General features: G+C 39.2%; 79 protein-coding genes and 2 pseudogenes (1 of these 81 only partly in view). 36 read left to right on the top strand and 45 right to left on the bottom strand.

From position 1 onward, the window contains the following. Positions 1–199, top strand: a 199-nt coding sequence (locus AC07UV_RS16385) for a hypothetical protein (protein WP_495184520.1), incomplete at its 5' end; no start/stop codon positions are given. A gap of 102 nt (positions 200–301) precedes the next feature. On the opposite strand, the gene AC07UV_RS16380 is transcribed toward AC07UV_RS16385, so the two are convergent. The 6 genes from AC07UV_RS16380 to AC07UV_RS16355 all read right to left on the bottom strand — a co-directional run bounded on the left by AC07UV_RS16380 (position 302) and on the right by AC07UV_RS16355 (position 6,615). Continuing rightward, on the bottom strand, positions 302–583 hold the full coding sequence (locus AC07UV_RS16380) for a hypothetical protein (RefSeq protein WP_282252955.1): 282 nt from the start codon (positions 581–583) through the stop codon (positions 302–304). Continuing rightward, positions 571–1,434 (bottom strand): DUF2071 domain-containing protein, encoded by an 864-nt coding sequence (locus tag AC07UV_RS16375; RefSeq protein ID WP_282252956.1) that lies wholly within the window; start codon positions 1,432–1,434, stop codon positions 571–573. Before AC07UV_RS16375 ends, AC07UV_RS16380 begins: the two co-directional genes overlap by 13 nt. A gap of 11 nt (positions 1,435–1,445) precedes the next feature. Further along, the gene (locus AC07UV_RS16370; RefSeq protein ID WP_495184519.1) at positions 1,446–2,336 is read right to left on the bottom strand and encodes an SIR2 family protein; all 891 of its coding nucleotides are present in this window, start codon (positions 2,334–2,336) and stop codon (positions 1,446–1,448) included. Positions 2,337–2,573: 237 nt separating this feature from the next. Beyond that, positions 2,574–4,763 (bottom strand): ATP-binding protein, encoded by a 2,190-nt coding sequence (locus AC07UV_RS16365; protein ID WP_495184518.1) that lies wholly within the window; start codon positions 4,761–4,763, stop codon positions 2,574–2,576. A 506-nt stretch (positions 4,764–5,269) separates the two neighbouring features. Then, positions 5,270–5,992: a phytanoyl-CoA dioxygenase family protein gene (locus AC07UV_RS16360; protein ID WP_282252959.1), complete on the bottom strand. Its 723-nt coding sequence runs from the start codon at positions 5,990–5,992 to the stop codon at positions 5,270–5,272. Between the two features lie 47 nt (positions 5,993–6,039). After that, on the bottom strand, positions 6,040–6,615 hold the full coding sequence (locus AC07UV_RS16355) for an RNA 2'-phosphotransferase (protein WP_282252960.1): 576 nt from the start codon (positions 6,613–6,615) through the stop codon (positions 6,040–6,042). 754 nt (positions 6,616–7,369) lie between these two features. Here AC07UV_RS16355 and AC07UV_RS16350 point away from each other — a divergent pair. From AC07UV_RS16350 to AC07UV_RS16340, 3 genes are read left to right on the top strand one after another with little or no spacing between them, the layout of a single operon-like run. After that, a complete protein-coding gene (locus AC07UV_RS16350; RefSeq protein WP_495184517.1) occupies positions 7,370–7,864 on the top strand; it encodes an N-acetylmuramoyl-L-alanine amidase in 495 nt (164 codons plus the stop codon). Further along, positions 7,851–8,228 carry a hypothetical protein gene (locus AC07UV_RS16345; protein WP_495184516.1) on the top strand — a complete coding sequence of 126 codons (378 nt, stop codon included), beginning with the start codon at positions 7,851–7,853 and terminating at the stop codon, positions 8,226–8,228. Before AC07UV_RS16350 ends, AC07UV_RS16345 begins: the two co-directional genes overlap by 14 nt. Beyond that, positions 8,185–8,685 carry a hypothetical protein gene (locus AC07UV_RS16340; RefSeq protein ID WP_282252963.1) on the top strand — a complete coding sequence of 167 codons (501 nt, stop codon included), beginning with the start codon at positions 8,185–8,187 and terminating at the stop codon, positions 8,683–8,685. Before AC07UV_RS16345 ends, AC07UV_RS16340 begins: the two co-directional genes overlap by 44 nt. 87 nt (positions 8,686–8,772) lie before the next feature. On the opposite strand, the gene AC07UV_RS16335 is transcribed toward AC07UV_RS16340, so the two are convergent. Then, on the bottom strand, positions 8,773–9,396 hold the full coding sequence (locus AC07UV_RS16335; protein WP_495184515.1) for a hypothetical protein: 624 nt from the start codon (positions 9,394–9,396) through the stop codon (positions 8,773–8,775). 360 nt (positions 9,397–9,756) lie between these two features. Between AC07UV_RS16335 and AC07UV_RS16330 the strand changes: the two genes are divergently transcribed. Together AC07UV_RS16330 and AC07UV_RS16325 are read left to right on the top strand one after the other, a co-directional pair. After that, entirely contained in the window at positions 9,757–10,563 is an 807-nt protein-coding gene (locus tag AC07UV_RS16330) for a LexA family transcriptional regulator (protein ID WP_282252965.1), read from the top strand. A gap of 505 nt (positions 10,564–11,068) precedes the next feature. After that, positions 11,069–11,302 (top strand): hypothetical protein, encoded by a 234-nt coding sequence (locus AC07UV_RS16325; RefSeq protein WP_495184514.1) that lies wholly within the window; start codon positions 11,069–11,071, stop codon positions 11,300–11,302. A 358-nt stretch (positions 11,303–11,660) separates the two neighbouring features. On the opposite strand, the gene msrB is transcribed toward AC07UV_RS16325, so the two are convergent. From msrB to AC07UV_RS16270, 11 genes are all read right to left on the bottom strand, one after another. Beyond that, positions 11,661–12,755 (bottom strand): peptide-methionine (R)-S-oxide reductase MsrB, encoded by a 1,095-nt coding sequence (gene msrB / locus AC07UV_RS16320; RefSeq protein ID WP_335993969.1) that lies wholly within the window; start codon positions 12,753–12,755, stop codon positions 11,661–11,663. Positions 12,756–12,761: 6 nt separating this feature from the next. Next, positions 12,762–13,208 carry a DUF417 family protein gene (locus AC07UV_RS16315; protein WP_495184513.1) on the bottom strand — a complete coding sequence of 149 codons (447 nt, stop codon included), beginning with the start codon at positions 13,206–13,208 and terminating at the stop codon, positions 12,762–12,764. 77 nt (positions 13,209–13,285) lie between these two features. After that, positions 13,286–13,525 carry a hypothetical protein gene (locus AC07UV_RS16310; RefSeq protein ID WP_495184512.1) on the bottom strand — a complete coding sequence of 80 codons (240 nt, stop codon included), beginning with the start codon at positions 13,523–13,525 and terminating at the stop codon, positions 13,286–13,288. Positions 13,526–13,566: 41 nt separating this feature from the next. Continuing rightward, positions 13,567–14,118, bottom strand: coding sequence for a sigma-70 family RNA polymerase sigma factor (locus AC07UV_RS16305; protein WP_495184511.1), 552 nt, complete (start codon positions 14,116–14,118; stop codon positions 13,567–13,569). A gap of 83 nt (positions 14,119–14,201) precedes the next feature. Beyond that, positions 14,202–14,603, bottom strand: a complete 402-nt coding sequence (locus AC07UV_RS16300; RefSeq protein WP_495184510.1) for a DUF3784 domain-containing protein — start codon at positions 14,601–14,603, stop codon at positions 14,202–14,204. A gap of 65 nt (positions 14,604–14,668) precedes the next feature. Beyond that, the gene (locus tag AC07UV_RS16295) at positions 14,669–15,463 is read right to left on the bottom strand and encodes a hypothetical protein (RefSeq protein ID WP_495184509.1); all 795 of its coding nucleotides are present in this window, start codon (positions 15,461–15,463) and stop codon (positions 14,669–14,671) included. Between the two features lie 39 nt (positions 15,464–15,502). Then, positions 15,503–15,751 carry a hypothetical protein gene (locus AC07UV_RS16290; protein ID WP_495184508.1) on the bottom strand — a complete coding sequence of 83 codons (249 nt, stop codon included), beginning with the start codon at positions 15,749–15,751 and terminating at the stop codon, positions 15,503–15,505. A 387-nt stretch (positions 15,752–16,138) separates the two neighbouring features. Beyond that, positions 16,139–16,642 (bottom strand): hypothetical protein, encoded by a 504-nt coding sequence (locus tag AC07UV_RS16285; RefSeq protein ID WP_495184507.1) that lies wholly within the window; start codon positions 16,640–16,642, stop codon positions 16,139–16,141. Positions 16,643–16,990: 348 nt separating this feature from the next. Continuing rightward, complete coding sequence (locus AC07UV_RS16280) at positions 16,991–17,488, bottom strand: anthrone oxygenase family protein (protein WP_282252973.1); 498 nt, start codon at positions 17,486–17,488, stop codon at positions 16,991–16,993. 38 nt (positions 17,489–17,526) lie between these two features. Then, complete coding sequence (locus AC07UV_RS16275; RefSeq protein WP_495184506.1) at positions 17,527–18,612, bottom strand: NAD(P)-binding domain-containing protein; 1,086 nt, start codon at positions 18,610–18,612, stop codon at positions 17,527–17,529. A gap of 12 nt (positions 18,613–18,624) precedes the next feature. After that, positions 18,625–19,647, bottom strand: coding sequence for an LLM class flavin-dependent oxidoreductase (locus AC07UV_RS16270; RefSeq protein ID WP_495184505.1), 1,023 nt, complete (start codon positions 19,645–19,647; stop codon positions 18,625–18,627). A 186-nt stretch (positions 19,648–19,833) separates the two neighbouring features. Here AC07UV_RS16270 and AC07UV_RS16265 point away from each other — a divergent pair, with 186 nt between their 5' ends. From AC07UV_RS16265 to AC07UV_RS16250, 4 genes are all read left to right on the top strand, one after another. Further along, entirely contained in the window at positions 19,834–20,427 is a 594-nt protein-coding gene (locus AC07UV_RS16265; protein ID WP_495184504.1) for an HD domain-containing protein, read from the top strand. Positions 20,428–20,689: 262 nt separating this feature from the next. Beyond that, on the top strand, positions 20,690–21,352 hold the full coding sequence (locus AC07UV_RS16260) for a hypothetical protein (RefSeq protein ID WP_495184503.1): 663 nt from the start codon (positions 20,690–20,692) through the stop codon (positions 21,350–21,352). A 460-nt stretch (positions 21,353–21,812) separates the two neighbouring features. Continuing rightward, positions 21,813–22,049 (top strand): methyltransferase type 11, encoded by a 237-nt coding sequence (locus AC07UV_RS16255; protein ID WP_495184502.1) that lies wholly within the window; start codon positions 21,813–21,815, stop codon positions 22,047–22,049. A 186-nt stretch (positions 22,050–22,235) separates the two neighbouring features. Next, a complete protein-coding gene (locus AC07UV_RS16250) occupies positions 22,236–23,096 on the top strand; it encodes an alpha/beta hydrolase (protein ID WP_495184501.1) in 861 nt (286 codons plus the stop codon). A 34-nt stretch (positions 23,097–23,130) separates the two neighbouring features. Here AC07UV_RS16250 and AC07UV_RS16245 read toward each other — a convergent pair whose 3' ends face one another. The 5 genes from AC07UV_RS16245 to AC07UV_RS16225 form a co-directional block, all read right to left on the bottom strand. Next, positions 23,131–24,342, bottom strand: coding sequence for an MFS transporter (locus AC07UV_RS16245; RefSeq protein ID WP_282252986.1), 1,212 nt, complete (start codon positions 24,340–24,342; stop codon positions 23,131–23,133). Between the two features lie 87 nt (positions 24,343–24,429). After that, on the bottom strand, positions 24,430–25,347 hold the full coding sequence (locus AC07UV_RS16240) for a helix-turn-helix domain-containing protein (RefSeq protein WP_282252988.1): 918 nt from the start codon (positions 25,345–25,347) through the stop codon (positions 24,430–24,432). 347 nt (positions 25,348–25,694) lie between these two features. Beyond that, on the bottom strand, positions 25,695–28,352 hold the full coding sequence (locus AC07UV_RS16235) for a glycoside hydrolase family 78 protein (protein ID WP_282252990.1): 2,658 nt from the start codon (positions 28,350–28,352) through the stop codon (positions 25,695–25,697). A gap of 347 nt (positions 28,353–28,699) precedes the next feature. Next, entirely contained in the window at positions 28,700–29,719 is a 1,020-nt protein-coding gene (locus AC07UV_RS16230) for a hypothetical protein (RefSeq protein WP_282252991.1), read from the bottom strand. Between the two features lie 14 nt (positions 29,720–29,733). Then, positions 29,734–29,907: a hypothetical protein gene (locus AC07UV_RS16225; protein WP_282252993.1), complete on the bottom strand. Its 174-nt coding sequence runs from the start codon at positions 29,905–29,907 to the stop codon at positions 29,734–29,736. Between the two features lie 522 nt (positions 29,908–30,429). Here AC07UV_RS16225 and AC07UV_RS16220 point away from each other — a divergent pair. Further along, positions 30,430–30,987: a hypothetical protein gene (locus AC07UV_RS16220; protein ID WP_282252994.1), complete on the top strand. Its 558-nt coding sequence runs from the start codon at positions 30,430–30,432 to the stop codon at positions 30,985–30,987. Positions 30,988–31,125: 138 nt separating this feature from the next. On the opposite strand, the gene AC07UV_RS16215 is transcribed toward AC07UV_RS16220, so the two are convergent. Then, positions 31,126–31,350, bottom strand: coding sequence for a hypothetical protein (locus AC07UV_RS16215; RefSeq protein WP_495184500.1), 225 nt, complete (start codon positions 31,348–31,350; stop codon positions 31,126–31,128). Positions 31,351–31,595: 245 nt separating this feature from the next. Here AC07UV_RS16215 and AC07UV_RS16210 point away from each other — a divergent pair, with 245 nt between their 5' ends. After that, a complete protein-coding gene (locus AC07UV_RS16210; protein WP_282252996.1) occupies positions 31,596–32,042 on the top strand; it encodes a nuclear transport factor 2 family protein in 447 nt (148 codons plus the stop codon). A gap of 119 nt (positions 32,043–32,161) precedes the next feature. Here AC07UV_RS16210 and AC07UV_RS16205 read toward each other — a convergent pair whose 3' ends face one another. Beyond that, entirely contained in the window at positions 32,162–33,394 is a 1,233-nt protein-coding gene (locus AC07UV_RS16205; RefSeq protein ID WP_282252998.1) for a hypothetical protein, read from the bottom strand. 140 nt (positions 33,395–33,534) lie between these two features. Further along, positions 33,535–34,437: a DUF6528 family protein gene (locus AC07UV_RS16200; RefSeq protein ID WP_495184499.1), complete on the bottom strand. Its 903-nt coding sequence runs from the start codon at positions 34,435–34,437 to the stop codon at positions 33,535–33,537. 88 nt (positions 34,438–34,525) lie between these two features. Between AC07UV_RS16200 and AC07UV_RS16195 the strand changes: the two genes are divergently transcribed. The 3 genes from AC07UV_RS16195 (at position 34,526) to AC07UV_RS16185 (ending at position 37,110) form a co-directional block, all read left to right on the top strand. Then, a complete protein-coding gene (locus AC07UV_RS16195) occupies positions 34,526–35,155 on the top strand; it encodes an HD domain-containing protein (protein WP_495184498.1) in 630 nt (209 codons plus the stop codon). 223 nt (positions 35,156–35,378) lie between these two features. Beyond that, the gene (locus AC07UV_RS16190; RefSeq protein ID WP_282253003.1) at positions 35,379–35,825 is read left to right on the top strand and encodes a nuclear transport factor 2 family protein; all 447 of its coding nucleotides are present in this window, start codon (positions 35,379–35,381) and stop codon (positions 35,823–35,825) included. A gap of 148 nt (positions 35,826–35,973) precedes the next feature. Next, positions 35,974–37,110: a dienelactone hydrolase family protein gene (locus AC07UV_RS16185; RefSeq protein ID WP_495184497.1), complete on the top strand. Its 1,137-nt coding sequence runs from the start codon at positions 35,974–35,976 to the stop codon at positions 37,108–37,110. Positions 37,111–37,263: 153 nt separating this feature from the next. Here AC07UV_RS16185 and AC07UV_RS16180 read toward each other — a convergent pair whose 3' ends face one another. From AC07UV_RS16180 to AC07UV_RS16160, 5 genes are all read right to left on the bottom strand, one after another. Next, positions 37,264–38,025, bottom strand: a complete 762-nt coding sequence (locus tag AC07UV_RS16180; RefSeq protein WP_495184496.1) for a hypothetical protein — start codon at positions 38,023–38,025, stop codon at positions 37,264–37,266. A gap of 53 nt (positions 38,026–38,078) precedes the next feature. Continuing rightward, positions 38,079–38,600 carry a GNAT family N-acetyltransferase gene (locus tag AC07UV_RS16175; RefSeq protein ID WP_495184495.1) on the bottom strand — a complete coding sequence of 174 codons (522 nt, stop codon included), beginning with the start codon at positions 38,598–38,600 and terminating at the stop codon, positions 38,079–38,081. A gap of 171 nt (positions 38,601–38,771) precedes the next feature. Then, the gene (locus AC07UV_RS16170; protein ID WP_282253011.1) at positions 38,772–39,575 is read right to left on the bottom strand and encodes a helix-turn-helix domain-containing protein; all 804 of its coding nucleotides are present in this window, start codon (positions 39,573–39,575) and stop codon (positions 38,772–38,774) included. A gap of 18 nt (positions 39,576–39,593) precedes the next feature. Beyond that, positions 39,594–39,998 carry a GlcG/HbpS family heme-binding protein gene (locus AC07UV_RS16165; RefSeq protein WP_495184494.1) on the bottom strand — a complete coding sequence of 135 codons (405 nt, stop codon included), beginning with the start codon at positions 39,996–39,998 and terminating at the stop codon, positions 39,594–39,596. Between the two features lie 67 nt (positions 39,999–40,065). Next, positions 40,066–40,857, bottom strand: a complete 792-nt coding sequence (locus tag AC07UV_RS16160; RefSeq protein WP_282253015.1) for an SDR family oxidoreductase — start codon at positions 40,855–40,857, stop codon at positions 40,066–40,068. A gap of 747 nt (positions 40,858–41,604) precedes the next feature. On the opposite strand from AC07UV_RS16160, the gene AC07UV_RS16155 reads away from it, so the two are divergent. The 8 genes from AC07UV_RS16155 (at position 41,605) to AC07UV_RS16120 (ending at position 53,377) form a co-directional block, all read left to right on the top strand. Beyond that, complete coding sequence (locus AC07UV_RS16155) at positions 41,605–42,210, top strand: RNA polymerase sigma factor (protein WP_282253016.1); 606 nt, start codon at positions 41,605–41,607, stop codon at positions 42,208–42,210. A 104-nt stretch (positions 42,211–42,314) separates the two neighbouring features. Continuing rightward, on the top strand, positions 42,315–43,487 hold the full coding sequence (locus tag AC07UV_RS16150) for a FecR family protein (RefSeq protein ID WP_495184493.1): 1,173 nt from the start codon (positions 42,315–42,317) through the stop codon (positions 43,485–43,487). Between the two features lie 211 nt (positions 43,488–43,698). Next, entirely contained in the window at positions 43,699–47,136 is a 3,438-nt protein-coding gene (locus AC07UV_RS16145) for a TonB-dependent receptor (RefSeq protein WP_495184492.1), read from the top strand. 11 nt (positions 47,137–47,147) lie between these two features. Continuing rightward, on the top strand, positions 47,148–48,773 hold the full coding sequence (locus AC07UV_RS16140) for a RagB/SusD family nutrient uptake outer membrane protein (protein ID WP_495184491.1): 1,626 nt from the start codon (positions 47,148–47,150) through the stop codon (positions 48,771–48,773). A 77-nt stretch (positions 48,774–48,850) separates the two neighbouring features. Further along, positions 48,851–49,993: a SusE domain-containing protein gene (locus tag AC07UV_RS16135; RefSeq protein WP_495184490.1), complete on the top strand. Its 1,143-nt coding sequence runs from the start codon at positions 48,851–48,853 to the stop codon at positions 49,991–49,993. A gap of 9 nt (positions 49,994–50,002) precedes the next feature. Further along, entirely contained in the window at positions 50,003–51,130 is a 1,128-nt protein-coding gene (locus AC07UV_RS16130) for a glycoside hydrolase family 76 protein (protein ID WP_495184489.1), read from the top strand. A gap of 70 nt (positions 51,131–51,200) precedes the next feature. After that, complete coding sequence (locus AC07UV_RS16125; RefSeq protein WP_495184488.1) at positions 51,201–52,385, top strand: glycoside hydrolase family 76 protein; 1,185 nt, start codon at positions 51,201–51,203, stop codon at positions 52,383–52,385. 269 nt (positions 52,386–52,654) lie between these two features. After that, a complete protein-coding gene (locus AC07UV_RS16120; RefSeq protein ID WP_495184487.1) occupies positions 52,655–53,377 on the top strand; it encodes a hypothetical protein in 723 nt (240 codons plus the stop codon). Between the two features lie 197 nt (positions 53,378–53,574). Here AC07UV_RS16120 and bla read toward each other — a convergent pair whose 3' ends face one another. After that, positions 53,575–54,492: a class A beta-lactamase, subclass A2 gene (gene bla, locus AC07UV_RS16115; protein WP_495184522.1), complete on the bottom strand. Its 918-nt coding sequence runs from the start codon at positions 54,490–54,492 to the stop codon at positions 53,575–53,577. Positions 54,493–54,700: 208 nt separating this feature from the next. On the opposite strand from bla, the gene AC07UV_RS16110 reads away from it, so the two are divergent. Together AC07UV_RS16110 and AC07UV_RS16105 are read left to right on the top strand one after the other, a co-directional pair. Then, entirely contained in the window at positions 54,701–55,627 is a 927-nt protein-coding gene (locus AC07UV_RS16110) for a 2-hydroxyacid dehydrogenase (RefSeq protein WP_495184486.1), read from the top strand. A gap of 206 nt (positions 55,628–55,833) precedes the next feature. Beyond that, positions 55,834–56,283, top strand: coding sequence for a nuclear transport factor 2 family protein (locus AC07UV_RS16105; protein WP_495184485.1), 450 nt, complete (start codon positions 55,834–55,836; stop codon positions 56,281–56,283). Between the two features lie 165 nt (positions 56,284–56,448). Here the strand turns inward: AC07UV_RS16105 and AC07UV_RS16100 are convergent, their stop codons facing one another. Then, positions 56,449–56,790 carry an STM3941 family protein gene (locus AC07UV_RS16100; protein ID WP_495184484.1) on the bottom strand — a complete coding sequence of 114 codons (342 nt, stop codon included), beginning with the start codon at positions 56,788–56,790 and terminating at the stop codon, positions 56,449–56,451. 405 nt (positions 56,791–57,195) lie between these two features. Here AC07UV_RS16100 and AC07UV_RS16095 point away from each other — a divergent pair, with 405 nt between their 5' ends. Next, entirely contained in the window at positions 57,196–57,642 is a 447-nt protein-coding gene (locus AC07UV_RS16095; protein WP_495184483.1) for a nuclear transport factor 2 family protein, read from the top strand. Between the two features lie 113 nt (positions 57,643–57,755). Here the strand turns inward: AC07UV_RS16095 and AC07UV_RS16090 are convergent, their stop codons facing one another. The 3 genes from AC07UV_RS16090 to AC07UV_RS16080 form a co-directional block, all read right to left on the bottom strand. After that, on the bottom strand, positions 57,756–60,290 hold the full coding sequence (locus AC07UV_RS16090; RefSeq protein ID WP_495184482.1) for a hypothetical protein: 2,535 nt from the start codon (positions 60,288–60,290) through the stop codon (positions 57,756–57,758). 139 nt (positions 60,291–60,429) lie between these two features. Further along, complete coding sequence (locus AC07UV_RS16085) at positions 60,430–61,209, bottom strand: GLPGLI family protein (RefSeq protein WP_495184481.1); 780 nt, start codon at positions 61,207–61,209, stop codon at positions 60,430–60,432. A gap of 80 nt (positions 61,210–61,289) precedes the next feature. Further along, the gene (locus AC07UV_RS16080) at positions 61,290–61,628 is read right to left on the bottom strand and encodes a hypothetical protein (protein WP_282253046.1); all 339 of its coding nucleotides are present in this window, start codon (positions 61,626–61,628) and stop codon (positions 61,290–61,292) included. Between the two features lie 98 nt (positions 61,629–61,726). Here AC07UV_RS16080 and AC07UV_RS16075 point away from each other — a divergent pair, with 98 nt between their 5' ends. Then, the gene (locus tag AC07UV_RS16075; RefSeq protein WP_495184480.1) at positions 61,727–61,918 is read left to right on the top strand and encodes a hypothetical protein; all 192 of its coding nucleotides are present in this window, start codon (positions 61,727–61,729) and stop codon (positions 61,916–61,918) included. Here AC07UV_RS16075 and AC07UV_RS16070 read toward each other — a convergent pair. Then, entirely contained in the window at positions 61,915–62,337 is a 423-nt protein-coding gene (locus AC07UV_RS16070) for a hypothetical protein (protein WP_495184479.1), read from the bottom strand. The two genes, AC07UV_RS16075 and AC07UV_RS16070, sit on opposite strands and share 4 nt — an antisense overlap. A 633-nt stretch (positions 62,338–62,970) precedes the next feature. Here AC07UV_RS16070 and AC07UV_RS16065 point away from each other — a divergent pair. Next, the gene (locus AC07UV_RS16065) at positions 62,971–63,555 is read left to right on the top strand and encodes a dihydrofolate reductase family protein (protein ID WP_495184478.1); all 585 of its coding nucleotides are present in this window, start codon (positions 62,971–62,973) and stop codon (positions 63,553–63,555) included. Positions 63,556–64,582: 1,027 nt separating this feature from the next. On the opposite strand, the gene AC07UV_RS16060 is transcribed toward AC07UV_RS16065, so the two are convergent. The 5 genes and pseudogenes from AC07UV_RS16060 to cobA form a co-directional block, all read right to left on the bottom strand. Further along, on the bottom strand, positions 64,583–66,037 hold the full coding sequence (locus AC07UV_RS16060; protein WP_495184477.1) for a rubredoxin: 1,455 nt from the start codon (positions 66,035–66,037) through the stop codon (positions 64,583–64,585). 4 nt (positions 66,038–66,041) lie between these two features. After that, entirely contained in the window at positions 66,042–66,236 is a 195-nt protein-coding gene (locus tag AC07UV_RS16055; protein ID WP_495184521.1) for a (2Fe-2S)-binding protein, read from the bottom strand. A gap of 81 nt (positions 66,237–66,317) precedes the next feature. Further along, positions 66,318–69,563 (bottom strand): annotated as a pseudogene (locus tag AC07UV_RS16050) (molybdopterin-dependent oxidoreductase); the annotation flags it as partial. A gap of 18 nt (positions 69,564–69,581) precedes the next feature. Then, entirely contained in the window at positions 69,582–70,886 is a 1,305-nt protein-coding gene (locus AC07UV_RS16045; RefSeq protein ID WP_282253054.1) for an MFS transporter, read from the bottom strand. Between the two features lie 304 nt (positions 70,887–71,190). Next, positions 71,191–71,952: a uroporphyrinogen-III C-methyltransferase gene (cobA, locus tag AC07UV_RS16040; protein ID WP_495184476.1), complete on the bottom strand. Its 762-nt coding sequence runs from the start codon at positions 71,950–71,952 to the stop codon at positions 71,191–71,193. A 200-nt stretch (positions 71,953–72,152) separates the two neighbouring features. Here cobA and nirB point away from each other — a divergent pair, with 200 nt between their 5' ends. The 4 genes from nirB (at position 72,153) to AC07UV_RS16020 (ending at position 76,400) form a co-directional block, all read left to right on the top strand. Next, positions 72,153–74,669, top strand: a complete 2,517-nt coding sequence (gene nirB / locus AC07UV_RS16035) for a nitrite reductase large subunit NirB (protein WP_282253056.1) — start codon at positions 72,153–72,155, stop codon at positions 74,667–74,669. Positions 74,670–74,743: 74 nt separating this feature from the next. After that, positions 74,744–75,103: a nitrite reductase small subunit NirD gene (nirD, locus tag AC07UV_RS16030; RefSeq protein ID WP_282253057.1), complete on the top strand. Its 360-nt coding sequence runs from the start codon at positions 74,744–74,746 to the stop codon at positions 75,101–75,103. A gap of 47 nt (positions 75,104–75,150) precedes the next feature. After that, complete coding sequence (locus AC07UV_RS16025; RefSeq protein WP_495184475.1) at positions 75,151–75,963, top strand: formate/nitrite transporter family protein; 813 nt, start codon at positions 75,151–75,153, stop codon at positions 75,961–75,963. A 5-nt stretch (positions 75,964–75,968) separates the two neighbouring features. Further along, positions 75,969–76,400 (top strand): hypothetical protein, encoded by a 432-nt coding sequence (locus AC07UV_RS16020; protein ID WP_282253059.1) that lies wholly within the window; start codon positions 75,969–75,971, stop codon positions 76,398–76,400. Positions 76,401–76,461: 61 nt separating this feature from the next. Here AC07UV_RS16020 and AC07UV_RS16015 read toward each other — a convergent pair whose 3' ends face one another. Next, complete coding sequence (locus AC07UV_RS16015) at positions 76,462–77,205, bottom strand: Crp/Fnr family transcriptional regulator (protein ID WP_495184474.1); 744 nt, start codon at positions 77,203–77,205, stop codon at positions 76,462–76,464. A gap of 150 nt (positions 77,206–77,355) precedes the next feature. Between AC07UV_RS16015 and AC07UV_RS16010 the strand changes: the two genes are divergently transcribed. From AC07UV_RS16010 to AC07UV_RS16000, 3 genes and pseudogenes are all read left to right on the top strand, one after another. Beyond that, entirely contained in the window at positions 77,356–77,457 is a 102-nt protein-coding gene (locus AC07UV_RS16010) for a hypothetical protein (protein ID WP_404479102.1), read from the top strand. 32 nt (positions 77,458–77,489) lie between these two features. After that, positions 77,490–77,822 (top strand): annotated as a pseudogene (locus AC07UV_RS16005) (NADAR domain-containing protein); the annotation flags it as partial. A 164-nt stretch (positions 77,823–77,986) separates the two neighbouring features. Next, positions 77,987–78,433: a nuclear transport factor 2 family protein gene (locus tag AC07UV_RS16000; RefSeq protein WP_495184473.1), complete on the top strand. Its 447-nt coding sequence runs from the start codon at positions 77,987–77,989 to the stop codon at positions 78,431–78,433. Positions 78,434–78,564: 131 nt separating this feature from the next. On the opposite strand, the gene AC07UV_RS15995 is transcribed toward AC07UV_RS16000, so the two are convergent. Further along, complete coding sequence (locus AC07UV_RS15995; protein ID WP_495184472.1) at positions 78,565–78,900, bottom strand: hypothetical protein; 336 nt, start codon at positions 78,898–78,900, stop codon at positions 78,565–78,567. 709 nt (positions 78,901–79,609) lie between these two features. Between AC07UV_RS15995 and AC07UV_RS15990 the strand changes: the two genes are divergently transcribed. Continuing rightward, on the top strand, positions 79,610–81,160 hold the full coding sequence (locus AC07UV_RS15990) for a discoidin domain-containing protein (RefSeq protein ID WP_495184471.1): 1,551 nt from the start codon (positions 79,610–79,612) through the stop codon (positions 81,158–81,160). Between the two features lie 68 nt (positions 81,161–81,228). Here AC07UV_RS15990 and AC07UV_RS15985 read toward each other — a convergent pair whose 3' ends face one another. Continuing rightward, positions 81,229–81,323, bottom strand: the 3' end of a protein-coding gene (locus AC07UV_RS15985) for a glycoside hydrolase family 2 TIM barrel-domain containing protein (protein ID WP_495184470.1). The gene runs 2,779 nt beyond the window's last position; 95 of the gene's 2,874 nt are visible here — the last part of the coding sequence; its start codon lies beyond the right edge, outside the window; it ends in the stop codon at positions 81,229–81,231.

Genomic DNA, 81,323 nt, shown 5'->3' with positions numbered 1-81,323 from the left:
ATGTTTAGTTTGTTATTTTAACTTTGGTTTTAAATATTTTCTTTTTATTGACTTTTGTAAACTGTTGATAATAGAGAAGGCTTTTGTCATGCGAGTTGGTTGTTTTGACCGAGTTCCTTCCTATGATGTTCTGCTAAGTTTGCCGGATAAGGAGACTCTGGTATGGAATAGTCTTTTTGTTTCAATAGAAATAGGGTGAGAATGTCTTCAGCAAGGTTTTATAATAGATATTTGATTATGCTAATCAAATAGGATCTGAGGAGAAAAAAATAAGCTTAATATTGCGATAAAACTGTTCAGATTATTTTTTATGGAACTTGTTGATGAGCAGTCTGCCAAATACAAAGTATAGCAAAAGCACAGCTAGACCACCCAGTATAGCGGGATTTGTAAAGATATTCGTTATTCCATATTGATGAGAGAAGAGCGATACTGCAATAATGAACTGGAGAAGAGCATAGCAGATATTGCCTGTTGGTGAATAACCAAAAAGCCCTAAAAAACGTATTTTGGCAATCCCAAAAATGAAGTGCGGTATGGCATTCGCTATCAAAACAGCGATAAGAAAATCTATATAAAACATTGATTTATTCTTTTTTCATTATTCATAAAAAATGTCAATGACGGTATTTGAAAGGCCAAACATTCTTCCTCTTTTACAATTTCATCTAATGTATGACTTTTGAAAAAGTCAATTTTTAAAGGTTTGATCCCCTTTATATCAAAAGCGAGTGAAATGTTGGCAATATGTGACGAATTTAGATCCTGTGATGTTAACGCGCGGTTCTGGACAATAATTCTTTCAAGAAGTTCATGGGGAAGAGTTGAAATATGCAGAAAATCGTTAGGAATTCTCCATTCTTCAACTGAATGGCAAATGATCTCCAAATCTGATGCATTGCTGGCCCCAGGATCTATTTTTGTATGGATATGATCATCAATATATTGATGGCTAAAAGATAGAGGATGATGCGTATACATCATATTGCTAAATAGGCGACTGCCTAAACAGTATAGGAAACTGCTCATACTATTGGAAACAAATAAGACCGTTGGTTCTTTAAATAGGTTAGTATCTGTTGCAATATAAAACCTCCAATTGCTTTGTAGGGGCGAACTATAAAATGACCTCAGTCCTATTGGTTGAGCTGGCCCGAAATGACCATGACGATAGGTCAAAATAGAAAATAATACTTTCCCCTGAATAACATTCACTTGTAGCCCTTCTGGGATCATGTGTCGAATTTTTTCAATAGGTATCATCCAGTTCAGATAAACGACATTGGTGATTTCACTCTTTAGTTTTACATTTGAAAATGGGGACGGAAATATATTTTTTATTCCTTTTAGAAAGGAACTATTTAAAAAGCTTTCAATACATGGAGAAAGTATATTTCTTTTTGATGAGCGAAACTCTTTTTTTGTCAATGACATCGAATAGTAGGCTATTTATTAGAAAGAAGCTGGTATCGTTTACTGATCTCTTTCAATATTTTTTTGTAATATTTTGTTTTGTCAGATTCATCAATAACGATAATTTCCACATCGTTGGCTTTGAGTAATTGCATTTTATCAACAGCGATTTGATGCCATTTTTTTGTCGTATAGTAAAACAACTGATTTTGAATGAAGTCACTTTTTCTATAAAACTTATTTCGGGCACGATAGGTCAATAACCACCAGAGATCTATTTCTACAAAATCAAGCGAGAGTCCCAAGATATGAATATCTTGGGTAAAGAACAGGTCTATCCATGATTGCAGCTGCAGATCTTTTTTCAGTTTCAATCTTTTTATCAAAGCCGCCTTAAATACTGTATCTGAGGTGTAATTGGTGCCATTTACAACATAATCTCTCATTTTTTGAAGTTGCCCACAGTAATGTTCGTAACCCAGATTGATAGAACTGGGATTGGCACAATCACCATGAATATGCCAAAATGTTTTGTCTGCAGTTTGATGTCGGCGAAAAATGCTGTATGTTGTTTCTCGTATCAGGCTTGTATTCTTCTTTGAAGTAGATCCTTCCAAACTAAATTCATAATTTGTTGTGATTATGTTTTTAGTGGGGAGGGCTCGGATCAACTGGTGAATTTCATTTTGATTTATCTGAGAAACATTCTCCGAGATATACGTTTTAAGTTCTTTCTCATTAAGATGCTGGATCTTAATTGCATTTAGAAAAATCTCTTCATACAACATCGGAAAAGGTTTTTGTCCATTTTCCAATGCCGTTACATGATATTTTGTTTTAATGTTAGTCAGCAAATCGCTCCAACTGATTCCGGGAGAAATATTATTAATATCATTGCCAACTAACAAGCTGAATTTATCCATTTTACAATTAATACTTATTGAAGGTTTCCGCTATGACCGGTAAATCAAATGATTCGGTACACATTGTAATTTATACCTGTTGAGTACGAATCTGAATCTATCGGCTGGCTCTAATTTAATAAAAAAGAATGGATGAAACGGATGCAGATTGCTTTGCACCTTCACCTGCTCTAAACCTTCTTTTGACCAACATTCTTGTCGGGAATAGTGCGTTTTTTTATTTTTATACTATAAAAATCAGTTTCTTATTGGAAATTTGATCTCGAAAATTGTACCCTGATTCAACTTACTTTCGACAGAGATTTTTGCGTTGAGTCGGTCTGCAATTCTTTTCACAATTGATAATCCGACTCCTGATCCATCAAATTGCATCGCATTAGGTAAACGATGGAATATTTCGAAAATCCGTTCAGTTTCTTCCGCTGACATTCCGATGCCATTATCCCATATTTTATACAAAACATAATCTTCTTCTATTTGGCTGTTTATACCTATTAAGGGAGCCGTTTTATTACTGCTATACTTGATCGCATTGCCCAAAAGATTTAGAAATAGTTGATAGACTAAGGTCTTTTCACCATCAATTGGAAGAATTCTTCCTTTTTCGAATTGCAGATTTTGAACATTAAATCTTACACTGCAATCATCAATGATATTTTCAATGAGCCGCTCTGGATAGACAGTTTCGTATTCGAACTCATAGCTTTTGCTGCGGGCGAAATCGACTGTTTTATCTAGCATGTTATTCATCAACAGGATAGCGTCCATCATGTTTTTACCTGCTTTTCCAAGAAATTCCTGACTTAAACCAGGTCTGTCCCTGATCATCTGGGCTGTCATCTGTAGTGCGGACAAAGGATTTTTTAGGTCATGACTCAGCGTGTAACTGAACGTTTCCAAAACATTATTTATTTCAATCAATTTCTCGTTGAGTGCTTGGATTTCGATGATCTTCTTTAAGCAGGCTTCTTGAATTGTAATACTTAGGCTTTTTAGGAAATTAATTTCGCGTTCTTTCCATTTCGGGGCTATCCCTTCGACTATTTTCTTCCAGGCATTGAAGGATGTGCGGGGAGAAGGGAAATTTATGGTCTTTGTTGGATCATAAATAAGCTGCTTTTCGGGTTGCCCTGCCCAGGTTTCCTCTACTTTTACTTCCTTTCGGAAGAAATAGATTTTGAAGTCTAATTTATTTTCCAAATCTATTCCAGCAATACCAGGAAATGGAAATGCAGTCTCGTTTTCATCTTGATGTCCTTTGAAATCGGATTGCCAAAACAATTGATCAGAAATTGTTCTACTGAAATGATTATCTAGATTTAATAACATATCTTTTTTTGGCGCATGGCCAACAATATGCCATTTGTCGAGATATTTAAATGCAATCCCATCTGTTCGAAGGATGTCCATTAAGCTAGTGGTCAGTGCACTAATTACTTTGTAAAGATCTTTCTTTGTAAATAGATTTTGTCTGATTTCAAATGCGACACTCTTTGTTTTAAGTTTGAAGTTATTCTCTTCAATATGTTTATTGGCCAAAAAACTATTTACAGCATATTGAACAATGAAAATGGAAAGATGTCTTTGTGCTAGATCAATGTATTTGGGCAGTCTATTTTGACAAGCAACCAATCCCCATAGTTTTCCGTTGATGATGATGGAGAAACTACCACTTGCTTTTACTTGGGCATTTCGAAGATATTGCAGGTGCACGGGGGACATTGCGCGTATCGCTGTCATAGAGAGATCTAATTTCTCAGGTTCAAGACCCCAAATCGGTACTGGGACAGCATCTACATCGGGTGTTACCCTGGCAAATATTTTAGTATAGAGTTGGCGCGCTTGTTGGGGAATATCAAACTCAGGATAACGATAGCCTAGTAATGGTTCCAGGTCGCCAACGACATGTTCAGCAATGACTTGGCCATCTCCACTCTCTGAAAATTTATAGATCATAACACGATCATAATCCGTCACCGTAAAAATATTCTCAGCCAGAGCCTTCCAGATGTCCTCACTGTCATTGATATGCTTGGCATAAAAGAATGTGTTTTTAAATTGATGCGATTGCGAACGATGTTGTTCGATTTCAATATATATCTTATTGTCAAAAGGATAAATACTTAGGTAATATGGGATTTGTTCCAGATAGATATCAGCTACGTAGCGGTGTTTGAAACTATCAGTATGATCGTGTAATATCTGATCAAGATCGATTGCATGTTGAATATCTAAACAATCGATAAACTTGGTCAAGCTTTGTCCCAAGAATACACTTTGTCTGGGTAAACCTATTTCTGTCCAGTTTTCACTCCAGCCTATACAATTTTGAGTGGCATCAAATAGGATGAGACAACCAAAATGCTGTATTTGACCGCAAAGATGTATTGGTTCTTGGTCACAATTAGAAAAATGATTACTGTCCATAAAACGCCTTTTGATATATTCTTCTAAAGTACAAAATAAATAATTAAGGCATAGCTATTGCTGTTGGACATGTATTGACTGTATTTGGAAAATTATTTTTTTGAATTTATTTACACAAATAGAGATAACATTATAATAAAATATTAGTTATTTAGCTGTCTGTTTTTTGTTGCTACAGTTGTTGAAGCCCAGCGGCTTAGTTCTGGATTTAACCTGCCCGAATAGCAGGAAATGATGCTACACCATTCCTTGAAGCCTTATTATAAACTAGCTTTAAAGTTAAAACCTACATTTACGTGAGTGATAGAACAGGTCGTGCATTCTTTGATGCTGCCATCACAGCCATGTTTTTTTAGTGCTGATGGTTGTATTGGCGCTAACAATAAAAAAGGCTAGGTGAACCGATTTCCTAGCCTTCACGATATAACTCATCCTATGCTATAACGATCAAATAACAATGGAATAACGGAAAAGTTTTTTTGCAGCCAACAGGAGTCTCTTTTATATTAGAATCTTTCAGCCCAGCATAAGTTATTGGGTAGTTCGATACTTGAAAATTCAATATGGATAACTCTTCTACGTTTGTTGTTGCTTGTGCGTTTGGAACTATGGAGTAATAGCGGTTTCATGATCATAATTCCGCCTTCATGGACAGGACAGTTTTTTTCCTGTTCCATGGTCCAATCGATGGTTTCGGGACGGTATATTCCTCTGTTATGTGATCCTGGAATAGTATTTAGCGCACCATTCTCCGCATCCGTGTCATCAAGATGAATTCTTATCGTAACTATATTTTTCAAAATTTCAAGCGGTGGCTGTACTGCATATTGATTATGTTTGACCGTCCAGTTCAAAAAACCGTCAGAATCAATTTTTTCGAGTACAGATATCGTTAAGTCTTGGTGGTATGATACGTACCAATTTGATGTTTCAGGTTTGTCGAAATAGATGCTTTTTACAATAAAATGATCTGCTCCCAGTAATTCAGAAATAATATCTTTAAGGTTATCATTGAAAATTATAGCATATAAAGCTGGTATTTCTTTAATTACCTGGCGGATCGCAAAAAGATCAGAGGAACGCCTGAATGTATCTCTCGAATGATCTTCGTTTTCAATCAAGGTTATCAATTGCTGAACTTCATTTCTGCTAAAGACATTCTCGATGGCAGTGAAACCATCTTCTTTTATCTCGCTTTTTTTAATTGTTATTTGTTCGGATGTAAGCATCGCTATTATTTGATATTGTAGATGTTGTTATTCTAAAACTTCATACATTATGATCCCTGTCTGGCAGATTTTCCTTTGAAATTGACAAAACGTAAGTATTGTGCAGGCACGTGGTCAGTGAGCCAAACACCATTTTCGGACAAGAAAAAATCAAATCTATCTTGAAACATAGCTAAGGCATTTATTTCGAATAAAATAGGCTTTCCATGTCGTTGTCCGACAGATTTAGCAGTTTCGACGTCCTTACTTAGATGTACATGCAGTCTATTCTGTTTTTTTATTCCCTGCTCAATGATTGAATTTGCATGTTGTATCGCTGTGCCATGGTATAGGACCTCAGGTGGAACCTCAGGAGACAATCCGAGTTCAATAGTAATAGAATGCCCCTGATTTGCTCTGATTCTCTTAAAATTGTCGTCAAAAGCGAATCTCTTTTTCGGATTCGTGTCAACAATATGTTTAAGCATATCCAAAGTCAATTCGTGGTTATGATCATTAATCTTTTGGATCAACAAGTCTGTATCCGCCCAACCATTCTCATCAAGTTCGATACCAATACTCTCCGGTACATGCCGAAGTATAAGGCTTAAAAATTTGCTAGTTGCGACTTCTTTTTTATTCATAAATCATTTTCAATAGCTAATCAAGTCGAAGTAAATTTACTTTTTTTATTTTTCTAGGCGGATCCAATTTTAAGAAAGGAATCGTAGCGATGAATCATAGTTCTAATTTTTAAATTGATGAAGCTTGTTTAAAAACTCGACTTAGCACATTCGCTTATCAACTGAGCAAGAGTTTGGCGGAGTAAAAAGATAGATAGCTAGTTTAGGATGATGGACCGAGCAGGGCGAAGATATCGAATATAATAACCAGAGATAGTGTTCCAATAATGGAGAGGGCACATAGACTAGCGAATACGAGTTTATATAATCGGGGATGAACCATTTTAATGACAAATGAAATGGAGTCCCCATTGTTCTCAAAATATACTGCGTTTTTGGTTATTGGCATAATAATACGTCTTGGATACTAAATTAATATATAGTTTCGAAAGATTTACATTTTCATTCCCATCCCCCAGATAATCTCTTTTCAAATATTTTATTCGACGGGAAGCGCTTTTATTTTTTGAGCATCTTCTTTTTGTTATGAACCGACCGGCAATAAAAAATGTTCATTTTGAGCTGATATTCGGTAGTTGTTCCATACCGCTTACATACCCTTGATATTCTAATTTTTAAGTTTGATTCCCACTTAAATTTGTATAGAAATAATGAATGAAGTAAATCCTGGCGGCCTTTATCGGAGTAAAATTGGAATCCAGATAAAAAAGGGGGAGCTTAACATCAAAGTAAATTATCAATAATAGAAGAAGACATGAACATTAAAGAACATCAATTGATAGGTGTGTCCTATAAAGATACACCTAATAAAAGCGGTAATATCAAACCTATTTATATCATCATGCATTATGATGGAGCATCTAATGCTACTAGTGCGATTTATTGGATGTCAGATCCAAAAAGCAAAGTTTCGGCTCACGTGCACATCAGTCGAGACGGTGTTGTAACACAACTGGCGCCATTCAATGTCAAATGTTGGCACGCAGGCCTGAGTTCCTGGGATGGATTGAAAGATCTGGACAGATACAGTATTGGGATTGAGTTGCAAAATAGGGGGACAGAATCTTATACCGAAAAGCAGATCAATGCGGCCATTGAAGTCTGTCAGGCAATTATTGCCCATTATCCTATTCAGGAAATTTTGGGGCACAGTGATATTGCCCCTGGAAGAAAGGAGGACCCGGGAGCACAATTCCCTTGGATGAAGTTTAAGCCACTAATAAAAAATAATTACTATGGAACTACTTGAAATTTTGGAAAAGCTGATTATTCCTATCGTTACTGCTATCGGAGGTTACTTTGTTGGTCGTCCCAAGCAGCAGGCGGAAGTGGAAGCTACAAATGTGGAGAATGCTGGGAAAGTGATTGATAAGTGGGAAGGTTATGCAAACCGGCTGGAAAAAGGTATAGAACATTTAAGAGCCATTATCGAAGATCTTAATGAAGGACTAAAACTCGCCAATGAGGATCGTATAGCCTGCTCGAAGACGTTGGCTGAGTTGCAGATCAAATATGATGATCTGATGAAGCTTTATAATGAATTGCAGATTGAACTAAAAAGAGTGAAAAATGAAAAATATACTTCGATTGACCGTAATGCTACTTCTCGTTAGTAGCTGCGGTTTATTTAAAAAGATTACTAAAACAAAGGAGTCGCGGACAGTGGAGGTGAATGAAAAAATGGCCGTACTGTCAAGCGTGGATTCTAGTAGAAGGCACTTGGAGATTGAGCAATCATATAATCGACTCTTGACACGGAGCGAGGCTCTGATGCAGATCGAAGGTGAGGAGATTGAGATTAGCCCGAATGGAGTTGTGCGAATAGGTAAGGGACGGTTATATAAACGCCGAACGTATTATTCTGATAGTAGTAATGGTGTTGAGAAATATCTTTCCAAGCAGCGTCAGCAGCTTTTTCACCGTGTTCAGTACAAAGAAGATAAACTGCGGATAGATGAAAGAACTTCAAAACGGACGGTGCAGCCGGCTGGAACAAATATATTCTATTTTTTGATAGGTTTACTTGTAGTGATATGCCTTATGGTCTGGTGGTTGCGTAGGAGAGCGTAATAATTGGATAAAAGATTATTATACCGATCATGGAAAACTTCGTACTCGTTTGTTTTATGATCGGTATAAATTCTTGGGAAACCAATCTTATTTATCATTGAAACGTTTATTAATGAAATAATAATTTGTTGCTTGCTTGATATCTTTCTTAAAGTCGTTATACATGTCAAATTGGTTACACGCGCAGATGATGGATTTTTGTAAGGTATCGCTATTTATCTTTAAATATGGACCTAGTTCCTTGTATATCGTGCTTTTTACTTTAGTCTTTAGGTTATCCAGTTTTTCGGGCTGAAAAATACGCAAGACAACGGCGATTGCCTTGTAACGATGCTGGATATCTTTGTAGTTGATGTACTCACCCATAATCTGTTGCGAGGGTATCCCCATAAATTCACAATAACAGTCGATGACCTGACTGATCTTGGAAAGATCGGGTTCGTATATTTTGTCAATTGATCTCAAAATTTCGGGATGGTTCTCTTTTAAGAAACTCATAATGAAAGAATAATATAAAGTGTTCATACGTTGGGAATTGGTCTTATCATTTCGTTGACTTGTATTTGTTGTTAAATTTTTTGGTTGCATTAGCACGGTCATCAATTCCATACTTTGTGTTTCATTTGAAATAATACCATATTTTCTGATATGCTCATGATTCAATCCAGTTGATCTGTCTAGCTGCGAATTTGTTGTGATGAAGCGTTCCATTTTTATGTTCTTTTAAAGTGTATATTTTTTGCTCTGTCCTCTCGTTACCAGTTACTCAGAGTCATTGACGGGTTCTTTTTCTTCTAATGATTTTCCAACTGCAAGCGCTAAGTATCAACAATGTTTGTTAAACAAAGTTAAACAAATTTGTTAATCATTCAAGGGGTTTAATGTAAAATATGTTGAATAATTTGTCTTTAGTAAAAATTGTTAAACTTATTTGTTTAATTATAATATATTGATAATGAGGTATTAATGTGTTTATTTTATTTATTTATTTGTTTAGGTTTAATATCTTGTGTAACTTAGTGTCAGATTGTTATGAATTAGTGTAACATTTGTTAAATACCCTATAAAAACATGGAAACTTATCCAGATAATAATTTTGAGATTTTACGCTTGGAGATGGGAATTACCAATCGGGAATTTGCAGGCTTATTGGGGGTGCGTGAACAGGTGTATTCGCGTATAAAGAAGGGTGAATATCCGATCGGTCTCACCATGAAAACCCGTATTCAAAATGCTTTTCCCCAAGTTCAATACGATTGGCTGCTTTATGGAAAAGGAGAACGAAATCAGTCCGGTGCAATCATTCAGCCTGATACTGTTTCCATGGTCAATGTAGGAAACGGAAAATCTATTGGATATTTTTCCAGTGATGTCAAATTTATTGACGAGAATAAGAACAATATATTCTTTGAGGTGTCTCCTGGACGCTATTTGATGCAAACGAAGCTCGTAACCGAGAAGGCAAAAGCAGGTTATCTTTCTGGTTTTTCGGACGCTGAGTACATGGATGATTTACCTGCACATTTTATTACCGTGAATGAATTTCACAAAGGAGCTTACCGTTCTTTTGAAGTTAGTGGTGATAGTATGACCGATGGAACTGATGCCAGCGTCCTTGATGGTGATATTGTTACTGGACGTTTGATTAAACGAGAATTGTGGCAGTCAAAATTTCATACCCATAAATATAGGTATTGGGTTGTTGTACATCGATATGAAGGGGTGATTATTAAGGAAATTGCTCATCATGATGTCGCCAATGGAATCCTTACATTACGTTCACTCAACACGGACAAAGCTATTTATCCAGATTTTGAAGTCAGTTTGGATGATGTAGATCAGATCTTTAATGTTGTTGATATCAGTCGATCACTATAAATATGGGGAGTTGAATTCCATCTTCCCTTAGAGATCTTTGAAATGATCAACCATAATCAAACCTTGTTTCCCAAATAGAACCCGCTTTTATTTGGGAAACAAGATTCCTGTTGCTCCTGCATATAGCTCTTGTATATGCCCTTTTGTATCACCGCTTTCTCGTCCTAGCGCTGTTTGGAATGATAAAGAGATTCTTTATGTCCGGAAAATATAAACCTTATGGTTCACAGCTTGTTAGTCTTTTGGCTAAAAAATATAGTAAATAAAACTAATTTAATTAGTTTTATTTACTATATTTGAATATGAATTGAAAGCAGATGAACATGTTTAATGTATGGCGTCTTAGCGTCGAACAGTATATATAATATATGCTATGACAAACAACCATATATAAAGGATATTGGTTGCTCATTATTCTTACATGTTCATTGCTTTCAATTTCTATAAATCTAAGTGGTTAAATACGGCGTGTGTAGAGCATACGAGAAATAGAAACTTTAGAGAGATGAATGTCCCATTGACGAATGATATCCTTCAAGACTTAAAATGTAAAGGCTATAATATACTTAAGTCTGAGAATACTGTGGAAGATACGAATCAGTATTTTGTTCCGATAAAAGTAAATGATTTGTGGAGATTTCTGGAGGAGTTTAACAAAGATTCTGCAACAATAGTGGTCGAAGATATCCTCCATGTTTCTGAGGGAGCCTTGGAAGGTAAATTTATTAGGGTATTTTGAACTTAATCTAATTTCAAGTATAGATCTGGGATCGTACCGTGGAGATAGACTGTTCATAGGGGTTGCCATTTACTAATCCATCATATGTTTATTTTTAAGGCCAGGTTGAAGAACCTGGCTTTTTGTGTTTAAATGAATATAAAATAAGCTCTCCAAATAGCAAAAGCGAACCTTCCAAGAATTGAACAATTGAAAAATGCTTATCGAGAGATGCAAACAAAATTGGCGAAAAATAGGGTGACGAGCCCATATGCTATATAATCTTTGTAGATTCTTGTCTGGAACCCTGCGAACGGACTAATAAAATTTTATCCTGCCAGTAATTAAACTTATTAATAGTCTGATATGAGATGTTGTGCTACTTAGTTTTGTCGTTTTTGGTTTGTAACAGAGCAATAAACTTCTCATAACCTTCCGCTTTCATTTGATCTTTTGGGATAAAGCGTAGTGAAGCACTGTTGATACAATAACGTAGTCCGCCTTGTTCAGTTGGGCCATCATTAAAAACATGACCTAAATGAGCGTCACCTGTTTTGCTTCTCACTTCAGTTCTATTCATCCCAAAAGACCTATCGCTTTTTTCGGCAACCAGGCGATCATTGATCGGTTTAGAAAAGCTTGGCCATCCGCAATCGGATTCAAACTTATCGGTAGAAATAAACAGGGGCTCGCCAGTGGTAACGTCAACATAAATACCTTCCCGAAATTCATTCCAATAAGCATTGTCAAAAGCCCTTTCAGTAGCATTGTTTTGAGTAACATCATATTGTAATGGAGTCAGCTCCTTTTTCAGTGTTTTTTTGTCCACTTTATTGTATTTAGCAGGTTTAGGATTTGCCTGTCGCGCTTTCTTAAATAGGTCAGCAGGAATATGGCAGTAACCCTGAGGATTTTTCTCTAAATAATTTTGATGATAATTTTCAGCAGTATAGAAATTCCGTAGAGGGCCAATTTCTACAACAAGCTTTGAACTGTAGTTCTTTGCAAGCTGTCCAATCTCTTCCCGGATCGTTTTTTCATCCTCTTTCTTTGTAAAGTAAATCCCTGTCCGATATTGTGTGCCGATATCATTACCTTGTTTATCCATGCTTGTCGGGTCAATTGTTTTAAAGTATAAGCCGATCAACAATTTCAAATCAACTACAGTAGGATCATAATCGACTTTTACGGCTTCTACAAACCCCGTATTGCCCGTTGAGACCTGTTCATAGGTCGGTTTGGCAAGATTCCCATTCGCATACCCAACTTCGGTAGCTATTACACCTCTTATTTGTTTGAAGTAATGTTCTGTCCCCCAAAAGCAGCCCCCTGCAAAGTAGATTTCGTTAGTTTGACTGTTGTGAGGTGAGTTCTTTTCTGGAGCTGATGCTTTTTCTTCTCCTTGTGAAAAGCCTATTTTGACTATTGCCAAGCCTATAAAGGCAAGTATAGTGATGGTCCATATAATTTTCATGATCTTTTATTTTTTAGCGGATTGCAATAAATTGATTCCAAATCCAAGAAATAGTATATCCTTGAGGATAAAGAAGTCCGTCACAGGAATTCCGTCCACATGTTTGAACATATTTGGTGTTGTAAAAAGATAACTTAAAGTCATCATAAAAATAATACATACCCCAATTCCGGCGTATCGTCTCAATTGCTTAAATTTTAAACTCAGCAAAAGAAGTATAGCAACAGCTATTTCAACAATACCAACAATATTGGACACCGTTTGTTCACTCCATAGTTTGTATAGCCAGGAAGAGAGTGGGTGATTCGCTATCAATGGCTTTATGGCCATCGCTTCAGTTGGAGTGAATTTGAAAATCCCAAGCCAAAGAAGAATGGAGACTACGCCAAATGTGGAAATGTAAAAGCCCCATTGCGATGGGGAGGAATTTTTTGTTTGCGTTATGAGATGCATTTTTCTAAAATTTTAATTTGTGCTTACTGTTTCCCTTTTAGTAGCATACACATCAAAATCCTGACAAAAAAATCTTTTTATTTTAACTTGTCTTTTAATTTATCTTTAAAGAGCTCTAGTTCATTTTTACTGAATTTTTCAGGAGAATCTTGTGTGAATATATTTTTCATCATACTTTCCATTGCATGTACTTTGCGGTTATAGGCACTGCACCACTTACAGATTGTAAGATGTACCCTTAAGCGTATTTTTTGGACAAATGGAATCTCACCAGCATTTTGCTGTTCGATAAGCAGTGTTGCTTGTTTGCAGGGCATTACCAATATATGAATGAGTCGTTTTATCATTGCTTACGAAATCATGAGATATTAAACCAATTAAATTCCAGGCACTCCCGAAGCTGCATACGACTTCGTTGGAGGATTTTCCATAAATTAGTTGTCGTAACGCCAGTTTCCTGACAAACGCTAGCCGCTTTTTTTTCTTCTAAATAATAGAGCTTTACTGGGATAAGCCATTTTAGGGGTAATTTGTCCAGACACTCAGCCATTACGCTATTAAAATCGCTGTTGTCAAGGAGGTTGTCGTCTTTTTCATTCCAGTCTTGTAGAATATCATCATGCTTCCATGATCCTTCTCTATCAAAATAATGATCTAGTGGAATATTTCCTGTATGTCGGTACTTTTTACGGTAAAACTCAGCGACTTTATTTTTGAGAATAGCCATTAACCAAGTCTTTACACTGCTCCGCCCCTGAAAAGAATGGTATGATTCGAATGCAGATATAAATACATTTTGGACTATATCTTCCGCATCTTGTCGGTCAGAAAGCAAAAAAAGAGCGCTATTGAGAAGTGTATCACTATAGGTATCAATCCATTGTTGTATATGTTCTGAGCGCTTGTCCATGTAGTCAATTATAACCCTATAAAATTAGAAATAGTTTTTTGATACTTCCTATCTAATCAGAATTGATTACTGCTATCAAAGGATCAGCTCCCTAGAAATTGAACCATAATCACTAAAAGCACAATGAAGAGAAAGCAAATGACAGTAATTGAAAGGATATACTGTTTTTTATTCCTTTTTATGAAGAAGCTGTTCGCTTTCCAAATAAAAAATATATAAGCAAGTAAAGGATAAGCTATACTAAAGATCTTCAGCCAATGTGAACTGATAGCGGAGAGAAGGAAGAGGGAAATCAGCAAATATGAAACCGCCAGTGATACATGAAATTTTCTGAAATATGGGATAAAAGCCTTTATATCAAATTGCTGCTTTTCTGTTGGTGAAAGTGTGTTGTATCCAGAAAGTGATGAGCCTGCATTTTTCTCGGTGACTAGAAAAGCTACTGTCGCCAACATTGCGCTTAATACTAAAACCAAAATAATCATCTGTTAAAAACTGTTTTTTGAGATCGTATTCTGTCTATTTTCTATTGAAATCTTTCTTTGTTTCTTTAGTTCCATTTTCTGTAATTCTTGGGGATTAAAGGAACCCCTTTTGGAAAATAAAGCCCGTTAAAATCGAAGTAAAAAAAAGTTCCGGTTTCCGCATGTCTTATTTGTAAAAGTGCTTTTAGACCTTGATGTGTACTGATATACCTGTAGTCGAAGTGGTCATTTCCTAAGACAGGAGCGTTTGCTTGCCGTGTATCGACAAGTACCAATTGTGTCTGATCATCTTTTGCCGGTATTAAGCTAAATTCCTCGTTCAGTATAATTGTTTTATCTTGAGGGGTGATTATCTGGTTTTCTAGGTTTGGTGGAGGCATCATACTACCCTGTAGTTCAATTTCATGATTGAATAGTTTTTTGATTGCTACATTCTGGTAAGCTGTATTGCCTAATTTTTTAAAATGTATATCATAGACTTCGACCATTTGGCTAGATTCTGGAATACCATATTTTTGACCGAAAGTACGTTGGATCGCATTTTTGTTGCCCAAAACAAAGCCAACCAAGGTTATGGGGGCATCTTCATTTATTCGGTATACGAGATCAAAACTTTCAAAATTCGGTAAGGAATTTATGTGAGTAAAGTTGTTATCGGCACTTAAAACATCGTAGGTTTCATCCGTTTTTAGCGCCCAGATATATTGCTTGCCATCCAAGCTTGCGTTGTCCCAAGCGTCATGATTTGGTTCAATTTTTTGGTATCGAGTTGTTAGCTGTATAAGAGGACTTCCAGGCTTTAAGAGAGCTGAGTTTCCATCCACTTCAAAGTGATAATAACTGTCTTTGTTGATTTTCAAACGGCCACATGCACTATCAAAATGCCCAGAAAGCTGTTCCTACCCCGAATAGGCATCAACTACAGCATCTTCCTTTTCATTTTTCGAGATAATATAACTATAGAAGTCTCCAATGACATAATATCTGTTCGGGCCATCCACTAGAGCCTCCGGATACACAGGTTCTGCTGTGGATACATCCATTAAACCCAATTTATCGTCAAATTTGAACGGAATAAGTTGGGGTCGTTCTTGAGCAAATACAAATAGTTGTATGGAAAAGAGAACACAAGTGAAAATAAATTTCATGATAAATTTACTTTTAACAATGGCATCGATGACGATTGATTCGAACCTTAATACTTGAATTTACAAAAATAAATTTATTCAAGTATTAAGGTTCTGTTGTGTACCTACGCACTCTTTCGTTTTTTATATCCAAAAAACAGCTATTGTAGAAGAAGACTTTTATTTTTCAAAAAGCCATTTTATGCCTACAACTAACATAATGATAACGGCAATAATATATTTTATTTTAATTGCCTGTTGTTTTCTATAGGCGATGTAAATCCCCAGTGCCATGATAAGGGCAAATCCAATAATGACTCATCCAAAAGAGAAGCTGTTTCCGAGTTGAATATTGATCATGTTTTTAGTTTTTATTAACGAGTTTGATCGGGTTTATAAGATGATTTTTTAGTCCTTTTCAAAGGTTACGTCAGTTATTTTATAGTTGAAATTGTTTTTGTCCTGTTCACCTTCAGGTTTTTCCAATTCACTGTAATGTACGGTGCCCGTCATTTTAAATGTGGTATGCGTGTCGAGATTGATCTTCTCCCCATTTTTATCAATGACATGGAAATTTTTTAGTGTATAGTTTTTTTGATCTGCGGGGAGTTCAAATAGAACGCTGTTTTTTTCTGTCCCAACAGGTAATATGACACTGAATGCTGTAAATTTCTCAGAACTGATTGCATGAGGTTTTACAACAAAATTCATCGCCATGGTCTTCGATTTGCCTGATGAAAAGGTAAAGGAGGGAGCATCAAATTCACCGGTTAATTCGATGGTTTTATTCTGATTGTCATAGTTGGATTCCATTGCTTTAATAGTATCTACTGATGTTCCATTACATGATGATAAGGACATTAAGCCTATAGCGGACAATAGTAGGGCGGGGATTATGTTTTGTGTTTTCATTGGATCTTTTTATTAGTTTATACTCAAGATGATTTCATCCGGATCTTTTCTTCTTTATTTTTTTATAAAAATACAATAGAATCTGTTATGCTTTATCGCAGGATTTAAATCCGTTGACAATGAATTTAAATCCGTATGCTCTTCTGTTTTTTTCGTCTTTTACATGATTCGTTGTCCGCTACATCAGTACTTTTATTAGGGGAGATGGTGTATGGGTATTTATGTATAAAAAAGGGCCGGTTTAGAAAGCTGAGATGGAAAAAGGGCTACCTCATCAGGCAGCTCTTTCAAGGAATTACAACGTAGCTTGGAATAATATGGAAGGACATATGCCTTTTTGGTGTGTCGTTAATCTTTGGATTTGAAAAATATAAGACTGATAATTAAACAGACTAAGGTTATGAAGGAGAACGTAGTTCGCAGATTATTCCAGAATACCCAAGGTTCCTCGATAAGGAGACGCATTCGATGTAAAGCATCTGACGTTGCATCTGTAATATCTAATGTATCCAATTGATTGTTTAGTGGAACATTCTTTGCAGCTGTAATAATAAATACACCGATAATATAACTTGCACATGCAACTGCGATCAAATAGAACTTTGGAGAAGATAAATCGAAATACATCACAGATGAAGCAATTAACAATAACGGTGCTCCTAAAAAACAGGAATAAAATATCGGATTTAAAATTTCTCGGTTGATATTTTGCATTGCCATCAAATAACCCCTGTCATCCAGTTTGTGAAGCCCCAGATTGACGGAAAACGTATAGGCAAAAAAGAGCCCGGATATTAATGCTGATGTTATCACAGCAGAAGCTAAAGTGATTTCTTGTAGTTTCATTGGTGGTAAGTTTATTTTTAATCTTGACCTAGATAACATTACAAGAGGCTTAATGTTTTTACGAGCTCCCTTGCTGCTGCGCTTCCTGCACGGTTGGCTCCGATTGTGGAGGCGGAAGGGCCGTAACCGACCAGATGAATTCGGGGTTCTTTGGCGACCATTGTGGCCAGTCTTCCATCCATTAAGATGCCTCCATTTTCTTCCCTAGGTAGCACAGCATCTAAATGTTCCAATGCACTTTTGAAACCCGTATTCCAAAGGATAATATCTGCTTTTTCTTCCCTGCCATCTTCCCATTTCACACCAGTTTCAGTGATCTCACTAAACATGGGAAGTCGTGTGAGTGCCCCTCGTTTTTCCATCGCCCGGATTTCTGGTGAATAAGGTAGCCCAGTCACGGATACAACTGATAGCGGTGGTAACCCTTGCCGCACACGCTCCTCCACCATAGCAACAGCATGGTGACCAGCCATATCATCAAAAGGGCCTTCACGAAATAGTGGGGGACGTCGTGTGACCCATGTTGTCGTAGTCACTTCCGAAATCTGATCCAACAATTGGATCGCAGATATACCGCCACCGACTATAATAACGTGCTTGTTTCTGAAATAGTCCGCTGTTTTGAAATCTTTTGTATGAAGCTGCTCTCCTTGAAATAGTGATGCCCCTGGGTAGAAAGGAATATAAGGATTCTCCCAGGTACCCGTGGCGTTAATAATGCCCGCTGCAGAAAACAACGTTTCAGTAGTATCTATATGAAAACGTTGCCCATGCAAGGACACCTTATCAACTTTAAGTGGTCGATAAACTTCTAGCCCATACCTTTTTTCATAGAGATCGAAATAATGTGGGACAGCTATATTTGCCTGTACCTCGGTCTCATTATTTGCCAATGTTTCTTCAAATGACATACCTGGTAGGTCATGGATTTTGTTAACCGTACTTAATGTGAGCGAAGACCAGCGAAATTGCCAAGCACCACCAGGAGCGGGGGCTTCATCCAAAATAATGAAGTCCCGATTAATCTCCAATCCCAATTTCTTTAAATGATAAGCAGAAGAAAGCCCGGCTTGTCCTGCACCGATTATCGCAATTTTGGTTTTGTAACGAATATTGTTTATCATCAATTAGGATATCTAGCGCCAGCCTAACTCAGGCGCAACATGCTCCAAGATAGCCGAAAGTACATGAATATTGTAATCTACACCCAAAGTATTCGGAATAGTCAAAAGAACGGTATCAGCTTCTTGGATAGCCTCGTCCTGAGCCAACTCCTTGACGAGTTGATCAGGTTCCGCTGCATAACTACGGCCAAAAATAGCACGTTTGTCTGCTTCAATGAAGCCTATCTTGTCAGTCCGGTCTGCTTCTTGTCCAAAATAATACCTATCTAAATCATCAACCAATGCAAAAATTGATCGACTGACAGAAACCCTGGGCTCTCCCGGATGTCCAGCTTCTTTCCAGGTTTGTTTATATAGACGTATTTGTTCAGCCTGTTGTATATGAAAAGGCTTCCCATTTTCATCGTACTTTAATGTCGAACTCTGTAAGTGCATCTTGTTTTGGGCCGCCCATACCGCTGTTGCATTTGATGCTGCCCCCCACCAGATGCGGTCACGCAACCCTTCAGCGTGCGGTTCTAACCTAAGTAAACCAGGAGGGTTCGGAAACATCGGATAGGGGTTTGGTTCAGCAAAACCTGCTCCTTTGAGTTTTTCCAGAAATTCTAGCGCTTTTCTACGTCCCATATCAGCGTCGGTTTCACCTTCAGCGAGCTCATAACCAAAATAACGCCATCCGTCTATTACGTATTCAGGCGATCCTCTACTGATCCCCAATTGCAATCGGCCTTCCGAAATTAAATCGGCTGCTCCAGCATCTTCCACCATATAAAGTGGATTTTCATAGCGCATATCAATTACTCCTGTACCTATTTCAATCGTATTGGTCTTCGCCCCAATGGCGGACAATAACGGAAAGGGAGATGCTAACTGATTGGCAAAATGATGTACACGAAAATAAGCTCCGTCTATGCCTATTTCTTCTGCTGCAACAGCTAAATCTATTGACTGAAGTAATGTGTCACTTGCTGTTTGGGTGCTATAAGCAGGGTGTTTGGACCAATGTCCAAAAGATAAAAATCCTATTTTCTTCATTCGTTGGGAAGAGATTTGATGTTTATCAAATTTAATAAATCTATGCTGACCTGTGCCCCTTGGTTTGTCCTATAGATGTCAATAAAATAACAATTAGAATAGTTGGTCTCTAATTGCCATTTGGCAATTGGGAAGGAGTATAAAAGACCTAACTTTGTGTATTGCTTGTACGATAATATATTGATTATGACGCCCGAAAAATTGTTGAAACAGATTGATTTTATCAAGGAGATTGATAAGTTGAAATACATCCAGCGAAGGACTAAGCTTTTTAATAGCGATCGTTGTGAGAATGATGCTGAACACAGCTGGCATTTGGCGCTGATGGCTATTGTTTTAGCTGAGCATGCTGACGAGTCTATTGATCTTCTGAAGGTTGTTAAGATGGTATTGATACATGACATTGTGGAAATTGATGCTGGCGATATCTTTATCTATGATAACGAAAAAGCACATTGTAATACTGAGGAAGAACGATTAGCCGCCAAACGAATATTTGGAATCCTGCCGGAGCAGCAAGCAGAGGAACTCATTGCAATCTGGGAGGAGTTTGAAGCTGGGGAGACTCGCGAAGCACGGTTTGCGAAAGCAATGGACCGATTGGAACCACTGTTGCAGAATAGTTCCAATAATGGGGGAACCTGGAATGAACCTGGTGTAAACTATAATAAGGTGTACGCAAAAAAGAGTGTGATCAAAGATGGTTCGGGCGTATTATGGGAATATGCCGAAAGTTTAATTGATGATGGTGTAAAAAAGGGAATTTTGAAGAAAAGTTGATTTTATAACTGCGGAAATTTACCCATTGACAATAGGGCTTATTTATCTTAAAGTCTTGGTATATTTTTGCAATCACCATTTAATTCAGTAGCACAACTTTACTTGACAAAAAGTATTTTCAATAGTCGACGGTTCCTTTCCGTATTCAAACGAATATTAAATCAACACTGACGAATTGTAAACCTGAGATTACGTTAAGGATTATTTTATATACATTTATTTTGCAATTAGATAAGTATTATATAAAATCTAAAACCAGTATATGGACACGATACAATTTGGCAAATTTGAGCACGACCGTACAATTATTGATAAGTATGTGAAAAGTTCTGCCTTTGGGAAGAACAGGCTTGTCTATGCACCTTTGATTATTGGTATAGGATTACTCTGTTTTCTCGCATTTGCTATTTTTGAAGGACTGGTCGAAACCATTGGTATAGGTGTCATTAGTATCTTGTCCGCCATTGTGGTTGCCTGCTTTATTTTGGTTGCAGTTATTAATCGCTCTGCACATAAAAAGCTTTATGAAGAGAGTAAGACGGCGCCTGTATGTCTCGCAAAGAAAGTCTACGGAAATGATGAGCAAAATATCTACTACTGTATCTATAGTACTGGAGAGACGAGACATGACAGCTCCTTTATTAATAAAATCGCTGAAAAGATTTTTGCCATTCCAACGAATACCAATGACAAGATAGATAAGGAAATTCTGGATCTTTTCAAGATAGATTTTGTAAAACCTGGAGAATTTGCGAAGAAACTTCCGTTGGCATTTACAGATGGGGTAGCGGTTTGGAGACGACAATTTGCTTTAGGCAATTTGCCAAAAGATGCCCAGCAAAAGATCGAAGATAATGACAGGCAGTTTTGTGTGGTAGCGATCGTTCCTGAAAATCCACGTATACTTACAGAACAGTTTTCTTAAGAAGCCATTTAAATCAATATACTAACTGAGCCACATTTTGTCAAATGTGGCTTTTTTGTTTTAATGCTTAATGTGTATTAAAAGGAAAAAAGAGATTGTTTACCGACCGAAATCCGCTTTTTACCGAAAATATATGGGATAAGAGCTCCTTATTTGGGAAATTGGGCCATCATAATTTAACTGCTATAGGTATGGTACATTTCTTTAATGCGTTGATCATTTTGTTGTTTTTTATGGTTTTAACTTTGTTTTCGAATATCGAGACAAAAAAACATAATGAAGTGTTCACTGATGCTCTACAAGTCTATCATACAGATTCAGTAGGTACATCTGACAAGAGGGAACTGACCGATTTACAACGCTTATCAATCGATAAGCAGTGATATGGTCTAAAGGGGGCGGCGATGGGGTATTTTATGCTTCAAGTCTAGAAAGGAAAACTAAATTTTTATAAATTTAAGTGAGATCTAATGCAATGAAAAGGGTTGAGATATTTAAAACGAATGTCAATAAATATAGGGAAGCGCAACAAATCGTTGTGACGCTTCTACAGCTGTTTTCCTCCTATAAAGTTAACTTTGATCTTGACGACGAAGAGCGAATTTTGAGGATTGAATCTTCACAATCGGATATTGAGATAAGTGGGATTGTCAAACAGATGCTCGATTGGGGCTACCAATGTGAACGTATAGAATAACGATGAGCGTCCACGATAGTGGAATCAGCTATAAATGAAATGGGGCTCGGTACAGAATAATAAAAAATATTTTTTTTGTTAATTATTACACTTACTTTCGATTCCAGTATCTTTCGTCCAGATGAAGCTTCTATACCAAAATGAAAATGTCTATGATGGAGGTTCTTTAATAACATCATGTTCGAAATGAAATATTGTAAAATTATCATTCTTTTTATAGCCATAATTTATAGCTGTATCTCTTTTGCACAAACCAAAAGTAATGTACTTTCTAGCTGTCAATCAGAGGTACTTCATTCTAATATTTTAAATGAAAATCGGACGATCAATATCTTTCTTCCTAATAATTATCAGGCCAACGATACGGTAACTTACCCTGTCATCTATGTCTTGGATGGAGGTATGGAAGAAGACTTTTTTCATATTGCGGGAATTGTTCGTTTTGATACACAACCTTGGATTGCAAGATTCCCCAATAGTATTGTTGTTGGAATTGAAGGAAATACCAGAAAACGAGATTTTACTTTCGCTGTTCCAAGCGTTGATTTCCTAGTGAAAGAAGGTTTTCAAAAAAGCAGTTTTCCTACCTATGGCGAATCCGAAAAATACACGACTTTTCTAAAGGATGAATTACTGCCCTACATCAGTAAAAGTTATAAGGTAAACACGCAGCGAACGGTTATTGGAGAGTCGCTAGCTGGGCTTTTCTCAGCAGAATTATTACTTAAACAACCTGATCTCTTTGATAATTATATTATTGTCAGTCCGAGTCTGTGGTGGGGACAGCAGGAGCTATTGAAAAATACCGAAAAGCTATTGGAGACTAATTTGAGAAAAAAAGTGCGTGTATATCTGGGAGTACCCAATAGGGATGAAGATATTAGAATGTACCAGGATGCTGAAGCGTTTTATAAAGTTATCCGTAACAATAAGAAGATGGATGTTATTTTTGATTATATGCCTGAAGAATTACATTCAACAGTTATCCATCAAGCTGTGTATAATGCTTTCAAGAGATTATATCCAAAAACAGCCTATTCTAAGTAGTTCTCCTGATGTTTTTTGTCTGACTAACCTTAGCTTAATGAACTGTTTGTCCATTATTATCTTTTCGTAGTTTCCACATGTACATGATAATTAAGGTCAATAACACGGAAAAAATAAAATAACGCCAAGCTAATCCATTCTGTGTGGTTACTTTGCCGCTAATGGCCACAATAAAGTTGGACAGTGATGTCACAATGTAAACCATTCCACCCATTAGGCCGCCTGCGGTGCCTGCATGTTTTGGGAAAAATAACATGCTGTTGGTGAAAAAGCTCGTAAATAAAACACCTGAAATAATATGAATAAAAAATGCAAAGCCAACCATGATATATAGGCTTTGCTGGAACATACTCACTACGATTAAAGCGACAATAAGTGATGCCTGGAATAGAACAGGAGCTATGATCCGAGGGACGAAATCAAGATGCATACGCTTTTTCGTAACAAACCCACCAATCATCCATGAAAAACCCAGTATCAATGTACAGTAACCAATTGTGACGGATGAAAAGTGAAATGTATTTTCAATAATAAATGGCCCCGTCATATTGAATAGCATGACAATGGAGTAACTAAACCCCAGTACCAGGATGCCCAATATAAAAAGCTTGTTTTGTAACATCATTTTATATAGGTTGAGATTGTCCCTTGTGTTAATCTTTTTCTTTTCGGCAATACTTTCCCCACTGTACAACACTTCAAACAATAATAAGGCACCCGCGTAGAAAGCAAGAAAATAAAAATTAGCCTGCCAATCGAATAGTTTTTCAAGATAACCCCCTAAAAAAGGCGCTAGTATTGGGCCACATGACCAGACGATGGTAAAATAGCTTAGGTAATTTTTTAACCGATCACCTGCATATAGATCGACGAAAAGTGCGCGTGTAGCCACCACCAAAATAGATATGGCTATACCTTGCACTACTCTTAATAAACAAATAAGTAACACGCTGTGTGTATGCGTTATCAATAAGCTGCTTATTATCAGAAGCGTTAATGCCAGAAGCTTCGGGCGATATCGGCCTATACTGTCAAGAATATTGCCTATAAATAACTGGGAAATGCCATAGCTCAATAGGTAACTGGTCAATGTTAATTGAATATCTCGTTCGTGAACAAGTAGACTTTTGGCCATTGCCGGAAACGAAGGTAGATAGATATCTGTTACAAATCCTGAAAGGGGCATGGATACAAATGCCATGAATGTTACTAACCTGATGCGTTGCGAAGATGCTTCTTTTAACATTTTTACTCTTTTTTGTTAAACAAAACTAGAGACTTTTTGGCTAATACCGATGCTATCTGACAAAGTAAAAATTACGAAAATCAAATATTATTTGTTTTTCTGTCTAAACTTGAGGGGAGATGTCTCTGCATTTTTCTTAAAGAAGTTGTTGAAATGAGCTGGTTCATCAAACCCAAGGGTATAACCAATCTCAGCGACATTCCAATCTGTATAGATCAATAGATTTTTGGCCTCCTCATAGATTTTTTGTTTGATGATCTGTGTAGTTGTCTGATTCGTGACCGATTTGACAGAGGCATTGAGATGATTGACATGTACATTGAGCTTTGCCGCAAAATCGGCTGCGGTATGTAATGCAAGTGGGTAGGCGGGAGAATCCAATGGAAATTGTTTGTGAAGTAATTCATCAAACAAACGATACATCCGGACGCTACCCGATTGATCTTGCAACTCTACATCTTCCATTCTCCACTCTAAGGCCAGATGAAGGATTGCTGCCAAATTGCTTTTGATTGCACTACAACGAAGAGGGTAACTGGAATTATTCAACCGGAACATGTTATCGAATAATGTTGTAATCAAATGCAGCTGTCCTTCATCTAAAAAGACGATGGGTTTACTCCATTCTTTAAATAGCGATGTCTTTTTAAATGGCTCAAATGTCTGGCTTCCTGAAAAGAATTCTTGATTGAAAAGGCAAAAATATCCTTCTTGTTTGCTCGTGTCACATATCCATGTATAAGGAATATTTAATGCAGGTAAAAACAGGGCCGGCCGATCGATATATAATTCATGTTGACCATATTTGAACCATCCTTTGCCTAAGATGAGGCTGATTTTGTAAAAGTCACGTCTGTTGTATGGTGTTTTAAAATCACAGTATTTGCGTGGCGAAATATTAAAATGTGATTTTCCGAGTTCAACATCTAGTATATCCCCGCTATTTGTATGGAGATGGCTTAATCGTTTATAGTAATCCTGTAAAGTTTCCAGTGTTTCGCTCATGATTATGCAAAGTTACAAAAATCAAATGTAATACGAGCTCTCTATAATAACCTCTTTTTTCTAGAGCTCCTATTGTATAAAGGGGTACAATTCATTTGACTATGGTCCTTTTGACAGACAAATTGATTTGAATTAATCTTTCAAAGAATGATTGGACGGACGTAAAAATAATATTCCAAACTAAGGGCTTCTTAAAATACCTGTTAAATAGATAAGTTTTTAGACTATGAATAAAATGTTTAAGATGACAATTGTTTGTTGCGCATATTGTTCTCTTCCAAAATTGAGATAAGTCTGTTACTCCATTTATATTCTTATCTTAACCCAGATCTGAGATAGATTAGGTATTAAATTTTACTTTCAAAATAGTATGTACCTGAACCAATTTCTCTTGTTGAATCAGGCAAGACTACTGTGGCCTTACTGTTCGCTGGTATGGTAACCTCAAGTTTCAATAGACCATTTTCAAGTGTCCATGAAGATTTTACCGTGCCATATGCGGTTTCTAATTCCGCAGAAGTACTTGTTATTTTTCCATTCGGTTTGGGGGCGATGACAACCGCTTTATAACCCGGTTCGTCAGCGACCGAATTGATTCCGGCAATCGTTCTGTACATCCAGTCCCCAATTGCTCCATATGCATAGTGGTTGTAAGAGTTCATATCTGGGGTTTGAAAAGATCCATCGGGTTTAATTCCATCCCACCGTTCCCATATTGTTGTTGCGCCCATTTTTACGGGATAAAGCCAAGAGGGATAGCTCTCCTGCATCAAAAGGTCGTACGCCACATCATTGTGACCAAACCTGGTCAGCACATGACATAAATAGGGAGTACCCAAGAATCCGGTTGTGAGGTGATTTCCATAGTCCCGGATATTGGCTACAAGACGATCCGCGCAGGCTGCTCTGAGTTGTTCGGGGAGCATATCAAATTGTAGTGCGAGTACATAGGCTGTTTGTGTTCCCGAAACCAACCTACCCGTAGGGGTCATGTATTCCCTTACAAAAGCGGATTTAATGTTTGTTAGTAGGGTATTGTATTTAATTACGTCTTCCTGTCTACCCAATACATTTGCTGCATCGATCAATAGTTGGGTCGAATGTGCATAAAAAGTTTGCGCAATCAAATATTTATCCGTTACCGCAGCTCTTCCATCGTTGTCATCATTGGGGCGATAAAAAAGCCAGTCTCCGAAATGGAAACCTGAATTCCAAAGATTATTTTTGGCGGTAGATGAGATATAATCTACCCATTTTCGCATGCTCCCATATTGATTTTCCAAGAGCTGTCGATCGCCATAGGCCACATACATATCCCATGGGATAATGGTAGCTACATCTGCCCAGCCGGCAGATGCACCATCATTTGCCCCCAGTACATTAGGGATGACGTGGGGGATTGCACCGTTAGGGAGTTGGTCCGCCTTTACATCCTTTAGCCATTTGGTGAAAAATCCTGACACATCCATATTGTAGGCCGCTGTATTGGCAAAAGCTTGCGCATCACCAGTCCAGCCTAAGCGCTCATCGCGTTGTGGGCAATCTGTTGGTACATCCAAAAAATTTCCTTTTTGTCCCCATTGAATATTATGCTGCAACTGATTCAAGAGCGCATTTGAAGTAGAGAATTTTCCTGTGACCTCCATTGCTGAATATAAGGCGACAGCCGTAATGTTCTCAGCCGTCAATTCACCAGGATAACCTTCTACCTTAACATACCTGAAGCCCTGAAATGTAAAGTGAGGTTCAAAGATCTGTGCTGTGTTTTCCTTTAAAATATAGATATCCTGTGCCTTTGCGGACCTGAGATTTGTTGTATAAAAATTGCCTTCTTTTGTTAGTACTTCAGCATGACTCAGTGTGATCTTGGTTCCGGCTGCACCTTTCGCTTTGAGCATGACCCAGCCTACCAGATTTTGCCCAAAATCCACTACTGTCTCACCTGCCGGTGTTTTGAAAACCTTAAGGGCTTTAAACTGTTCATGTTTCTTAACTGGTGGACCGGCCATCGCAACAAGTTTTTCTGGCCCTTTCTCCATGATGCCAACGTTATTCCATTTATTGTCCTCTTTAAAGCCGATATTGTCCCAGCCGGCTATTTCCATCCTGGCATCATAAATTTCACCGTCATAAATATCAGATGCCATGATCGGTCCATAAGCATATTTCCAGCTTTCATCGGAATTGATCGTTTCTGTTGTACCATCCGTATATTCCACGAGGAGTTGCAGAAGCAATCCGCGTGTGTCGCCATAAAAATTACGTTGATTTCCGAAGCCTATCCGTCCTTTATACCAGCCGTCTCCGAGGCTGACACCGAATACGTTGGTACCATTTTTTAGCACAGTGGTCACATCATAAACTTGGTACTGTAAATGATTTTTATAACTGGTCCATCCTGGAGCAAAATAAGTATCGCTGATGCGCTGGCCATTGATACGAGCTTCATATAGCCCTTTTGCTGTGACATAGACCATTGCAGACTTTAGTTTTTTATTTATGGAGAATTCTTTTCTAAAAATGGGGCTTCGTGCTGAAGTGTCCGTTTCTGCTACCTTGATCCATTTCGCGCTCCAGTCCATAGCGCCGATACCCATCTGAAAGAAATGGGCATCAGACCAGTCGGAGGTATTGCCATGATTGTCTTTTACCCTAACTTGCCAAAAATATCTTCTTTTTGAATGTAGTGCTGCTCCATTATATTTAATCAGTACAGATTGATCTCCGGAGACAGTAGCTTCCCAGACGAGATCTTTTCCAAGGTTTATCGAAGTTTTATTTGTACCTACTCTGATTTCATAAAACGATTGTAAAGTGTTTTTTATCGGCGAATTAATTTTCCAGCTAAATCGAGGATTAGCAGTCTCGATTGCCATAGGATTTTTAAGGTGTTCTACCTTGAGGTCGATTACGCTTAATTTTTGAGCATAGGTCATAAGTGAGAGGATACACAGAAATCCTACTATTACAAATTTTTGAAGCAGGGTCTTTATAAATGGTTTCATATTTGACGATCGGTTTGGCCGGAAATCCGGAATGATACGCTATTATCCGTAATAAACTTGATAGATGCATCATGGGCTATCCTGTTCGATGGTCAGGAAATGATGGTATATCATATGAAAAGAAATAGGTATCCTAAAGGAAAATGCAATTTTCAGCTTGATATAGAAATCAATTAAGGGGAGGATTGGAGTTGGTGAAATAGGAGAGCCTTGGACTCTACTTTTGTTTTAAAACATGTTGGTGCAGAAATGGGCCAATAATTAATGGCCCATTTTTAATGTTTATCAGGACAGTTGTTTTATATATCCTGTGAATTTTTTGGTAATATCCTTTGATTACCATTACCCTACGCAGCTTCAACACGCATTTTTAAGGTGATATTCAACTGATACTTTACCCCAGGTCTAAGATTCCAGCCACCTATGCTGAGGTCCTCGGGAGGTAGTCCGGCAAATGAAAAACCAGACAATAGTATTGTGCCGTTTGTTGTTGGTGCAGTTATGATAAACGCAGATTCTGAGTAGATGATTTTTCCAATTGTATTTTTTAAACCGATTGCCACAGGATTGCCCACACCTTTAAAGGTAAGTGAGCCATTTCCTAAAGCGACATCTACTGCTGCACTCACGGGATCTATTGATGCTCCATTGAGAGCGATGTCTTCAAGCTCCATTCCTGAAATCAACTCTTCTGCACCAGTCCATTTTGTGGTTAAATCGAAAGTGATTTGGCTAAATAGATGCTTTAAATCTGTGTTTAACATATTTTGACCTTCTTTAACTTCAAAAGGCACCTGATCAAGCATAAAGTCCTGATCGGCTTTCAGATCTATAAAATTTACAGTGTTCAGTGTAGCTTCCTTGTCTATCGTAGGCAAGCTTTTGTTTGTCCCCGAGGCGTAGATTACAAATGTATATTTGCCCTTTTCAATGGAAAAATCTTGTTCTCCTTTTCCCTTAGTAAAAGATTTTGTCTCTTGGTAATGACCAGTGGCATCAAAAATTGCTACATGGTAAACAGTACCTTCTTTGAGCGCTCTCTGTTCGCTTCCAGCTACTGTGTTGGCTGATGAAGTCGAAGCTTTTATTCCTAGAGGAACGGTATTGATTGCTGTTAGGGTTGCGACTAACTGATATTTTTGATGAAAAGAGATCTCTTTTGTCTGAACAGAAGCGATCCCGTATCCTGAACTACTTGATTTGACGGTATTCTTTTTAGCCCCCGTGTTAGCAAAGGCCTGGCCAATATTTAATCTTACGGTTGATCCTGCTAGTGATGGAACGGAATTATCCTTACTGCAAGAAGTGATGAGCAAGATTATAATTAACGATACGGCAGATATAAATTTTGTTTTATACTTATTCATAAAATATGTTTCCCTTACCAGTTTAGGTCCTTCGTTTGTGTTTCAGTTTCCCAAGATTCAGTGACCGAGCTCTGTACAGAACCCGTTGAAATACTGTATTCCAATTCTACTTTTTGTGTTTTGATGCACGGAGCTTCGTAAGTGTGTGCAAGGCTGTCTCCAGATGGGTTTTCTTTGTTTTTTTTCATTTTGTTAGCTAAATAATATTTGTGCGATGGTTAGTTTTTAATGAATAATTAAAAACATAACGAAATAAAATTAACTGCAATATTGTAGAAAGGAAACGATTTCCGTTAAGGTTTTTTTTTACTGTAGCGATATCGCTACAATCCTGCAATGTGTTTGTTGGGAATTTGTTGTTGCCTATTGAATTAGCTTTTTATTTAGTTCACCAAAAAGCAGTTTCTCTTTTCAATAGCTCATTTGCTTATGGTGAATAAGATTTGTCTTGGGGATCCCGAAAATTTCGAGACCTTGAAGATAGCTATAATCTTTGATCTAGCTATTTTCTTCTATTAGTAGTGGTCATATTTCTACTGCTTGATTATTGGTTTTAAAAAAATCTCCCGTTTATTTGTTTAACAATGTTTTTATTATACTTTAGCCTTATCTATTATTTTACAATTATATTGACCAATAAATTTTGTGCAAGGATTGATTCTTTAGCTATCATTGTTATATGAATTTGCAATAAAAAAGAGCTTTTTAAAATGAAAGGAGGATTATTTATAGCTGTGGGAATTTTTGCGATATTCATCTCTGTCTGCTTGCAGGGCTGTGTAGGCAATAATGGCTCGCGCGAGGAAGGGACCCGAGATAATACCATTTCTGGTTCTTTTCGGTTTGATTCGCTTGTACACTATGCAACAATGATCGATCTTTATCAAATAGGAGAACTGGAAAACAAGAAGACTAAATCCGAACAGGATGTTTTTTTGTTGTCCGTCTTAGGCGATAATGAGGTTGACACTGCTATCCTTAATAGGTTAGAGGGGGTAGGTTATACTAAAACGTTGATCAATAGATCACATTCTGGCGTTATAGATTCATTATTTTTTCGTAAAACTCGTCAAGATAACGTAGATAGTTCCTGTATACATGAATTTAGAGATATCTTGGTTTTTTATAAGAATAAAAAATGTATTGGACTTGCCAAAATTTGCTTTGATTGCAAAGCGATGGTTTCATGGGACAGAGGTGTCCAATTCAAAGGTTTTGGTGATTGGTCAGATTATGATAAATTACATCCGATATTACGAGAAAAATAAGATCTACGACTTAATCTATCAAGGTTTGGACGGTATAACCATTTCCAAATCGGCAAGATCTGCAATACCTTTTTTTTATAATGATTTCTTTCCATCAGCCATCTTGAGTTTTCAACCCGGTACACCCAGGTGCCTACCTCAAAATCTTCCCAATTTTCTCTGGGATCGTGATAAGGTGGAATTTCCCCACGGCAGATTCTGATTCCATCCATTTTTTTGAATGGTGATTCCGCCAAACTGTTCATCCTCCGTTTCAACGCAAATGGAAGTTCTATTTTTATCGTATAACGCGGTGGTAATCAGTACTAGATCTACAACTAGGGGGACTTTAATCGCTTGGATATAGGGGTTATGATCAATCATCTATATTTTGTTTTTAGATTTTTAAAAAGCATTTTAAATTTCACCTCCCTATTTCCTGTGTTCACCGAGTTTTTACACCCATTGACCTAAAGTTCATATGCTAAGAAGCTGTTGTGTTATAATTTTGAATCAACAAATAAGAACAACAAGCGATCATGGGAATAGATAAAGATGCACATGATAGCTTGTCACAAATAAAGAACAAATTATTTAGATGAAAAACTAATAAATAAAATAAGCATATTATGAAAACATTAGTAAAAATATTCGTAGCATCAGCTCTGATCGCAATAGGTGCCTTCGCTAAGGCCGCAGATAAACCATCCTTTACGTCGGAGAAAGCTATAGTCAATCTATTCACAGCAGATATTGCTCTTAATCATTATGTTGCGGTTATTACTGAGGGAGAGTCGGCAGGAGTAGATCAATTATTTTCTGCTGATTTCAGTCAAAAAATCCAATCTGGAAATGCAGCGACAAATAACCGTAGTGAAGTAATCAAATTTTTGAAAAAGCAAAAAGGGGAGAAGCTCAACTGTAAGGTAAATACCCAGATCATCGAAGAATCGTTAGATTATATGGTCGCAAAGGTAACTATGCAATTTGCGGATTTTACCAAGACAGATCTCGTGACTTTGGTCAATGAGAACGGAAACTGGAAAGTATCCAGTTCAGTAAATGCATTTAAATAGAACAAAGAATCAATAACTAGTGGTCAGTCAAGTTAGCTCATAGCCTGACTATTAGTGAATCATAAGTTTATAAGTTTAGTTTAGTAGCCACGTCGTGAGATGTGGCTTTTTTGTGCCATTTAGTTTGAAACATTTATATGTTCTTTTTTTACAACTTTATCACTTGGATTTTTGAATTCGAGCACATACTTTCCCGGTCTTAGATAAAGTATCTCTTGTGTGTTTTTTATGAAAAGTTGATCCGCTGGTATACGGTGCCCTTTTTGTTCATTTGCATAAAAGGCTTGGACAAAAAGTCCCTTTTCTTTCTTTTTTGTCTCTAATGGGGTTGCTTTTCGGAGTCCGCCAATAGTTAGATATTCGGGCCGCTTGTTAGGTTTTAAATAGCGCGGATAAATTATTGAAATGTCAACAAACTTATCATGCCATGCGCTGTCATTTTTCAGAGCAATCACAGGATCACTGAATGAATCAAGTTGGTTTACAATCCGAAATTGGCCGGTCTCAAGTTCAGGATGATATTGCTCGATATGTTGGGTCTGTGATATGGTCAGAGGGTTAATATTGGTCATGTCCTTAAAGAATTGAGCCATTTTTTTCCAATCAGTCTTAGATCCTTCGTGGATATGGTCATATCCTGCATAAACGAGTATTTTAGCATCAGGATCAGTTTTCAAAATTTTGGCTAAGTTGACCGCCTGTAACGAATCCCGCAAACGATTACTAGTTGTATTTCTCACAGCTTCGTATTTTACTAATATAAATTGTTCTCGCAAGGCTTCGCGGATCATTTCTGCAAAGAGCGGTTCACGACAATAGAAACCTGCTGTGTCTGTGATATGTTTGGTCTCGTTGATATTTTTATCCATTAGTGCTTCAATTGCGAGATATTTAAAACCCAATTGACGGTACCCATTTAATAATTGTAATACAAAAGCACGGTGATATGGAATATTGTGTGCTTCATTGATCATGACAACCTTTTCATTTTTTGATTGTTGCAAAATGTAGTTTTTAGCGTCGACAAATTGGTGCTGATTGTAAAAGATAGTATCGCAATCAACTTTGTATTCTTTGATCCATTTGACATATTGCTGATCCCAATAGAATCGTGATCTGTTGTAATTTCCTATGGCAGCGTGATAAGTGGATAAAAGTTGATTGAAAAGCCCCCGAGTCCTATCATCCATACTGTCCACGGAAAATTTATTGAATTCCTGTATTACAAATTGGTAGTTTTCCGTATGATTTTTACCGATCTGATTATGTAATTCAAGTAATTTATCGGTCGTGATCTGACCATATCCCCACTGACCAATCAAAATAAATACTAATACTAAATATCTTTTCATAACTAATGTTTTAGTTTTGCATAACTAAGATATTAGTTATAAGTCATGTTTCAAAAAATATCTTCTTATCTGTCTTTTATAAGTTTACTTATAACGCTAATTTAACTTAACAAGATAAATCAAACAACTTGCATGGGGCCTTAATTACAGACACGGACTTTATAAAGTTTCAAGGTCGGTATATATACCTTCTGATTTGGGTTGGTCGCATAGATATTGAATGTCCACCAACTTTCTTCTGCTTTTGTGTATACCAGACGGTTTGTTTTTGCATTCCAGTTTATGGATTTTATATGATGAGCATCAGCTAAGGGTGAGAATGGATCGAATTTGTGTTCTTTTATAGAAAAAATAGCCGCGCCATCTGTAAACGAAACCAGTAAACGATTTTCGTCTATCAGGGAGAGGTCATGTCCGCCTTGTCCGGGAATTTTTATTGTATTGACGAGAATTAAGCTTTTTTTAGCATCAGTTAATTTATAGGTTCGCAGATCGTCATAGCCAAGTACAAATAATTGCTGTAATTTGTTGTTCCAGACTACACCATGCCCCGAATAAAGCGTGTCCTTGTAGATGGGTTTCTCTGGTTGGTTCAATTGATAAAGCTCCAGAGAATTACCTTTTGGATGAGTCGAGTTTGCCACAGCTACAAGTTTTCCAGGCAGTAGGTCCGCTGAATGGGCCATTGGTGTCTTCGCATAGAACTCAATTTTTTTATCGGCGATATTTAATAAGCAGGTTGCACCAGTGGACGATGTAATTAGGATTTTTTTATTCAAAAATACTGGCTTGCATTCATCTATTGACTTGAAATAGTCGCTATATTCCTTCGGTATTTGATTGGCACTTTCTTCGAATTGCCATTTCCAGACCACAGCTGAGCTATCTGAGCCAATTGCTGGATTGATAATAAGTACTTTGTCGTCACCACAGGCAACCCAATATCCCTTAGGGATCTGAGTCAGTTGTTGGCTATTGCCTAGAAAAGGTATTGCTAAGATGATCCACAGCACCAATGTGTCAATTATTCTACCAGGTTTCATACCTCGTTCGGTTTTAATTTCGTATTTAAAGTTAATTAGATAAGTTGTTTGAAAACGAATATGATAACAAAAATAATTAGCTTTACTTATGATCATTGATGTTTTACAGATGAAAGAGATTTATTTTTCGTGCCTCAAACCATATACTGAGGATATCGACCTACTGGAATCCTGCTGGAATGAGGTAATCGTATCATATTCCGATCAACGAAGGGCATATCATACCTTGGTGCATTTGCAGCATTTTAGCAATCAATTAGATCTTTGCAAACATAAGTTGTCAGATTATTCTACCGCCTATCTAGCTATGATTTATCATGATATCGTCTACTTTATGATGGATGGTACTAACGAAGAAAAGAGCGCACTTATTGCTGTGAACCATCTAAATATGCTGCAGTATCCATCCGATTTGATCAGCTTATGTAGCGAGATGATCTTAGCAACAAAGACACATGACAGCAATAGTTCTTCTGATATCAATTACTTTATAGATGCCGATATGTCCATACTAGGGGCTGATAGTGTATCTTATACTAAATACGCTGCTGGAATCCGTAAAGAATATGGTGATTCTATTTATTTTGACCGTGGCAGGAAACAAGTTCTGCAGAGTTTTCTGAATATGGAAAGGATCTTTAAAACAGATCTCTTTTTCGATAGGTATGAAAAACAAGCCCGTGTAAATATTCAACTGGAGATTGACAACTTAGTTTGAATTTCCTGTCGTAGCTTTACCTCCCCATTTCCGCCATTCACCGAGTTTTCCAGTTCATTAGTCTAAAGTTAATAGACTGTGGACCTATTGTGTCGTAGTTTTGAATCAACAAATAAGAACACCACCATTATGAGCATAGATGGAAATGCTCATGATAGCTTCATCACAAATTGAGGAAGAAATTATTTAGATGAAAAAACTAACACAATAGCATAAAGACATTATGAAAACGCTAATAAAAACATTCGCAGCAGTCGCTTTAATTGCATTATCTACTTTCGCTATGGCAACTGAAAAAATAGTCGGAAAAACAGAGAAAGCATCAGTTAATCTTTCCACAGCAGGCTTAGCCCTTGACCATTATGTGGCGGTGACAACGAAAGGTGAATCAGCAGGAATAGAGCAGTTGTTTGCTGAGGGTTTCAGCCAAAACGTTCAATCTTCACATACAGCAATCAATAACCGTAGTGCTGTGGTCGATTTTTTCAAAAAACAAAAAGGAGAAAGGTTGAATTGTAATGTGAGCGCCCGGATCATCGAAAAGTCCGCAGACTATATGATCGCAAAAGTAACCATGAAATTTGAAAATTTCACAATGACGGATCTTGTTACTTTGATTCGTGAAGGCGACAGCTGGAAAGTATCCAAATCTATTAACTCGTATAAATAAGCAGGTCGTTTAAAATAAATATATATGTTGGAGAGCCGCATCGCGAGATGTGGCTTTTTAGTCGAGCTGTACCCTTCAAATTACATCTATTTTCTTGCTTAACATATTTATATAGGTTTATTTCCTGCACAATTATCCAAATTAAAAAATGAAGATTTTAACTGTATTGCTTGTCTTGCTTTCTTTTCAGAAATCAGTTGCTCAATCTTATGAACAATTGATGGATCTGGCTAGTACACAAATTAAATTGGAAAAATACAATGAAGCTCTTCTGATTTTTCAAAAAGCTTTTAAAAAACAAGATGATAAAGGCAAATATGATTATGCAAATGCGCTAGTGATTGCGCTACGCTGTGGTAAAACCAACTTGGCAATTGAATGGTTAAATGAAGGCGTTAAATTGGGCTTGGGCGATAATGAACAAGAGCTGTCCTATTTTAAAAATGATTCCATATTTAAATCAATAATACATGACCACACATACAAAAAAATCTTAGCGAAGATGGATGCCCAAATTCAGGAAAAATATAAACTAGACAAAATTTGGCAAGATGAAATTCTATCGAATGTGATCTCAAGAAAACAGGCTTCCTATCAAAATGCACGACAAGGTTTTGCGTTGTATCATATTAATCAAGATGGGCTTGAAATTCCATATCTTGTATTTGTTCCCAAGGGTTACCAGTGCGATACGCCAACAAGGGCTCTTTTTTTCTTACATGGAGGTGTGAGTGCTCATGAAGCATCGTTAACAGTAGACCCTCAGACACGGTTTGAACCTATTTTTACAATTGCTGATAGCACCAATTCGATTGTTATATACCCCTTTCAAAAAGGAAATCCTGGATGGAAGAATTACGACAATTGTTCTGCAATTATTGCGAAGATATTGGACGAGGTTAAGCTTCGCTATTATTTGAATACCAAAACAATTTATTTGGGGGGATTATCAATGGGGGGAAACGTCTGTTATCAGTTTGCTCTGGAACGAAATACTCCGTTCCGAGCATTTTATACGATTTCGGCACGGCCGAAGATTGTTGATTTTGAATCCAAAAACGGAATCTCAGAACTTGCTCATCCAATCTACTCACTACATGCCAAAGACGATAATCTTTATACCTATGGAGACCTCATGAAAGTGTACCAACAGGTAGAGAAAGAGACTAAAAATTGGGTATTAAAATCTGTGGAAGATGGGGGACATGGGTTTTCATATTTACCTGCAGGTAAAAAATCAACGTTGGAATTTTTCAGAATGATGTTTAATAAAGAAGAGGAGTAATTCCTCTTCTTGCTAGATCCAAATTTTTTACGACAATTGAATTGCTCTTTATAAACTTTCCAATGTATCGGGGATTAACAGCAGTCCCAATTAAACCATATCGATATCGCATTAATATGGCTTGTTTTGAATACTAATTTAGCAAACAGTATTTTAATCTGCTATTAATGTTCCCGGTTGACTCAAAATTTTTCGGTTATCTTTCTCAACATTAAGGGTAATATCCGACGCATTTTTTTCGGCAATAATATTCCGATATATTTTGTAGGTATAGTCCCCGTTTGTGAATGTAATGACATGATTTCCTCCACTTCCGGCAAAATCCAGTTTACCGTTATTCAGCACAATATCAGGTCGTGCGTTTTCTTTGTTGCCAATCTTCCAAGAAGCATATCTATACTTTCCGTTAGCAAGTTCATCTACTCTAATCAGATACTTTTCGGTTCTTATTCTGTATACCGGATTTTTAAATTGCTTTAAAGAGCTGTGTACCTGATTTTTTTGTTGTTGGATCAGTGTTTGTTTTAGTTTTTTTTCAAAAGGGCTCTGATAGTTTATAGCGGTTATTTTCCCCATATCATTGTCTATCCATATCGTACCATTATCGAGCATGATTCCTCGCCACCCCACTTCCGTCCATTGTTCAGTTTTTGAACCCGCAATCAGATCGAGGAGTGCCTGATCAAAGACCTCATGAGACCGTTGCTTAAATTCTTTTGGGGTTTTAATATCTGGAATGGGATTTTCTCGCTTCAAGGGGTAATTTATAATGGTTGAAATCGCATCGAAGTTCTTTTGTTTGAACAGTGAGATCATAGTATTGATCTTGGCTTTTTTTGAAGCGTTAATTTCGGTATCCTGTGCCTGGCCAAAGCCATAAGTCAGTAACATGACAATTAAAAAGCTAAATTTCATCCGTTATTTTGTTATGCTGTATGTATCAGCTATGAAATTAATAAATTGTATTATTAATAATCAATTGAGTTTTCTTCCGCTATTTTATCTATTCCATAAACAATAATGTCTGAGTTATCCTCATCAATTTTACCTACGACCAATTTAAAGCCAACTCGCTCCAAGAGCTTTTTGGATGCTATATTCTCACGATGTGTATACGCTTCAATGTATTCAAATCCTGCTTCGTTGAAAGCATAATCCAGTATTGCCTTTACAGCTTCGCTCATTAATCCTTTCCCTTGAAATTGAGGAAGCAACTCGTAGCCTATCTCCGCATAATTCGTACTTCGGTCGATATTCCATAAGGTTAACGTTCCAATAAATTCACTGGAATCTATGGTATTGATCGTAAAGTAAAAATTATTTTTTATGACCAATTCTATAAACTGCCTGATATCTTCGAGATTTTTATTGACATCCCGCTGAATATACTTAGCAACTTGTGGATTGGTCCTGATATTATACATGTCTTGGAGATCGGACAGTTCGACGGGCTTCAATAATAATTTGTCTGTTGAAATTTTAGTTCCCATATCAAGTCTGTTTGTAATGAATTGACTCAATTTATGAATAAAAATTGTCATTTTATTGGTCTGCCAAGTACCTATTTTCCTCAATCGATTTCGGCTGTGGTCAACAGCTATAAATAGACCAAAAAGGCTTCTTTTCCCATACGACTAAAAAATTATAAGAGAAAAAGTATACTAGATTTCTGAAGTTGTTAAGCCATATTTCTCTTTGAAAGATGAATAAAAATGACTTAGGTTTTCAAAACCAAGATCCAGATAGAAACTTGTTGGTTTTTGTTGTTTGTGTTTGATTAAATAGTAGGCTTCTTCCAGACGTCTATTCTTGAGCCATAATTTTGGACTGCAATTAAAGATCTCAGCAAAGTCACGTTTGAAAGAAGATATGCTGCGTCCCGTAAGTTTTGCAAATGATCCTAGCGGAACATTAAACATATAGTTGTTGTTCATAAATTCTTCCAGATCAATTTTATACGTTTTAATGAAATCGAATAAAATATATTTTAAATCAGGGTTACTATCAAGCAAGAGCTCAATGGCCTCCCTGACTTTTATATCTGCAAGTCTTGGTGTTGCCTGTTTTGTTTTATTAATATAAGGAGCAAGCGAAAGAAAATAACTGCTGAGGAACTCATTAGGTTCAAAGAATAATTTCTGTTTTCCGCTATATTGCGTATCTATAACAATTTTATTTTCAAAAGCGTAACGCTGTAAGGTTTCTTTGTCCAACGTTATCGCAATGAAATTATACTTTCCAGATTTTGAAGGATATTTTATTGTGCGGATAAGCTGATTTTTTTTGACCAGAACGACCATATTTTCATGGATAATGGTAAATCCCTGATCATGAAAAGCATGTGTTTCACCGGAAAGCTGAAATCCTAGAAAATGATCCGGATAAAATTCCTCGGATCCCCTATGTTTTTCAAAAGCACAGGAATACACTAGTCTATCGAATATGATCTCGTGAGTTGCAGTCATTATACAAATATCACTAAATTAAAGAATTATCCGACTACCAGCACTTGCAATTTCCTTATCCTGTTCTGGAGTACCTCCGGAGCAGCCAATAGCTCCAACGATATTGTCTTTCGCGTCTTTAATGACTATTCCGCCAGGTATTGTCAATAAACCATCATTGGAGTTGATCATTCCATAGGAATGGATATCAGCTCCAGCAATAATACTCCCCATGGTGTCGCTGTCTACACCAAACATGACAGCAGTTTTTGCCTTTTTTATAGCGAATTCTATAACACCAAAGACACTGTCAAGTCTTGCTAAAGCCATTAAATGGCCACCATTATCTACGACTACTATGCAGACAGAAATACCTAATTCGTTTGCTTTCACAATAGAAGCATTCAATATTTGGGTTGCTTGATTATAGTTTATATTCATCATATTGGTCCATTATTTTGTAAAAAGAGCACAGCAGCGTAGCTGTGCCCATAAGATATTGTTTCTTCAACTAACTTTTTGCCGTCCAAGCTTCAATCTGCAGCTGTTTTACAAAATCTTCGGTTTCCTTAGGATAAACATTCCTAAAATTAGAATTTTCGTCCAGCGCTACATCTACAATGCAATTGGCCATAGCCTGTGGATCTAATTGATTATTCAACGATTCAGCAATGCCATCAAATACAGCAGATGGTGTAAAATTGATCTCGGGATCGTACCAACGGAATATGCTATCCACGCCACGGTCATTAAATCCTGTACCATACACCCCGGGATTACATGTCGCGATCTTGATGTTAAAGTCTGCTAGTTCGGTTTTTAACCCTTCTGCAATTGCTTCCATCGCGTGTTTTGAAGCGCAATAAGCTGCAACATAAGGCACTGTCCAAAGACCGCCCATCGAAGTAGTGAACACGACCTTGCCTGGCTTTTTCTGTGCAATAAATTTTTTGATAAAGCCTCGTGCAAGTTCGAGACCTCCAAATACATTGACATCAAACATGGCACGGATTAAGTCCATTGGCTGTTCAGCGATTGGCCCACCTTCCATGATGCCAGCGTTGCTGATCAGGATATCTATATCATATTTCTTGTGAATATAAGCCAGATCCCGGGGGTTGGTCACATCTAATTTGTCAACGATAAGATCGATTCCTCTTTCGGTAGCCTCACGTATTAAGTCACTCACCTGTGGATAAACCTGTGCAGTGGCAATTACTTTGTAACCCTTGCTTGCCAGATCAAATGCAGCAATTTTTCCAAAACCGCTTGCAGCTCCTGTTATTAATATTGTTTTACTCATTTTTTTAATCTAAATGGTTTAGTCTAAATTACATGAGTTTGCATGTTATAAGTATTTCTGTACGGTTCAATTTTATATTGTTCAATGGCTCAATCTTCCAATGTGAAAACGCATAGTCGTGAAGATGCGGTTAGATTCAGTGCCATCCTGCGATCTGGCTTTTTCTGTTTTTAAGGGAGCAGGTAGGAGATTCTTTTCTAAATAATACTTATTTAACAGGTAAATTATTCGTGTTTAAAACGGATTTTATACGCTTTTATCCGAATGAAGTCCGAATGAGGTCCCTATGAAGTCCGTATAAAGTCCCTATTAAATGATAAGATAATACGAACTAATCCCTACTTTTTTCCTCGTTATATTAAGACAAAGGACAGTTTATAAAATCCATAGGGAAGCAAAAAATGCTGTTGCCTGATCATTTGTTAATTTTCTTCTGAAATAAGCAAAACCGTTTTAGTTTTTTTTATATTTGTTTTATTCAATCTTATGGATATATCAATAGCTAAGCGATAGACGTCCTGGAATCTAAAATTTTTCGGAATGCCAGCACGAGTTTATTATCAGATTTTATGGCGGTAATAAATTTATTGAATGTGACCTAAGACGGATAGGGGATAACCAAAATATGATAAAGCTATAGCATTTTTACTTTTCAACGAAGGGGATAGTTCTTGCTATTTTGTCATCACTATGAGCGAAAGGTCCGAGATTTGGTGACCCATTTTTTATATTTTCACCGGAGTGACAATGTATAAACCGAAATATGATCATATTGAAGAGAAGGAAAACCTGTTGGCCCTGCGTTCGGGCTGCCAAACAGCTTTTCGTCAAATTTATACCCTCTACAGTGGCCGAATCTATCTCAACATTCGTAAAATGGTCAAGTCCGAACAGGATGCTGCTGAGCTTTTACAGGAAGTTTTTATAAAAGTATGGGATAAGCGGGAGCTAATTGATCCCGAACAGTCTTTTCGATCCTACCTGTTTCAGATTGCAAAATACACCGTATATAACTTTATCCGTAAAAATAATTTGGAGAAACAGATTCAAGCCTACCTTAGTCTCCATAATACACAATTATATAGCCATGTAGAGGAACAATTAGACGAAAAACAGGACGAACAATGGCTCTCCCAGACGATTGAACAGCTTCCACCCCAACGCAGACTGATCTACAAGCTTTGTAAGATCGAAGGTAAAAGCTACGCCGAAGTAAGTACCTTATTAAGAATATCGACTTCGACTATCAATGATCATATTGTAAAAGCTACTAAATACATCAAAGAAAGGCACGGTGTTTTGGATAAGTCCACGCTGCTAATTGCCTCTTTTATACTTCTCCAGCATCATTAATTCATCTTATTTTCTTTAGGCTGAAAAAATATAAAATAAAATTGCAACGGGAGCAGATGATCATTGCTTTTGAAGTGTATTAGCTAAAAAGAAGATAACCAATTGTGGAGAAAAAAATACTTCAACATACGTTGAGGCAGTATATACATGGGGAACTCAGTGAGGAAAATTCCCGCGCTTTTCTGTCTTATATAAAATCTGGGGAAGACCGGATACTGCTGCAGGAACTGATCCAGGAGGTACTGGATGATCCTGTCGATCAAGCCTTGCTTCAGGATCCCGAACTCCTGCTCGTATTGGATAACACATGGGAGCAATTACATCTTCAGATAAATAAACCGAAAGTGAGATCATTGTGGTCCTGGAAACCTGTGGCTGCTGCTGCCGCTATCGTCATTGGAGTAATGTTTGCTGGCTGGTGGTTTTTTGATGGTGCAAGTGATTCCCAAAACCAACCGTCCGCGCAAGAGTTGATTTCACCAGGAAAACAATCCGCGACCTTAACTCTCGCCAATGGCGAGCAGATTCGCTTACAGGAGACCACGAATGGACAGATTGCAGATGAAATGGGGATCAAGATATCTAAAAGTAATGATGGACAATTGACCTACGAAGTAGGGGGAAATGTTGGTGCTGGAGCCGGCAATCATATATTATCAACAACCAAAGGAGAAACCTATCGGATTAAGCTACCAGATGGTACACAAGTATGGCTCAATGCCGCTTCAGCCCTTAAATATCCAATGCGGTTTGCCCTGGAGGGAAAAAGGGAAGTGGAATTGACAGGAGAAGCCTATTTTGAGGTAGCAAAGGATCCCAAACACCCTTTTATCGTCAAGACATCCGGTCAACAGATCAAAGTACTGGGTACTCATTTTAATGTAAATAGCTACACTGACGAACCAGTATTACGGACTACCCTTTTAGAAGGGAGTGTCGAAGTATCTTCCAGCAACCAAAAACTTCGGTTGCTTCCAGGACAACAGTCGAGTCTTAACACCAACGGAGTGCTTAAGTTACAGCAAGTAGATACAGCTCCAATAATTGCGTGGACCAGTCACGAATTTATGTTTGATGGGGATGATATCGAAAGTGTAATGCGAAAAATAGCACGCTGGTATAACGTGGATGTGATCTATCAGGGGAAAAAAACAACAGAGAAGTTCGGTGGTGGGATATCGCGCTTTGATGACGTAAAGCAAGTCTTAAATCTGCTTGAAAATACGGGGGCAGTCCATTTCAGGATTGAAGGGAAAACCCTATATGTTCTTCCGTAATTATTTAATAAATAATTGATTATAAATACCTAAAAAAGCAACTGATGAATAGAAATATACAAAACGAATAGTCACCACGGTGGGCTATAAGAAAGCAACCAAGATCCCGAAGGACTCGGTTGCTGTTTGGGACAATTAAATTTTAACTATCCAATCTGCATTATATTTCTGTTTTGGACGACTCGAATATACTGCAAATCAAACCTTGCAAATGTATCAAAATTATATCAGAAAAAAGGCGATAGCATATTTGCTATTCCGTAAACTATGGCTTATTATGCGATTGACGACCATAATTATCTTGGTTACTTTTATGCAGGTTAGCGCTTCGACTTTTGCACAAAAGGTAACATTGGAATACTCTAATATGAGCCTTAAAAGAATATTTAAGGACCTCAAGTCACAGACAGGGTACAATTTTCTCTATACAGAACGGCAAATGTCGGCGGCTAAACCTGTCAATATAAAAGTAAAAGACCGCATGTTGTCAGATGTACTGGTTCAGCTTTTTGCAGATCAGCCGCTGTCGTATCAGATGGACAGCAAGACAATCGTCATTCGGGACAAGCCCCGGTCTACAAGCATAGGCCCATCAGTACAGCAAGAGACGGTGCCAGTTCAGGCAATCATCAAGGGACGGGTGACCAATGAGCGTGGTGAACCGCTTGCCAACGTTTCCGTTCGCGTAAAAGGCAATGAATCAGCTGGAACTTCCACTGCCGCTGATGGTGGTTTTACGATCGGTAATCTTTCTCCTAAATCTACACTGATTTTTTCCTCTGTCGGGTACGATCAGCAGCTTGTGGAACTGGCTACTATGCGTACAGAGGAATTGGGACAGTTGCATGTGCTGATGAAAAGCAGCAATAGCCAGCTGGAAGAAGTTATCGTTATTGGATATGGTACTACGACGCGGCAGCGGGTTGTCGGTGCTGTCGATCAGATCAGTGCAAAGACCTTTCAGGACCGACCGGTCGGCAACGTCACACAGGCCCTGCAGGGCGCTTCCCCAAGTTTGACCATTCAACAGAAAAGTATGGATCCAAACGATAATTCAATGAACATCAATATCCGTGGAATATCTACGGTAAATAGCAATGCGCCACTAGTAGTGATTGACGGAATTATTACCGAAGGTGGGACACTGAACAAGATCAATCCGGACGATATCGAAACCGTGTCGGTACTCAAAGATGCAGGTTCCACAGCTATTTACGGCTCACGGTCGGCAAATGGTGTCATCTTGGTAACCACAAAAAGGGGGCGCCAAAATCAGAAACCCTCAGTTGCACTTGGGACGCAATGGGGTGTGCAGCAACCCAAAATCTTGTTTTCCCCAGTTGCTGGCTATGAAAACGCGACCTTACGTAATCTTGCGCTCACCAACTCAGGAATGGATCCACAATTTTCGCCGGCGGCGATTGCAGATCTGTACGCACACCAAGATATTGAGAAATGGAATTTGCCGGAAATCATGAAAAATTCGTTTCAACAAAAATATAATATCAGCGTCACAGGTGGTGGTGAAAAAAGCTCTTATTTATTCTCGGGAGGCTTTTATAATCAGCCCAGCAATTTTGTTGGACAGGATTTTGGGGTAAAACGCTATAATCTGCGGACGAACCTCAGTACTGAGATCGGCCGTTTTAAACTGACCTCGATTTTAGCTTATACGCGTAACAACAATATGAGCAATACCGCTGGAAGTGCCATTATAAATGCTTCCCGCCTCCCTTCTTATTATTACTATCGCATGCGGGCCGATAATGGAAAATACCTGGTCAACAACGCCTTGACAGATCAGAACCCCCTGGCGGAACTAAATGAAGGCGGTTATATCAAAAATGATAATGACTATTTTAACATCAATCTGAATCTCGAAGCAAAACTGTTCGACGGTTTGAAGTTGCGCGGTATTTTTGGCGCAGATATCTATGCAGACCATCGTTTTATCCGACGGATCCAAGTACCCCTGTATTCCAACCCTGATGCATTGCAGCCACAGGTATTCGTAAATTCGGATCGTAATACAGAAGATTTTAATGAAAAAGCCTCTTTGCTGAATTTCCAGTTACTGCTGGATTACGATAAGACCTTCGGGAGCCATCACGTTTCGGGTTTGATTGGTGCATCCAATGAGTCCTATACTCGTAGACAGAATGAACTTAAAATGAAGTTTACCGATCCAGTGCTGGGAACACCTACTACCGGAACAGTTATCGATCCTGCCAGTGCCCGTGTCACACCAAATGGAACTTTACAGAATAGCATCAACTCAATCTTCGGTCGTGCTGGATATGACTTTGAAAGTAAGTATTTTGCCGAATTCAGCTTTCGCTACGATGGATCTTCCAAGTTTTCAAAGGCAAACCGCTGGGGATTTTTTCCATCAGGATCACTTGGATGGCGAGCATCGGAAGAGCAGTTTATGAATTGGTATAAGGAGCATGTCGGTAGCCTCAAGATTCGGTCTACCTATGGTGTACTGGGAAATCAGGCCGTAGATGACTATTCGTATTATTTTACTTATGAATCTTATCCAAACAGCTATGGATTTAACAATAAGCCAGTAGCTGCCGCGGGATTTAACTATGCAAGTTTGGATTTGCGCTGGGAGAAAACCTATAATTTCAATGTTGGCCTTGATGCAACTTTCTTTCAGGATAAGCTGACAGCAAGCTTTGATTACTTTAAGAAGCGAACAGTAGATATTCTGATGTCACCACAGATCCCATCCGTGTTTGGGACCTCATTAAAAAACCAGAATTTAGGCGAAATGAACAATGAAGGCTGGGAGATCAACCTGACCTATCACGCTAAAACAGGTGAGTTTCAGCACCAGATCAATGCCAATATAGGCGATAGCCACAATAAGATTGTCTCCATGCCGGGAGATGACCGGATTTCAACAGTAGATAATATCACCAAATTGACACGTGTCGGCTTGCCGTACAATTCCTATTACGGATACAAAATGGCCGGACTCTTCCAGAATATTTCGGACATAGAGACCTCGGCCCTGCCAAGTGGCATCACTGCCGCTGATCTGCGACCAGGAGATGTCAAATATGTAGATCGCAATAATGATGGAATGATCGATGCACGGGATAGATTTGTCCTTGGTAATGGTTTTCCACGATTTACATTCGGCCTGACCTATAACCTCAGTTATAAGGATTTTGATTTTAGCATGTTCTGGCAAGGTGTTGGTAAACGGGATATGATGATCCGCGGTGAACTGATCGAACCCTTTCACCAGAATTATTCGTATGCTATTTATCAACATCAACTGGATTACTGGACACCGACAAATATTGATGGGCAGTGGCCTCGACTTACAGCTAATGGATCTACAGCCTCAACAAACAACTTTGGGAAAGATTCTGATCTCTATCTTTTCAATGGGAAGTATGCGCGTCTGAAAAATCTCCAAATAGGATATTCATTACCAAAGAATGTCATTTCTAAATGGGGTCTACAGCGGGTACGCTTCTTTGTTAATGCCCAAAATTTGCTGACATTGAGTAAAAACTCCTGGATAGACCCCGAGTCTTCCGAATTTGATTCCAACATGGGAGGTTCAGCCAATAGTGCCCGCAATTATCCAACGTTGAAATATTATGGCGGCGGATTAAATATTCAATTCTAACCATTTATGTGATGAGACTATATAAATTACTTATAGGAGGCTTGAGTTTAATGGCTGTTGTTCATTTCACTTCCTGCAATAAGTTGGATACCTTGCCAACAGATAGATTTACTGATGAGAACTTTTGGGATTACCCAGAAAACGCAGAAAAAATGGTCAATATGGCCTATAATCAGCTCTTCTCAGCCGACCGGTTATGGAATGATGAAGCGCTGAGTGATAATATTTTTGAAGGGCGGTCAAATACCGACCAACGCGCTATCCGCAATGGAACTGCTGACCCTACCTTGGGACGTTTCGCTTCGGAATGGTCCGATCTCTATGGCGGTATCAAGACCTGTCACGTCTACCTTGAAAATGTAGATCGTGTCCCCGGAATGGATGCTGCGCTCAAAAAACGCCGGATTGCGGAGGTACGCTTTATCCGTGCATTCCTCTATTTTAGACTGGTCAATTTTTACGGCGATGTCCCTTTCTTTACCAAAGACATATCCCTAGAGGAGTCTAAAGTCATTCCAAGAACGGCCAAGGCAACGGTCATGGCATTTATCCATCAGGAATTGGATGAATGTATGGCTGATCTGCCCAGCAAAGATGTGTTGCCTGCCGATGATAGAGGTCGAATTACAAAAGGCGCGGCTTCGGCTTTTCAGGCGCGGGCTTTTCTCTATGAGAGCAACTGGAACAAAGTATTGCAGTATTGTGAGAACTTGATCAAGAAACAAGGGGAATTTGGGACATATGCGCTTTTCGATAGTTATCCGGAATTGTTTACTGCAGCAAAAGAATACAATTCGGAGGTTATTCTGGATTACGGGTATGTGCCACAGCTGAAAACCTGGAATAAACTCTATGATGCCGCCCCGATCTCTGCTCAGGCGCGACTGAACGGCTATGCCCCTTTGCAGAGCCTTGTTGACAACTATATCACCCTTGATGGAAATACCATAAGCACGGATCCTAACTACAACAGTGATAATCCTTACATAAACCGTGACCCACGAATGGCGGCAACTCTCGTTTTTCATGGTGGCCAATGGACTGACTTTGATGGGACAGTTCGTAAGATTTTTATCAAGCCAGGCTCCGGAGGTACAGATAAAGAGCGCTTGGATGAGTATCAGGGAGCAAGTGCGAATGCTTCTGCAACCGGCTATTATGTAAAGAAATATTACGATGTGACAGCGACGGTAAAATACGATGCCGGGCTTAATATTATTATGTTCAGATATGCTGATATCTTACTGATGTATGCCGAAGCAAAAGAGGCACTGGGGCAACTCGATGCCGCAATTTGGGATATGACAATCAAACCTATCCGCAAAAGAGCAGGCTTTGTAGTGGATAAAGCGCTGGACTTTCCTGTCACTGGTGATCTGAAAACGATCGTACGAAATGAACGAAGAAGCGAACTCGCTTTAGAGGGGCTGCGTTACTATGATATCGTCCGTTGGAAAGCAGGTAAAACCTTTTTGGACGGACAGGTGACCGGTGCTAAATACGGTGGCAACAATAGCTATATCAAATTGGATATTAGACGATTTGACGAGAGTAGAGATTATCTATGGTCGGTACCAAGGACACAGATTGACCTGAATAAAAATTTGTTGCCCAATAATCAAGGCTATTCAAACTAAAATTTAATCGAAACTAACCGTTGTAATCGATAGCGTGAACAACGTCCGTTTTGAACTACAAAATTAAAGATAAAGACATGATATGGTATTTTAAAGTTATAGCAATGCTCGCATTGGTTGCGAACATCGTTTCCTGCAAAAAAGACGATATGAAATACTCGGATGCGGATGTATCCGCTGTGGAGAATTTATATGCACCTGCGGATGGGAAGGCAGTCAAATTATTGAGCTCGACCTCTGCAGCTCTCTATTTTGAATGGGAATCTGCACTGGTTGCCGATGGGGGAGCGGCCCAATATGAAGTTGTTTTTGATAAAGTAAATGGCGATTTCAGCAAGCCACTATATACCGTTACTTCGGACAATAACGGAAATTCAAACGGCGCGAATATCAGTCACAAAATATTGAATCAGGTGGCGGCCAAAGCTGGGATAGAACCTGGCGCAAGTGGTGACATCAGTTGGTCCGTGTATTCCATACGGGGCATGAAACGTGTGCTGAGTAAAGTGAAAAAAAATCTGAATATCAAAATGCTGGAAGGGTTTGCAGATATTCCGGACGAATTGTTTATTACCGGTGAAGGTGCTGAGAACGGTACCGCCATTGCTCAGGCAATACCATTTAAGCTTGTAGGTAATGGTGAATATGAGGTTTTTACAAAATTGGAAGCCGGTAAAAAATATATCTTTACGGATCGCAAATCGGCGGATGGACGTGTATTCTATTCCGAAGATCAAACCAAGATAAAAGAAGAAGCGACCGGAAGCAATACCATTGCCAAGACTGCGGTGTATCGAATTCGAATTGATTTCAACGTTTCGACGATTACCTATGCTGAAATCAAAAGCATGGGTGTTTATTTCTCACCTTCAGGTGCGGTGGTACTGGATCTCCCTTATCAAGGCAAGGGTATCTGGTCGGCAACAGGTGTCATCAACTTTAAGCAGGAAAGCTGGGGGCGCGACCAACGCTATAAGTTCCAAATGGAAACGGTCAAGGCCGGAAAGGCAGAGACTGTACAATTAGGGACTCAGACGGGTACCGATAGCCCACCAAACAGCTCTTCCGCCCCAGCGTATTACTTTGTCCGTATATTACCTAATCTTTCGCAATGGGATGACAAATGGAAATTTGTGGATGCTGTAGATGGGCGTCCGACAAAAATTTCCATGATCTTACAAGGGGACAAAGATTATACACATGCCGTAGTTCCAAATTAAAAAGAGGAAATGATGAAGAAAATAGTGATAATTTCATCCATGCTGTTCTTACTGTTTGGGTGTACTAAAGTCGAGGATACCTACCTATACGACGATACGATTCAGGAATCTTGGACGGAGGTCGCTACGCAGGTGTCCGACAAAATGATCTCTGGTTTCTGGAATGAAGCGGGATATTTTAACAACGCCATCAACCAATCAGATCAGGGCTTTCAATACTGGCCCAATGCCCATGCGATGGACGTAGTTATTGATGCGTACCAACGGACGAAGGACGCTAAATACAGCGCCTATTTCAGTAAGTGGTTTGAGGGTGTCAGGGTTAAAAATGGCAACACTTACTATAATGTATTCTATGATGATATGGAGTGGAATGCTTTGACTATGCTGCGGCTATACGAGACGACTAAGGAGCAGAAATATCTCGATGCGGTACTACTTTTATGGACTGATATTTTGAAAGCCTGGAATGAGCAATATGCTGGTGGTGGATTGGCCTGGCGCAAGGATATGTTATACAGCAAGAACGCCTGTTCTAACGGACCCGCTAGCATTCTTGCGGCTAGACTTTATAATTTAACAAAAAATGAAAACTACCTGACATGGGCCAAAAAGATTTATGAATGGCAGAAAGCAACCTTGTATAACCCATCTTCAGGTGCTGTATACGATAATATCAATGGCGAGACAGATGCGGTTGATGTGACCACGTTAACCTATAATCAGGGAACTTTTCTTGGTACGGCTGTGGAGCTTTTTAAGATTACCAAAGATCCGATCTATCTGGTCGATGCGCAGAAAATTAGTTATTACACCATTACTCGCTGTATAGATGCGGGGAATAATATTTTGCGCGATGAAGGTAATGGTGACGGTGCGCTGTTTAAGGGTATATTTATCCGGTACTTTGTTGAATATTTGAACCTGGAGGGAATCGATGCAGGTTATCGCGCAAAGTTTGAGAAGTTTTTGGTTAACAACGGTAAAATTGCCTGGACCAAAGGAACCAGCCTGCCAACGCTACTATTTGGCTCTTCTTGGTCTCAGCCACCGATTGGTAACAGCGAAATTTCAGCTTATGCCAGTGCTGCCATGCTGTTTGAAGGGCTGGCACGCTATCAGATAAGGTCAAAATAACAGATTGGATACCTCGGAGCCATTAGATGAGCATTAGTTCCTGATGGCTTCATTAAACTAATAGATGCAGATGAAACAAATAAACCAGATAACGACGACATTACTTCTGACAGGATTATGCTATTTGACGACGCAGGCGCAAGTTAAAAAAGATCAATTCTCCGAACGCGCGCAAAAGACCCTAGATGTGGTCTATAACAAATATGGGGGCGCTGAAAATAAATTATTGATCGAAAAATATCCTTTTGATGAAAATTTTAAAGCAGATTATCTGAATAATAACGAACAAGCAGGGCAGCAGAAAAAATACGCCTATCTCTGGCCTTTCTCTGGCAGTTTCTCGGCCGTAAATGCATTGATGGAGCTGTCAAAGGATAAAGCCGACCATCAGAAAGTATTGGATCAAAAGGTACTGGTAGGACTCCGTGAATACAGAGATGAACAGCGTGTACCTGTGGGCTATGCGTCATATATCAATTCCGCACCAGCATCAGACCGTTTTTATGATGACAATATATGGTTGGGGATTGATTTTACTGATAGCTATATCCAGACCAAAAAGGCTGATTACCTCAAATATGCAAAAGAAATATGGGCTTTTGTGAAGAGTGGTGAAGATAACAAGCTTGGCGGTGGTATTTATTGGTGTGAGCAAAAGAAGGAATCCAAAAATACCTGTTCGAATGCTCCCGCAGCAGTGTTCGCGCTAAAACTATTTGAAGCAACCAACCAGAAGGATTATCTAAATGAAGGTCGACGGCTATATGAATGGACAAAAGCAGGTCTGCAAGATCCAGATGACAAGCTATATTGGGATAATATTCATCTTAATGGGAAGGTAGATAAAGCCAAATATTCCTATAATTCAGGCCAGATGTTGCAGGCTGCAGCCTTGCTTTATAAACTAACGAAGGAAAAAAAGTATCTGATGGATGCGCAGCAGCTGGCTGAAGCTTGTTTAAGCTATTTTTTTCAGACCAGAGATGGAATTGATTTTCCAGTATTAAAAAATAGCAATGTCTGGTTCCATGCTGTGATGATGCGGGGATATATCAGTTTGTTCGAACAGGATGGGAATAGAAAATACATGGACATTTTTGCGAAAAATCTTGATCTGGCATGGCATAAAATGCGCGATCAGGATGGGCTGTTTGATGCTGATTGGACATTGGAGAAACCAAAAAAATCCAAGTGGTTGTTGGATCAATGTGCTTTTGTGGAGATGTACGGCCGCTTAGCGAAATTCGGGTATTAGATTTTCTTTTATAGGTGATTTCAGTTTTGTTCCTGAACAAAAACAAATCATTACGTTTGATCATGTATGGATCATCACCTATTTAAGGCCACATTGTGCGATGTGGCCTTTTTTGTGCGTGATAAGATTATTTGCTATGGTTTTTATGAAAATGAAAGAATATTATTTTATAGCTTTGATTATTAAGGTTATATATATTGTTTCAAGTGAATGGGGAATATATAAACCTTACGGGGGCAACTTAACGATATCCATTAAATTAATCCATTATGAATTCGGAGATTTTAACATTGAAAAGGCAAGTTAGGGTACTGATAGGAGTATGTCTAGTCCTTTTTCTGGGAATTATAATAACTGTATTTATTGTGTTAAACGATGACAGAAGTGGCTCTGTTCTTGACGTCGAACGGATAAACATTCGGGAGGCCGATGGTACAATTAAAATGGTATTGAGTAATAAGGCTCGGCAGCATCCTGGAAGAATGATCGGAAAGGATCTCGAACCAAGGGAAAGAGAGGCTGGATTGATTTTCTTTAACCGCGATGGAGATGAATGTGGCGGACTTGTATACGATAATGACAAAGAGAGCGCTGGAATGGTTTATTCCATAGATAAATATCAGGATGATCAGATCATGCAGTTACAGTATATGGAGGATACCCAGACCAAGAAAAGGAAATATGGGCTTCAATTATGGAGTTATGGGAAAGAAGATGCCTTTGCGGAGCGACAAGATAGATATAAAGAGCTGACTACTTCAGGCGTAAAACAAGTACGAGATTCAGCAGTAACAATTATGCGTAATGAAGGTCTTCTCGCGACTGACCGTATGTTTTTAGGTAAAAACTATAAGGATGAGATCGGTTTATTTATACATGACAGTCAGGGAAGGCCTCGAATCCGCATTATGGTCGATAAAAATAATCAGGCAATTCTTGAAACTGTAGATACACTTGGAAATGTAACAGTGAAATCTGGTTTCCGAGAATAAATAGCTGATCTCCCGATTTCCACCGTCGACCGCGTTTTTCTGTTTGTTCATTCAAAACCCATCGCTTAGGAGCTTCTTTATTGCACTCGTAGGCTTGAGTGTTTTTGGGGTCTATTTAAACACTTGAAGTTATCGGCGGGGACTATATTACATATTTTTCATTGCTTGATATGAACTTTATCTTCAGTTTTCCTTGCCTATTGCTTGCTATAAAAGTCATAAGTAGCTTTTGCAATGTCGGCGATAATTTTCTCGTTTGCATCGAAATTTTCCTTTGATTCACTCACAAAAACGCTAATAATAAAATGCTCACCATTTGGTAAAAAGACAAGACCAATGTTGTTTACAGCTGCAGTAATACCCGTTGTTTTATTTGTTCCGGACCAACCGGTTTTATGAGCCACAATTGTTCCTTTCGGTAATTGTCCTTTTATTCGATTTGCCCCAGTTGTTGTTTCTATATTAGTTTTCCAAAAAAAATCATAACTGCTTTTTGAAAGTAAATTGTTCTTGTTCTCATAAAACATTTTTATCGTCTCACTTGCAGCTTTTGGAGTAGTCCAGTTTTGAAACATATTTTCCCACTTGGCCTGCATATCTTCTTCATTAAATGTGATTTGTATTTCTTTGATATTGTTCTTCTTGAAATAATCTTCAACAGTCTTAGGCGTTCCGATCAGTCGTATCAGCACATCGCAAGCGGTATTGTCGCTATGGGAAACAGCATATTGAATTAATTTTTCAATTGTAAAACTTCCACCATTGGGATTTTCATCTCTCAGTGGACTCCAAAAATCTGCTGGTAGAAGTTCATCCTTACCTATCTCTATTTTTTTATCCAAAGAAAGGTTTCCTTTGTCAATTTCGGACAGTACGGCTAATGCAATATGGAATTTAAAAACACTTTGCATTGGAAATCGCCGATCTCCGTTTAAGGAGATGGTGTCCTGACCATTATTTCCGATGATTGAAACACCAACAATTGCATCTTTATCTGAAACGATTTGAGCTATTCTATTCCGTAATAAATCTGTCTTTTTATTCGATGTATAGCAACTTACCAATAATAAGAATAAAGGTGCCAATTGTAATAGTCTTCTCATGATCGTTTGTATTTACATTTTACTAACTAAGCTTTTACAAGTCAGTTGAATGATTCTTGATAACTCTAAATTATCAAAAAAATGACATACCCCGAGTAAATAGTATGTTTAATTAAGATTAGATGATAAGGCGTGGTTTTTTATTTGTACAGTAATTATTCAGGAATAAGTACATTGCTGTTTTTAGGATAAATGTTATTTTCGTATAAATGAAAGCAACATGAGTATAGCATTGATATTGAATAGTGGTCGGGCTGAAGAATGGAAGTTCGAAATCAATAAACATTTACCCAAAATAAAAGTTGAGATCTATCCTGAGATTGAGAATTATGATGAGGTCGAGTTTGCACTTTGTTGGAAGCCTGAGGCAGAATATTATACTCATTTTCCCAATTTAAAAGTTATACAATCTGGAGGTGCTGGGATAGATCATTTATTTCCTAAATCAATACCTTCACATATCCATACCTGCAGGATTGTAGATCCCATGTTAAAAAGCGATATGTTTGAGCATGTTTTGACATGTTTGATGCATTCGATGAAGAATTTTTCGGCTTATGCAACAGAAAAAGCGAAAAAACATTGGCAGCCCCTGGTATATAAATCTATTGGTCAAACTTGTGTAACGATTTTAGGATTGGGTGAAATCGGTGGTTATGTAGCTGAAAGGTTAGCCCAGTTGGGTTTCAAGGTAAACGGGTGGTCGAATTCAGCTAAAAATCTAAAAGGGGTAAACTCTTTTACGGGGATTGCGGAACTAAGCTTGGCTGTTGAGCATACGGATTTTATTGTGAATGTTTTGCCATTGACTGATGCGACAAGAGGAATTCTAAATCATGATCTTTTCAATTTATGTCCCAAGGGAACAGTTCTACTTAACGTTGGTAGAGGCGAACATCTTGTTGATGAAGATTTATTAGAAGCAATCGCTGAGAAGCAAATTGCTAACGCCTACCTCGATGTATTTCATCAAGAACCATTGCTTCGAGATCATCCGTTCTGGAATTGCAGTTCTATTTTTATAACTCCACATGTTGCGAGTAGGACAAACATTAGTTCTTCGGTCCTGCAGGTAGTGGATAATTATAGAAGAATGACTGAAGGGCGACCTTTACTCAACGAAGTTTCTTTGGCAAAAGGTTATTAAAAGTTTGAGCTATGTTTGGAGCGCTCACCGCCCCATTTTCGCTATTCACCGAGTTTTCCGTAATGTTAGTCTAAAGGCTGTACGCTATGGGCCTATTGTGTTGTAGTTTTGATTCAGAATCTACAAGGAAATAATGCAACAATATCAATATCCTTGCGACAATAAGAAAAGAAACTAAAAAACTAACAATATAAAATAATGACATTATGAACTCATTAGTAAAAACATTCGCAGCAGCAGCCTTGATCGCAGTATCCGCTTTTTCTATGGCAGCTGAAGGACCAGGTTCAAAATCAACAAAAGCAAACGTTAACCTTTCAACTGGAGACTTCGCCCTAGAACACTATGTTGCGGTCACTACCGAAGGAGAGTCGGCAGGAGTAGAGCAATTATTTGCAGAAGATTTCAGCCAAAAGGTTCAATCTTCTTCCAATGGGGGAACACATAGCCGTGAAGAAGTCGTTAAATATTTGAAAAAACAAAAAGGTGAGAAGCTAAACTGTACAGTAACTAGCGATATCATCGAAGAATCAGCGGATTTTATGGTAGCCAAGGTCACTTTAGCTTTTGAAGAATTCACGAAGACTGATCTTGTGACTTTGGTACGTGAAGGTAACAGTTGGAAAGTGTCCAAATCTATCAATTCTTATAAATAAGAAGCCATCTCAAGTAAATATATAAGTTGTAAGCCACATCTCACGATGTGGCTTTGTGGTATCTTGGGAAGATTGCTAAAAGTCAATGTAAGCATGATACAAGTTTGTAGAAGTTATTGCCTACGCTTTTGATTCATCCGGTATTGAAATCGGAGCATGAAGATCTCAGGAAACAGTATTGTTGTCCTTGTATTTTATTAGATTTTCATTTAAAAGTTTCAAAAGCTCTTTATGGCTTATATTCATATTGCCATTGCTAACGCTATAAGGTGAACCATAACTCATATTAAACTGCATCATTTTCTTTTTAATCTTATTAGACTCCTGTTGTATTATTGCATCACTATTTTTTATCAGTATAATAATAATTGGGTTTGAATAGATCGAAATTTCTTTAAACCCAGTAATATCTTGCCATAAGATAAATGTTTTGTATTTATCACCGATATCCAGTCCCTGATCTGTAATCTCAAGCAAGAGATGGTTTGCGAGCAGATACCGGAGCATTCACCAAATAGTAAATCTCTTGTTAGACTCTTAATATGCTGTACGTATGCGGACAATATGCATATAAACTGTTCGCATGCGTACATCTCTTTTTAAGAAAAGATCTTAAAAAGGCTATTGTAGCGCTTAGGAGGCATAAATGGCTTCATTGTGGTGACTGGTATAGTATTTGGTATGCGGTTGATAAAACGGATTCTAAATGCTTTATGTACTCTTTACCTTTTATTTCTGCCATTCACCGAGTTTCACTGATCATTGGCCTAACGTTCATAGGTTAAATGGATATTGAATCGGATTTTTAGATCAACGAGTAAGAATATATATCATGCATGAGCATAGATGAAAAAGCTCATGATAGCTTCATCGCAAATGGATGAAAAATGAAAACAACGAAATAAAGGCATTATGAAAAGATTAGTAAAAACATTAACAGCAGCAGCCTTACTGGCTGTATCCACATGCATAATGGCAGCTGTGGGACCGGGCTCTAAATCAGAAAAAGTAGCCGTTAACCTTTCTACGGCAGACTTCGCCTTGGAGCATTATGTTGCGGTAACGACAAAAGGAGAATCAGTGGGTGTGGAGCAGTTGTTTGCCGAAGATTTCAGCCAAAAGATCCAGGCTTCCAATATATCGACCTACGGACGCAATGCTGTGATCAAATCTTTGAAAAAACAAAAGGGAGAAATCCTGAACTGTAAAGTGAATATCAAGATCGTCGAAAAATCGGCAGATTATATGATTGCAAAAATAGCACTAAAATTTGACAACTTCAGCATGACTGATCTTGTGACTTTGGTACGTGAAGGTAATGACTGGAAAGTGTCGAAATCGATCAATTCGTATAAATAAGAGCATCTCAAGTAAATATATATGTTGTAGAGCCACATTGAAAGATGTGGCTTTTACTTTTATTGCATCAACTTCCTTCGAGCGGTCAATAATGAGTGAGTTCTAATAAAAAATTAAAAATTATAGTCTATTCCAAAGCTTATGTATCGGGGCAAGAGCCGGTATTCGGTGGTGGAACGCGAGATTTCTGTAAGCAGCGCGTTTTTGAAAGAACGGGTGTTGAATATGTTTTTAGCTGTTATGTCAAAACGGGTTTTGTATTTTTTGAGATCGTAAAATACTGAAAAATCAAAAAAATAATAAGTTTGGGCTTTTTGTTGGGGTATGGCTCCAAAGCGATAGGATTCATTCTTGAGGCTGAACTGCAGATTGTCGCCAAAGCGCAAAAAGAGATTCAAAAAAGCCTGGCCATTGGTCAGGGTATTTGTGCTGCCTTCCGAGCGGTAGCTGTTGGTTTGCAGAAGATATCCTGTATATATATTAAAGCTGGATTTCCAGGAACTTCTGAACGAAAGCCCATAGTCGTATCTATTTGTGTGGATTTGCCTGCGTCCTAGGCCGGCCACCAATGTTTCGTAATCGGCCGTATTAAAGCCCACATCCAGGCGAATATTTCCGTTTAAGAGTTTTAGATAATAATTTAGTTCTCCTTTATAGTGGGTAAGTGTTTTGTCTTTGAGCAAGCGCTGTTGTACGAGGTTAAAATTGGGGTTGAGGTCGCTTTCCGTTCCAATATAGTCAAACAGGATCTGATGCCCGATTTGTATGTTGGCAAAAAAACGGTCGCTCATATTACCATAGGTGTACAGGAGTGTTCCGCCCGAACTGCTCAAGGTAGCTATGTTATCCATTCCTTTTACAAAATTGCGTACACCGGTAGTATAGTAATTGGGTATCAGGTCGGTAAGTTTGGTGTTCTGCTGTTGGAAAAACAAATCAGTTTCCAGCCGTCCTTTGTGGTGTACGGCCCATTTGGCTGATAAGCCGGGCGAGAGCTGTAGGTTGTTTTTGCGTTTTTGCATCTCAAAATTAACCAGCCCGCTGTGTACCACGCCTAATTGTAGGCGGGGAGTCACTTCCCAGCTGCGGTGTTTTACCGTGTATTTAGAAATAAGATTAGTCTGAAACAAGCGGAGAATCATCTCATTGGCAAATTCTGGTGGGTATACTACTGTTTTGTGCTCCGCTTCGGGGCCAGGCAGTAGCCGCAATTGGCTGTTGAGCGCTTGCTGTTGATAGGTTGAGCTCAATCCCAGCTCGAAAAAATTGCCGTTTTGTTGTCGGCTTACATAATGCGCAGTAGCCCCAAGATAGCGCAGGTTGTTATCTATATGCTGTTGTACCTCGCTCACCGAGTTGGGACCGAAGAGGTCTTCGTAATAATATTGATTGATGCTGTAATCGACCGGCGACTGCTGATTGATGAAGCGGATTGAGCTGACCAGTGCTTTCCGTTCTGACAGCTTGTAGCTGTACGTGAGGTTGTGGTTGGTGAGGTAGCCTTTGTTTTTGGTGGTTTCTAAGCTGGCTACGCTATTAAAAAGCAGCGCGCCCATCTCGTTGTTGTTCAGAGACCCCAGCGTACCAGTATAGTTCAATGTGGTATGGGGGTTGGGTTCGTACTGCAATTCCAGTTTGGTAAAATAATTGTCGATTTTGCGCGTAAATTCATAGTTTTCGGTGGTGGTAAATTGAATGTCTTCTAGGGTATAATTCTGCACGGTATTGCGGTAAAACGATTTCTTTGTGGGGTTGGCAAAACCCAGCCATTTGATTTTGAATGCAGCTCTCGGATTTAAAATGGTATTTAATGAGATGAGCTTGTCGTTATTGAAATTCGTGCGCCGATAATCGAAGTTGGGCAGGTTGGGCGTATTGTCAATAAGGGTAGGCGTGCTTACATCCACGCCAATTTGCCCGGGTTCGTTGGCCGATCCGGACTGTATAAGGTGGTTGATGCTGCTTACGGCATCATAGCCATTGTTGTTGGCGCTGGCCAGGAGGTAATATTTGTTGCGCTTGCCAAAATTCATGAGGTTGGCGCTGGCTTGATAATACTTTGGGCCAATTGGTGAGCCCTGCAGTCCCACTGAACCCAGCCACTGGTTTTTGCTATCCGCTTTGAGTTGCAGGTTAAGGGCTACCTTGTCCGAGTTTTCGATACCTTTTAATTGTTTGTTGTTGGAATAGTGCTGCAGTACCTGAATTTTTTCCAGCGGCTGCACGCTCATATTTTGCGTAAGCAGGCGGTAACCCTTCTCAAAAAAATCGTCACCTTCGATCATGACCTTTTCCACTTCTTTGTTGCCAATCTTGATGCTGCCATCAGTACCTACGTTAATCCCTGGAATTTTGCGCAGCAAATCTTCCACGTTGCGCTCATCGCCCTGTAAAAAAGAGCTTACCGCCAGTTCAAGAGTATCCCGGCCCCGTAGATAAGGCTGTTTGGAGTGTACAATGACCTCTTGTAACCGTTGAACACCACCGGGTTGCATTTGCGCATCAATAAGGGTGTCGGCTTGGGTAGGCGCAATAGCTAGGCTAAGCGGTTCAGAGCCAAGTGATTTAAACTGCAAAATGAATTTTCCGCTTTGTGCGGTTTGCAAGCGGTAATTTCCCTGGCCATCACTAAAGGTGTAGGTCAGCATTCGGGAATCGGTCGCAAGGCGCAAATCAATGCGCACACCGCCCAAAGCTTCACCTTTGACGCTGACTTTGCCATGTATAGTGACTTGTGCCTGTGCAAATAAGGGCAACAGGCATAGCCCAAGCCATCCTGTTAAATGCTTAATTTTTTTCCCACTCATATACTTGCTCTACACTGCCACGAATTTTTTTATGTTCTACGTTTACACCATCCATCATCGGCATTTTACTCATCATTATGCGCATCTGCTCTTCGTTTTCGAGATCATCTTTTTTTATGTAGCTCTCCAGGCTGAGTTTGGGCAGCCCATTTATGTATTTTTCGTTAACGGGTACATCGCCTGTGTAAGGATATTCAATTTCCTTAAGCAACCAATAGTGCGGGTTGGCCCCTTCGTTGTATAACATGACGATAAGACCGGGCAGGCCACCAAATTTGTATGGCCCGGCGGGTACCGGAATATCGTTGGTATAGTAGGCCACTAGGGTCGTACCCCGGTAAGTGGCGGTAGCCTTGTGACATATGTGTTTGCCCAGCGTATCTACATCGGTGTAGTTAGTATTCCAGATTAAGGTCGGAAACTCGTCGCTAACGAAGTAGTTCTTGCCTTTGAGCGAGCGGGTTTCGACCAGTTGGGGCGCATTGTTTTTTTGGATAACGATGTTTCGGTAGACTTTGCCCATATCTAGCGTCACCGACATGCTACCGCTTACCTCTTCATCGTTGTCATTTTCAGTGGATTGCGGCTTGGGTTGGGTCAGCGAATCGCGAATGGAGGTTTTTATCCCGTCCTGAAAATAAACCTCTTCCCGAAAAGTAGCCATGGGCGATGGCAGGTATTGGTAAACCGCCTTTAGCTTTTGTCCATGGGAAACCGTTGTGGCCAGTGACAATAGAAAGAATAAAAAGTATTTGTTCATGATCGTTGGATTTGGAAAAGCGAGGCCTGGGCCCCGCTTAAATTTTCGCATTTGTAATTAGAATGAAATATATTCTCAGACTATATTCCTAGTTCGCCATGAGCAAGCATATGTCTGTAAACCGCTTTGCAAGTGCTGAAGAATCCTGAACAAGAATTTTCTACGTAGGTCTGCGAAGTGAAGGTGTCAATCACTTGGCCACTACTATTGTAGACATTTAGCGTGTAAACACATTTTGTCAACATAGCTTTGCTTTCCTTTGCCGCTTCAGTAGCTTTAACTGGGGCATTGCTTTTGGCTAGCTTTTCAGTGGTTGTTTTTACATTTGCATTTTCTTTTGGTGCTTTTGCGTCCGTGCCGGCAAAGGCCGCAGTTGATAGCGCAGCTATGGCTACCAAACTCATTACTAATTTTTTCATTTTTTTAAGTTTTTTTGTTTAACCATACATGCCTTTGGGGCATGTTTTAATTCTCTAGTAATAAAAGTAGGGCAAGGAAATGAAATGATTTCGACCGTTTGGTATTCGTAAGGGCTGGTCTATTATTCGCCCTGACTTATTCGATTTTTAGTTTTGCATACTTGGTGACACCTTTTGCTTATTGGGAGAAGGCCATACAGCAAGCAAAAGCAGAGTGGACTGATATTTATAAAATCCGGATGGCTATCGGGCCTAAAAACAACGGTAAAAGTGATGGCGAATGGGATTAGGAGAGGTGAATATCCCTGGTGATAGGCAAATTCTGGAAAGATTTAAGCATCATGCAAAACAAAAGTAGGGCATAAGCCCCGCTTTTGTTTTTATAATATGTGTTACACAAGGAACTATACCAGTTTCCAACCCAATCAAGCATTGCTGCAAAGAAATTAGCACAACCCCTAGCTGAATACGTATAATCTGTGTAGACTGCGCTACCCAATAACACACCATCACAGCTGTAAATACTTACTTTGAAATTATAGTGGGCGAATGCCTCCGCAGTCGCTTCTGTGGATTCCTTGGTAACACGAACTGTATTGTTGGCAAGGCTGTGGGTAGTTGTTCTCACACTTGAATTTTCTTTAGGAGATTCTGCAGCCTTACCAGCAAAGGTCGCAGTTGATAGCACAGCATCAGCTATCATACTCATCAATATTTTTTTATTGTTTTAAGTTTTTTGTTTAACCATATAAGCCTCTTGGAGCATGTTCTAATTCTGTGGTAAATAAAGTAAGGGCAGAGAAATGAACTGACATAAAAGATTAGTATTAGTTGGGGATGATTTATTATTCGCAAGTGGCTTTTTTATGTCAAAAGGGCCTGATTTTCATCAGACCCTTTCTCTTAGCGTTTACTTTTACAGCAATTTTTATGTTTCCTATCGTTTCCTCTTTTATGTTTCGTCATCCAACGTTTTTTTGTACCATTGGATTCTCACTGTACGACGCCAATTTTTATGTTGGTTCTTTCTTTCGAAAGGTAGCAAATGCCGTTTTGTATAATAAGAACAAGAGCTGATTTGAAATAGTTTTATTGGAGTAAATTATTTTTGATCACCTGAGTTGGTTTATCTCTACCATTAAATCATTTTTTTTATTTCTGTAAGCTGAGCATTATTCATCATGAGTTTATCTAAACATTTCAGCAAGGAAATATACCTTGTTTTCTTGCCTTAAGATAAGTGTTTAAAGGTTCTTAATCTATAATTTTATGCTAGTCAATAATTGTTAGGAAGTAATAAAGCATTTATAGCCCAAAAATTATACACAAAACTAAACTAATTATGAGAAAAATCATTGTTTTAAACTGGGTATCGATTGATGGTTTTATCGCAGGTATTCATGGGGAAACAGATTGGTTTCCCTGGGATAGCGAAATCGAGGATTTTTATGAACAGCGGCAGAATAAAGCCGATACCATTATTTATGGCAGGGAGACCTATGAAGTAATGTCTCAATACTGGTCCGATGAGACTCTGACAGCATCGGATCGGCCATCGTTTATTAACTTCATGAACAATACAGCAAAGATTGTTTTTTCAAAATCGCTTGCCAAGGCCGACTGGAACAATACAAAAATTGTTAGGGAGGTCAATAAACACGATATCGAGCAATTGAAGCGTGGTCTGGATGGTGATATTCTTATTTACGGAAGTGGTACTATTGTCTCTCAACTCGCAAAGCTAGGTTTAATAGATGAATATGCATTAATGCTATATCCGATTGTTTTGGGATCGGGAAGGCCATTATTCCCCAATATATCAGATCGGATCAAACTCGATTTAATCAGTACGAGGTGCTATTCGTGTGGCAGTATTTTGCATATTTACCGTCCTTATAATACTATTACAATCAAAAATTCTTGTTAAATTAGAATTTCATTCACCTCTAAACCTCAAATCTAATTTCATTAACGAATGAGAAGAACTCGACTTTAAAGTCGGTTAAACGTTATATTTCTTTACCCTTTTATTCCCACCATTCACCGAGTTTTCCAGTTTATTAAATAAATGTTGTAAAGCCAGCTCGGGAGATGTGGCTTTTTTACATCAAAAGGGCCTGATGTTATTCAGACCCTTTCTGTTAGCGTTTACTTGTACAGTAATTTTTATGTTTCCTATCGTTTCCTCTTTTATGTTTCGTCATCCAACGTTTTTTAGTACCATTGGATTCTCACTGTACGACGCCAATTTTTATGTCGGTCCTTTCAAAAGAAAGGTAGCTAATAGCCGCTTTGTATAATAAGAACGATAGTCGATTGGAAATAGTTTTTATTGGAGTAAAATATTTTTTGATAAATTGAGGTTGATTATTAAAATAAACAATCCATTCGTTGGCTTCTATCACCGATAAGTACAAGGCCGTTTAACGGAAGTCCTCTATTTTCATGATGGACTATCATTATTATATTTTAATGGAGTAATCTTTGAAGTTACATATTTTCACCACGAATTGGAAGCGCTTTCATCAACTATATCAAGCAGTTTTTAAAGCTAGCTAACCCAGACTTTCAACTCAAAAATAGAATTCAGCTTCACTTTACAAATATGGCTATTGAATTAATAACCTTTTAATTATCGCGCTAAAAATAATACGATATTACTTCTTCTTAAAACATGGAATGAGTTATACTTCTTTTTACCTATAATAATGTTAGGTAATTTGGAATTTTATATGCAATGAACAATTTTTAACCAGCATTATTTATATAAAATAATGCTGGTTAAACAAGGAAGAGTTCAACTGGTAATTAGATTATTAATAATTTTATTAAGCGAAACAACGTGTTGATCAGTCGACGAAGTGTAAACTGTCATCAGGCAGACGACGTTTCTACAGAGAGTCGGTCACCTTTTGTCAGTATCTGGAAGAGAGTACATGAAAAAGCATCGTTCTTTATTTGATCAGTTTCCTAAAAGTTGACTTTTCATTTTCACAAATGCTACAACAATATGTCGCAGGCAGATTTTCAAATAGTGTTCCTGCGGCGACATCCTGTGTACTATCTCCCCAGATGGGATCATATATTGTCTGACATGCTGGACATTGATAAGTGACCCTGATCAGATCGGATTTTTCTGTTGTAGCCTGCGTAGAAATATGATGTAGTTCTTGGACCACTGCTCTACCTCGAAGTTGATAAAATTCTTCACACAGTGCCAAAATCACACTTATAAGTTCTGCTCGTTCCACGCGTGTTTGATAAGTGACAAAGTCTCTTGAATTAGGGTTAAAATCTTGCGTGTGTTGCACCTGAAACCAAGATTTATCTCCTTTAGAGTCGATGAAACGCAAAATTACAGATCCCCAGATCCCACTCTTTGGTTGCATTTTAATACCAAAACAAAGTTTGTACGTGCGGATATCCAACCAGTTCATATGGTGCACCAATTCCTGCTTAAGCGCCAATGCAATGGGATCAAAATCTTCCGTCATCCAATTGAGTTCGTTTAGGGCATGCCGCAGGTTGATTCGATGTCGATCTAGCACAATATCCCAATCAGGTCTTGTTGTAGGTTGAATATCTTTAATAACAATTGATTTCCAAGGCGTAGTGTATAATTGGCCGATCCTGTGTCGCAGACAGAGATTACATATGTCGCGTAAAAAAGCGGTCGAAAAGGTTTCGGAACGCCGGTATACACCCAGCCATAGTCTATCTTGGTAGGTGTTAAATCCCTCATAATAGGGGAGCTTAAAAGCGGGTTCCATAAATGGCTGTTCTGTCGGCTGGAAAAGAAATTTTCCTGAGGCAATAGCTGACGCTTCTAACTTTTGTCCCAACTGTTGTGCTTCGCGTGATGTTGCAACCAGCGAACCGATCATCATTGGCTCCAAAAACAGAGTTAGTCTCGCAATATCGTCTGTGTTTACAAGAGTGGACCAGGTGTAAAATAAGTTGCTTTTGGGAAATCGGAGCTGCAGGTACCAATAATTACTAAATTCCGAAGTGATGAAATTTAGATTTCCAGTATAATAAGGTACCAAGGATTGAGTGCAGTCCACAACATTCACTTTCAACTGGGGATTGAATTCGAAACTGTCCAAAACATCTTTATATACGCCTTCACGTATCCATGCTCCCTGATTAAAAAGCCCATCGGCTACATATGAACTCACAATGTTTGGATATATATCCTGACCAATTTCGTAAGCAAACTCCTGATTGATCAGTATATATTCTAATTCTTCAAGTTGCGTATCGTTTACCCTAAAATATAGTTGCTGTCTACTGCCAAATTTGACTTCCGTAATACCCATCTCTTCCAAAGGAATCAATAAGTTGACGAGTTCTCCTGGAGAGATTGCACCTCCTGAGAGGTTAACCTTGATAAACTGTCCTTTTTTCATCGTTTTACTTTGCATAGGATGTTACCTCCTTATCCTTTTCTGCAGCGTAGTTTTCTAGAATACGCTTAACTTCGGGTTTGCAGGATCCACAACCTGTCCCAGCTCCGGTGGATGTACATAACTCCTGAAGATCGGTGCATCCATCGCTAATACATCGTTGCAGGTTTCCCTCTCCAACTTGGCAGCATGAACATACCAATCGCCCAACAACAGCTTCTCTGGCGGTTCCGCTTCGTAGTAATTGTAGTCGTTTTTCACTTAATTCGATCCTGTTTGCGATCAAGTTTTTAAACTCAGAAAATTCGTTCTTGTCACCGATCAAAATGGCACCTACAAGTCTGTCCTGATAGATAATACATTTTTTGTAATAGCGCTTGGCCTTGTCGATAAAAATAATCTCTTCATAGTCCTCATTAGGCGTTTCTGTAAGACCGATGCTACAGAGGTCAAAACCTTGTATTTTGATAATATTCATAAACAGGCTTCCCTTATAGTGGCTGCTGATATCCCCCTGATGATATTGTGCGACTATCCCGGCCTGTTCTTCGGCGGCAGCGGTGATACCGTAAAGTGTCCCTTCAAATTCTGCAATCTCACCGATAGCATAAATAGCGGGGTCGCTAGTTTTCATATGATTATCCACGACTACACCCCGTTGGCACAGTAAGTCGGCATCCTTTGCTAATTCGATATTAGGCGTAGTACCTATCGCTAGGATTAGGGCGTCGCATTTGATCTGTCTTCCACTCTTTAATTCGATCTTTGTCAGTTTATTACGGCCACAGTATAGTTGAACTTCATCGTTATAGAATATATCGCAGCCGAGGTCTATCATTTCTTCATGAAGCAGTTGACTTCCAAGTGGATCCAGCTGACGATTCAAAAAACGCGAAACACGTTGAATGATGGTAATTTTTGTCCCATTTTCACGGAGTGAAGCTGCCATTTCCAGTCCTAATAATCCTCCGCCTACAATAACGACATGTGCCTGTTGAGGAAGGTATCGCTTCAATAGGTCTGCGTCAGTCCGACGCCGCATCGTAAAAATACCAGGCAGCTTCGGTACATGCTTTGGCAGGCTGGGACGGCTGCCTGTCGCGAGAATTAAGATATCATAATATGTTTTAATACCTCGAGAATCCCGGACATATTTGTTGATTCGGTCGATTGCAGTAATCTGGACACCCCGTATATGTTGTATATCGAGTAAAGCCTCCTCTTCGTCTTTCATTTTAACTAATTGCTCCCATTGAAGCTCGCCACTAACATAATGTGGTAGCATGACACGATTATAAAAAGGTAGATCCTCATTACTGAAAATGATAATTTCATCGGTTTTGTTTAGTTCCCGAAAGGAGCGGACAAAACCATGTGCTCCGGCACCGGCACCAACAATTACAATACGTTCCTTGCTCTTCACATGAGGTTCGACACGTACTGCGCAAAATTTAAAGTCAGGCTCCTTCGAAATAGGATCCACTAAATCGTTGGTCAGATTATTAGCCCTATGGAGATCAGATCCCAATATCTTACCCCAATGCATCGGTAGAAATACGACTCCAGGTTTAATCGTCTTGCTGACCCGTGTCCTGACACGAACATCACCTCGTAGAGAATAAACATTTGCCAATTGTCCGTCAATCAAGTTCAGTGCTGTAGCATCTGTTGGATGTATTTCCAAAAATGCAGTCTGAATATGTTGATTCAACTTACTTACCTTGCCTGTTTTCGACATGGTATGCCATTGGTCACGGATTCGTCCGGTTGTCAGGATAAGCGGAAAATTTTGGTCAGGCAGTTCACTGTGATGCTGATCAGGAGGGCTATGCAATTGCGCCCGCCCACTTAGCGTAAGGAATTTGTTATCCTGAAAAAGTCGTGGAGTACCTTTTCTCTTTGACAGATCAAAAGGCCATTGCACTGTATTTAGATTGTCAATAAGTTTATAATCCAATCCAGCAATGTCAATACTTGTCCCAGCCGTTAACTGGGCATGTTCTTTATAGATATCCTGTGGTGTAGGATATGAAAAACCTTTAAAACCCATTTTTTGTGCAAACCTTGAAAAGATTTCTGTATCTGGAAGGGCTTCACCTGGAGGGTCGATAGCTTTATGCAGGTGACTGATCCTCCGTTCTGAATTCGTCATTGTGCCTTCTTTTTCAGCCCATCCAGCTGCAGGAAGAATAATATCTGCAAAGTCTAGGGTCTGGGGCTTATTGGATATCTCCTGAACTACAACGAATTTAGCCATTTGCAATGCTTTTTCCACCAACCGTATGTTTGGAAGGCTAGTGAGTGGATTGGTACAAAGAATCCAAATTGCCTTCAATCGTCCGTCGGCTAAGGCTTCAAACATTTCGGTAGCTGTGAGCCCCGGTTTGTTACTCAAAGTAGTCCCTGACCAGAATTGTTGGATTTCATCGCGATGTGTTTTATTATCCATATCACGGTGAGCGGGCAGTAGATTGGCAAGCCCTCCAACTTCTCTTCCGCCCATAGCATTGGGCTGTCCAGTTAGTGAAAAAGGACCACTTCCCGGTTTCCCGATTTTCCCTGTAATCAAGCTGAGGTCAATTAGGCTCAGGTTTTTGTTAACTCCCACTACACTCTGATTCAGCCCCATTGTCCACATACTCAGAAGGCTTTTGGATTCGCCAATATAGCTGGCTGCGCGTTCAATGTCTTCCACCGGGACACCACATATCGCGGCGGACTCCAATAATGTACGTTCGAATACCCGTTTTTTGTAAATCTCATATCCTTCGGTATGATTGTTTATAAAATCAAGGTCTATATCTCCTTGTTCTATAAGCAATCTTCCCAGTGCATAATTGAGCGTAATGTCTGTCCCCGGATTAATCTGCAAATGCAGGTCAGCCAATGCGCAGGTATCAGTAACACGAGGGTCGATAACAATAATTTTGGTTGCTGGATTTTTAGCTTTGTGCGCCTCTACACGTCGCCAAAGGATCGGATGGCATCAGGCGGGATTGGCACCTGCGACCAAAAAGCAATCAGCAATCTCGATATCGTCGTAGCATATCGGTACACTATCTTCACCCAACGCTTTTTTATATGCTGCCACAGCGCTGCTCATACAAAGACGTGAATTGGTGTCAATATTGTTCGTGCCAATAAACCCCTTGACTAGTTTATTGAGAATGTAATATTCCTCTGTAAGGCATTGTCCAGAAGCATAAAACGCCACAGAATCAGGACCGTATTTTGCAATTAACGTGCGCAAGACCGCTGCTGCGCGATCCAACGCTTCATCCCATGAAACACGTTGCAACGGACTGGATCTGTGGTGCCTCATCTGTGGATAGAGAAGCCTGTCTGAGCGATCATTGACTGTATATTGCAAATTCATGCCTTTGCTACATAATTTACCTTGATTGACGGGGTGTTCGTTATCGCCGATAACGGAAATCATCTTATTTTTTTCGACCGATATCTTCACGCCACACCCCACACCACAGTAGCAGCAGGTACTTTTATATAGATTGTTAGACTCTTTATTCATAGTGAAAGGATGCTAATTCTAGACTTCTAATGACACATTTTGAACGACAGTTTCAATTCGAGGATGAAAACGCACGAGGAGGACAGTGAAACCTATAAGAAAAACACCTATACCGATATACTGAAAGGCATCAGCATAACTGAGCGTTTCAGATTTAAAAAGAAATCCGACTAACATGGCTCCAATATTTCCTCCGGCACCGACGATTCCGCTCACACTGCCAATGTTATCTTTATTAATGAAGGGGACGATACCGTATGTACAGCCATTTGCCATTTTAAGGAAGAGTGCAAAAAGCAACATTGTAATAATAGCAAGAAGCAATGTGTTGGAAGCGGCGAACAGACTTATGCCGATTCCTTCCAAGATCAACAGTATACCGAGAATTATACCCTTACCTTTAATACCATAACTTTTCCCTACTTTATCACTTACAATACCGCCAAGTGCACGGGCGAATAGATTCATACCGCCAAAGATACTGGCTAGGGCTCCGGCCAGGATAATCCCTGTATCAAAACGATCCATAAAGAAAGTAGCGGCGACGTTGTCAACCGTGATCTCTATCCCGAAACAAGCTGCATAGGCGAGTGTGAGGATCCAGACACGATAGTCTTTTAACGCGAGCAAAAATGAACCATTCTTCTTTTTATTGATTCTCCCGTCCCCGGACAGTTTTTTGAAATTGCCTTGTGGCGTATCTTGCGTATACTTATAATAGATGTACGCCATAATGAGTAGGATAATACCGGGAACAACCATTGCGATCCTCCAAGAATCCAATTGACTAACGAAGCCCATGCCGACGAATGCTGCAGCAATGAGTGGCATGACCAAATTAGTAACCCCTCCGCCAAGGTTGCCCCAGCCACCAGTTACAGCATTGGCCGTACCAATAATGTTGGGGGCAAACATCATTGAAGTATGGAACTGCGTAATCACAAAAGAAGCACCGATGATACCGATGAAAAAACGAAATAACAAAAAAGACTCATAACTATTACTCAATCCGATAAGTAAAACAGGAACCGAACCTGCAACCAACAGAATAGTGTAGGAGATCCGTGGCCCTAGCGTATCACACATCTTCCCGATAAATAATCGCGCAATAATTGTTGCTGAAACAGAAGCGATAATGATATTTCCGACTTCACTTTTAGTCAATCCGAGCTGTTCTCTAACCAGCGGCATAAGCGGGGCGACGCCGAACCAGCCAAAGAAACAGAAGAAAAAAGTGATCCATGTAATGTGAAAAGTACGCATCTGTACGCCTTTAAAAGATAAAATACTAAGCTTTTGGAGAGGTTGTTCTTGTGGATTCATGAGTAATAGGTGTTTGGTTGATGATTGAAATAGTTATCAAATGTTCATATTGTTTTTTTTGTTATCGTTTACGATATGTTTTTCAATGAATTTTGTAAAAGTGTTTAATTTGTTGTTGTTTAATGGGTGTGTAAAAAGTAAGTTTATTTTTTAAAGGAGCTGTTTAACTCATATTTGTTTGAAGACTACCGGGATTTGAACATGCCGTTGCGATCGATACCGACTGTGTGATTTTGTTTGTCGTGCCCGGAAGAGTCGATGATCCTGAAAGAGCCCTGAATTTGCTGCCTGACATACAACCGGCTTATACAATAGACCTGTGTGCGACAGCGAGGCTGTGTGCATGCTGCAAATCGACCACCGCTCCGATGATGATAATGGCTGGATGGCCAAGTCCATGCTCTTTACTTGCCCTGACGAGGTCTTTGGCTTTGCACAATACCTGTTTTTGCTGCGGTAAACTCGCATGCTGTATAATTGCGGCCGGAGTTTCTCCTTTTCCATAGAATACATAGGTGCGTGCAATCTCGTCGAGTTTGCGCATCCCCATGTAGATCACGACAGTGGACCGGCTCTGGACAGCCAAAGGAAGATCAGCAGAGAGGCTGCCATCTTTTTTCATCCCGGTTAGCGCCCATACCCCTTCACTGGTGCCTCGGTGGGTCAGCGGAATATTATTGATGCCCGCGCCTTGCATACTGCTGATGCCCGGAATGTAAGAAACCGCAATATTTTCCCCCTGTACGGTAAGCCATTCTTCAAAACCGCGCCCAAAAAGATAGGGATCGCCACCTTTTAACCGGACCACCCGGTCGTAGCGCGCACAATAATGTAGGATAAGTTCGTTTATTTCTTCCTGAGGAACGTATTTTCCATAAGGATGTTTGCCAACATAGTGCTTTACACAGTTTTTATTTGATATTTTAAGAATTTCTTCATTGATTAAGTTGTCATAAAGGATAACCTGCGCACTTTTTATTACTTTATAAGCTTTTATGGTTAATAATTCTGGGTCGCCAGGGCCAGATCCTACAATAAATAACGATGTTTTGCTTAATTTTTTCATGTTATTTTGATTTTGTGTAAAATTTATATGTAAATCTATTAAAAAATCTGATATAAATCATGTTTTATTGAATTTTAATGTGTGTTTTATTGAAAAAATATTATAAAAATCATATTTATTTTGATTTTTTGATTTTTTATTCCATAAATTAGTGGTGTTTAAATATTGAATTGATTTTTTTATCAAAAAAAACAGCAATTATGGAAAGAAAAAAGATTGTTATTGTCGGAAATGGTATGGTTGGTAATAAGATTTGCCAAAAATTAAAGCAGAAATCTGATAATCTAGATATAATTGTGTTTGCAGAGGAATCAATTCGTGCCTATGACCGGGTGCATCTGACCGATTACTTCAAAGTTTCGTCTATGGAGGAACTTTTCCTGTCAAAAAAGGAGTGGTATGAGGAAAATAATGTAAAAATCCATTTAAATGATCCGATTGTTGATGTAAATCGTTCAAAAAAAGAAGTGCGGTCATTACAAGGGCTTATTGCCCCGTACGACTATCTGGTATTTGCAACTGGTTCTGCTGCTTTTGTACCGCCTATTCCGGGCGTGGAAAAGGAGGGGGTATTTCTCTACCGGACGATTGAGGATCTGGATTTGATCAAAGCTTATGCGGCAAAAGTCAAAAAGGGTACTGTCATGGGGGGCGGACTACTGGGCCTGGAAGCGGCCAAAGCGCTGGTTGACCTTGGCTTGGAAGGAACGGCCGTAATTGAATTTGCGCCCCGCCTGATGCCGCGTCAGATTGACGACAGTGCTAGCCTGCTCCTACAAACCAAGCTAGCCGCATTGGGGCTGAGTTGCTTATTGCAAAAATCAACAAGTCAATTATTGGGGGAAAAGCGCCTGACGGGAATCGCTTTTCAGGATGGTTCATCGATCGAAACGGATCTGCTGGTGATATCGGCGGGCATACGGCCGCGTGATGAACTGGCCAGAAAAATAGGGCTGGCCATCGGTGAGCGTGGCGGGATTGTGGTCAATCCGCAAATGCAGACCTCAGACCCTGCAGTATATGCTATCGGCGAATGTGCATTGGTCAATGATATGATCTATGGTCTGGTGGCACCGGGCTATGAGATGGCTGAAATAGCGGCAGAGCATATCCTTGGGGAGGAAAAGTCCTTTAAGGGATTTGATATGAGTACCAAATTGAAACTGATGGGGGTGGATGTGGCTAGCTTTGGGGATCCCTTTATCAGTGAACCTTATGCACGGACCATCCTACTTGAGGATCGTAACAAAGGGGTTTATAAAAGATTGAACGTTAGTACCGACGGTACGCGCCTGCTCGGAGGGATATTGGTGGGTGAGGCCACAAGTTACAACATGCTATTGCAAATGGTCAACAACAGTATGCCGCTGGCGGAGCATCCTGAGCTGCTCCTGATGAGTGAACAGGGGGAAAGCAAATCAGCTGCTACGGGTTTGGAAGCCTTGCCGGACAGTGCCCTGATCTGCAGTTGCGAGGGGGTGACCAAAGCGCAGATCTGTGATGCCGTGATTAGTGGAAATTGTGAAAATGCAGATGCGGTAAAGAAATGCACCAAAGCGGGGTCGGGCTGCGGGGGCTGCGTGCCGATGGTGAAGGATCTGGTCAACTACACGATGAAACAGCAGGGGAAATATATCCGAAGTACTATCTGTGAGCATTTTGACCTGAGCCGGCAGGAACTCTATGATCTGATCAAGATCCATGAACTTAAGAGTTATGATCAGGTGCTGGACGCCCTAGGCCGCGGACACGGGTGTGAGGTCTGTAAGCCATTGGTGTCTTCACTGCTGGCCAGTCTTTGGAATGAGATGATCTTGAGCAAGGGAAATGATGTGGCGCAGGATAGTAACGACCGTTACCTGGCCAATATACAGAAGGGTGGAACTTATTCGGTCGTTCCCCGTATTCCTGGTGGGGAGATTACGCCAGACAAATTGATTGTTATTGGCCAAGTGGCCAAAAAATATAAGCTATATACAAAAATTACGGGCGGGCAGCGCATTGATTTGTTTGGTGCACATCTCAATGATCTCCCGCTTATCTGGGAGGAGCTCATTGCAGCCGGATTTGAAAGTGGGCATGCCTATGGTAAGGCCTTACGGACGGTCAAAAGCTGTGTGGGCAGTACCTGGTGCCGGTTTGGCCTACACGACAGTGTGTCCTTCGCCATAAAAATAGAAGAGCGTTATCGTGGGCTTCGTGCACCACATAAGATAAAATCAGCTGTGAGCGGCTGTATCCGTGAGTGTGCGGAGGCGCAGAGCAAGGATTTTGGTATCATTGCCACCGAAAAAGGCTGGAACCTATATGTCTGTGGCAACGGAGGTAGCAAGCCGCAACATGCCCTGCTGCTGGCGGCCGATATCGACAGTGAGACCTGTATCCGTTATATCGACCGTTTTCTGATGTTCTACATCCGTACAGCCGACCCTTTGACGCGTACCGCCACTTGGCTCAATAAAATGGAGGGTGGAATCGACTATTTGCGGAATGTTGTGGTCGAGGATAGCCTCGGTATGGGGAAAACATGGGAGAAGGATATGCAACTGCTTGTCGACAGCTATCGCTGTGAATGGAAAGTTGCCGTGGAAGATCCCGAGATCCGGAAACGCTTTGTCCATTTTGTGAATGCTCCGGAAGAGCGGGACGAGTCAGTACGCTTTGATAACATGCGCGGTCAAAAGAAAGCCGCTGACTGGAACCTGAAGACGTACTAAAAACCCATGGGGCAACATCATTGACTGATGATATCATTGACATAGAATCGCTAAACCTTTAAAATAAAAATCACATGAACACGCAAATTGACTTACAAATTGACCTTCAATGGCTGAAGGCCTGCCAGATCGAGGATGCTATTGAGAACGGAGGTGTCTGTCTTAAGTTGAATAACGAACAGGTGGCCCTATTTTATTTCGCCCGTCGCAATGAGTGGTATGCTACCCAGAATGAATGCCCACATAAGCGGCAGATGATTTTGAGCCGTGGGATGTTAGGTTCCCTGGGAGATACCCCAAAAGTGGCTTGCCCGTTTCACAAAAAAACCTTTGCACTAGATACGGGCGAATGTCTCTCGGGTGATGAATGTGCGATCAAAACGTATCCGGTCAAGGTGGAGAATGGGACGGTATATATTGGAATGACAGCTTAAGCCCAAGCTCAATAATCGAAATAAAAACCTTTTAAAGCAAATAAACGATGGATTATATTAGCCCCAAAGAGGTAGCTGGTGTGATGATGAATACCGCTATCTACAAATCTACGCTCCCGATCAAAGACCTGCTGATTCGGGGGGCATTGTCAGGTGCCTTACTGGCGATCTCTGTTACGCTCGCACTATTGGCTACGGCACAGACCGGGCTGGAGCTTGTTGGCGCATTTGTTTTTCCTGTGGGATTTGTGATTATTGTTATACTGGGGCTGGAGCTCGTCACGGGAAGTTTCTCCTTAGTGCCCTTGGCCTGGCTGGAAGGGAAAATCAATTTTAAGGTAATGGCTAACAACCTGTTCTGGGTCTTCCTTGGTAACTTATTGGGCAGTGTCCTCTTTGCACTCTTATTTTGGGCTGCAAGCACTGAAACCGGACAGGCTAGCCAGCTTGGGAATATCGAGCATAGCCTGATTGTGATCAGTGAAAAGAAAACCCTAGGCTACGGCAACCATGGTGCTGCCGGGTTATTTTCAGCCTTTGTCAAAGCTATTCTCTGCAACTGGATGGTCTGCATGGGCGTGGTGATGTCCATGACATCCAAGTCTACCTTAGGTAAGATCCTGGCGGCGGGAATTCCAATCTTTATCTTCTTTGCCTTGGGTTACGAACATGCGGTGGTCAATATGTTTGTGATCCCTGCTGGAATGATGTTCGGTGCCCAGGTGACTATGTCGGACTGGTGGTTGTACAATCAGTTGATCGTGACGGCCGGTAATATTGTTGGTGGGCTGTTGTTTACAGGAATGGCCATCTATTATACTTATCACAGGAGAGAGCAGGTGTCCACCTCTCAAAACTAGCTATTATGCAAAGAATTGAAAATAGAGGTATGTGGAAGAAGCGGGTGGGGATGGTGCTGCTCCAGCTGCTTTTTTTGGTAGTTTTTTACCAGACTTATGCGCAGCAAAAAACAGTGAAAGCGAGTTTGTTCGAAGGTGTCGTGGTGGCGGGCTATGCTGACCATGGGGCCTATGTCAACTGTACGGGGCCAGCGATTAAATATAGTTTCGCCCCGAAGGGGAATATCCTGTTGGGATTGTTGCCGAGCCTGAAAATGAAGGAAGATCAAGTGGAGGAAGGAAAGCCCAAGAATGCTTGGGTCACTCCGACGCTGGGAGTTGGCCTGACTGCGGTGTTCAGGCATATCGCCGTTCAGCTACCTGCTTTCTACAGCCCGAAGACCAGTACCGCAGATGGTAAGTGGAAGCTTGGGCTCGGGCTGGGCTATAAATTTTAAAATGACGTATTTTTAGGGAAATATTTACGTTGGGGAGGGAGCATGCCAGGATTGGTTTGCTTTACTCCCCATATTTTTCTGTTGCCAACTTGTTTAATAGTTCCTTGTTTTTGATGAAAATCTTCTTTTTGTCGACTGTTATAGCATCCGAATCAGCAAGTTCGGCAAGCATTCGGTAGACTGTTTCATAGGTGGTGCCCACATAGGATGCGAGATCCTTTTTGCTCAGTTCAAGACCGATGTACCCGTCCTCTGTTCCTTCGGCAAAAACGCGATGAAGCAATAAAAGACTCCATGCTAAACGGTTTTTGACGGAAAGTTGCACCAGGTTGGCCATCTTCTGCTCCGAAAGATGCAATTCATCGGCAAAAAATAGCATCAGACGATAGCTTAATTCGGTATTGATACGCAGGGTGGACAGGAAGAATGGTAACTCTACAAAACATAGCTGCGTAGCGGCAAGTGCTGTGGCCGAAATAGGGTAAATGCTTTGTTCGGATGAGATCCCGCGATGGCCTACAATATCTCCCTTTTTGGCAAAACGTATGATGGTCTCCCTGCCTCCAAGGTTGCGGTAGACTTTGACGATTCCGGATTGGACAAAGTAAATACCACGAACCGGCTCTCCTTCGCGGATAAACTGTTCGCCTTTTTTCAGTTTGATATTTTTTCGGTGGAGGTCGATTTGCCCAAGCCACTCTTGTAAGACGTAACGACACATCAGACAGGAGTGGTCGCAGGTATTCGCTTTCTTCGTTTTCATCGGAATCAGTTTCGTATGGTAGAGTCTTTTTTGTTTGACCAAAGGTATCACCTATTCATCTAAAATCCTATTTTGTTTAGAATTTAAAAGCATGATTTGGCGATGGGTATTTCTTCATAAGTTCATCTTTGCGATTTGTAAGGTGTTGTAAATAAGGTGAAATAGAGTTTTTTTAGATCAGTAAGAGGAGAGATTTTCTTCGTTGATGATTTTGCTTCATTTGGTACACCAAACAATGTTCGGAAGGTGCTTTGCTTATTGGAGAAAGACAATTCATTGGTAGCTTTGGCATAGGGGAGCATTGAAGAAATTGCAAAGCAAGCCCCGTTGACACGATATGGGGTATCGGACTGTCACATGATGACGTTGATATCGAAAACATATATTGTTGGTGGGGTCAAAATTTATTAGGTTTTGCATTGATGGAAGTACGGGATTTTCTACGTCAACTTGGAAAATTCCAAACACTTCAAAATGCCAAGCAACCGCCTTGGTCTAAGTTTCCTGGTAAGGATAATACGGATATATTTTGGAGGATGGGAACAGGAGAGGAGTATTTGATAGAATTCGGTGGTTATTATAATTATCTGTCTAAAAGAGAACAAATTGGTATATCAACTAACCAATCCACAGCCTTACACATGGAGGTATTTTTATAACTGAAAAAGCTACAGTTGAAAATCTTTATTCATCTGGACATTCCCACCATTCACCGAGTTTTCCTGCCCGTTGGTCTAAAGCCCATAGGCTAGGGGTGAATTGTGTTGTAGTTTTGAGTCAACAAATAAGAACAACAGAACTAACACAATAAAATAAAGACATTATGAACTCATTAGTAAAAACATTAGCAGCAACAGCCCTAATCGCAGTATCCACATTCGCTATGGCAGCTGAAGGACCAGGAGCAAAATCAGCAAAAGCAACCGTAAACCTTTCTACTGCAGACTTAGCACTTGATCATTATGTTGCGGTAACAACCGAAGGAGAATCGGCAGGTGTTGAGCAGTTATTCGCCGAAGATTTCAACCAAAAGATCCAAGGTTCCAATACACAATCTAACGGCCGTAATGCAGTTGTCAAATCCTTGAAAAAGCAAAAAGGTGAGGAGCTAAACTGTACAGTAAGTACTGATATTATCGAAGAGTCGGCGGATTATATGATCGCCAAAGTGATCCTAAAATTTGAAGACTTTACCAAGACAGATCTAGTGACTTTGGTTCGTGAGGGAAATGACTGGAAAGTGTCCGGTTCAGTCAACGCTTATAGATAGAATCCAATAACTAGTGGTGAGTCCAGTCAACTCAAGGCTGACCATTAGTGAATCATATGTTTATTTAAGGCCACGTCGTGAGATGTGGTTTTTTTTGTTTTTATAATTTTTATTTAGCAGGTTATCTTATCCTAAATAATTTTGTCAGGGATTTGATTTAACTGTGAAACTAAATAATTAATAGAGTCTGTCAATTCAGATTGGTTACAAATGTATTGCTCAATAACGCCATAGATTTCAAACGTTGATATATTAAAGCCATCTTCGATGTCATTATAGTAAATTATTTGATTTCCAAATGAAGCAACCACCCAAAACCCTCCATCTTCATCTCCAAATAATTTTTCTTGCCACTTTTGAGGAATGACTTTGATGAGATTCCAAAGGTTTAAAGCTTTATAATCCATTTTCAGGTCCACATGTAAAATAAGAAGTTCTAATTTGTTGATTGATGCCGGTGCCCACATGCTCAAAAATAATAAAATTTTAAAGAGAATTATGAGAAAAGGCGTACTAGTACCAAGCAGGAGCAAAGCCCATTGTACTCCATTGATGATATGTTACTTGAAGTTAAGAATAATCAGGTAAGGGCTAAGCGTTTTACCCGTCTTTGTAATATTTAGCTTTTTCTTTTTTGAAATTCCGAGGCTAGATTCTATTCAAGTGTAAGGTTTCGAGACTAATAGCAAGCAGGAGACGCACTTTCTTCCATCCAGTCCGCAGGAGCATATTATGGAGGCAGACGCATTAACATGTATACTGGGTTGATATATAGAAGTTAATAATAAAAATTGGCAGCGATTAGGGGCATGCAACCCTTTTTTGCACATACACTATATGATCGTTTGTAAACTAATTAAGCTTATCAAAAACATTTTAAAGGTTCTGTTATCACAGCTGAAAAATTATAAAGAGCTTAACCTTAATGAAAGGAGGGATATGTCGGTTCCCTAAAAAAATAAATACAATTAGACTCAAAAGAAAGAGGTATTTTGATCAGATCAAGAAATAAGAGTATTGTTTTTCAAGCTGAATAAAACAATACTGACCAGCCTTTGAGAAATCGAGATTTTGGGTGATATAATATTTTCCTCTAAGCTTATTGACCCTATAAATAAAAAAATGTAGGATTTTTAAATGTCTAACCCATAAAAATAAACCAAATTATATTTTAAAATGATGAAAAAAATAATCCCATTTATATTAATCACAGTTTTCTTTTTTACTGCATGCAAAAAAGATTTACACCCGGTAGATCCAAATACAGTACATACCCCCGACGGTTTTAGTAGTGATAGAACAAGAAATTTAAATATTGTTTATTTTGTACCCAATGATTTAGATACGTTACCAGACTATCAACGAAGGCTCAGTGATATCATGTTATGGGTCAGACAATTTTATAAAGATGAGATGACCCGAAATGGATATGCAAATAAAACTTTTGGAATGTTTGTCAATAGTGACAGTCTTGTCAAGATTATAACAATCAGGGGTAGTAAGCCCAAGAGCGCCTATCCCTATGAGGGCGGGAGTGGAGCTGTAGCGGAGGAGGTTAATGCATGGTTTGAAACTCATCCCTCTGATAAGACGAGCGATCACACCCTTATTATAATTCCTAGATATGAATTTAGACAAGATGGTACAGCCACCGGAGGGCCGTTTTATGGGACAGGGAAGTGGTGTTATGCATTAGACTATGAGGGTTTTAATATCGCCAATATCGGTTTGGCCAATAATCAATTTACAGGTTGGTTTGGTGGTTTAGCTCACGAACTGGGTCACGGGTTAAATCTTCCTCACAATTCAGAGAAAGTTTCGGAGAAATTAACACTCGGTACCGCCCTGATGGGGTATGGCAATTTTAGTTTGGGTAAAGAGGGAACAATGCTAACTGCTGCAGACGCAGCAATTTTGAATGCAAATCAAATTTTCAATAAAGATAGTAAAACTTATTACGGAGCCGCGAACGCGGAAATAGATCGCATTTACGCCCAATATGACGCTGCAAAAGAAGCTATTGTTGTGTCAGGTAAGTTTCATTCATCAAATAAGATTAATAGTATTGCATATTATAATGATCCCGAAGGGGGCGGAGACTATAACGCGATAACATGGGAATCAAAAACAATTGGTATAGATAGCTTTTATGTTGAAATGAAAACTTCGGATTTACAATACAAAGGAGACTCATTGTACGATTTAAGGCTAAGATTTATCCATGAGAATGGTATAATTTCCACCTTTACTTATAACTATAAATTCATAAATAATATACCGATAATAAATTTTAGTACCCGTTCGGAACTAAGCAAACAAGGTTGGCAAGTGCATTCTTTTAGTTCTGAAGAAATAGCTGAAGAAAATGGAGCTGCATCAAATCTCATTGATGGCAGTTCTTCGAGCTATTGGCATTCTCGTTGGTCGACCAACGAAACTACTTTTCCTCATGAATTAGTCATAGATTTAGGAGCAATCAAAACAGCCCATGGACTCAGCTACACACATCGCAATGGATTGTCGCGTGCAGTTAAAAATATAGAAGTTTCCTATAGTGCCGATGGGGTTAGCTTTAACCAAGTTGGAAATTACGAGGTTCCAAATCTCAATGGACCACAGTATTTGGATTTTATGGCACCAATGTCATTTAGGTTTCTTAAAATAAAAGCCATTGATGCTTGGGACGGAGAACAGTTTGCAGCAATTGCTGAGCTAGGTCTTTATTGATAAAGTGTTAAGTTTTTATAGCATCAATGTTGATTCTTTACATCAATATTGATGCTATAGTATTAAAGTCAATCAGACTTTATTCCAGAAAACTCAAGTTCCCTCACAGCAACGACACTGTTCTCAGGTTGAATTCCTTCAATTACGAGGCGCATGAAACGAA

It is taken from the genome of Sphingobacterium sp. GW821-FHT03E03 (genome assembly GCF_059420745.1).
The sequence above is the reverse complement of the archived record's forward strand: the minus strand, read 5'-3'. Positions and strand labels throughout refer to the sequence as shown.

What these genes read in the sequence shown, in the direction of transcription:
- AC07UV_RS16375 (WP_282252956.1), bottom strand. Translation starts at nt 1,434, where the DNA reads ATGTCATTGACAAAAAAAGAGTTTCGCTCATCAAAAAGAAATATACTT.
- AC07UV_RS16275 (WP_495184506.1), bottom strand. Translation starts at nt 18,612, where the DNA reads ATGATAAACAATATTCGTTACAAAACCAAAATTGCGATAATCGGTGCA.
- AC07UV_RS16300 (WP_495184510.1), bottom strand. Translation starts at nt 14,603, where the DNA reads ATGATTATTTTGGTTTTAGTATTAAGCGCAATGTTGGCGACAGTAGCT.
- AC07UV_RS16325 (WP_495184514.1), top strand. Translation starts at nt 11,069, where the DNA reads ATGAATGTCCCATTGACGAATGATATCCTTCAAGACTTAAAATGTAAA.
- AC07UV_RS15995 (WP_495184472.1), bottom strand. Translation starts at nt 78,900, where the DNA reads ATGTGGGCACCGGCATCAATCAACAAATTAGAACTTCTTATTTTACAT.
- AC07UV_RS16195 (WP_495184498.1), top strand. Translation starts at nt 34,526, where the DNA reads ATGATCATTGATGTTTTACAGATGAAAGAGATTTATTTTTCGTGCCTC.
- msrB (WP_335993969.1), bottom strand. Translation starts at nt 12,755, where the DNA reads ATGAAAATTATATGGACCATCACTATACTTGCCTTTATAGGCTTGGCA.
- AC07UV_RS16160 (WP_282253015.1), bottom strand. Translation starts at nt 40,857, where the DNA reads ATGAGTAAAACAATATTAATAACAGGAGCTGCAAGCGGTTTTGGAAAA.
- AC07UV_RS16365 (WP_495184518.1), bottom strand. Translation starts at nt 4,763, where the DNA reads ATGGACAGTAATCATTTTTCTAATTGTGACCAAGAACCAATACATCTT.
- AC07UV_RS16360 (WP_282252959.1), bottom strand. Translation starts at nt 5,992, where the DNA reads ATGCTTACATCCGAACAAATAACAATTAAAAAAAGCGAGATAAAAGAA.
- AC07UV_RS16185 (WP_495184497.1), top strand. Translation starts at nt 35,974, where the DNA reads ATGAAGATTTTAACTGTATTGCTTGTCTTGCTTTCTTTTCAGAAATCA.
- AC07UV_RS16285 (WP_495184507.1), bottom strand. Translation starts at nt 16,642, where the DNA reads ATGAAAACACAAAACATAATCCCCGCCCTACTATTGTCCGCTATAGGC.
- AC07UV_RS16225 (WP_282252993.1), bottom strand. Translation starts at nt 29,907, where the DNA reads ATGAAAAAAAACAAAGAAAACCCATCTGGAGACAGCCTTGCACACACT.
- AC07UV_RS16095 (WP_495184483.1), top strand. Translation starts at nt 57,196, where the DNA reads ATGAAAAGATTAGTAAAAACATTAACAGCAGCAGCCTTACTGGCTGTA.
- AC07UV_RS16200 (WP_495184499.1), bottom strand. Translation starts at nt 34,437, where the DNA reads ATGAAACCTGGTAGAATAATTGACACATTGGTGCTGTGGATCATCTTA.
- AC07UV_RS16140 (WP_495184491.1), top strand. Translation starts at nt 47,148, where the DNA reads ATGAGACTATATAAATTACTTATAGGAGGCTTGAGTTTAATGGCTGTT.
- AC07UV_RS16090 (WP_495184482.1), bottom strand. Translation starts at nt 60,290, where the DNA reads ATGCTGACCTACACCTTTAGTGATGGCCAGGGAAATTACCGCTTGCAA.
- AC07UV_RS16305 (WP_495184511.1), bottom strand. Translation starts at nt 14,118, where the DNA reads ATGGACAAGCGCTCAGAACATATACAACAATGGATTGATACCTATAGT.
- AC07UV_RS16380 (WP_282252955.1), bottom strand. Translation starts at nt 583, where the DNA reads ATGTTTTATATAGATTTTCTTATCGCTGTTTTGATAGCGAATGCCATA.
- AC07UV_RS16205 (WP_282252998.1), bottom strand. Translation starts at nt 33,394, where the DNA reads ATGAAAAGATATTTAGTATTAGTATTTATTTTGATTGGTCAGTGGGGA.
- AC07UV_RS16315 (WP_495184513.1), bottom strand. Translation starts at nt 13,208, where the DNA reads ATGCATCTCATAACGCAAACAAAAAATTCCTCCCCATCGCAATGGGGC.
- AC07UV_RS16025 (WP_495184475.1), top strand. Translation starts at nt 75,151, where the DNA reads ATGGATTATATTAGCCCCAAAGAGGTAGCTGGTGTGATGATGAATACC.
- AC07UV_RS16105 (WP_495184485.1), top strand. Translation starts at nt 55,834, where the DNA reads ATGAACTCATTAGTAAAAACATTCGCAGCAGCAGCCTTGATCGCAGTA.
- AC07UV_RS16020 (WP_282253059.1), top strand. Translation starts at nt 75,969, where the DNA reads ATGCAAAGAATTGAAAATAGAGGTATGTGGAAGAAGCGGGTGGGGATG.
- AC07UV_RS16070 (WP_495184479.1), bottom strand. Translation starts at nt 62,337, where the DNA reads ATGAGTATGATAGCTGATGCTGTGCTATCAACTGCGACCTTTGCTGGT.
- AC07UV_RS16260 (WP_495184503.1), top strand. Translation starts at nt 20,690, where the DNA reads ATGGACACGATACAATTTGGCAAATTTGAGCACGACCGTACAATTATT.
- cobA (WP_495184476.1), bottom strand. Translation starts at nt 71,952, where the DNA reads ATGAAAAAATTAAGCAAAACATCGTTATTTATTGTAGGATCTGGCCCT.
- AC07UV_RS16120 (WP_495184487.1), top strand. Translation starts at nt 52,655, where the DNA reads ATGAATTCGGAGATTTTAACATTGAAAAGGCAAGTTAGGGTACTGATA.
- AC07UV_RS16220 (WP_282252994.1), top strand. Translation starts at nt 30,430, where the DNA reads ATGAAAGGAGGATTATTTATAGCTGTGGGAATTTTTGCGATATTCATC.
- AC07UV_RS16335 (WP_495184515.1), bottom strand. Translation starts at nt 9,396, where the DNA reads ATGGAACGCTTCATCACAACAAATTCGCAGCTAGACAGATCAACTGGA.
- AC07UV_RS16045 (WP_282253054.1), bottom strand. Translation starts at nt 70,886, where the DNA reads ATGAATCCACAAGAACAACCTCTCCAAAAGCTTAGTATTTTATCTTTT.
- AC07UV_RS15990 (WP_495184471.1), top strand. Translation starts at nt 79,610, where the DNA reads ATGATGAAAAAAATAATCCCATTTATATTAATCACAGTTTTCTTTTTT.
- AC07UV_RS16060 (WP_495184477.1), bottom strand. Translation starts at nt 66,037, where the DNA reads ATGAAAAAAGGACAGTTTATCAAGGTTAACCTCTCAGGAGGTGCAATC.
- AC07UV_RS16265 (WP_495184504.1), top strand. Translation starts at nt 19,834, where the DNA reads ATGACGCCCGAAAAATTGTTGAAACAGATTGATTTTATCAAGGAGATT.
- AC07UV_RS16280 (WP_282252973.1), bottom strand. Translation starts at nt 17,488, where the DNA reads ATGAAACTACAAGAAATCACTTTAGCTTCTGCTGTGATAACATCAGCA.
- AC07UV_RS16310 (WP_495184512.1), bottom strand. Translation starts at nt 13,525, where the DNA reads ATGCCCTGCAAACAAGCAACACTGCTTATCGAACAGCAAAATGCTGGT.
- nirD (WP_282253057.1), top strand. Translation starts at nt 74,744, where the DNA reads ATGAACACGCAAATTGACTTACAAATTGACCTTCAATGGCTGAAGGCC.
- AC07UV_RS16370 (WP_495184519.1), bottom strand. Translation starts at nt 2,336, where the DNA reads ATGGATAAATTCAGCTTGTTAGTTGGCAATGATATTAATAATATTTCT.
- AC07UV_RS16345 (WP_495184516.1), top strand. Translation starts at nt 7,851, where the DNA reads ATGGAACTACTTGAAATTTTGGAAAAGCTGATTATTCCTATCGTTACT.
- AC07UV_RS16180 (WP_495184496.1), bottom strand. Translation starts at nt 38,025, where the DNA reads ATGAAATTTAGCTTTTTAATTGTCATGTTACTGACTTATGGCTTTGGC.
- AC07UV_RS16250 (WP_495184501.1), top strand. Translation starts at nt 22,236, where the DNA reads ATGAAATATTGTAAAATTATCATTCTTTTTATAGCCATAATTTATAGC.
- nirB (WP_282253056.1), top strand. Translation starts at nt 72,153, where the DNA reads ATGGAAAGAAAAAAGATTGTTATTGTCGGAAATGGTATGGTTGGTAAT.
- AC07UV_RS16125 (WP_495184488.1), top strand. Translation starts at nt 51,201, where the DNA reads ATGAAACAAATAAACCAGATAACGACGACATTACTTCTGACAGGATTA.
- AC07UV_RS16145 (WP_495184492.1), top strand. Translation starts at nt 43,699, where the DNA reads ATGTATCAAAATTATATCAGAAAAAAGGCGATAGCATATTTGCTATTC.
- AC07UV_RS16245 (WP_282252986.1), bottom strand. Translation starts at nt 24,342, where the DNA reads ATGTTAAAAGAAGCATCTTCGCAACGCATCAGGTTAGTAACATTCATG.
- AC07UV_RS16340 (WP_282252963.1), top strand. Translation starts at nt 8,185, where the DNA reads ATGAAAAATATACTTCGATTGACCGTAATGCTACTTCTCGTTAGTAGC.
- AC07UV_RS16290 (WP_495184508.1), bottom strand. Translation starts at nt 15,751, where the DNA reads ATGAAATTTATTTTCACTTGTGTTCTCTTTTCCATACAACTATTTGTA.
- AC07UV_RS16165 (WP_495184494.1), bottom strand. Translation starts at nt 39,998, where the DNA reads ATGATGAATATAAACTATAATCAAGCAACCCAAATATTGAATGCTTCT.
- AC07UV_RS16240 (WP_282252988.1), bottom strand. Translation starts at nt 25,347, where the DNA reads ATGAGCGAAACACTGGAAACTTTACAGGATTACTATAAACGATTAAGC.
- AC07UV_RS16215 (WP_495184500.1), bottom strand. Translation starts at nt 31,350, where the DNA reads ATGATTGATCATAACCCCTATATCCAAGCGATTAAAGTCCCCCTAGTT.
- AC07UV_RS16100 (WP_495184484.1), bottom strand. Translation starts at nt 56,790, where the DNA reads ATGCTCCGGTATCTGCTCGCAAACCATCTCTTGCTTGAGATTACAGAT.
- AC07UV_RS16330 (WP_282252965.1), top strand. Translation starts at nt 9,757, where the DNA reads ATGGAAACTTATCCAGATAATAATTTTGAGATTTTACGCTTGGAGATG.
- AC07UV_RS16210 (WP_282252996.1), top strand. Translation starts at nt 31,596, where the DNA reads ATGAAAACATTAGTAAAAATATTCGTAGCATCAGCTCTGATCGCAATA.
- AC07UV_RS16110 (WP_495184486.1), top strand. Translation starts at nt 54,701, where the DNA reads ATGAGTATAGCATTGATATTGAATAGTGGTCGGGCTGAAGAATGGAAG.
- AC07UV_RS16270 (WP_495184505.1), bottom strand. Translation starts at nt 19,647, where the DNA reads ATGAAGAAAATAGGATTTTTATCTTTTGGACATTGGTCCAAACACCCT.
- AC07UV_RS16170 (WP_282253011.1), bottom strand. Translation starts at nt 39,575, where the DNA reads ATGACTGCAACTCACGAGATCATATTCGATAGACTAGTGTATTCCTGT.
- AC07UV_RS16175 (WP_495184495.1), bottom strand. Translation starts at nt 38,600, where the DNA reads ATGGGAACTAAAATTTCAACAGACAAATTATTATTGAAGCCCGTCGAA.
- AC07UV_RS16350 (WP_495184517.1), top strand. Translation starts at nt 7,370, where the DNA reads ATGAACATTAAAGAACATCAATTGATAGGTGTGTCCTATAAAGATACA.
- AC07UV_RS16000 (WP_495184473.1), top strand. Translation starts at nt 77,987, where the DNA reads ATGAACTCATTAGTAAAAACATTAGCAGCAACAGCCCTAATCGCAGTA.
- AC07UV_RS16085 (WP_495184481.1), bottom strand. Translation starts at nt 61,209, where the DNA reads ATGAACAAATACTTTTTATTCTTTCTATTGTCACTGGCCACAACGGTT.
- AC07UV_RS16230 (WP_282252991.1), bottom strand. Translation starts at nt 29,719, where the DNA reads ATGAATAAGTATAAAACAAAATTTATATCTGCCGTATCGTTAATTATA.
- AC07UV_RS16065 (WP_495184478.1), top strand. Translation starts at nt 62,971, where the DNA reads ATGAGAAAAATCATTGTTTTAAACTGGGTATCGATTGATGGTTTTATC.
- AC07UV_RS16135 (WP_495184490.1), top strand. Translation starts at nt 48,851, where the DNA reads ATGATATGGTATTTTAAAGTTATAGCAATGCTCGCATTGGTTGCGAAC.
- AC07UV_RS16235 (WP_282252990.1), bottom strand. Translation starts at nt 28,352, where the DNA reads ATGAAACCATTTATAAAGACCCTGCTTCAAAAATTTGTAATAGTAGGA.
- AC07UV_RS16190 (WP_282253003.1), top strand. Translation starts at nt 35,379, where the DNA reads ATGAAAACGCTAATAAAAACATTCGCAGCAGTCGCTTTAATTGCATTA.
- AC07UV_RS16355 (WP_282252960.1), bottom strand. Translation starts at nt 6,615, where the DNA reads ATGAATAAAAAAGAAGTCGCAACTAGCAAATTTTTAAGCCTTATACTT.
- AC07UV_RS16130 (WP_495184489.1), top strand. Translation starts at nt 50,003, where the DNA reads ATGATGAAGAAAATAGTGATAATTTCATCCATGCTGTTCTTACTGTTT.
- AC07UV_RS16080 (WP_282253046.1), bottom strand. Translation starts at nt 61,628, where the DNA reads ATGAAAAAATTAGTAATGAGTTTGGTAGCCATAGCTGCGCTATCAACT.
- AC07UV_RS16155 (WP_282253016.1), top strand. Translation starts at nt 41,605, where the DNA reads ATGTATAAACCGAAATATGATCATATTGAAGAGAAGGAAAACCTGTTG.